The organism is Pseudomonas sp. HLMP, assembly GCF_046365545.1.
Lineage (GTDB): Bacteria > Pseudomonadota > Gammaproteobacteria > Pseudomonadales > Pseudomonadaceae > Aquipseudomonas > Aquipseudomonas guariconensis_B.
On sequence record NZ_JBDLLR010000001.1, the window covers coordinates 1,581,309 to 1,693,278 of the forward strand.

Annotated in this window: 105 protein-coding genes, 1 other RNA gene and 1 pseudogene (2 of these 107 only partly in view); 66 read left to right on the forward strand and 41 right to left on the reverse strand. The window is 65.0% G+C overall.

Annotation, left to right across the window (positions count from 1 at the left end; translation table 11 throughout):
* Positions 1-275 carry the 3' portion of a flavodoxin gene (locus ABFA30_RS07490; protein ID WP_253079970.1) on the forward strand. It extends 181 nt beyond the left edge of the window, so the window shows 275 of its 456 coding nt (coding positions 182-456); its start codon lies off the left edge, out of view; the stop codon is at positions 273-275.
* A gap of 31 nt (positions 276-306) precedes the next feature.
* Here ABFA30_RS07490 and ABFA30_RS07495 read toward each other — a convergent pair whose 3' ends face one another.
* Positions 307-1,197 carry a LysR family transcriptional regulator gene (locus ABFA30_RS07495; protein ID WP_225789485.1) on the reverse strand — a complete coding sequence of 297 codons (891 nt, stop codon included), beginning with the start codon at positions 1,195-1,197 and terminating at the stop codon, positions 307-309.
* A gap of 99 nt (positions 1,198-1,296) precedes the next feature.
* Here ABFA30_RS07495 and ABFA30_RS07500 point away from each other — a divergent pair, with 99 nt between their 5' ends.
* The 4 genes from ABFA30_RS07500 (at position 1,297) to ABFA30_RS07515 (ending at position 4,496) form a co-directional block, all read left to right on the forward strand.
* Complete coding sequence (locus ABFA30_RS07500) at positions 1,297-1,683, forward strand: CidA/LrgA family protein (protein WP_225789484.1); 387 nt, start codon at positions 1,297-1,299, stop codon at positions 1,681-1,683.
* Complete coding sequence (locus ABFA30_RS07505; protein WP_225789483.1) at positions 1,673-2,359, forward strand: LrgB family protein; 687 nt, start codon at positions 1,673-1,675, stop codon at positions 2,357-2,359. Before ABFA30_RS07500 ends, ABFA30_RS07505 begins: the two co-directional genes overlap by 11 nt.
* Positions 2,360-2,535: 176 nt before the next feature.
* Positions 2,536-3,441 carry an alpha/beta fold hydrolase gene (locus ABFA30_RS07510; protein ID WP_410045296.1) on the forward strand — a complete coding sequence of 302 codons (906 nt, stop codon included), beginning with the start codon at positions 2,536-2,538 and terminating at the stop codon, positions 3,439-3,441.
* A gap of 140 nt (positions 3,442-3,581) precedes the next feature.
* On the forward strand, positions 3,582-4,496 hold the full coding sequence (locus tag ABFA30_RS07515; RefSeq protein ID WP_410045297.1) for an SDR family oxidoreductase: 915 nt from the start codon (positions 3,582-3,584) through the stop codon (positions 4,494-4,496).
* A 436-nt stretch (positions 4,497-4,932) separates the two neighbouring features.
* Here ABFA30_RS07515 and ABFA30_RS07520 read toward each other — a convergent pair whose 3' ends face one another.
* A complete protein-coding gene (locus ABFA30_RS07520; protein ID WP_410045298.1) occupies positions 4,933-5,715 on the reverse strand; it encodes an IclR family transcriptional regulator in 783 nt (260 codons plus the stop codon).
* Positions 5,716-5,912: 197 nt separating this feature from the next.
* On the opposite strand from ABFA30_RS07520, the gene hmgA reads away from it, so the two are divergent.
* From hmgA to maiA, 3 genes are read left to right on the forward strand one after another with little or no spacing between them, the layout of a single operon-like run.
* Entirely contained in the window at positions 5,913-7,214 is a 1,302-nt protein-coding gene (gene hmgA / locus ABFA30_RS07525; RefSeq protein ID WP_225789479.1) for a homogentisate 1,2-dioxygenase, read from the forward strand.
* 3 nt (positions 7,215-7,217) lie between these two features.
* Entirely contained in the window at positions 7,218-8,510 is a 1,293-nt protein-coding gene (gene fahA, locus ABFA30_RS07530; protein ID WP_225789478.1) for a fumarylacetoacetase, read from the forward strand.
* Between the two features lie 11 nt (positions 8,511-8,521).
* Complete coding sequence (maiA, locus tag ABFA30_RS07535) at positions 8,522-9,154, forward strand: maleylacetoacetate isomerase (RefSeq protein ID WP_410045299.1); 633 nt, start codon at positions 8,522-8,524, stop codon at positions 9,152-9,154.
* Here maiA and ABFA30_RS07540 read toward each other — a convergent pair.
* Positions 9,148-9,954 (reverse strand): SirB1 family protein, encoded by an 807-nt coding sequence (locus ABFA30_RS07540; protein WP_225789476.1) that lies wholly within the window; start codon positions 9,952-9,954, stop codon positions 9,148-9,150. The two genes, maiA and ABFA30_RS07540, sit on opposite strands and share 7 nt — an antisense overlap.
* A gap of 123 nt (positions 9,955-10,077) precedes the next feature.
* Between ABFA30_RS07540 and ABFA30_RS07545 the strand changes: the two genes are divergently transcribed.
* Positions 10,078-11,097: a Leu/Phe/Val dehydrogenase gene (locus ABFA30_RS07545; RefSeq protein ID WP_225789475.1), complete on the forward strand. Its 1,020-nt coding sequence runs from the start codon at positions 10,078-10,080 to the stop codon at positions 11,095-11,097.
* A gap of 42 nt (positions 11,098-11,139) precedes the next feature.
* On the opposite strand, the gene ABFA30_RS07550 is transcribed toward ABFA30_RS07545, so the two are convergent.
* Positions 11,140-11,403 carry a YebG family protein gene (locus ABFA30_RS07550; protein WP_253079967.1) on the reverse strand — a complete coding sequence of 88 codons (264 nt, stop codon included), beginning with the start codon at positions 11,401-11,403 and terminating at the stop codon, positions 11,140-11,142.
* Positions 11,404-11,655: 252 nt separating this feature from the next.
* Between ABFA30_RS07550 and ABFA30_RS07555 the strand changes: the two genes are divergently transcribed.
* Complete coding sequence (locus ABFA30_RS07555; protein ID WP_225789473.1) at positions 11,656-12,129, forward strand: phosphate-starvation-inducible protein PsiE; 474 nt, start codon at positions 11,656-11,658, stop codon at positions 12,127-12,129.
* 75 nt (positions 12,130-12,204) lie between these two features.
* Here ABFA30_RS07555 and ABFA30_RS07560 read toward each other — a convergent pair whose 3' ends face one another.
* From ABFA30_RS07560 to ABFA30_RS07580, 5 genes are all read right to left on the reverse strand, one after another.
* Positions 12,205-12,507, reverse strand: a complete 303-nt coding sequence (locus ABFA30_RS07560) for a DUF3509 domain-containing protein (RefSeq protein ID WP_225789472.1) — start codon at positions 12,505-12,507, stop codon at positions 12,205-12,207.
* 123 nt (positions 12,508-12,630) lie between these two features.
* Positions 12,631-12,966, reverse strand: a complete 336-nt coding sequence (locus ABFA30_RS07565) for an HPF/RaiA family ribosome-associated protein (RefSeq protein ID WP_225789471.1) — start codon at positions 12,964-12,966, stop codon at positions 12,631-12,633.
* Positions 12,967-13,223: 257 nt separating this feature from the next.
* Positions 13,224-15,542, reverse strand: coding sequence for a TonB-dependent Fe(3+) dicitrate receptor FecA (fecA, locus tag ABFA30_RS07570; protein ID WP_410045300.1), 2,319 nt, complete (start codon positions 15,540-15,542; stop codon positions 13,224-13,226).
* A 104-nt stretch (positions 15,543-15,646) separates the two neighbouring features.
* A complete protein-coding gene (locus ABFA30_RS07575) occupies positions 15,647-16,576 on the reverse strand; it encodes a FecR domain-containing protein (RefSeq protein WP_410045301.1) in 930 nt (309 codons plus the stop codon).
* Positions 16,573-17,067 (reverse strand): sigma-70 family RNA polymerase sigma factor, encoded by a 495-nt coding sequence (locus ABFA30_RS07580; protein WP_225789468.1) that lies wholly within the window; start codon positions 17,065-17,067, stop codon positions 16,573-16,575. Before ABFA30_RS07580 ends, ABFA30_RS07575 begins: the two co-directional genes overlap by 4 nt.
* 196 nt (positions 17,068-17,263) lie before the next feature.
* On the opposite strand from ABFA30_RS07580, the gene ABFA30_RS07585 reads away from it, so the two are divergent.
* The 3 genes from ABFA30_RS07585 to ABFA30_RS07595 are packed head-to-tail and all read left to right on the forward strand — an operon-like array spanning position 17,264 to position 19,463.
* On the forward strand, positions 17,264-17,566 hold the full coding sequence (locus ABFA30_RS07585; protein WP_225789467.1) for a DUF3649 domain-containing protein: 303 nt from the start codon (positions 17,264-17,266) through the stop codon (positions 17,564-17,566).
* Positions 17,563-19,137 carry a PepSY-associated TM helix domain-containing protein gene (locus tag ABFA30_RS07590; RefSeq protein ID WP_410045302.1) on the forward strand — a complete coding sequence of 525 codons (1,575 nt, stop codon included), beginning with the start codon at positions 17,563-17,565 and terminating at the stop codon, positions 19,135-19,137. The genes ABFA30_RS07585 and ABFA30_RS07590 overlap by 4 nt, the downstream gene beginning before the upstream one ends.
* A complete protein-coding gene (locus ABFA30_RS07595; protein WP_253091188.1) occupies positions 19,137-19,463 on the forward strand; it encodes a DUF3325 domain-containing protein in 327 nt (108 codons plus the stop codon). Before ABFA30_RS07590 ends, ABFA30_RS07595 begins: the two co-directional genes overlap by 1 nt.
* Positions 19,464-19,502: 39 nt before the next feature.
* Here ABFA30_RS07595 and ABFA30_RS07600 read toward each other — a convergent pair whose 3' ends face one another.
* Positions 19,503-20,378, reverse strand: a complete 876-nt coding sequence (locus ABFA30_RS07600) for a helix-turn-helix domain-containing protein (RefSeq protein WP_253091189.1) — start codon at positions 20,376-20,378, stop codon at positions 19,503-19,505.
* Positions 20,379-20,627: 249 nt separating this feature from the next.
* Here ABFA30_RS07600 and ABFA30_RS07605 point away from each other — a divergent pair, with 249 nt between their 5' ends.
* The gene (locus ABFA30_RS07605) at positions 20,628-21,530 is read left to right on the forward strand and encodes a DMT family transporter (protein WP_253091190.1); all 903 of its coding nucleotides are present in this window, start codon (positions 20,628-20,630) and stop codon (positions 21,528-21,530) included.
* A gap of 68 nt (positions 21,531-21,598) precedes the next feature.
* Here the strand turns inward: ABFA30_RS07605 and ABFA30_RS07610 are convergent, their stop codons facing one another.
* Both ABFA30_RS07610 and ABFA30_RS07615 read right to left on the reverse strand, forming a co-directional pair.
* Positions 21,599-22,573 (reverse strand): 2-hydroxyacid dehydrogenase, encoded by a 975-nt coding sequence (locus tag ABFA30_RS07610; protein ID WP_225789462.1) that lies wholly within the window; start codon positions 22,571-22,573, stop codon positions 21,599-21,601.
* 80 nt (positions 22,574-22,653) lie between these two features.
* Positions 22,654-23,601 (reverse strand): LysR family transcriptional regulator, encoded by a 948-nt coding sequence (locus ABFA30_RS07615; RefSeq protein ID WP_225789461.1) that lies wholly within the window; start codon positions 23,599-23,601, stop codon positions 22,654-22,656.
* Positions 23,602-23,780: 179 nt separating this feature from the next.
* Here ABFA30_RS07615 and ABFA30_RS07620 point away from each other — a divergent pair, with 179 nt between their 5' ends.
* The 5 genes from ABFA30_RS07620 (at position 23,781) to ABFA30_RS07640 (ending at position 29,589) form a co-directional block, all read left to right on the forward strand.
* Positions 23,781-25,307 (forward strand): efflux transporter outer membrane subunit, encoded by a 1,527-nt coding sequence (locus ABFA30_RS07620; RefSeq protein ID WP_253079963.1) that lies wholly within the window; start codon positions 23,781-23,783, stop codon positions 25,305-25,307.
* On the forward strand, positions 25,304-27,481 hold the full coding sequence (locus ABFA30_RS07625; RefSeq protein ID WP_225789459.1) for an FUSC family protein: 2,178 nt from the start codon (positions 25,304-25,306) through the stop codon (positions 27,479-27,481). The genes ABFA30_RS07620 and ABFA30_RS07625 overlap by 4 nt, the downstream gene beginning before the upstream one ends.
* Positions 27,471-27,671: a DUF1656 domain-containing protein gene (locus tag ABFA30_RS07630; protein ID WP_225789458.1), complete on the forward strand. Its 201-nt coding sequence runs from the start codon at positions 27,471-27,473 to the stop codon at positions 27,669-27,671. Before ABFA30_RS07625 ends, ABFA30_RS07630 begins: the two co-directional genes overlap by 11 nt.
* Positions 27,672-27,681: 10 nt before the next feature.
* Positions 27,682-28,542: an efflux RND transporter periplasmic adaptor subunit gene (locus tag ABFA30_RS07635; protein ID WP_368816713.1), complete on the forward strand. Its 861-nt coding sequence runs from the start codon at positions 27,682-27,684 to the stop codon at positions 28,540-28,542.
* Positions 28,543-28,881: 339 nt separating this feature from the next.
* Positions 28,882-29,589, forward strand: coding sequence for a hypothetical protein (locus tag ABFA30_RS07640; protein WP_410045303.1), 708 nt, complete (start codon positions 28,882-28,884; stop codon positions 29,587-29,589).
* On the opposite strand, the gene ABFA30_RS07645 is transcribed toward ABFA30_RS07640, so the two are convergent.
* Complete coding sequence (locus ABFA30_RS07645; RefSeq protein WP_410045304.1) at positions 29,534-29,980, reverse strand: universal stress protein; 447 nt, start codon at positions 29,978-29,980, stop codon at positions 29,534-29,536. The two genes, ABFA30_RS07640 and ABFA30_RS07645, sit on opposite strands and share 56 nt — an antisense overlap.
* 163 nt (positions 29,981-30,143) lie before the next feature.
* Between ABFA30_RS07645 and ABFA30_RS07650 the strand changes: the two genes are divergently transcribed.
* From ABFA30_RS07650 to ABFA30_RS07665, 4 genes are all read left to right on the forward strand, one after another.
* Complete coding sequence (locus ABFA30_RS07650) at positions 30,144-31,049, forward strand: LysR family transcriptional regulator (protein ID WP_368816288.1); 906 nt, start codon at positions 30,144-30,146, stop codon at positions 31,047-31,049.
* 155 nt (positions 31,050-31,204) lie between these two features.
* Positions 31,205-32,743, forward strand: coding sequence for an MFS transporter (locus ABFA30_RS07655; protein WP_410045305.1), 1,539 nt, complete (start codon positions 31,205-31,207; stop codon positions 32,741-32,743).
* 27 nt (positions 32,744-32,770) lie between these two features.
* Entirely contained in the window at positions 32,771-33,832 is a 1,062-nt protein-coding gene (locus ABFA30_RS07660) for an HlyD family secretion protein (RefSeq protein ID WP_225789452.1), read from the forward strand.
* Positions 33,829-35,277, forward strand: coding sequence for an efflux transporter outer membrane subunit (locus tag ABFA30_RS07665; protein WP_410045306.1), 1,449 nt, complete (start codon positions 33,829-33,831; stop codon positions 35,275-35,277). Before ABFA30_RS07660 ends, ABFA30_RS07665 begins: the two co-directional genes overlap by 4 nt.
* Before the next feature lie 73 nt (positions 35,278-35,350).
* On the opposite strand, the gene ABFA30_RS07670 is transcribed toward ABFA30_RS07665, so the two are convergent.
* The 15 genes from ABFA30_RS07670 to yaaA all read right to left on the reverse strand — a co-directional run bounded on the left by ABFA30_RS07670 (position 35,351) and on the right by yaaA (position 54,588).
* Positions 35,351-36,175, reverse strand: coding sequence for an SDR family oxidoreductase (locus ABFA30_RS07670; RefSeq protein ID WP_225789450.1), 825 nt, complete (start codon positions 36,173-36,175; stop codon positions 35,351-35,353).
* A gap of 77 nt (positions 36,176-36,252) precedes the next feature.
* Complete coding sequence (locus ABFA30_RS07675; protein ID WP_410045307.1) at positions 36,253-36,717, reverse strand: multidrug transporter; 465 nt, start codon at positions 36,715-36,717, stop codon at positions 36,253-36,255.
* A 142-nt stretch (positions 36,718-36,859) separates the two neighbouring features.
* Entirely contained in the window at positions 36,860-38,314 is a 1,455-nt protein-coding gene (locus ABFA30_RS07680; protein WP_225789448.1) for a mannose-1-phosphate guanylyltransferase/mannose-6-phosphate isomerase, read from the reverse strand.
* Positions 38,315-38,347: 33 nt separating this feature from the next.
* On the reverse strand, positions 38,348-38,995 hold the full coding sequence (locus tag ABFA30_RS07685) for an alginate O-acetyltransferase AlgF (protein ID WP_225789447.1): 648 nt from the start codon (positions 38,993-38,995) through the stop codon (positions 38,348-38,350).
* A 13-nt stretch (positions 38,996-39,008) separates the two neighbouring features.
* Positions 39,009-40,166, reverse strand: coding sequence for an alginate O-acetyltransferase (locus ABFA30_RS07690; RefSeq protein WP_225789446.1), 1,158 nt, complete (start codon positions 40,164-40,166; stop codon positions 39,009-39,011).
* Positions 40,167-40,176: 10 nt separating this feature from the next.
* Positions 40,177-41,634 (reverse strand): MBOAT family O-acyltransferase, encoded by a 1,458-nt coding sequence (locus ABFA30_RS07695; RefSeq protein ID WP_410045308.1) that lies wholly within the window; start codon positions 41,632-41,634, stop codon positions 40,177-40,179.
* A 178-nt stretch (positions 41,635-41,812) separates the two neighbouring features.
* Positions 41,813-42,916, reverse strand: a complete 1,104-nt coding sequence (locus ABFA30_RS07700; protein ID WP_225789444.1) for a mannuronate-specific alginate lyase — start codon at positions 42,914-42,916, stop codon at positions 41,813-41,815.
* A 7-nt stretch (positions 42,917-42,923) separates the two neighbouring features.
* On the reverse strand, positions 42,924-44,366 hold the full coding sequence (locus ABFA30_RS07705) for an alginate O-acetyltransferase (protein ID WP_225789443.1): 1,443 nt from the start codon (positions 44,364-44,366) through the stop codon (positions 42,924-42,926).
* Positions 44,367-44,379: 13 nt separating this feature from the next.
* On the reverse strand, positions 44,380-45,942 hold the full coding sequence (gene algG / locus ABFA30_RS07710) for a mannuronan 5-epimerase AlgG (RefSeq protein WP_253167772.1): 1,563 nt from the start codon (positions 45,940-45,942) through the stop codon (positions 44,380-44,382).
* Between the two features lie 31 nt (positions 45,943-45,973).
* On the reverse strand, positions 45,974-47,452 hold the full coding sequence (locus tag ABFA30_RS07715; protein WP_225789441.1) for an alginate export family protein: 1,479 nt from the start codon (positions 47,450-47,452) through the stop codon (positions 45,974-45,976).
* On the reverse strand, positions 47,449-48,879 hold the full coding sequence (gene algK / locus ABFA30_RS07720) for an alginate biosynthesis TPR repeat lipoprotein AlgK (RefSeq protein ID WP_253079958.1): 1,431 nt from the start codon (positions 48,877-48,879) through the stop codon (positions 47,449-47,451). The genes ABFA30_RS07715 and algK overlap by 4 nt, the downstream gene beginning before the upstream one ends.
* Before the next feature lie 12 nt (positions 48,880-48,891).
* Positions 48,892-50,058, reverse strand: a complete 1,167-nt coding sequence (locus ABFA30_RS07725) for a PilZ domain-containing protein (RefSeq protein ID WP_410045309.1) — start codon at positions 50,056-50,058, stop codon at positions 48,892-48,894.
* Between the two features lie 36 nt (positions 50,059-50,094).
* Positions 50,095-51,576, reverse strand: a complete 1,482-nt coding sequence (locus tag ABFA30_RS07730; protein WP_225789438.1) for a glycosyltransferase family 2 protein — start codon at positions 51,574-51,576, stop codon at positions 50,095-50,097.
* Positions 51,577-51,637: 61 nt separating this feature from the next.
* Positions 51,638-52,954, reverse strand: coding sequence for a nucleotide sugar dehydrogenase (locus ABFA30_RS07735; RefSeq protein ID WP_225789437.1), 1,317 nt, complete (start codon positions 52,952-52,954; stop codon positions 51,638-51,640).
* 854 nt (positions 52,955-53,808) lie between these two features.
* Positions 53,809-54,588: a peroxide stress protein YaaA gene (yaaA, locus tag ABFA30_RS07740; protein ID WP_368816278.1), complete on the reverse strand. Its 780-nt coding sequence runs from the start codon at positions 54,586-54,588 to the stop codon at positions 53,809-53,811.
* A 136-nt stretch (positions 54,589-54,724) separates the two neighbouring features.
* Between yaaA and ABFA30_RS07745 the strand changes: the two genes are divergently transcribed.
* The 5 genes from ABFA30_RS07745 (at position 54,725) to moaE (ending at position 58,810) form a co-directional block, all read left to right on the forward strand.
* Positions 54,725-55,858 carry a polysaccharide deacetylase family protein gene (locus ABFA30_RS07745; RefSeq protein WP_410046034.1) on the forward strand — a complete coding sequence of 378 codons (1,134 nt, stop codon included), beginning with the start codon at positions 54,725-54,727 and terminating at the stop codon, positions 55,856-55,858.
* 296 nt (positions 55,859-56,154) lie between these two features.
* Positions 56,155-57,549 carry a PhoH family protein gene (locus tag ABFA30_RS07750; protein WP_225789434.1) on the forward strand — a complete coding sequence of 465 codons (1,395 nt, stop codon included), beginning with the start codon at positions 56,155-56,157 and terminating at the stop codon, positions 57,547-57,549.
* Between the two features lie 96 nt (positions 57,550-57,645).
* Positions 57,646-58,116 (forward strand): cyclic pyranopterin monophosphate synthase MoaC, encoded by a 471-nt coding sequence (gene moaC, locus ABFA30_RS07755; RefSeq protein ID WP_225789433.1) that lies wholly within the window; start codon positions 57,646-57,648, stop codon positions 58,114-58,116.
* Positions 58,116-58,361 carry a MoaD/ThiS family protein gene (locus ABFA30_RS07760; RefSeq protein WP_225789432.1) on the forward strand — a complete coding sequence of 82 codons (246 nt, stop codon included), beginning with the start codon at positions 58,116-58,118 and terminating at the stop codon, positions 58,359-58,361. Before moaC ends, ABFA30_RS07760 begins: the two co-directional genes overlap by 1 nt.
* 2 nt (positions 58,362-58,363) lie before the next feature.
* Complete coding sequence (moaE, locus tag ABFA30_RS07765) at positions 58,364-58,810, forward strand: molybdopterin synthase catalytic subunit MoaE (protein WP_225789431.1); 447 nt, start codon at positions 58,364-58,366, stop codon at positions 58,808-58,810.
* Between the two features lie 79 nt (positions 58,811-58,889).
* Here moaE and rhlB read toward each other — a convergent pair whose 3' ends face one another.
* Both rhlB and ABFA30_RS07775 read right to left on the reverse strand, forming a co-directional pair.
* Positions 58,890-60,329, reverse strand: a complete 1,440-nt coding sequence (rhlB, locus tag ABFA30_RS07770) for an ATP-dependent RNA helicase RhlB (protein ID WP_410045310.1) — start codon at positions 60,327-60,329, stop codon at positions 58,890-58,892.
* A gap of 102 nt (positions 60,330-60,431) precedes the next feature.
* Positions 60,432-61,088, reverse strand: coding sequence for an alpha/beta hydrolase (locus ABFA30_RS07775; RefSeq protein WP_225789429.1), 657 nt, complete (start codon positions 61,086-61,088; stop codon positions 60,432-60,434).
* Positions 61,089-61,424: 336 nt separating this feature from the next.
* On the opposite strand from ABFA30_RS07775, the gene ABFA30_RS07780 reads away from it, so the two are divergent.
* The 4 genes from ABFA30_RS07780 to ABFA30_RS07795 all read left to right on the forward strand — a co-directional run bounded on the left by ABFA30_RS07780 (position 61,425) and on the right by ABFA30_RS07795 (position 65,581).
* The gene (locus ABFA30_RS07780; protein ID WP_225789428.1) at positions 61,425-62,453 is read left to right on the forward strand and encodes an amino acid ABC transporter substrate-binding protein; all 1,029 of its coding nucleotides are present in this window, start codon (positions 61,425-61,427) and stop codon (positions 62,451-62,453) included.
* Between the two features lie 66 nt (positions 62,454-62,519).
* Positions 62,520-63,698: an amino acid ABC transporter permease gene (locus ABFA30_RS07785; RefSeq protein ID WP_410045311.1), complete on the forward strand. Its 1,179-nt coding sequence runs from the start codon at positions 62,520-62,522 to the stop codon at positions 63,696-63,698.
* A gap of 10 nt (positions 63,699-63,708) precedes the next feature.
* Positions 63,709-64,806, forward strand: a complete 1,098-nt coding sequence (locus tag ABFA30_RS07790) for an amino acid ABC transporter permease (protein WP_225789426.1) — start codon at positions 63,709-63,711, stop codon at positions 64,804-64,806.
* A 10-nt stretch (positions 64,807-64,816) separates the two neighbouring features.
* Positions 64,817-65,581 carry an amino acid ABC transporter ATP-binding protein gene (locus tag ABFA30_RS07795; protein WP_225789425.1) on the forward strand — a complete coding sequence of 255 codons (765 nt, stop codon included), beginning with the start codon at positions 64,817-64,819 and terminating at the stop codon, positions 65,579-65,581.
* 104 nt (positions 65,582-65,685) lie between these two features.
* On the opposite strand, the gene algW is transcribed toward ABFA30_RS07795, so the two are convergent.
* The gene (gene algW / locus ABFA30_RS07800) at positions 65,686-66,846 is read right to left on the reverse strand and encodes a Do family serine endopeptidase AlgW (RefSeq protein ID WP_410045312.1); all 1,161 of its coding nucleotides are present in this window, start codon (positions 66,844-66,846) and stop codon (positions 65,686-65,688) included.
* Positions 66,847-67,099: 253 nt separating this feature from the next.
* On the opposite strand from algW, the gene ABFA30_RS07805 reads away from it, so the two are divergent.
* The 3 genes from ABFA30_RS07805 to cysN all read left to right on the forward strand — a co-directional run bounded on the left by ABFA30_RS07805 (position 67,100) and on the right by cysN (position 70,872).
* Positions 67,100-67,858 (forward strand): Nif3-like dinuclear metal center hexameric protein, encoded by a 759-nt coding sequence (locus ABFA30_RS07805; protein ID WP_225789423.1) that lies wholly within the window; start codon positions 67,100-67,102, stop codon positions 67,856-67,858.
* A gap of 178 nt (positions 67,859-68,036) precedes the next feature.
* Entirely contained in the window at positions 68,037-68,954 is a 918-nt protein-coding gene (gene cysD / locus ABFA30_RS07810) for a sulfate adenylyltransferase subunit CysD (RefSeq protein WP_225789422.1), read from the forward strand.
* A gap of 16 nt (positions 68,955-68,970) precedes the next feature.
* Positions 68,971-70,872, forward strand: coding sequence for a sulfate adenylyltransferase subunit CysN (gene cysN / locus ABFA30_RS07815; protein ID WP_225789421.1), 1,902 nt, complete (start codon positions 68,971-68,973; stop codon positions 70,870-70,872).
* 251 nt (positions 70,873-71,123) lie between these two features.
* Here cysN and ABFA30_RS07820 read toward each other — a convergent pair.
* Positions 71,124-71,536, reverse strand: a pseudogene (locus ABFA30_RS07820) (hypothetical protein).
* Between the two features lie 100 nt (positions 71,537-71,636).
* Positions 71,637-72,116, reverse strand: coding sequence for an Lrp/AsnC family transcriptional regulator (locus tag ABFA30_RS07825; protein WP_225789418.1), 480 nt, complete (start codon positions 72,114-72,116; stop codon positions 71,637-71,639).
* A 127-nt stretch (positions 72,117-72,243) separates the two neighbouring features.
* Here ABFA30_RS07825 and ABFA30_RS07830 point away from each other — a divergent pair, with 127 nt between their 5' ends.
* Together ABFA30_RS07830 and mdeB are read left to right on the forward strand one after the other, a co-directional pair.
* The gene (locus ABFA30_RS07830; protein ID WP_225789417.1) at positions 72,244-73,440 is read left to right on the forward strand and encodes a methionine gamma-lyase; all 1,197 of its coding nucleotides are present in this window, start codon (positions 72,244-72,246) and stop codon (positions 73,438-73,440) included.
* A 25-nt stretch (positions 73,441-73,465) separates the two neighbouring features.
* The gene (gene mdeB, locus ABFA30_RS07835) at positions 73,466-76,153 is read left to right on the forward strand and encodes an alpha-ketoglutarate dehydrogenase (RefSeq protein ID WP_410045313.1); all 2,688 of its coding nucleotides are present in this window, start codon (positions 73,466-73,468) and stop codon (positions 76,151-76,153) included.
* Between the two features lie 189 nt (positions 76,154-76,342).
* Here the strand turns inward: mdeB and ABFA30_RS07840 are convergent, their stop codons facing one another.
* Entirely contained in the window at positions 76,343-76,780 is a 438-nt protein-coding gene (locus ABFA30_RS07840; protein WP_225789416.1) for a YhcB family protein, read from the reverse strand.
* A gap of 139 nt (positions 76,781-76,919) precedes the next feature.
* On the opposite strand from ABFA30_RS07840, the gene ABFA30_RS07845 reads away from it, so the two are divergent.
* The 3 genes from ABFA30_RS07845 (at position 76,920) to zapE (ending at position 80,109) form a co-directional block, all read left to right on the forward strand.
* Positions 76,920-77,555, forward strand: coding sequence for an alpha/beta hydrolase (locus ABFA30_RS07845; RefSeq protein ID WP_225789415.1), 636 nt, complete (start codon positions 76,920-76,922; stop codon positions 77,553-77,555).
* 25 nt (positions 77,556-77,580) lie between these two features.
* The gene (locus tag ABFA30_RS07850; RefSeq protein ID WP_253091115.1) at positions 77,581-78,930 is read left to right on the forward strand and encodes a tryptophan--tRNA ligase; all 1,350 of its coding nucleotides are present in this window, start codon (positions 77,581-77,583) and stop codon (positions 78,928-78,930) included.
* 84 nt (positions 78,931-79,014) lie between these two features.
* Positions 79,015-80,109, forward strand: coding sequence for a cell division protein ZapE (gene zapE, locus ABFA30_RS07855; RefSeq protein ID WP_225789413.1), 1,095 nt, complete (start codon positions 79,015-79,017; stop codon positions 80,107-80,109).
* Between the two features lie 99 nt (positions 80,110-80,208).
* Here the strand turns inward: zapE and ABFA30_RS07860 are convergent, their stop codons facing one another.
* Entirely contained in the window at positions 80,209-81,105 is an 897-nt protein-coding gene (locus ABFA30_RS07860) for a GlxA family transcriptional regulator (RefSeq protein ID WP_225789505.1), read from the reverse strand.
* A 335-nt stretch (positions 81,106-81,440) separates the two neighbouring features.
* On the reverse strand, positions 81,441-82,481 hold the full coding sequence (locus ABFA30_RS07865; protein WP_410045314.1) for an NADP(H)-dependent aldo-keto reductase: 1,041 nt from the start codon (positions 82,479-82,481) through the stop codon (positions 81,441-81,443).
* A 259-nt stretch (positions 82,482-82,740) separates the two neighbouring features.
* On the opposite strand from ABFA30_RS07865, the gene rplM reads away from it, so the two are divergent.
* From rplM to ABFA30_RS07900, 7 genes are all read left to right on the forward strand, one after another.
* Positions 82,741-83,169: a 50S ribosomal protein L13 gene (gene rplM, locus ABFA30_RS07870; RefSeq protein WP_225789411.1), complete on the forward strand. Its 429-nt coding sequence runs from the start codon at positions 82,741-82,743 to the stop codon at positions 83,167-83,169.
* A 14-nt stretch (positions 83,170-83,183) separates the two neighbouring features.
* Positions 83,184-83,576: a 30S ribosomal protein S9 gene (rpsI, locus tag ABFA30_RS07875; protein WP_225789410.1), complete on the forward strand. Its 393-nt coding sequence runs from the start codon at positions 83,184-83,186 to the stop codon at positions 83,574-83,576.
* A 264-nt stretch (positions 83,577-83,840) separates the two neighbouring features.
* Positions 83,841-84,434 (forward strand): ubiquinol-cytochrome c reductase iron-sulfur subunit, encoded by a 594-nt coding sequence (gene petA, locus ABFA30_RS07880; RefSeq protein WP_225789409.1) that lies wholly within the window; start codon positions 83,841-83,843, stop codon positions 84,432-84,434.
* Complete coding sequence (locus ABFA30_RS07885; RefSeq protein ID WP_225789504.1) at positions 84,434-85,645, forward strand: cytochrome b; 1,212 nt, start codon at positions 84,434-84,436, stop codon at positions 85,643-85,645. Before petA ends, ABFA30_RS07885 begins: the two co-directional genes overlap by 1 nt.
* On the forward strand, positions 85,645-86,424 hold the full coding sequence (locus tag ABFA30_RS07890) for a cytochrome c1 (protein ID WP_225789408.1): 780 nt from the start codon (positions 85,645-85,647) through the stop codon (positions 86,422-86,424). Before ABFA30_RS07885 ends, ABFA30_RS07890 begins: the two co-directional genes overlap by 1 nt.
* Before the next feature lie 123 nt (positions 86,425-86,547).
* Entirely contained in the window at positions 86,548-87,171 is a 624-nt protein-coding gene (locus tag ABFA30_RS07895) for a glutathione S-transferase N-terminal domain-containing protein (RefSeq protein ID WP_225789407.1), read from the forward strand.
* A gap of 10 nt (positions 87,172-87,181) precedes the next feature.
* On the forward strand, positions 87,182-87,610 hold the full coding sequence (locus ABFA30_RS07900) for a ClpXP protease specificity-enhancing factor (protein WP_225789406.1): 429 nt from the start codon (positions 87,182-87,184) through the stop codon (positions 87,608-87,610).
* 96 nt (positions 87,611-87,706) lie between these two features.
* On the opposite strand, the gene ABFA30_RS07905 is transcribed toward ABFA30_RS07900, so the two are convergent.
* The 4 genes from ABFA30_RS07905 to ABFA30_RS07920 all read right to left on the reverse strand — a co-directional run bounded on the left by ABFA30_RS07905 (position 87,707) and on the right by ABFA30_RS07920 (position 91,152).
* A complete protein-coding gene (locus ABFA30_RS07905; protein ID WP_225789405.1) occupies positions 87,707-88,285 on the reverse strand; it encodes a BON domain-containing protein in 579 nt (192 codons plus the stop codon).
* Positions 88,282-88,875 (reverse strand): phosphoheptose isomerase, encoded by a 594-nt coding sequence (locus ABFA30_RS07910; RefSeq protein WP_225789404.1) that lies wholly within the window; start codon positions 88,873-88,875, stop codon positions 88,282-88,284. The genes ABFA30_RS07905 and ABFA30_RS07910 overlap by 4 nt, the downstream gene beginning before the upstream one ends.
* A gap of 88 nt (positions 88,876-88,963) precedes the next feature.
* Positions 88,964-89,335, reverse strand: a complete 372-nt coding sequence (locus ABFA30_RS07915) for a YraN family protein (RefSeq protein WP_225789403.1) — start codon at positions 89,333-89,335, stop codon at positions 88,964-88,966.
* On the reverse strand, positions 89,335-91,152 hold the full coding sequence (locus ABFA30_RS07920; RefSeq protein WP_225789402.1) for a penicillin-binding protein activator: 1,818 nt from the start codon (positions 91,150-91,152) through the stop codon (positions 89,335-89,337). Before ABFA30_RS07920 ends, ABFA30_RS07915 begins: the two co-directional genes overlap by 1 nt.
* Before the next feature lie 244 nt (positions 91,153-91,396).
* On the opposite strand from ABFA30_RS07920, the gene rsmI reads away from it, so the two are divergent.
* The 18 genes from rsmI (at position 91,397) to lpxC (ending at position 110,782) form a co-directional block, all read left to right on the forward strand.
* Entirely contained in the window at positions 91,397-92,272 is an 876-nt protein-coding gene (rsmI, locus tag ABFA30_RS07925) for a 16S rRNA (cytidine(1402)-2'-O)-methyltransferase (protein ID WP_262967468.1), read from the forward strand.
* Positions 92,273-92,339: 67 nt separating this feature from the next.
* Positions 92,340-92,699: RNase P RNA component class A (gene rnpB, locus ABFA30_RS07930), an RNA gene on the forward strand.
* Positions 92,700-93,006: 307 nt separating this feature from the next.
* A complete protein-coding gene (gene mraZ / locus ABFA30_RS07935) occupies positions 93,007-93,462 on the forward strand; it encodes a division/cell wall cluster transcriptional repressor MraZ (protein ID WP_225789400.1) in 456 nt (151 codons plus the stop codon).
* Complete coding sequence (gene rsmH, locus ABFA30_RS07940) at positions 93,459-94,406, forward strand: 16S rRNA (cytosine(1402)-N(4))-methyltransferase RsmH (RefSeq protein WP_410045315.1); 948 nt, start codon at positions 93,459-93,461, stop codon at positions 94,404-94,406. The genes mraZ and rsmH overlap by 4 nt, the downstream gene beginning before the upstream one ends.
* Positions 94,403-94,696 carry a cell division protein FtsL gene (gene ftsL, locus ABFA30_RS07945; RefSeq protein ID WP_225789399.1) on the forward strand — a complete coding sequence of 98 codons (294 nt, stop codon included), beginning with the start codon at positions 94,403-94,405 and terminating at the stop codon, positions 94,694-94,696. Before rsmH ends, ftsL begins: the two co-directional genes overlap by 4 nt.
* The gene (locus tag ABFA30_RS07950) at positions 94,696-96,426 is read left to right on the forward strand and encodes a peptidoglycan D,D-transpeptidase FtsI family protein (protein ID WP_225789502.1); all 1,731 of its coding nucleotides are present in this window, start codon (positions 94,696-94,698) and stop codon (positions 96,424-96,426) included. The genes ftsL and ABFA30_RS07950 overlap by 1 nt, the downstream gene beginning before the upstream one ends.
* Entirely contained in the window at positions 96,426-97,889 is a 1,464-nt protein-coding gene (locus tag ABFA30_RS07955) for a UDP-N-acetylmuramoyl-L-alanyl-D-glutamate--2,6-diaminopimelate ligase (RefSeq protein WP_410045316.1), read from the forward strand. The genes ABFA30_RS07950 and ABFA30_RS07955 overlap by 1 nt, the downstream gene beginning before the upstream one ends.
* Positions 97,882-99,249: a UDP-N-acetylmuramoyl-tripeptide--D-alanyl-D-alanine ligase gene (gene murF / locus ABFA30_RS07960; protein WP_253081265.1), complete on the forward strand. Its 1,368-nt coding sequence runs from the start codon at positions 97,882-97,884 to the stop codon at positions 99,247-99,249. Before ABFA30_RS07955 ends, murF begins: the two co-directional genes overlap by 8 nt.
* Positions 99,249-100,331, forward strand: coding sequence for a phospho-N-acetylmuramoyl-pentapeptide-transferase (mraY, locus tag ABFA30_RS07965; RefSeq protein ID WP_225789396.1), 1,083 nt, complete (start codon positions 99,249-99,251; stop codon positions 100,329-100,331). Before murF ends, mraY begins: the two co-directional genes overlap by 1 nt.
* Positions 100,332-100,337: 6 nt before the next feature.
* A complete protein-coding gene (gene murD, locus ABFA30_RS07970) occupies positions 100,338-101,684 on the forward strand; it encodes a UDP-N-acetylmuramoyl-L-alanine--D-glutamate ligase (RefSeq protein WP_253081270.1) in 1,347 nt (448 codons plus the stop codon).
* A complete protein-coding gene (gene ftsW, locus ABFA30_RS07975) occupies positions 101,681-102,895 on the forward strand; it encodes a putative lipid II flippase FtsW (protein ID WP_262923514.1) in 1,215 nt (404 codons plus the stop codon). The genes murD and ftsW overlap by 4 nt, the downstream gene beginning before the upstream one ends.
* Positions 102,885-103,964 carry an undecaprenyldiphospho-muramoylpentapeptide beta-N-acetylglucosaminyltransferase gene (murG, locus tag ABFA30_RS07980; RefSeq protein ID WP_253099579.1) on the forward strand — a complete coding sequence of 360 codons (1,080 nt, stop codon included), beginning with the start codon at positions 102,885-102,887 and terminating at the stop codon, positions 103,962-103,964. Before ftsW ends, murG begins: the two co-directional genes overlap by 11 nt.
* The gene (gene murC, locus ABFA30_RS07985) at positions 103,957-105,411 is read left to right on the forward strand and encodes a UDP-N-acetylmuramate--L-alanine ligase (protein WP_225789393.1); all 1,455 of its coding nucleotides are present in this window, start codon (positions 103,957-103,959) and stop codon (positions 105,409-105,411) included. The genes murG and murC overlap by 8 nt, the downstream gene beginning before the upstream one ends.
* A complete protein-coding gene (locus ABFA30_RS07990; RefSeq protein WP_225789392.1) occupies positions 105,408-106,364 on the forward strand; it encodes a D-alanine--D-alanine ligase in 957 nt (318 codons plus the stop codon). The genes murC and ABFA30_RS07990 overlap by 4 nt, the downstream gene beginning before the upstream one ends.
* A 5-nt stretch (positions 106,365-106,369) precedes the next feature.
* A complete protein-coding gene (locus ABFA30_RS07995) occupies positions 106,370-107,239 on the forward strand; it encodes a cell division protein FtsQ/DivIB (protein ID WP_253081264.1) in 870 nt (289 codons plus the stop codon).
* 14 nt (positions 107,240-107,253) lie between these two features.
* Positions 107,254-108,507 carry a cell division protein FtsA gene (gene ftsA / locus ABFA30_RS08000; protein ID WP_225789390.1) on the forward strand — a complete coding sequence of 418 codons (1,254 nt, stop codon included), beginning with the start codon at positions 107,254-107,256 and terminating at the stop codon, positions 108,505-108,507.
* A 54-nt stretch (positions 108,508-108,561) separates the two neighbouring features.
* A complete protein-coding gene (ftsZ, locus tag ABFA30_RS08005; protein WP_225789389.1) occupies positions 108,562-109,758 on the forward strand; it encodes a cell division protein FtsZ in 1,197 nt (398 codons plus the stop codon).
* 112 nt (positions 109,759-109,870) lie between these two features.
* On the forward strand, positions 109,871-110,782 hold the full coding sequence (lpxC, locus tag ABFA30_RS08010) for a UDP-3-O-acyl-N-acetylglucosamine deacetylase (RefSeq protein ID WP_070092350.1): 912 nt from the start codon (positions 109,871-109,873) through the stop codon (positions 110,780-110,782).
* Positions 110,783-110,870: 88 nt separating this feature from the next.
* On the opposite strand, the gene ABFA30_RS08015 is transcribed toward lpxC, so the two are convergent.
* Entirely contained in the window at positions 110,871-111,326 is a 456-nt protein-coding gene (locus ABFA30_RS08015) for a DUF721 domain-containing protein (protein ID WP_225789388.1), read from the reverse strand.
* A gap of 398 nt (positions 111,327-111,724) precedes the next feature.
* On the opposite strand from ABFA30_RS08015, the gene secA reads away from it, so the two are divergent.
* On the forward strand, positions 111,725-111,970 hold the start of the coding sequence (gene secA / locus ABFA30_RS08020; protein WP_253081263.1) for a preprotein translocase subunit SecA. 2,493 nt of this gene lie beyond the right edge of the window; 246 of the gene's 2,739 nt are visible here — the first part of the coding sequence; it begins with the start codon at positions 111,725-111,727; its stop codon lies off the right edge, out of view.

Sequence of the window (111,970 nt, forward strand, 5' to 3'; positions counted from 1 at the left end):
GTGAGCTGCCCGACAGCATCATCCCGTTGTTCAGCAGCATTCGCGACACCCTGCCTGCCGAGTGGCGTGGGCTGCCGGGCGCGGTGATCGGGTTGGGCGATTCGAGCTATGGCGATACCTACTGTGGCGGTGGCGAGCAGATGCGCGAGCTGTTCGCCGAGCTGGGGCTGCGTGAAGTACTGCCGATGCTGCGCCTGGATGCCAGCGAGACCGTGACCCCGGAGACCGATGCCGAGCCGTGGATCGCCGAGTTCGTGGCGGCGCTGCAAGGCTGAGCCTTCTTGGGGGCTGGTACTGGCCCCCGTATCATCCACCTGGCGCCGGCCGCTCGCGCAGCAGTTGCAACCAGGCCTGCGCTGCCCGTGACAGGTAGGCCCCGCGCCGCCAGATGAAGGCAATGTCCCAACGCAGGGCTGCCGGCGCCAGCAGCGGCAAGCGCACCACGCCGGGCCGCTCCAGCGCCCGCGCCACCACCCTGGGCAACAACACCACGCCCTGGCCCGCCGCGACCAGCGCGGCGAGGAAGTCCGCCTGGCCGCTGCGTCCACCTTCCTTCGGGGTGAATCCCATCTGCTGGCAGGCGCCCAGCAGGCGGTCATTGAGCACGAAGCTGCGCTGGTACAAGAGAAACGGCGTGTCCGCCAACTGGCGCAGTTCGACCTGTGGCAAACCCGCCAGGGCATGCCCGGCCGGCAACAGGGCATCCAGCGGTTCGTTGCAAAAGGGCTGGTACTCGAAGGCCGGATCGCTCGGCGTCAGGCTGCCGCCCAGCTCCAGCTCGCCGCTGGCGACCGCCTGCTCCACGGTGCGGCTACCCCCTTCGAGCAACTGGATGTCGATGTTCGGATGACGCCGCCGGTACTCGGCGAACAACCCCGCGAACAGCGCGTCGCTGCCCAGCAGCGGCAGCCCCAGGCGCAGCTCGCCCCGGGCCATCTGGTCGAGGTCGTCGAGCTCGCCCAGCAACGCCTGGCGCTGGCGCAGCAGGGCTTCGCCACGTTCGAGGACGATGCGCCCGGCAGCCGTCAGGTGCAGCTGCGAGCCCTGGCGCTCCAAGAGCGGCTGGCCGAGGTCCTGCTCGAGCTGGGCAACCTGCTTGCTCACCGCAGATTGGCTGATGTGCAGGGTCTGGGCGGCCTGGGTGAAGCCCCCTCGATGCACCACTTCGATGAAACTGCGCAGCTGTTTGAATTCCATGTGTAGAATTCCATTATGGAATGGCGATCAGTCTAACAATTCGCTTCTGGCCTAGGCAGGTGAAAACTTAAAATGAGCGCCTGTCGAGGACTCCGTACCATGAAACCCCTGTCGTTGAAAAAATGCCTGCGCCTGCTCGCCGAGCTGGCGATCCTGCTTGCCCTGTTCCTGCTTGGCGGCCAGCTCGCCGTCTGGCTGGGGTGGCCGATTCCCGGGGGGGTGATGGGGCTGGCGCTGCTGTTGCTGCTGTTCGCCTGCGGTGTGGTGAAGCCGGCCATGCTGCAGCTGGGGGCCGGCTGGCTGATGGCAGAGATGCTGCTGTTCTTCATCCCGGCGCTGATGAGCCTGCTCGACTACGGCAACCTGCTGCGCAACGAGGGCTGGCGCATCCTGCTGGTGATCGCCGTGAGTACCTTGCTGGTGATGGTGGTCACGGCCGTGACCGTCGAGCTGGTGTGCCGCTGGAGGCTGCGCCATGAGCCTTGAACCCATGCCGTTGTTCTGGTTGGCGCTGACCCTGCTGGCCTACCTGGGCAGCCGTTGGCTGTACCGGCGCAGCGGGCGCTACCTGCTGTCGCCGCTGATCCTGGTGCCGGCCCTGTTGCTGGCGGTGGCTGTGCCGCTGCACACCGCCTATGCCGAATACGCGCGCAACACCCACTGGCTGATGAGCGTGCTGGGCCCGGTGACGGTGGCCTTCGCCGTGCCGATCTGGCAACAGCGGGCTTTGCTGGCACGGCATTGGCCGGCGCTGCTGGTGGGCATGCTGGCCGGTAGCGGCGCTTCGATCGCCAGTTCCTGGGGCTTGGCGCACCTGCTGGCGCTGGACGAGTCGGTCAGCCTGTCGCTGCTGCCGCGTTCGATCACCACGCCGTTCGCCATGCCGCTGGCCCGTGACCTCGGTGGCGTGCCGGAGCTGACCGCCGTGTTCGTCATGTTCACCGGCGTGCTCGGTGCAGTGTTCGGCGGCATCCTGCTGCGCTGGCTGCCCCTGCGCACGCCCTTGGCCCGTGGCGCGCTGTTCGGTGTCGGCGCCCATGGCGCGGGTGTCAGCCGGGCCCAGGAGGTAGGGGGCGAGGAAGGCTCCGTGGCCGGCCTGGTCATGGTCCTGACCGGCCTGCTCAACCTGTTCGCCGCACCCCTGCTGACGTGGCTGCTCTGACCGTTCATACCGCTGACCCGCAAAGCCAGCAAGCTGGCTGCCAATGCAAGTTTCGCCGCCCCATGCGCTGACTAGACTGAGCCTCGACATAGAGAGCACATGTAAGTGCCGAGGTGACACGCAATGAGCGCAACCCTGCCCTATATCGCCAACACTTATCCACCGGGACAACTCTGATGCCACTGGCTGAAATACCTTTGTGCGTCTGGCGTACCCGAGGCCAAAGTTTTTCCTTCCGGGGCCAGAGCATCCGTTACTGGACAGCAGGGCAAGGAGAGCCACTGCTACTGCTTCACGGTTTCCCCACCGCCAGCTGGGATTGGCACTACCTGTGGGCACCCCTGACCCAGCGCTTCCGTGTGCTGGCCTGCGACATGCTCGGCTTTGGCGATTCGGCCAAGCCGCTTGACCACGACTACAGCCTGATGGAGCAGGCCGACCTGCAACAGGCCCTGCTCGCGCACCTGCGCATCGATCAGCCAGTCCACCTGCTGGCCCACGACTACGGTGGCAGCGTGGCCCAGGAGCTGCTGGCCCGGCACCACGAGCGACGCCTGGAAGTCGCCAGCTGCGCGTTCCTCAACAGCGGCCTGTTCCCCGAGTGCTACCAGGTGCTGCTGCTCCAGAAGCTCTTGCTCAGCCCCTTGGGCTGGTTGGTGGGCCGCAGTTTCGGGCGGGACGACCTGGTGCGCAACGTCAGCCATATCTACGGCCCCTGCACCCATCCCAGCGAAAGTGCCCTGGATGACTACTGGAGCCTGATCGTCTCCAACCGTGGCACGCGCATCCTGCACAAGCTGATCAGCTACCTGCCCGAACGCCGGGTGCATCGCGAGCGCTGGGTCGGTGCGCTGCAGCGCCGGGGCGTGCCGCTGCGCTTCATCAATGGCGTGGTCGACCCGGTCTCCGGCGCGCGGATGGTCGAGCGCTACCGACAACTGGTGCCGGAGCCGGACACCGTGTCGCTGCAGGGTATCGGCCACTACCCGCACACCGAGGCGCCGCTGCAGGTGCTGCGGCATTACCTGGCCTTTCGCGAGCAGCCCCCGACGTGCTTCACGCAGAAAGTCGCCTGGTCCTGAAGGCGGGTCGCACAGATTAGGCGGTGGGCGATCATCGGCCTGTCTTATCGCCCGCCATTCAGCCCCCGTGCGCTTGATTGTCCGCCGTCCGCGGCTGGCGGACACTGCCCGGACCCCAATCCCTGCCTGGAGCCTTGGACATGAGCGAAGCGGTACGACTGCAAGATCGTGTGGTGATCGTCACGGGGGCCGGTGGCGGCCTGGGCAGGGCCCATGCGTTGCTGTTCGCCGCGCGTGGGGCCAAGGTGGTGGTCAACGACCTGGGGGGCTCGACCCACGGCGAAGGCGCCAGCGCCTCGGCGGCCGACCGAGTGGTGGAGGAGATCCGCGCAGCGGGTGGCATGGCGGTGGCCAACCATGACTCGGTCACCGACGGCGCACGCATCGTCGAGCAGGCCCTGGATTGCTTCGGCCGGGTCGATGTGCTGGTGAACAATGCCGGCATCCTGCGCGACAAGACCTTCCACAAGATGGAGGACGGCGATTGGGACCTGGTCTACCGGGTCCATGTGGAGGGGGCCTACAAGGTCACCCACGCCGCCTGGCCACACTTGCGCGAGCAGAACTGGGGGCGGGTGATCTTCACCGCGTCGACCTCCGGCATCTACGGCAACTTCGGCCAGGCCAACTACGGCATGGCCAAGCTGGGCCTGTATGGCCTGACCCGTACCCTGGCCATCGAAGGACGCAGGCACGGCATCCTGGTCAACGCCATCGCCCCCACCGGCGGGACGCGCATGACCGAAGGGTTGATTCCGCCCCAGGTGTTCGAGCGGCTCAAGCCCGAGCTGGTCAGCCCGCTGGTGGTGTACCTGGGCAGCGAGCGCTGCGAGGACAGCGGGCAACTGTTCGAAGTGGGCGGCGGTTGGGTCGGCAAGGTGCGCTGGGAGCGTAGCCTGGGTGTCGGCTTCGATCCTCGGGAAGGCTTTACCCCGGAGCAGGTGGCGGACAACTGGGGACGGATCTGCGATTTCGACGGCTCGGTGCATCCCGAGGACAGCCTGCAAGCGTTGCAGCAAATGATGGCGAACCTGCAGAAGTATCCGCTGGGTTGAGGCCATTGGGGCTGCGCAGCCCATCGCCGGCAAGCCGGCTCCCACAGGGGCCCCGTTGCCCTTTCGGCCTCTGTTCTCCGCGTGCAGGGTAATCCTCCACAGATGTTCCCGGCAGGGCACATGATTTGTGAACGCCGCTGGACCTGTGGGAGCTGGCTTGCCGGCGATGGGCCGCGCAGCGGCCCCGATATTCCTGCAGACATAAAAAAGGCCGCTGCAAACGCAGCGGCCAATCGAGACGTTAGATCAAGGAGCTTCAAAATCAACGTCGGTGAACCTTGCAGGCCCGAAGAACAGGGGGAGAGCCCTTCGTGCCAGCCAGTGAGGTCAGAATAAGCGCTTGATCCCGTAGGAAAAATAGCGACTTCCGACATTCACCTTTACGTTTAGGGTAAAAGTCCTGGCACGAACCGTGCCCCTCACGCGATACGCCGTGTCAGTGCGCTGGCGCGTAGCCCATCCGCCAACTGGCAGCCTGCGTCGCCGCCAGCAAGCGCTGGGCCGCCGGGCCATGTTCGTCGGCATGGAAGATCGACGTCGGGCCGACCACGGTCATCACCGCAGCGATCTGGCCCATGGCATTGAACACCGGTGCCGACAGGGCATCCACGCCCGGCATCAGCAGACCATGCACATGGTGCAGGCCGCGCTCGCGGATCTGCATCAGCAACGGCGCATAGTCGCTGAACGGCTGGTTCAGCGTGGCCAGCTCCCGCTCGCGCAACTCGACAGTTTCGCGCTCCGGCAGGTAGGCGGCGAACACCAGTCCCGTGGAGGAGCTGAGCAGCGGCAGGACCGAGCCGATCTGCGTCACCACCGTCACCGCGCGTACCGCCGGTTCGATGCTCACCACCGTGGCGCCCTGGTTGCCCCACACGGCCACGAAACAGCTCTCGTTGAGCGCGTCGCGCAGTTGCGACAGCGGCAGGGCCGACACCTTCAGCACATCGATGCTCCCCAGCGCAGCCATCCCCACCCGCAGGGCCTCGCGCCCCAGCCCGTAGTGGTTGGTGGCCGGGTCCTGCTCGGCGAAGCCGCTGGCGATCAGCGCCTGCAGGTAGCGGTGCACCTTGCTGGCGGGCATGTCCACATGCTCAGCCAGGCGCGACAGGGAGGTGGACGGCGAGAGTTCGGCAAGGGCCTTGAGAATATCGGTGCCGACTTCCGCCGAGCGAACCTTCTGCTTGCCGTTGTCGGCGGGGGAGCTGGCTTTGGCCATGGGCTTGGGCATCCAGGGAGACAGATGGGCGTCTTTATAGCTTGACGCCATGTGGCAATCAAATTACGTTATTCGTAATCTGATTACGATAAAAACAATGCAGACGCGCTGCCACGCCTGGGTCGATCGCCGGAAAGAGCCGGAACGGGCCAGCAGCCAGCTGCCAGCAACGGCTCCCTGGGAGCCCGGAGGCACCGATGAATCGCGACCATTCCCCTGTTCTTGAATACCTGAGCGGGTTCGGCAACGAATTCGCCAGCGAGGCGTTGCCCGGCGCCCTGCCTGTGGGGCAGAACTCGCCGCAGAAAGCCCCTTATGGCCTGTACGCCGAGCTGCTCTCGGGCACCGCGTTCACCATGCCGCGCAGCGAACTGCGCCGCACCTGGCTGTACCGCATCCGCCCCTCGGCCCTGCACCCGCGCTTCGAGCGCCTGGAGCGCCAGCCACTGGGCAGCCCGCTGGGCGACGTCACCCCCAACCGCCTGCGCTGGAGCCCACAGCCGATCCCGTCCGAGTCCACCGACTTCATCGAGGGCTGGGTGCCCATGGTGGCCAACTCGGCGGCGCAGAAGCCGGCTGGCGTGAGCATCTACATCTACCGCGCCAACCGCTCCATGGAGCGGGTGTTCTTCAACGCCGACGGTGAGCTGCTGCTGGTGCCGGAGCAGGGCCGCCTGCGCATCGCCACCGAGCTGGGCGTGATGGAGGTCGAGCCGCTGGAGATCGCCGTGATCCCGCGCGGCATGAAGTTCCGCGTCGAACTGCTCGACGGCCAGGCCCGTGGCTACATCGCCGAGAACCATGGCGCGCCGCTGCGCATCCCGGATCTGGGGCCGATCGGCAGCAATGGCCTGGCCAACCCGCGTGACTTCCTCACCCCGGTCGCCCACTACGAGGAGGCCGAGGGGCCTGTGCAACTGGTGCAGAAGTTCCTCGGCGAACACTGGGCCTGCGAGCTCCAGCACTCGCCGCTGGACGTGGTGGCATGGCATGGTAGCAACGTGCCCTACAAGTACGACCTGCGCCGTTTCAACACCATCGGCACGGTCAGCTTCGACCACCCGGACCCGTCGATCTTCACTGTGCTGACCTCGCCGACCAGCGTCCACGGCCTGGCCAACATGGATTTCGTGATCTTCCCGCCGCGCTGGATGGTGGCCGAGAACACCTTCCGTCCGCCATGGTTCCACCGCAACCTGATGAACGAGTTCATGGGCCTGATCCACGGCGCCTACGATGCCAAGGCCGAAGGCTTCCTGCCCGGCGGCGCTTCGCTGCATGGCGTGATGAGCGCCCACGGCCCGGATGCCGAGACCTGCGCCAAGGCCATCGCCGCCGACCTGGCGCCGCACAAGATCGACGACACCATGGCGTTCATGTTCGAGACCAGCCAGGTGCTGCGTCCGAGCCGCCATGCCCTGGAGTGCCCGCAACTGCAGGCCGACTACGATAGTTGCTGGGCCACCTTGCCGAGCACCTTCAACCCGAACCGGAGATAACCCATGAACCAGACCGCCATCGCCCGCAGCTGGGTCGAGCACGCCAACGGCCACCGCGACTTCCCGTTGCAGAACCTGCCCCTGGGCATCTTCAGCCGCCCGGGCGAAGCGCTGCGTTGCGGCGTGGCCATCGGCGACGCCATCCTCGACCTGGAGGCGGTACTGGCCGCCGGGCTGTTCGACGGCGAGGCCAAGGCCGCGGTGCAAGCCACCCGTGGCGGCGCGCTGAACGCCTTCTTCGCCCTCGGCCGCCCGGCCCGTGTCGCCCTGCGCGAGCGCCTGCTGGCGCTGCTCGGCGAGCACAGCGAGCACCAGGCGGCGCTGAAAGCGGCGCTGTACCCGGCCAGCGAGTGCCAGATGCACCTGCCGGCCAAGGTCGGCGACTACACCGACTTCTACGTGGGCATCGAGCACGCCAAGAACGTCGGCAAGCTGTTCCGCCCAGACAACCCGCTGCTGCCCAACTACAAGTACGTGCCCATCGGCTACCATGGCCGCGCTTCGACCATCCGCCCCTCCGGCACCGACGTGCGCCGGCCCAAGGGCCAGACGCTGCCGGCCGGGCAGGCCGAGCCGAGCTTCGGCCCTTGCGCGCGCCTGGACTACGAGCTGGAGCTGGGTATCTGGATCGGCCAGGGCAACGCCATGGGCCAGCCCATCCCGGTAGGCGACGCCGCCGAGCACGTGGCCGGCTTCTGCCTGCTCAACGACTGGTCGGCGCGTGACATCCAGGCCTGGGAATACCAGCCGCTGGGCCCATTCCTGTCCAAGAGCTTCATCACCACCGTCTCGCCCTGGGTGGTCACCGCCGAGGCCTTGGAGCCGTTCCGCTGCGCCCAGCCGGCCCGCCCGCAAGGCGACCCGCAGCCACTGTCGTACCTGCTGGACACCCGTGACCAGGCCAACGGCGCCTTCGACATCGAACTGGAAGTGCTGCTGCTCACCGAGCGCATGCGCGAGGAGGGCTTGCCGGCCCATCGCCTGACCCTGAGCAATACCCGCAGCATGTACTGGACCGTGGCGCAGATGGTCGCCCACCACAGCGTCAACGGCTGCCAGTTGCAGCCGGGCGACCTGTTCGGTTCGGGTACCCTGTCTGGCGCGGTGCCTGGCTCCTTCGGCAGCCTGCTGGAGATCACCGAGGGCGGCAAGCACCCGGTGGAGCTGGCCAGCGGCGAGGTGCGCAAGTTCCTCGAGGACGGCGACGAGATCATCCTGCGCGCCCGCTGCACCCGCGACGGCGTGGCCAGCATCGGCTTCGGCGAATGCCGCGGCAAGATCCTGGCGGCCAACTGAGGGGCAGGGCGATGGAGCTGTTTACCTACTACCGTTCCACCTCCTCGTATCGGGTGCGCATCGCCCTGGCGCTCAAGGGCCTGGATTACCAGGCCCTGCCGGTGAACCTGCTGCAGGGCGAGCAGCACACGGCGGGCTACCTGGCGCTCAATCCCCAGGGCCGCGTGCCGGCCCTGCGTACCGACGGCGGCGCACTGCTGGTGCAGTCGCCGGCGATCATCGAGTACCTGGAAGAGGTTCATCCACAGCCGGCGCTGTTGCCAGCCGATGCCGAGGCGCGCGCCAAGGTACGTGGCGTGGCGGCGATCATTGGCTGCGACATCCACCCGCTGCACAACGTCAGCGTGCTCAAGCAATTGCGCCAGTTGGGCCATGACGAGGCCCAGGTCAACCAGTGGATCGCCCATTGGATTGGCCAGGGTCTGGCAGCTGTCGAGCAGTTGATCGGCGACGAGGGCTTCTGCTTCGGCGACGAGCCTGGGCTGGCGGATGTCTACCTGATCCCGCAGCTGTATGCGGCCGAGCGCTTCAACGTCGACCTCGGCAGCTTCCCGAGGATCCGCCGCGTCGCCGCCCTGGCCGAGGCGCATCCCGCCTTTCTCAAGGCCCACCCTTCCTGCCAGGTGGACACACCGGCTCAGTGAATCGAGCGCTTCGCCGAGGGTAGCTGGGCGAGGCGTTCGCTCAGCTTGAGGCGCTGCACCGGGTCGTCAGTCAGCAGCAGGGCATGCTCCAGGTCGAAGCGTTCGGCCTGGGGGCAGTCCAGATGCTGGTAGAGGGTGGCGCGGGCCAGGTAGTCGTTGACCGTCACCGGCCCCAGTTGCATGACCCGCTCGGCGTCGATCAGCGCGGCCAGGTCGTTGTCGTTGCTGGTGTGCAACTGGCGCAGGTTGCGTGACAGGCGCTGGAGCATCTGCAGGGGGCTGGCCGTGCGCAGGTGCTCGGCGCTCAGCGGCAGGTGCGGGCCGAACTGGCGGGCGAGCAGTTCGCGGCAGTCGGTCGGATACAGGCGCCGTCCGCCGCACGGGTCGAGCAGGTGATCGGCGCCCGGCACGCGCAGCAGGAAGTGGCCGGGAAAGTTCACGCCTTCCAGGGGAATCGACAGGCGCCGGGCCAGCTCCAGGGCGAGGATGGCCAACGGCAGCGGTTGCCCGCGTCGACGCTGCAAGACCTTGTCCATCAAGGCGGCCTGGGGGCGCAGGGGATGGTACTCGTCCTGCTGGAAACCCAGGGCGTTGAGTTGGCGCAGCAGTGGCTGGGCCAGTTCGCCGAGCGGCAGCATCGGCAGGTTGGCGCTGACCTGGCGTTGCAGCTCGTGCAACTGGGCAAGGCCTGCCGCCGGCTCTACCGTCCGGTCATGTTCGGCGGCGATCCACAGGGTCGCCTCCAACAGGGCGACAGGTTCGCGTTCCAGGCAGGCCAGGCAGGCTTGACGTGGGTTCATGGGCATCTCCACACACGCTTATCTTTTAGCCCTGGCGCCGTGATTCGTCCAGTGGTCCGTCAGGGGATCGAGCGTCAAAGAGCTGCCTATACTGGAAAGAGCACCTCTTCGGGGAGCCCGTTGATGTTCGCGCTCATGCAAAGCACCCGCACCCAGTCGCTGCACCTGTGCATCGACCCGCCCACAGGCCTCAAGGCCGTGGTGGCGATCCACAGCGAGCAATTGGGGCCGGCCATGGGCGGTTGCCGCTACCTGCCCTATGCCGATGACGAAAGCGCCATGACCGATGCCATCCGCCTGGCCCAGGGCATGAGCTACAAGGCGGCCCTCGCTGGCTTGCCGCTGGGCGGCGGCAAGGCGGTGATCATGCGCAATCCGCATGTGGAAAACCGCGCGGCATTGTTCGAGGCCTTCGGCCGTTTCGTCGATACCCTGCAAGGGCGGTTCATCACTGCGGTGGACAGCGGCACCTCGACCCTGGACATGGACTGCATCGCCCAGGTCACCCCCCATGTCACCAGCACCACCGCCTCGGGCGATCCTTCGCCCCACGCGGCCATGGGGGTGTTCGCCGGTATCCGCGCCACGTCCGTGGCCCGGCTGGGCAGCGACAACCTCGAAGGCTTGCGGGTGGCGGTGCAAGGGCTGGGTAACGTCGGCTACGCCCTGGCCGAGCAACTGCATGCGGCGGGAGCGGAGCTGCTGGTCAGCGATCTCGACCCGGGGCGGGTGCGTTTGGCCGTGGAGCAGCTGGATGCGCATCCGGTGACCAACGATGCGCTGATCAGCACGCCTTGCGACATCTTCGCGCCTTGTGGCGTAGGGCCGGTGCTCAATGGCCAGAGCGTGATGCAGCTGCGTTGCGCGGCGGTGGCGGGTGCGGCGAACAATCAGTTGACCACGTTGCAGGTGGCTGACCAGTTGGAGAAGCGCGGCATCCTCTATGCGCCTGACTATGTGATCAATGCCGGTGGCCTGATCTACGTAGCGCTGACCCACTGTGGCGAAGACCTGGGCACCATCACCGCGCACCTGGCGCGCATCCCCACCCGGCTGACCGAAGTGTTCGCCCATGCCCAGGCGGAAAAGCGCTCGCCGGCGCGGGTGGCGCAGATGCTGGCGGAGCGGTTGCTTTACGGGTGAGTTCCGGGGCTGCCGTGGGGCAGCCCCAAGCGACGGTGAGGCTTACTCGCCCCCACTACTTTCGAGCAACTCCCCCAGCGCATCCGGCTGGTTCTTGAACGCCCGGGCGAACACATCACGATGCCTGGCCATGTAGATACCGGCTTCCTCGACCTGCTGCTCGCTCAGCGAAGGCACCGCCTTGTGCAACACCTCGGCCAGGCGTTCGGCCAGCTCGAGCATCTTGTCGTGACGATCTGCTTCAGCCTTATCCATGAACAAGCGCTCCGGGTCTCGGCTGCTGCGGTACACCACTTCGACGGCCATTCATCACCTCTGTGCCTTTTGCTGTTGGGGTTACTGGTTAACTGTATTTATATACAGTATCCGTTTCAGCCGCCTCGTTGCAACCACGATGATGGCTTTTCATCTCCAAGGCATTCGGCAAAAGCGTAGCCCACAGGTGCCTTGCGGCAATCGGTCGCCTTCCAAGACCAGGGCCTGGCCCTTTAACTGCATGGCACAAGCGTCACAGGCGTGGCGCATCATCCTTCAGGTCGTATCGGGGAATCGAACATCGTGAACATCAAATGGGCTGAAAAGCTGCGCAAGGGCCTGCATGGCTCCGCCGACTCGCTGGGCAACCTGTGCGTCGAGTCGTTCCACTACCTGGCGTTGTTCGGTATCGGTGGCATCACCGCCTACGCGGCGCTGATGACCTTCCTGGACATGCTGGGCAAGGGCGGGGTGAGCGTGGACGACATCCTGCTGCTGTTCATCTACCTGGAGCTCGGCGCCATGGTGGGGATCTACTTCAAGACCAACCACATGCCGATCCGCTTCCTGCTCTACGTGGCGATCACCGCGCTGACCCGCCTGCTGATCGGCGATGTCTCGCACCACAAGGCGCCGGATGCGGGCCTGTTGTACCTGTGCGGGGGCATCCTGCTGCTGGCGTTTTCCATCCTGGTGGTGCGCTATGCCTCGTACCGCTACCCCTCCACCCGGGTGATCGATGCCAGTGGCAAGGACCTGGACGACGGCAAGGTCTGAGTTTCTGCCCAGGAGCGGTGGATGTACCGGCGGGGGTTCGAAGCACAATGTGCGCAGGCGCTTCGGCTGGCAGCGCTAGCGGGCGATATTGCTGGGCTGCCAGGCGATACCACGGCGGGTGCCGCCTTCGGTCAGCGCGGCGAGGACTTCCATGACGCTATGGCCCTGCTCGATGGCCAGGCCCAGGCGGATGCTGTCGATGAGCCGCTGCAGGCGTACCGGGTCGTTGCGCTGGGCCTCGGTGATCAGCCGCTTGGCGACCACGCCGCTGTCGTCGGAGAGGGTCAGCATGATGCTGCCGTCCAGGCGTTCGATGCTCAGGTTGACCCGGTATCGGGGGGCGAAGGCGTCGCTGATCTGGTCGAAGGGGTTGTTCATGGTCGGTGTCTGCGAATGAATGTCTGCAGGAATTGACCGGGTGAGCGGGAGGTTGGTTCAGGGCCTTCGATCGGCGGGAACGAAAACGCCCGGTGCGGGCACCGGGCGTCGAGGGCTACAGGGTTACTCGGGCTGGATCACCGAGCGGCGGCTGCGCAGCTTGCCGTAGAAGTGCTCCAGCGCATTGTTCAGCTTGCTGGCGGCACCATCGACCGCCTGGTCCAGCGAGGCGGCGGTGTGGGTCACGGAAATCGGTTGATGGCCTTTCGGGCGAGCCTCCATCTGGCAGCGTTTGTCCTGGGGGCCGGGCTTGGCGCCGTTCTCGTCGCGCAGGTGGACCTCGATGCGGGTGAGGTCGTCCTCGTAGCGTTCGAGCGTGCTTTCCAGCGTGCTGCGGACCCACTCGTTGAGCCGGATGTTGCCTTGGAGGTGATTGCTGCTGTTGACCTGGATTTGCATGATTCAATCCTTATTCAGCTTGCTCGCGTGGAGGCGTGCCTAGGCCACTGAGGCCCTTGGAATTTCTTCGCCTCTTGACTGTAAAGTCAGGCAATGGCGAAACGAATTCAAGCCCTTCTGCAAAATAAATTTCCTGTTGCAAATTCGGGTGGAGGGGGTGGGTTCGCTCTGGGCTGGTCGGTCGGGACTTTCCATTGCCACTTGGGGCTGCAAAGCAGCCCCAAGACTCGAAGCACTATTCAACTGACCCGTCGTCTTCAGAACGCCACGGACGTTTGCACATACACCGTCCGCGGTTCCCCCACGTACTTGCCCTTGTTGTTGTCATCGAACGAGCGGGTGTAGTACTCGCGGTTGAACAGGTTCTTCACCCCCACCGCCACCTTCAGGTTCGACAACTGCGGCCCGAAGTCATACCCGGCGCGGGTGCTGACCAGCATGTAGCCGGGGATGCGCCCGGTGCTGCCGTCGGCGCTTTCGCTGCCGGTGTTGGCGTTGTCGGCGTACTGGCTGCTCTGGAAGCTGCTGTCCAGGTTCAACTGCCATGGGCCCTCGGTGTAGCCGATACCCAGGGTGCCCTTGTGCCGCGAGGAGAACGGCACCTGGTTGCCCTTGTTCGGCCCGTCCTCGCGGATCGTGGCGTCGACGAAGGCGTAGCTGGCGTGCACATCGAAGCCGGCCAGTGCCGGGTTCAGGCCGTCGAGGGCATAGCGCACGCTGGTCTCGATGCCCTGGTGGCGGGTTTCGCCGCGGGCGATCACCGAGTCGTTGGTCTGGTTGCTTTCGTACTGGTTGTCGAAGTTGATCAGGAAGGCGCCGATCTCTGCCTGCAGGTCACCGTTGTCGTAGCGGGTGCCGACTTCCCAGGTGCGCGCTTTTTCCGGCTTGACCTCGCCGCTGCTGACCCGGTTGGGCATCTGGCTGTACTGCACGCTGCCGAAGGAGCCTTCGGTGTTGGCGTAGAGGTTCCAGATGTCGGTCAGGTGGTACATCACGTTCAGCGCTGGCAGGGCGGTGTTGTAGCTGCCTTGGTAACGCTCGCCGGTAAGCTTGTTGCTCTGCTCGGAGTCGATCATCTCGTAGCGGATGCCTGGGGTGATGGTCCAGCGGCCGATGTCGATGCGATCGTCCAGGTAGATCGCGTGGGCCTCGGTGCTGCCACGGGTATCGCGGTCGTTGCGGCTGGCGGTGGTCGGCAGATCACCGTTGATCGGCTCGCGGAAGCGCAGCTCGTGGCCGGCTTCGTTGACGTAGCGGTAGCCGATGCCCAGCTCGTGCCAGCTGTCGCCCAGGGCCAGGCCTTGCGAGAAGCGGGTCTCGATGCCGCGCACCCAGTATTCGCGTGGCGACAGCGAAACGAAGCTGCCCTGGTCGAGGTAGCCGCTGCGCAGGGTCTTGGTGAAGAAGCTGTTGACGCTGAACTGGCGGTCGTCCTGCTTGTAGTCGTAGCCGACATTGACCAGCGTACGGCGGCCCCAGAACTTGTCCTGCAGGCGTGTCGACTGGTACGGGTCGGCGTCGAAGTCGGCTGTGCTCAGGCCGCCGGGCATGTCGGCCTCGCCCTCGTAGTACTGGGCCATGGCGTGCAGGCTGTTGGCCTCGTCGAGCTGCAGCTTGCCCTTGAGGATCAGGTCGTCGATCTGCGTGTCGCTGTGCTCGCGCCAGTCGCCGCCGCGGGTGCCGGAGTACAGCAGGGCGCCGCCCAGGCCGTTGTCGTGGGTGCCGCCGACCAGCAGGTTGGCGCTGTTCTTGAAGCCGTCGTGGCTCGACGAGGGGCTGATCTGGTTCTGCATGGCGGCCTTGAAGGTCGCTTGCTCCGGGATCGCCCGGGTCACGAAGTTGACGATGCCACCGACGTTCTGCGGCCCGTAGCGCACCGCGCCGCCGCCGCGTACCACATCCACCGCGTCCATGTTGCCCAGGCTGATCGGTGCCAGCGACAGCTGTGGCTGGCCGTAGGGGGCGAAGGGGACCGGGATGCCATCCATCAGCACGGTCGAGCGCGAGGCCAGGCGTGGGTTGAGGCCGCGGATGCCGAAGTTCAGCGCCAGGTCGTGGCTGCCCGTGCCGTTGTTTTCCGGTGCGTTCACCCCCGGGATGCGGTTGAGCACTTCACGGGCGGTGCTGGCGCCGTTGCGCTCGAAGTCTTCGCGGCGCACCACGTCGCGGGCGCCGGGGTGTTCGAAGACGTTGTCCTGGCGCGCTTCGGCCAGCCAGTCACCGACCACGGTCGAGGCGCTCAACTCCACGGGCGCACCGGCGGCGGCCGGTTGCAGGCTGTAGGCGTTGTCGGCTTCCTGGCGTGCCTGCAGGCCACTGCCGCGCAGCAACGTATCGAGGCCCTGGCGTACATCGTATTCGCCCTCCAGGCCTGGGCTCTGCAGGCCTTGGGTCAGGTGCGAACCGAAGCTGATCAGCGCGCCGCTCTCGCGGCCGAACTGGTTGAGGGCATCTTCCAGGGCGCCGGCGGCGATGTGGTAGGCGCGGGCATCGGCGGCCTGGATGGTAGGTACGGTGAGGCCCAGGGCGGTGGCGAGCAACAAGGCCTGGACGAGGGGGCTGGGACGAAACAGCATGCGAGTGGTCCTTGAGAAGGGGGGGCTGCCTTCTCTGTCACGCGAGCCTTTGAAAATGGCTCAGGGGAATTGCAATTTTTTTCCGGGTTTCGCTTGGCGGCGGGTCAACCGATTCGCGGCTCCACCTTCACCCAGTAGCGGGTAAACCGCTTGACCCGTACCGGCAACGCCACTTCCAGCATCTCCAGGATCCGTTCACTGTCGTCCAACGGATACGACCCGGAGATCCGCAGCTCAGCCACCTGGTCGCTGCACCCCAGTTGCCCGTGCCGATAGCGCCCGAGCTCGGCGAGAAAGTCCGCCAGACGCATGTGCGAGGCCACCAGCATGCCGTCGACCCAGGCTCCGATATTGCGGTTCAGCGGTGCAATGTCATGCCAACCACCGTTGGCGAACCTGGCCTGTTGACCGGCCAGCAACGCTTGCCCGGCCAGGCTCGCCGAGCCACTGAACACCGAGACCAGGCTGAAGTCGGCGAACTGCCGTACGTTGAAACGCCCCTGCGTCAGTTGCAGCGCACCCTCGCCAGTGCGTAGCAGCAAGGGGCGCGGGTCCTTGGCCACCTGCAATTGCACTTCACCTTCGAGCAGGCGCACCTGCCGTTGCTGGCCATCGAAACGTACGTCGGCGGCGCTGCGAGTGTTGAGCTGCAACAGGCTGCCGTCGTCCAGGTGCATCCGCCGGCGCTGGCCGACCGGGCTACGGTAGTCGGCCATCAGCCCTGGCAGGGGATTGTGCTGTCGCAAGCCCAGCCCCGTGGCACTGGCCACGCCGACCAGCAACAGCGCCTTGAGCGCTCGCCGCCGCGCCGGAGAGGGTGGCGCCTGCAGCGTGGCGTGCACCACCGGCGAGGCCACCCCGCGCAAGCGTTGGTTGACCTGCTGGATATGCGCCCAGGCGCGCTGGTGCTCGTGGTCGGCCTGCAGCCAGCGTTCCAGGGTCTGCTGCTGGGCCAGGTCGAAGTCCTCGCCCTGGGACTCGATCAGCCAGTGCACGGCCTGCTCGGCCACCTGTGGGGAGAAGCTGGTGTTCATAGCGCGAAGTAGCAGCGCAGGGCTGCCTTGTTCAGGTAGCGCTTGACCGTGGCCAGCGAGATGCCCAGCTCACGGGCGATGTCGGCCTGGCCCAGGCCATCGACCTGGGCCAGCAGGAAGGCCCGTTTGACCAGCGGAGGCAGGCCGTCGAGCAGGCGATCGAGTTCCAGCAGGGTCTCGAAGATGAGTGCCTTCTGCTCCTCGCTCGGCGCCACCTCTTCGGGAACCTCGGCCAAGGCCTGGAGATAGGCACGCTCCAGCTCCTGGCGGCGAAAGTGGTTGCACAGCACGCGCTTGGCCACGGTGACGAGGAAGGCGCGCGGCTCGACCAACTGGGGCGCTTCGCGGGCCTGTAGCAGGCGCACGTAGGTGTCCTGGGCGAGGTCCGCGGCGCTCTGCGGGCAGCCCAGGCGGCGGCGCAGCCAACCGGTCAGCCAGTTGTGATGGGCGTGGTAGAGGCCTTCGACCGTGGAAGAGAGGGCGCTGGGCACCGATGCGACTCCGGCGCCTTTCGACGCATCTGCAAGTAAGAATTGTTCGCATTGTATTCGGGCAGGGCGGTGCAGGGCAATCGCTGCCGATGCCATGCGGGGCAAAGCCCCCGCAAACCCAAGGCATCGCCCAGGCTTTGCCTATGAGAATTGAAATCATTACTATTGAGCCCCCGATGCTTCCCGGACCGCCGCCATGAAAAGCAAAGCCGGCCTGCCCCTGGCCTATCGACTGGCCGTGACCTCGCGCAGCCTGGCCGCCTTGCTGGGCGGCTACCTGCTGGCCTCCATGGCGAGCGTGTGCATCTCGCTGCTGGCGCCGATGCGCCAGGTCGATGCGGCCTTGACCGGCATGATGCTGTCGTTCCTGTTCTACCTGCTGGCCTTCATCTGGTGCTTCGCCTGCCGTAGCGCCGCACGTGCCTGGCTGGGCGTACTGCTGCCGAGCCTGGTGCTGGGGGCGATCAACGGGCTGGCCTACTGGATGAAAAACCCATGAAAGAGGGCTTCCGCCAGGCCATGGCCTGGCTGCACACCTGGACCGGCCTGATCTTCGGCTGGCTGTTGTTCGCCATCTTCCTCACCGGGACGCTGTCGTACTTCAAGGAGGAGATCAATCACTGGAGCCAGCCGGAAATCCACAGCCATCCGCTCGATTCGATGGCGAGCCTGGGCCTGGCCCAGCGCTACCTGGAAACCAACGCTGGCAATGCCGGCAGCTGGTTCATCCGCCTGCCCAACGCGCGCGAGGCGGCGCTGAGCGTCAATTGGCGCGACAGGGACGCCGGCGGGCGCCGTGGCTTCACCGGCAAGTCGCTGGACGCCCAAAGCGGCCAGGAGGTCGAGGCCCGCGACAGCCGCGGCGGCGAATTCTTCTACCGCTTTCACTTCCAACTGGAGATGCCCTATCCCTGGGGCCGCTGGTTGTCGACCTTCTGCGCCTTCATCATGCTGCTGGGCCTGGTCACCGGCATCATCACCCACAAGAAGATCTTCAAGGAGTTCTTCACCTTCCGCCCGGGCAAGGGGCAGCGCTCATGGCTCGATGGCCACAACGCCATCGGCGTGCTGGTGCTGCCGTTCCACCTGATGATCAGCTACAGCAGCCTGGTGCTTTTCATGTACCTGGTGATGCCGGCCGGCATCCTGGCCAGCTATGGCAGCCCCAACGGCTATTTCAACGACCTCTTCGGGCGCGACGAGCCGCCGAAGCTGGCCGGTGTCGCGGCGCCGCTGGTGCCGCTGCCGAGTCTGTATGCCAAGGTCCAGGAGCGGGTACCGGGCGCGCGCATCGGTTACATCCAAGTGCAGAACCCCGGCGACGCCAATGCCCGCGTGACCTTCACCCAGGCCTCGGCAGATAACGTGGCCTACAAGCGCAGCGCCAACTGGACCTTCGACGGCGCCAGCGGCGAGCTGCTGAGCCAGGGTGCGCCGGAAAGCGCGGCGATGATGACCTCCTTCACCCTGGTCGGGCTGCACATGGGCAACTTCGCCGGGCCCTGGTTGCGCTGGTTGTACTTCGTCTTCGGCGTGGCTGGTACGGCGGTGATCGGTACCGGGCTGGTGATGTGGCTGGGCAAACGCCAGCTCAAGCATGCCAAGAGCGCGCACATGCCGGCTGAGCTGCGCCTGGTCGAAGTGCTCAACATCGCCAGCATGAGTGGCCTGATGCTTGGCGTGGCAGCGTTCTTCTGGGCCAACCGCCTGCTGCCGGTGGCCCTGCAGGGGCGTGCCGACTGGGAGGTCAATGCCTTCTTCCTGGCCTGGGCGCTGTCGCTGGTCCACGCGCTGCTGCGCCCGGGGCGCCGGGCCTGGGGCGAGCAGTTGGGGCTGGGGGCGTTGGCGTTTGCTTTGTTGCCGCTGCTCAATGGCCTGAGCACTGGCCAGGGCCTGGATCATTCGATCGCCGTGGGCGACTGGGCCATGGCCGGCTTCGACCTCACCGCGCTGGCCACCGGCCTGTTCCTCGCCTGGGCTGCCAGCAAGATGCTGCGCACGCCCAAACCCACTGCCAAGCGTGCGCCGCGCGCGGCCAAGTCCGCCGGCGATACGGCGCAGGTGAATTGATGTTGAGTATTGCCTTGATCGGTTTCGCCGGTTTTGCCGCCCTTTGCCTGGCCATGGAAAAGCACTTCAACGACCTGCTGGGGCGCAAGCCCGGTGCCCAGCTGGTGCGTGCTCTACGCATCGGCGGTTGGGTGCTGCTGGCGCTGTCGCTGGTGCTCGCGGTGCACCTGCGCGGCTGGGCGCTGGGCCTGGTGGAATGGATCGCGGTGCTGATGGCCGGGGTGACCCTGTGGGTCTTCGGCCTGCCGTACCAGCCGCGCCTGCTGCTGGGGCTGGCTGCGGCGAGCCTGGTGCTGGGGCCGCTGCTGGCTGTCCTGGCTGTCTAAGCTGTTCAACTGCCATTTGGGTAGCGGCCCCAATGCTGACTAATTCGAGAAAGCGGCCCGGTATTCGCCGGGCGTCGCCCCCAGCACCTGGCGGAAGCGGTTGCTGAAGTGGCTGGCGCTGGCGAAGCCGCAGAGCAGGGCGACCTGGCCCAGCGGCAACTGGCCCAGGCGCAGCAACTGGCAGGCGTGGTGCAGGCGGCGGGCCAGCAGGTACTGGTGTGGCGGCAGGCCGAAGCTGCTGCGGAACATGCGGGCGAAGTGGTACTCGGAGAGATTGCAGCGCAGGGCCAGCTCGCCGAGGGTGATGGGCTGGTCCAGGTGCGCCTCGATGTAATCGACCAGTTGCCGGCGCTGGTGTGGCGCCAGCCCGCCTTTCAGGCGCACGCCCTGGCGCAGGCCGGCCTGGCAGAGCACCGCGTGGTCGATGACCTCGTGGGCCAGGCTGCTGGCCAGCAGGCGCTCGCCGGGTTCGCTCCAGTCCAGGGCGATCAGTTGGCGGAAGCGCCGGGCTTGCTGCGGATCGTCGAGGAAGGTCGCCTCTTGCAACTGCATCTCGCGTGGTTCGCGATCGAGCAGGCGGATGCAGCCGAGGGCGAACTGTTCTTCGCTGATGTACAGGTGCGCCAGGCGGATCGGGCCATTGACCACCCAGTTCGACTCGTGGCCGGCAGGCATGATGCACAGTTTGTCCGGCGCGCCCTTGTCGGCCGGGCGCTGGCGGCGAAAGGTGCCGGTGCCGTCGGCGATGTAGCACGACAGGGTATGGTGGCTGGGGGCCAGGTAGTCGCGGGCGTCGTCGCGGTTGCGCCACAGGGCTGCAGCCAGCCCGTCGCCCAGTTGCGCGCTCAGTTCCAGGCGGGCATGGGGCGAGGCGTGCATGGCATTGAAGACGTGCAGCTGGGTCAGTGGGGTCATCGGCGCTTCCTCTCGATGCCATCCTACTGCGACGACCTCGGGCTGGCAGCCCCTGACGCTGCAAAAGCGCAAGTTTGTGCAAGCGTGGCGACGGAGGGGGAGGGGAGACTGTAAGTCCTGGCGAGGGCTGTGCCCTCGATCGCGGGCAAGCCCGCTCCCACAGGGAACGCGTCGCTCTCGACGGCGTGGGGGCGGCGTGTCTTGCGGTGTGCCGGGCACCGACTTCGCTATGCCCGAGGAATTGCTGCCATGAACCTATCGCTGTACCTGCTCACCGTCTTGATCTGGGGCACCACCTGGATCGCCTTGAAGCTGCAACTGGGCGTGGTCGCCATCCCGGTGTCGATCGTCTACCGCTTCGCCCTGGCCGGGTTGATCCTATTCGCCATCCTCCTGCTGACCCGCCGCCTGCAACCGATGGATCGACGTGGCCACCTGGTCTGCCTGGCCCAGGGCCTGTGCCTGTTCTGCGTCAATTTCATGTGCTTTCTCACCGCCAGCCAGTGGATCGCCAGCGGCCTGATCGCCGTGGTGTTCTCCACCGCGACCTTGTGGAACGCATTGAATGCGCGGGTTTTCTTCGGCCAGCGCATCGCGACCAATGTGCTCGGCGGCGGCGCCCTGGGGCTGCTCGGCCTGGGGCTGCTGTTCTGGCCGGAGCTGTCCGGCCATGCGGCCAGCCGCCAGACCCTGTACGGCCTGGGCCTGGCGTTGTTCGGCACCTTGTGCTTCTCGGCGGGCAACCTGCTTTCCAGCCTGCAGCAGAAGGCCGGCCTCAAGCCCATGACCACCAATGCCTGGGGCATGGTCTATGGGGCGGCGATGCTGTCGGTGTATTGCCTGTTCAGTGGCATTCCGTTCGCCATGGAGTGGAATGCACGCTACATCGGTTCGTTGCTGTACCTGGTGATCCCGGGTTCGGTGATCGGCTTCACCGCCTACCTGACCCTGGTGGGCCGCATGGGGCCGGAGCGGGCGGCCTATTGCACGGTGCTGTTCCCGCTGGTGGCGCTGAACGTGTCGGCCTTTGCCGAGGGCTATCAGTGGACGCCGCCGGCACTGCTGGGGTTGGTGGCGGTGATGGCGGGCAACGTGCTGGTGTTTCGCAAGCCAAGGGCCAAGGCGCCTGCAGCGGTGGTTACGGTCAAGTAGTGCTGCGTTGCCTGTGCGGCCCTATCGCCGGCTTGCCAGCGATAGGGCCTGAGTGGTCAACCCATCGATCAGTGTTTCCACACCTGCGGGTTCACCAGGTCCTGTGGCCGCTTGCCCAGCAGCGCCGCACGCAGGTTGTCCATCGCCCGGTTGGCCATGGCGTCGCGGGTCTCGGCGGTGGCCGAGCCGACGTGCGGCAGGGTCAGGGCGTTGGGCAGGCTGAACAGCGGCGACTCGGCCAGCGGTTCGCGCTCGTACACATCCAGCCCGGCGCCACGGAGGGTGCCGTCTTGCAGGGCCTCGACCAGCGCTGCTTCGTCCACCACCGGCCCGCGGGAGATGTTGACCAGGAAGGCGCTGGGCTTCATCAGCTTCAGCTCGCGCGCGCCGATCAGCTTGCGCGTGGCATCGGACAGCGGCACTACCAGGCAGACGAAATCGGCTTCGCCGAGCAGTTGCTCCAGGCTGCGGTACTGGGCACCGAGCTCCTGTTCCAGGGCCGGCTTGCGGCTGTTGCCGCTGTACAGCACTTGCATGCCGAAGCCGAAGCGGCCACGGCGGGCGATGGCCGCGCCGATGTTGCCCAGGCCAACGATGCCCAAGGTCTTGCCGTACACGTCGCTGCCGAACTGGGCTGGGCCCACGGTGGCTCGCCACTGGCCGGCCTTGGTCCAGGCGTCCAGCTCGGCGACCCGGCGGGCGCACCCCATGATCAGGGCGAAGCCCAGGTCGGCGGTGCTTTCGGTGAGCACGTCGGGGGTGTTGGTCAGGGCGATGCCGCGTTCGTTGAAATAGGCCAGGTCGTAGTTGTCGTAGCCCACCGAGATGCTGGAGACCACCTCGAGCTTCGCCGCCCCTTCGAGCTGCGCACGGCCCAGCTTGCGGCCGACGCCGATCAGGCCGTGGGCCTCGGGCAGGGCTTCGTTGAACTGGGCGGCGATGTCGCCGAGCTTGGGGTTGGGCACGATCACGTTGAAGTCTTGCTGCAGGCGCTCGGCCATGGCCGGGGTGATGCGGCTGAAGGCCAGGACGGTCTTTTTCATCGGGCTACTTCTCTGCAAGGCGGGGAGGGCAGTTTCGGACTTCGGACTTCGGGCTGCAAGCTTGCAGCTTGCGGCCCCCGTCAGTTGGCGATCAAAAGCTCGTGGGTCTTCAGGTCGGCCTCGTGCGCCGCGAGGATCTCGGGCAGGGAATTGCGCAGGTACTCGACCCAGGTCTTGATCTTGGCATCCAGGTACTGGCGCGAAGGGTAGATCGCGTACAGGTTCAGCTCCTGCAGCCGGTAGTCGGGCATGATCCGCACCAGGCTGCCGTCGCGCAGGCCGTCTATGGCCGAGTAGATCGGCAGCACGCCCACGCCCATGCCGCTGCGGATCGCGGTCTTCATGGCGTCGGCGGAGTTCACCTGGAACGGCGAGGTGGTGATGTTGACCATCTCCTGGCCTTCCGGGCCGTTGAACAGCCACTTCTCCAGGGGGATCACGGGGCTGACCATGCGCAGGCAGGCATGCTGGAGCAGGTCGGCCGGCTTGTGGGCGATGCCGTGCCTGGCCACGTATTCCGGGGAGGCGCAGACGATGCTGTAGGTGATCCCCAGGCGCTGCGAAACGAAACCGGAGTCCGGCAGCTCGCTGGCCAGCACGATGGACACGTCGTAGCCCTCGTCGAGCAGGTCCGGTACGCGGTTGGCCATGGTCAGGTCGAAGGTCACGTCCGGGTGCGACTCGCGGTAGCGGGCGATGGCATCGACCACGAAATGCTGGCCGACCCCGGTCATCGAGTGCACCTTCAACTGCCCGGCCGGGCGGGCGTGGGCGTCGCTGGCCTCGGCTTCGGCCTCCTCGACGAAGGTCAGGATCTGCTCGCAGCGCATCAGGTAACGCTTGCCGGCCTCGGTGAGGGCGATGCGCCGGGTGGTGCGGTTGAGCAGCCGGGTTTGCAGATGGGCTTCCAGGTTGGAGACCGCCCGCGAGACGTTCGCGGTGGTCGTATCCAGTTGCGCGGCGGCAGCGGTGAAGCTGCCGAGCTGGGCCACGCAACTGAAAGCACGCATGTTTTGCAGGGTGTCCATGGGTCACTCTCAAGGTAGAGGACAAAATTGTGACATGAAGTAACCTAAACGGTCTTCCGACTAAAGCCGGATTATCGCTGTTTTGGTAACAAAGATTCGCAGGAATATGCGCTTATCGCCAGTGCGAGCGCCCCCTAGAATTGCCCGGCCTCATCCACCTCATCCGGGAAATCGCAGCTGTGCCGCGTCGCATCATCAGAGCGCTGAATGCGCTCAGTGCCTGTGCCCTCAGCCTCACCTTGAGCGGCTGTATCGGAACCTGGGGCATCGCCCCGCAAAGCAAGACGCTGCAAGCCAACACCCTGACCACCGACGACGCGATCCGCGAAGCCGCTCACGACGCCCACTGGCCCGAGCAGCAGTGGTGGCGTGCCTATGGCGATGCGCAACTGGACCACTGGGTGGCGCTGGCCCTGGCTGGCAGCCCGACCCTGGCCATGGCCGCGGCGCGGGTGCGCGAGGCCAAGGCCATGGCCGGCGTGGTCGAGTCGGCCGAGAAGCTGCAGGCCAACGGCGAGGCGACCCTCAAGCGTCACAATTGGCCAGAGGATCAGTTCTACGGCCCCGGCGCGCTGTCCGGCGCCAACACCTGGGACAACAATGCCGCCATCGGCCTGAGCTACGCCCTCGACCTCTGGGGCCGCGAGCGCAATGCCAGCGAGCAGGCGGTGGACCTGGCTCACATGAGCGTCGCCGAGGCGCGTCAGGCCCAGCTGGAGCTGGTGAACAACCTGGTCAAGGTGTATATCCAACTGGCCTTGCACTTCGCCCAGCGCGACATCGTCAAGGCCGAACTGGAGCAACAGGAACAGATCCTCGCCCTGGCCAAGCGTCGTCTTGCCGGCGGCATCGGCACCCACTTCGAGGTCAGCCAGGCCGAGGCGCCGTTGCCGGAGACCCATCGCCAGCTCGATGCGCTCGGTGAAGAGATCGCCCTGGCGCGCAACCAGTTGGCGGCACTGGCCGGGCAGGGGCCGGGGGAGGGTGCGCAGATCCAGCGCCCGAGCCTGACCCTCGGCGCGCCGCTGAAGCTGCCGTCGAACCTGCCTGCCGAACTGGTCGGCCAGCGCCCCGACGTGGTCGCCAGCCGCTGGCAGGTGGCGGCCCAGGCCCGTGGCATCGACGTTGCCCATGCTGGTTTCTTCCCCAACGTCGATCTGGTCGGCGGCCTCGGCTTCATGGCCACCGGTGGTGGCCCGCTGGAATTCATCACCGGGCGCAAGTTCAACTACAACGTGGGGCCGGCCATCAGCCTGCCGATCTTCGACGGTGGTCGCCTGCGCTCACAACTGGGCGTGGCGTCCGCTGGCTACGACGTGGCCGTGGCGCGTTACAACCAGACGGTGGTGGGGGCGCTGAAGAACATCTCCGACCAGCTGATCCGGCGCGAGTCGATGAAGGAGCAGGCGCACTTTGCCGCCGAGTCCGTGGCGGCCGCGCAGAAGACCTATGACATCGCCATGGTCGCCTTCCAGCGCGGCCTGACCGGCTACCTCGAGGTGCTCAACGCCCAGACGCTGCTGTTTCGCCAGCAGCAGGTGCAGCAGCAGGTCCAGGCCGCGCGCCTGACCGCCCATGCCGAACTGGTCACCGCCCTCGGTGGTGGTTTGCAGGCGGGCCAGGATGTGCCGGAGCAGGAGCGCCAGGCGGCGCCCAGGACACCGGCGACCCTGGCCATCTTCGACCGACCGGGCCACGCCGAATGAGCGTACCGAGCCTGGCCCTGCGCTGGCTGCACAGCCTGGAATGGCGCCGGGGCTTCTTTGCCTGGGCGCGTACCGACGGGGTGACCTGGGTCTACATCTTCAAGATCCTCGCGGCGGCCTTCATCACCTTGTGGCTGGCCATGCGCCTGGAGCTGCCGCAGCCGCGCACGGCGATGATCACCGTGTTCATCGTCATGCAGCCGCAGAGTGGCCATGTGTTCGCCAAGAGCTTCTACCGGGTGCTTGGCACCCTGGCCGGCTCGGCGATGATGGTCGCGCTGATCGCCCTCTTTCCGCAGAACACCGAGCTGTTCCTGCCCAGCCTGGCGCTGTGGGTCGGCTTGTGCTCGGCTGGTGCCATGCGCTACCGCACCTTCCGCGCCTATGGCTTCGTCCTGGCCGGCTACACCGCGGCGATGATCGGCCTGCCGGTGCTGGAGCACCCCGACCGGGCGTTCATGGCGGCGGTCTGGCGGGTGCTGGAGATCTCCCTGGGCATTCTCGTGTCCACCCTGGTCAGTGCGGCGATCCTGCCCCAGTCGGCCAGCGCTGCCATGCGCAACGCCCTGTACCAGCGTTTTGGCGTGTTTGCCAGGGTGGTGGTCGAGGCCTTGCACGGCGATAGCCAGCGCGACCGCTACGAGAGCAGCAACGTGCGCTTCATCGCCGAGGCGGTGGGCCTTGAGAGCCTGCGCAACGTCACCGCCTTCGAAGACCCGCACATGCGTCGGCGCAGCGGCCGGCTGGTGCGCATGAACAGCGAGTTCATGGCCATCACCACGCGCTTCAACGCCCTGCACCGGCTGCTCGAACGCCTGCGCGCCCGTGGCCCGCTGCAGATCGTCGGCGCCATCGAACCGGGCCTTGCGACCCTCGCCGAGTTGCTCGAACCCTACGTCGACCGGGCCCTGACCGACGCCGACGCGCTGCGCCTGACGCTCGAGCTGGCCGCCTACAAGGACGGCCTGCAGGCCCAGGTACGCGGCCTGCGGGCGGCCTACCTGCAGACCCAGCCCAGCGAGGCCGACCTGCTGGATTTCCACACTGCCTACGAGCTGCTGTACCGCTTCGTCGACGACCTGTACAGCTACGCCCAGACCCACGCCTCGCTGGCCGTGCACAAGCATGAGCGCGAGCAGTGGGACGAGCCCTACGTGTCGCGGACCAACTGGCTGGTGTCGTTGGCGGCGGGCATGCGCGCCTCGGCGGTGCTGTTGCTGCTGGGCAGCTACTGGCTGCTCAGCGACTGGCCGAGCGGCGGCATGATGACCCTGATCGCCTGCGTCACCGTGGGCTTGTCGGCCGCCTCGCCGAACCCTCGGCGCATGTCGTTCCAGATGGCCTGCGGGACCTTGCTCGGCGCCTTCGTCGGCTTCTTCGAGACCTTCTTCGTCTTCCCCTGGATCGATGGCTTTGCGCTGTTGTGCATGGTGCTGGCGCCGGTGTTCGTGCTCGGCGCCTTCCTTTCCTCGCGTCCGGCCTATGCCGGCTATGGGATCGGCCTGCTGGTGTTCTTCGCCATCGGCTCGGTGCCCAACAACCTGACGGTCTACGACCCCTACACCTTCATCAACGATTACCTCGGCATGGTCATCGGCATGCTGGTCTGCGCGGCTGCCGGGGCGATCATCCTGCCGCCCAATAGCCGCTGGCTGTGGAGCCGCCTGGAGCAGGACCTGCGCGAACAGGTGCTGTTCGCCATCAGCGGGCGCCTGCGCGGGCTGGGCTCGGCCTTCGAAAGCCGTACCCGCGACCTGCTGCACCAGGCCTATGGCCTGGCCGCCGGCAAGCCGCAGGTGCAGAGCGAGCTGATGCGCTGGATGTTCGTGGTGTCGGAGATCGGCCACGCCATCATCGAGCTGCGCAAGGAGCAGGCCGGTGCCCCGGTGCACCCGGCCTACGCCGAATCGCAGCCCTGGCGCCAGGCCATCCGTGTCATGGGCCGGGCCCTGGCGCGGCTGTTCCTGCTGCCCAACGCCAGCAACCACGAACGCGCCCTGGTGGCGGTGGACCATGCCATCAGTCGCGTGCGGGCCACCGACGAACCCTTCGCCCGGCACTTCGACACCTCGGTGCTGCGCCGGGTGCAGAGCTACCTGCATTTCATCCGTACTTCCCTGCTCGACCCACGATCGCCGCTGGCGCCGGCGAAAGGATTGCACCATGCCCCGTGAGATCGCCTTCCATGGCGTGTACATGCCCACCATGACCTTGATGTTCCTGTTCGCCGCGGGCCTGGCCTGGGGCCTGGACCGCTTCATCGCGAGCGTGGATGGCTACCGTTTTTTCTGGCATCCGGCGCTGCTGCGCCTGAGCCTGTTCGTCTGCCTGTTCGGCGCCCTGGCGCTGTCGCTCTACTGGTGAGAATCCTTCGATGAAAAAGTTCTTCAGCCTGGTCGCCACCCTGCTGGTGCTGGCCGCCGCCGTGGTGATCGGCCGCCAGTTGTGGCTGCACTACATGACCACGCCCTGGACCCGCGACGGCCGGGTGCGCGCCGACATCGTCAATGTCGCCGCCGACGTGCCCGGCTACGTGGTGGACGTGCCGGTGCGCGACAACCAGCGGGTGAAGAAGGGCGATGTGCTGATCCAGATCGACCCCGAGCATTACCAGCTGGCGGTCGAGCAGGCCCGGGCACAGGTCGCCTCGCGCAAGGCCACCTGGGAGATGCGCAAGGTCAATGCCAGGCGCCGTGCCGACCTGGACAACCTGGTGATCTCCAGGGAGAACCGCGACGACGCCAGCAACATCGCCACTGCTGCCCTGGCCGACTACCAGCAGGCCCAGGCCCAGCTCGCCGCCGCCGAGCTGAACCTCAAGCGCACGCGGATCGTCGCCACGGTCGATGGCTACGTGACCAACCTGAATATCCACAGGGGGGATTACGCCCGCACCGGGGAGCCGGTGATGGCGGTGGTCGACGAGCACTCGTTCTGGGTGTACGGCTTCTTCGAGGAGACCAAGTTGCCCCATGTGAAGGTGGGCGATGAGGCCGAGTTGCAGATGATGAGCGGCGAGCGCATCAAAGGGCATGTGGAGAGCATCGCACGCGGCATCTACGACCGTGACAATCCGCAGAGCCGGGAGCTGATCGCCGATGTGAACCCGACCTTCAACTGGGTGAGGCTGGCCCAGCGGGTACCGGTGCGGATCCATATCGATGAAGTGCCGGAAGGGTTTCTGCTGGCGGCGGGGACGACCTGTACGGTGGTGGTCAAGCCGGGGGAGGGGTGATCCTGACGCATTCGCGGGGCGAGCCAGCCACAGGTTACGGCGCCGAGTTCATAACGGGCCTGGGTATGTCTTTGGGAAATGGCCTGCAAGCATCTAGGACGAGGATGCCATGAGCCTTTGGTCGTTTGGGCTGCACAATGGCCGAACCGGATCGACTGTGCAGACACCTTTGCCAAGAAAAAGGGGCAGTGCTCCCAGAGCCAGCGATCCAGAAAAAGAATGGCCCCGCAATGCGGGGCCATGGATACGTACCTAGCGTCATCACCAGCATGACCATCGGACTTCTGGGAGAGGGCGACATAGGGCTGCACGGCGAATGCTAATACAGGATGGCCGAGTTTGACAAACCAGGACTGGAACCCATCGCTCGAACAGGCGTTTTCCAAACCCCGTCTGGCTCGATACGCGCTCAACCCCCGGAAGGTCGAAGCCACGATAGCCTACGCCCATAACATGTTGCTAGGGCAAGCGATCCTGCCATGCTTGCATGTACTCGAGATCAGTCTGCGCAATGCTATGCATCAAGCACTGAAATCAAAATACGGAAGGTCCGACTGGTGGGAGATGGTCGGCTCCTTCACCGAGGCGGATCGGTTGGAGATTGAAAAAACCAGGACGTCCATCAAGGCAAAGCGTCATTCGGTTACCCCCGACAAGATCGTTTCGGACTTGAGCTTCGGTTTCTGGGTGTCGTTGCTCAACACTCGACATGAGCAGGAGTTCTGGAAGGAGTTACGTTTGGCCTTTCCTCGTTGCCCAAAGAAAAAGCGGCAGAGAAACGAGTTGTCGAAAGTGTTGAACCAGATTCGAGATCTTCGTAATCGCACCGCCCACCATGATGCCTTGCTTTGGCTGGAGCCTGACGTACGTCAGCGGTACCTGCTCTGTCTTGAAGTAATCGGCTGGATAAGCCCGGAGTTGAAGCCCTGGCTTAGCCAGTACGATGGGTTTCCTCAGGCCTGGTCCGACTGGTTGGGGTGTTCTGCTGGAGTCAAGCCGCCCCCACCAACACCGGAATCTCTACCCTGTCGATCACCTTCGTGCTGATCGAAGGGTCCAGCAAGCGTCCCAGTCGCGACAGGTGGCGGTGGCCCATGATGATCAGTTCGCAGTCCAGTTCGCGGGCTTTGTCGACGATGGCCTCGACGGGCTCGTCGGCGACCACGTAGCCGTGGCTGTCGAACCCTGCATCGCGCAGGGCACGCACCGCCGTGGCCACGGCATGGTCGGCCAGGCGCTGTTCCTCGCAGGCGGCGGGGTATTCTTCCTGTTCTTCCTCGGTGTAGGCCGTCGGGCGCTCGTGCACGGCGAAGGTCGAGTCGATGGCCAGCAGTATGTGCAGTTCATGCTCGCCAGGACGGCAGTAGCGGTGAGCGAGGGCGAGCAGGGCACTGGCGGCAGGAGAGGCGTCGATGGCGATCAGGACCGGGTGGGGCATGGAGGTTCCTTGGAGAGGCTGGGGGCGACGGCGGCTGTACCGGCCCCATTCTTGACCCTTTCACCTGTCTGATAAATAGCCCACCGTGCACGGGGACATTGCACCAGACGCAATCATCCGACCTGATAAGATCACTTTCCCACAGCTGTCACGGATAACGGCCATGCAACTGCCAGACATGAACCTGCTCGTCGCCCTCGATGCCCTGCTCGACGAGGGCAGCGTGGTTGGCGCGGCCCAGCGCATGAACCTGAGCCCGGCGGCCATGAGCCGGACCCTGGGGCGGATCCGCGATGCCCTCGGTGACCCGATCCTGGTGCGCGCCGGCCGTGGCCTGGTACCGACGCCACGGGCGCTGGCGCTGCGCGAGCAGGTGGCGACGCTGGTGGAGCAGGCCGGGCAGGTGTTTCGCAGCGGCGACGACGTGGACCTGCCCAACCTCGAACGGGCCTTCAACATCCGCACCAACGACCTGTTCATCGCGCTCTATGGCGCCCAGTTGCTGCGCATGATGCACGAGCAGGCACCACGCACGGTGCTGCGCTTCGTGCCGGAAAGCGGGGGCGACGACGATGCGGTGCTGCGCGACGGGCGCACCGACCTGATCATCAGCTCGACCATCGACCTGGGGCCAGAGATCAAGGTGCAAAGCCTGTTCCATACTGTCTACGTGGGCCTGGCCCGTCGCGATCACCCGATCTTCGACGACGAGATCACCCCCGAGCGCTTCGCCGCCTACCCGCAGATCAGCGTGTCGCGACGCGGCCGGGCCAATGGCCCGATCGATGTGGAGCTGGCCAATTTCAAGGTGCAACGGCGGGTCGCGCTGATCACGCCGAGCTTTCATTCGGCGATGTTCTCCCTGCCGGAGTCGAACCTGATCCTGCCGATGCCGGCCAACATCCTGAGCAGTGTGAACAAGCTTGGGTTGCCCTTGCGTTCGTTCGAGATTCCGTTGCCGCTGGAGCGGGTGACGGTGGTGCAGGCGTGGCACCCGCGGTTTCACAACGATCCGGCGCATCGCTGGTTGCGGCAGATGCTGAAGGCCTGCTGCAGCGTCGATCCCTGACGGCTTGCGATGGATGTACCGGCGCATTCGCAGGCACACACGATCCATGGATTGCGTCTGACGCAACTTAAAACTGCCAATAAGTCAGTTTTCGTCAGCATTCGACCTTCTTAGACTTTCCCAGCCCCTGAAATTGTTGCTGGAGATGTCTGCCCATGAGTTCCCTGTCCGCGCCTTCCGCCGCGCTCGCCGCCCCCGCGCCGGCTGCGCCGGTGCAAGCCGCGTTCGGTCTGCGGGTGGTGGCCGGGCTGTTCGGTGTGCTGCTGGCGGTGCTCTGCGCCGGCCTCAACGAGTCGGTGACGAAGATTTCCCTGGCCGATATCCGTGGCGCCATGGGCATCGGCGCCGACGAGGGCGCCTGGCTGCTGGCGGCCTACAGCGCCGCCTCGGTATCGGCCATGGCCTTTGCGCCGTGGCTGGCCACCACCTTCTCCCTGCGCCGCTTCACCCTGGCTGCCATCGGCCTGTTCGCCGTGCTCGGCCTGCTCCAACCCTTCGCCCCGAACCTGCATAGCCTGATGCTGCTGCGTATCGTCCAGGGCCTGGCGTCGGGAGCATTGCCGCCGATGCTGATGAGCGTGGCGCTGCGTTTCCTGCCGCCGGGTATCAAGGTCTATGGCCTGGCCTGCTACGCCCTGACCGCCACCTTCGGCCCCAACCTGGGCACGCCGCTGGCAGGCTTGTGGACCGAATATGTCGGCTGGCAGTGGGCGTTCTGGCAGATCATCCTGCCCTCGGCCCTGGCCATGTTCTGCGTCGGCTGGGGCCTGCCCCAGGACCCGCTGCGTCTGGAGCGCTTCAAGCAGTTCGACTGGCGCGGCGTGGTGCTCGGCTTGCCAGCGATCAGCAGCATCGTCCTTGGCCTGTCGCTGGGGGATCGCTGGGGCTGGTTCGACTCGCCGCTGATCTGCTGGCTGCTCGGCGGTGGCGTGCTGCTGTTGGTGCTGTTCCTGTTCAACGAATGGTCCGAGCCGCTGCCGTTCTTCCAGTTGCGCATGCTGTCGCGACGCAACCTGAGCTTCGCCCTGCTGACCCTGGCCGGGGTGCTGGTCGTGCTGTCGGGCGTGGGGAGCATCCCGTCGGCGTACCTGGCGCAGATCCAGGGCTATCGTCCGGCGCAGACCAGCCCGCTGATGATGCTGGTGGCCATGCCGCAGTTGCTCGCCCTGCCGCTCACGGCGGCGCTGTGCAACATCCGCGCGGTGGATTGCCGCTGGGTACTGGCGGCCGGCCTGGGCATGCTGGCGCTGTCGTGCCTGGGCAGCAGCCTGCTGACCAGCGAGTGGATCCGCGACGACTTCTACGTGTTCTACCTGCTGCAGGTATTCGGCCAGCCGATGGCGGTACTGCCGTTGCTGATGCTCTCCACCAATGGCATGACCCCGCAGGAAGGCCCGTTCGCCTCGGCCTGGTTCAACACCGTCAAGGGCCTGGCCGCGGTGATCGCCACCGGCCTGCTGGACGCCCTCGGCACCCTGCGCCGGCATTTCCATTCCAACCACCTGGTCGACAGCCTGGGCAATGCACCGCTGCTCGACGACCGTGCTCCGGGCTTGGCCCAGCGCATCCACGAACAGGCCCTGGTACTGACCTCGGCCGACCTGTACCTGGTGATGGCCGGCGTCGCCGTGGCCTTGATTTGCCTGATTCCTTTCGTGCCTACCCGGGTCTATCCACCGCGCGCGGTGGCTTGATCCCGGGATGAATCCGAGACTGCTGAAATGACCAACAACCGCAAGACTATCGTGATCGGCTCGGTGCTCGCCGTGGCCGTGCTGGCCGCCCTGGTCGGGCCCTGGCTGCTGGGTAGCGACCACCGGCAGACCACCAACGATGCCTACGTGACCGCCGACTACACCGTGGTCGCACCCAAGGTCGCAGGCTTCATCAAGGACGTGCTGGTGGAAGACAACCAGCAGGTCAAGGCCGGCCAGTTGCTGGCGACCATCGATGCCCGTGACTACCAGGCCGCCCTCGACGCCGCCCAGGCCCAGTTGCTGGTGGCCAGGGCGCAGAGCGCCGATGCCCGCGCCACCCTGGAGCGCCAGGCCGCGCTGATCGCCCAGGCCGAGGCGGCGGTCAAGGCGGCCCAGGCCGAGATGGCCTTCGCCGAGCATGAGGTCAAGCGTTACAGCCGCCTGGCCGAGCAGGGCGCCGGCACCGTGCAGAACGCCCAGCAGGCGCGCAGCCGGGTCGACCAGGCCCGTGCCCGCCTGGCCAACGCCCAGGCGGCGCGGGTAGCGGCGCGCAAGCAGGTGGATATCCTCAGCGCCCAGGTGGCCAGCGCCGACGGCCAGCTCAAGCGCGCCGAGGCAGGCCTGGAGAAGGCCCAACTGGACCTGTCCTACACCCGCATCACCGCGCCGGTGGACGGTATGGTCGGCGAGCGCGCCCTGCGGGTCGGTGCCTATGTCAACCCGGGGGCGCGCCTGTTGTCGGTGGTGCCGCTGCAGCGGGCCTACGTGGTCGGCAACTTCCAGGAGACCCAGCTGACCCACGTGCAACCCGGCCAGCCGGTCAGCATCAGCGTCGATACCTTCTCCGGCGAGCAACTGCACGGCCATGTCGAGAGCATCGCCCCGGCCACTGGTGTGACCTTCGCCGCCGTCAAGCCAGACAACGCCACTGGCAACTTCACCAAGGTGGTCCAGCGCATCCCGGTGAAGATCGTCTTCGATGACGGCCAGCCTCTGCTGGAGCGCCTGCGCGTGGGCATGTCGGTGGAGGCGACCATCGACACCCACGGCGACAGGCTCGCTGGCAAGGAGGTCACCGCTCGATGAAACCGGCATCACGCTTGAGCCCGCTGCTGCTGACCCTGCTGCTGGCCGGTTGCACCCTCGGGCCGGACTTCCAGCGCCCCGACAGCCAGGCGCCGCAAGCCTGGGCGCCCTTGCAAGGCGAGGCGGCGGCCAGCCAGCCGACGGCAGAACCTGTGGAGTTGCGCTGGTGGGACAACTTTCACGATGCGCGCCTGAGCGCGCTGATCCAGCGCGTCGCCGAGCGCAACCTGGACCTGCAGATGGCCAGTGCGCGCCTGCTGCAGAGCCGCGCCCTGCGCAGTGCCGTGGCCGCCGACGAGGCGCCGTCGGTGGACCTCGACGGCAACTACAGCCGCGCCCGCAATAGCGCCGAAGGCCTGAACGACCCGTCCGGCAAGGCCGGCAAGTCGGCCTTCAACCTCTGGCAGGGCGACCTGATCGCCGGTTGGGAACTGGACCTGTGGGGCCGTGTACGGCGCCAGGTCGAGGCCGCCGACGCCACGGTGGAAGTGGCCGAGAACGACCGTCGGGGTGTGCTTCTGGCGCTGTTGGCTGAAACCGCCGGTGACTACATCCAGTTGCGCGCGGTGCAGCACACCCTGGAGGTCACCCGCGACAACCTCGAGGTCGCCCAGCACAGCCTGAAGCTGTCCCAGGACCGCCAGACCGAGGGTGTCGCCACGCGCCTGGACGTGGCCCAGGCCAGTGCCCAGGTGGCCTCGATCGAGGCGCGCCTGCCGACCCTGGAGGCGCGGCGCGATGATCTGATCAACGCCCTCAGCCTGCTCGCCGCTGAGCCGCCACGCAGCCTGCAGGATGAATTGCTGGCCGTGGGCGAGTTGCCGGCGCCGCAGCAGGCCTTCGCCATCGGCTTGCCGTCCGAGCTGGCCGAACGGCGCCCGGACATCCGCCAGGCCGAGGCGCGGCTACATGCCGCCACCGCGAGCATCGGTGTGGCCAAGGCCGACTTCTACCCGAGCATTCGCCTGTCTGGCAGCGTGGGCTTGCAGGCCATGCAGCTGTCTGATTTCGGCGCCTGGGACTCGCGGCGCTTCGCCTTCGGCCCGCAGCTGTCGTTGCCGATCTTCGAGGGCGGACGGTTGAAGGGCACCCTCGAGTTGCGCGAGGCCCAGCAGCAGGAGGCGGCGCTGAACTACCGCAAGGTGGTGCTGGGCGCCTGGCATGAGATCGACGATGTGCTGCGCCTGTACAACGCCAGCCAGTTGCGCCGCGACCACCTGGCCGAGGCGGTGCGGCAGAACCGCGTCGCCCTGGAGACGGCCCAGCGGCAGTATGTGGAAGGGGCTGTGGATTTTCTCAATGTGCTGAGCGTGCAGGGGGCGTTGCTGGCCAGCGAGGAGCAGTGGATCGACAGCTCGGCGGCAGTGTCCCAGGCCTTGGTGGGGTTGTACAAGGCCCTGGGTGGTGGCTGGCAGGCGTTCGACGAGCAACCTCCGAAGGTGTAGGGCTGCGAAGCAGCCCCAGAGCTGAACGTCTTGACGGGTTCTTCCACAGGTTCGCCAATGGGGCGACGCGGTCTCAAAGCGGTCGCAGCAATCCGAACCGCTTGCGCAGCACCTTGTCCAGTAGCCGCTGCGGCAGCCACCGGGCCATCAGTGGCAACGCCGTACTGCCGTTGCCCAGCCGCACCAGGGCCGGTGTCGGCACCTTGCGGGTCGCATCCAGCAACCCCTTGGCGAACGCTGCCGCCGAGGTCGGCTTGTCCTGGGATGCCCGGGCCCGCGCCTGGACATGCTCGCGCAGCGGCCACCAGGGCGAATCGGCGGCGAGCACCTGCTCGGCCTGGCGCTGGGCATTGCTGGCGAACTGCGAGGCGATCGCCCCCGGCTGCACCTCCATCACACGGATGCCGAACGGTGCCAGTTCCAGGCGCAGGGTGTCGCTCAAGGCATGCACGGCAGCCTTGGACGCACAGTAGGCACCAGCGAACGGGGTGACCAGCACGCCGGAGACGCTGCCGATGTTCACCACCAGGCCACGGGCGCGGCGCAACAGCGGGAACAGGGCACGGGTCACGCCGACCAGGGCGAAGACGTTGGTCTCGAACTGCTGGCGAATGGCATCGACGCCGCCGTCGAGCAGCGGCCCCATGGCGCCGTAGCCGGCATTGTTGATCAGGATGTCCAGGCCGCCGTAGCGGTCTTCCAGCTCCTCGGCCAGGCGAGCCAGGTCGTCGCTGTCGTTGACATCCAGTTGCCGCGCGGCGAAGCCGGCGGCGGCCAGTTGTTCGACGTCTTCGGGCTTGCGGGCGGTGGCCCAGACTTCGTGGCCGGCATCGCGAAAGGTGTCGGCCAGGGCGCGGCCGATGCCGCTGGAACAACCGGTGATCAGGACGGTGGGCATGGGGAGGCCTTTGTGGTGGGCGTGTGGATCCGTGGTGTGTCAGTGCCGGCCCATTCGCGGCGGTACCGACAACCTGTTCAGTTGGCGAATGTACCTTGCAGGTGCTCGGCACGGAACTCCAGCGTCTGTGGCCGGTAACCGGAGCGTAGCGGTGGCAGGGGCAGGCAGTCGCTCCATTCGGCACTGGGCTGCAGCTCACCGGGGCCGCGGTAGCGGGGCGCGTTGTAGGTGTTTTCGGCGAGGTTGACGGTATCGCCCGGGGCATAGGCGGCCACACGCCAGCGCAGTTCGGTCAGGGGGACGTCGTTGCCGTTCGTCATGCGTACCTGCAAGGCACGGTCGGCGGGGCATTTGTCCGGTGCGTAGGTCAGTCGCAGGTCCAGTCGGGCCAGTCGCGAGGCTTCACGGTTGTCTTCCCACACCACCCACAACGCCACCAATCCCAGGCCGAACACGGCGGCCAGCGAAATCGGCAGGGCCTTGGCCGGGTAGCGCAGCAGCAAGACCAGCCAGGTGAGAATGAGCAGGGCGCCGATGATCATTGGGATAGGGGCCTTGAGTGCTTGGGTTCGGACATCTTGGAACGGCAAGCTTCAAGCTTCAAGCAAAAGCAAAAGCAGGACAGCGGTAGGGCCAGTATCGTCGGCACACCGCTGCCCTGCTTTTTCTTGTAGCTTGCAGCTGCTATTGGGCGATGGTCTTCACGGAAACGCCCCGCTCGGCAGGCGTCGAAGTCCGCCCATACACATCCTCGAAGCGCTCGATGTCATCCTCGCCCAGGTAGCTGCCGGACTGCACCTCGATGATCTCCAGCGGGATCTTGCCCGGGTTGCGCAGGCGGTGGATCGAGGCGATGGGGATGTAGGTCGACTGGTTCTCGGTGAGCAGGAACACGTTCTCGTCGCAGGTCACCTCGGCGGTGCCGGACACCACGATCCAGTGCTCGGCGCGGTGATGGTGCATCTGCAGCGACAGGCTGGCGCCTGGCTTGACGGTGATGTGCTTGACCTGGAAGCGCCCGCCCATGTCCACCGAATCGTACGAGCCCCACGGGCGGTACACCTCCAGGTGGTTCTGGGTTTCGCTGCGGCCCTGCTGGTCGAGGGTGTTGACCAGTTGCTTGACGCCTTGGACCTTGTCCTTGTGGGCGATCATCATGGCGTCCTTGGTCTCGACCACCACGATGTTCTCGAGGCCGATCACCGACACCAGCTTGCCGTTGCCGTGGATCATGCAGTTGCGGCTGTCCTGCACCACCACGTCGCCCTTGGTGACGTTGCCGTTGGCGTCCTTCTCGTGCACGTCCCACAGCGACGACCAGCAGCCCACGTCGCTCCAGCCGGCGGTCAGCGGCACCACACAGGCACGCTGGGTCTTCTCCATCACGGCGTAGTCGATGGAGTTGTCCGGGCAGCAGGCGAAGGTGGCCTCGTCGATGGCCAGCACGTCGCCGTCATCGACGCTGCGCTCCAGGGCCAGCAGGCAGGTGTCGTAGATGTCTGGGTCGTGCTTCTTCAGCTCCTCGAGGAAGCGGCTGGCGCGGAACAGGAACATGCCGCTGTTCCAGAAGTAGCCACCGGCGCGGACGAATTCGTTGGCGCGCTTCTCATCGGGCTTCTCGACGAACTGCGCGACCCGCGCCACGCCTTCGGGCAGCAGGGCGTCCTGGCTGGAGCGGATGTAGCCGTAGCCGGTCTCGGGCTTGGTCGCCGGCACGCCGAACAGCACCATCTCGCCGCGCTCGGCGGCCACGGTGGCCAGGGCCAGGGCGCGTTGCAGGGCCTTCTGGTCTTCGATCACGTGGTCGGCTGGCAGCACCAGCATGAGCTCGTCGCGGCCTTCGTTGACCAGCTTCATCGCGGTCATCGCCACCGCCGGCGCGGTGTTGCGGCCGAAGGGCTCCATCAGGATGGCCTGGGTCTGCAGGTTCAGCCCGGACAGTTGCTCCTGGACGATGAACTTGTGGTCCTTGTTGCACACCACGATGGGGGCGTCCATGCCTTCGAACACCAGGCGCTGGAGGGTTTGCTGGAACAGGGTGTGCTCACCGGTCAGCGCCAGGAACTGCTTGGGGAACTGCTTGCGCGACAGGGGCCACAGACGGGAACCGCTACCACCAGAAAGAATTACCGGGATCATGATGTTTCTCCAAAGGTCGATAGAGGCAGGGGATCAGTTGCTGGCCACGGGACGGGTGACCCACACCGGCGACAGGCTGCTGCCGGAGCCGGTGACGTAGAGCACGGCCGCTTCGCCGCGTTCGAGGGCGACGGGCTTGACGTCGCTGACTTTCTTGTCACCTTCGTAGAGGGCGAGGTTGACTTTGACCGGGTTGATCTCGCGCTCGCCACGGCCCTTGGCCGCCACCGGCTTGACCACTTCGGTCTTGCCGTCGGCGGTCTTGAGGGTCAGCGACTGGTCGCTGAGGTTCTGTACCCGTACCAGGGCCTTCTGCTTGTTCTTGAACGGCGGCTCCTCGATCAACTGCGGGCTGCCGCTGGCGCTGTTGACCAGGGTGTAGTACTTGTCCGAGGCCAGCTTGACCGGGACGCTCTTGCCGCCGACCTGGGCGGTGTAGTCACCACCAGGCAGGAAGCTGAAGTCGCTGCTGGCCTGGGCGCCGACCTGCTTGATCTGGGTGTTGCCCACGCTGGCGGCGACCGGTGCGCTGCTGGCGTTGTACAGGCGCACGAAGGTCGAGCCTTTCGGTGCGCTCGGGCCGTAGAGCGCGGCGTCGGCGCCGGCGAAGGCCTGCAGGGAGGCCAGGGACAGGCCGGCCGCGAGGGTGAGTGCTTTGGCGATGGAAGGCTTGTTGGTCATGTGCGTTTCCTCTTCAGTGGTCCGTCCGATTGGACGACAGGGCCAGGTTTGCGTCGGTATTGCGGGTGTTCTTCAACTGCGCGATCCACTGCGGATCGAAGGCGCTGAGGTCGTTCTTCATTGGCAGATAGCGTTCCGGGAACTCCCACACCACCACTTGCGGGGCAGCGTCCTTGAAGGCGTCGCTCTGCAGGTACTTGAGCATCGGCAGCAGCGGGCCATGGCCGTCTTCGGCGTAGTTGGCCACGTCGCTGCGCAAGGCTTGCTGCAGGGCGCCGAGGAAGTTCCAGTGCGGGTTGGCGCTGTAGCTGGTACCGACCAGCGCCACCGGGATCTGGGTGTCGGCGAACAAGGCGTCGCCGCTTTCGCCTTCGGCCTGGACAGGCTGGGTGCTGCGTTGCTGCAGGTTGTCCGGGGCTGGCAGCAGCTCGCTGAACAGCGGGTCCAGGGGTAGGAAGTTGGTCAGGTCGCCCTTGTACGGGCCGCTGTCGCCGGCCTGGGTGACGAACGCCTGGGGCTCGCCATCGAGCAGGTGTTGGCGCGCCACCGCCTCGGCCAGGGTTTGCGCGGCGACCTCGGCGCCCATGGGCGTCCAGTGGGTGTCGGTGCGCAGGAACACCTGGCCGCGGGCCTTGGCCTGTTCCATCGGGGTCAGCAGGTCGGGGGCGAACACGCCGGCCTGGCGGGCCTGGGCATGGAAGCGGTTGTACAGGTCATCGTGCAGGCTGGTCGGCAATTCCTTGCCCAGGTACTCGGCATAGATCCGCGCCTTGGCCGGCACGATCGCCAGCACCAGTTGGCTGCCGTGGCGTTGCAGGGTGTCGCGTACGCCGCGGATCAGCGCCAGGTTGTCCTGCATCAGTTGCTCGGCGTCGGCGCTGGGCTTGAATTCCTCGTCGGTGAACAGCCACTGCTCACGGCCCAGCACCACGCCCGGGCGGCCTTCGTTGAACAGCTTGAAGTCCAGGGCCGCCCACAGGTTGGTGCCGATGCGCTTGATCGGGAACTGTTCGTCGTAGTGGGTCTCGGCGGCCTTGGCCAGCTTGCCGTCGAGCAGGGTCATCTGCCCGGTGCGGTTGAAGCTCTCCAGGCCACCGACGGACCAGGCGCCGAGCCCGACCAGCAGGCCGAGGAACGACAGGGAATAGGTGATGCGCAGTGTCCGGTTCATGATCATGACCTCAGAACTGGAAGTAGAGGAACGGCGAGTAGCTCTGCGCCGAGAGCTTGAGCACCGAGGCGACGAACAGCAGCAGGACCAGGGCGCGGGTCATGACCCGGGTCCAGTCCAGGCCCAGCGAGCCGTCGGCATTGACCTGCACCGGGGTGGCCTTGGGCGTCGGTGCGGCATTGCGGTAGAAGTCGCGCAGGCCGAAGAAGGCCAGGGTGGCGTAAGCCAGCACCAGGGTCGCCACTTGCAGCCCGGTGAGCTGGGCGCGGTTGAGCTCCGACAACTGCCAGTCGCCGAAGCTGAACATGGCGCCGTACATGCGCGCGGCCACGTCCAGGCTCTCGGCGCGGAAGATCACCCAGCCGGTCACCACCAGCAGGAAGGTGAAGGCCCACTTGACCGGGTTGAAGCGCTGCGGGTTGGTGTCCAGGCCCAGCGCCCGTTCGATGGCCAGCCACATGCCATGCCAGGCGCCCCAGATGATGTAGGTGAAGTTGGCGCCATGCCACAAACCGCCCAACAGCATGGTCAAGAACAGGTTGCGGTAGGTGTTGAAGGTGCCTTTGCGGTTGCCGCCCAGGGTGATGTACAGGTAGTCGCGCAGCCAGGTCGACAGGCTGATGTGCCAGCGCCGCCAGAACTCGGTGATCGACTGGCTGATGTAGGGCTGCTTGAAGTTCTCCATGAAGCGAAAGCCCATCATCAGACCCAGGCCGATGGCCATGTCGCTGTAGCCGGAGAAGTCGAAGTACAGCTGCGCGGTGTAGGCCAGGGCGCCGAGCCAGGCATCGCCGGTGGTGGGGTTCTGCAGGGCGAAGCAGTGGTCGGCGACCACCGCCAGGGTGTCGGCGATGAACACCTTCTTGATGAAGCCCTGCATGAAGCGGGTGCAGCCTTCGGAGAACTTGTCGAGGGTGTGGGTGCGATTGTTGAACTGATCGACCAGGTCCTTGAAGCGCAGCACGGGGCCGGCGATCAGGTGCGGGAAGATCGCCACGAACGCTGCGAAGTCGATCAGGTTGCGCGTGGCCGGGGTGTCGCCGCGGTACACGTCGATGATGTAGCTGATCGACTCGAAGATGTAGAACGAGATACCGATCGGCAGCAGCACGTGGGTGAGGATGAACGGCTCCAGGCCAAACGAGGTGATGATGGCGTTGAGGCTGTCGACGCCGAAATTGGCGTACTTGAAGTAGCCGAGGATCGCCAGGTCCACGCCCACGCCCAGCAGCAGCCAGCGCTGTGCCGGCTTGGTGCGCACGCCGGCGGCGCCGACCTTCAGGCCGATCCAGTAGTTCCACAGGGTGACCCCGGCGAACAGGGCGAGGAAGTCCACCCGCCACCAGGCGTAGAAGATATAGCTGGCGACCAGCAGCAGCAGGTTGCGATAGCGTTGCCCGCTCAGGTAGTACAGGCCGAGGAAGATCGGCAAGAACAGGAACAGGAACACGTTTGACGAGAAGACCATCCCGGTTCTCCTAATTTGTTCACAGCATCCAGGGCAAAGCGCCCCCCAAACCCCCCGGTGCAAGACCGGAAGGCAACCTGGTACCTCTGTGGGAGCCGGCTTGCCGGCGACGCAACTAGCGTTGGTCGGGACCGCTTTGCGGCCCATCGCCGGCAAGCCGGCTCCCACAGGGGTCGTGTTACTTTTTCAACTGCGCACCCGGGTCGTAGACCCGTGTCACATCGCCCCCCAGCCGGAAGCTGTTGAACGGCTGCATTCCGCGCTTGCGCTGCAAGGTGTCGCCACTGCATGGGTAAAGGCTGCAGTACGGCTCGAGCCAGGCGTACTTGCTGTCGACCTTGAGGTCCTTCATGTCCTGCTTCTGGCCATTGCGCGAGGCGAAGGCGCTCGGGTCCTTCGCACCGGCCAGGACTTTCTGCGCCAGGCGCTGCAGGGCGTTGTCGTTCTCGCCACGCAGGTCGACGCCGTTGGCCTGGGCGAAGCTGGCGATCATCGCCAGCGGCGGCAGGGCATAGTTGTGGTAGGCCAGGGCGCGCTGGCGGCGCTTGAGCTCGTTGGGCAGGAAGCCCTGGGCATCGACCTGGTTGGCGCCGACCTTGTATTCCTGCACCGCCCAGTCGAACAGGTCGCGGCGGTCGGTGGCCACGGCGGTGGCCATCACCGACCAGGCGGCCCAGTAGCTGTGGTTGTTGATCTTCTCCAGCGGCAGGTCGCTCCAGTCGCGCACGGTCTGTTCGGCCAGGCGGCCCAGCCACTTGTCGATCAGCTCGGCTTCGGCTTGGTGCGCGGCCAGTGGCTGGGAGTTGGAGAACTTCAGGCGCAGCCAGGCGCCGCTGATGCTGCCCAGGGCCCATTTGCGCATGGACTTGCCGGTGTGGTTGTAGTCGGTCGACATCAGCGCATTGGCGCGCGCCCAGGTGCCGAGCCAGGTCAGGGTGCAGTCGAGCTGGGCCGGGCGGCCGTCGCGCATGTACTGGCCGACCATCTTGCTGATGCCGCGCTCGAGGGTGGTGATGTCCTCGGTGGATTTGCGGAAGGCTTTCTCCGAGGCGACGTTGAGGGTCGCCCGGGCGCTGTCGGAGCCTTCGTATTTGCTGCGAAATTGCAGGGCGCCGGTATACGGCTTGGGGGCCGCCTGGCAGCGGAAGTTGCCGTCGCCGGTCTTGAGCTTCTCGATCCCGGCGTAGTAGCCCTGCGGTGGCACCAGCGCGGCCTGCGCGGCGCCGCCGAACAGGGCCAGGGCGAGCAGGGCGGGGGCGGTCTTTCTGGGGATAAGGGTCATGGTCGCCTCACTGGCCGGTCTGCGCAGTGTGTTGCGCGGCGCCGGCGAAGTCGTTGCGTTTGCACAGCTTGGCCTCGACCTTCTGCGTGCCGCTTTCCGGGCCCTGGATTTCTACGGCCAGCAGGTTCTGGCTGGCCCAGTCCTCGTCCTCACGCATCTGGAAGACGAAGCGCCCGTCGGTCTCGGAGGTCTCGGGTTTTTCGATCTTGATGTCCTCGTGGCGGCCGTTGAGGTACCAGAGGGTGGCTTGCAGGGTCTTGACCGAGGTGTCCTCGAAGCGGATGTCCATCTGCAGGTTGCGGTTGACCAGGTCCTTGATCACGCCGCCCTTGCCATTGACCATCAGCTCGTTCTTGCCCGGCTTGAGCGAGGTGCTGGCGCTCATCTGCGCCGGGCGTCCTTCGCAGCCGTCGTCGAGCAGGGCGAGGATCTGCCGCCAGATGGTTTCCTGGTCCAGGCGGTAGAGCGGGGAGAATTCCCAGATCAGGATCTTCGGCGGGTTGCTCTTGAATTCCTCGCTGCCCAGGTACTGGATCATCGAGCCTTCCAGGCCGCCACCGGGGAAGGCGACGTTGAGCACGTCGGCGCCGATGTACTGCTGCAGGAAGCCCGAGAAGTTGTAGTTCTTGCCACTGTGGCTGGTGCCGACCAGGGTGATCCGGGCATTGCCGCCATCGCCGAACAGGTCGTCGCCGCCGGCCTCGCCCTTGGGCTCGGTGGCGAACTGGTCCATGTACTGCACCGCATAGCTGGTGCCGCACAGTTGGCCGGCGACATTGTGCAGGGTGCCGGTCTTGCCCATGCGCCCGGACTTGTGGGTCTCGAATTCCTTGCGCGGGATGCCTTCGAAGGCCGGCATCTTGTGCACGGTCTCGGCCACGATCTTCGCCGCGCGCTCGGCGCCGTAGGGCGTCCAGTGCTGGTCGCCACGGAAGTAGAAGTCCTTGCCCTGGTCGGCGGCGGCCAGTTGCTCGTTGGTCAGCGGCGACAGGTCGGGGACGTTGTAGCCCATCTTGCTGAAGCGCTGGAGCATGGCCTGGTAGTTGCGCAGGGCCTTCTGGTAGTCGAAGGCGGCCTTTTCCTGGGGGTTGAGCATGTTGCGGTTCACCAGGCCGCGGGTCGGCTGGTACACCAGCACCAGCTCGATGCCGCGCTTGGCGAAGGCGTCGTGTACCTGCTGCAGGCGCTTGTAGCCGGCCGGGGTGGTGTCGAACTCGGTACGCAGGTCCTCGCGGGTACGGAACAGCCAGTCGCCCTGGGCCTGCACCAGGGTGGTGAAGTTCTGCTGGTAACGGGTCACGTAGCGGCTGGCGTCATGGGCCTCGGGGCACAGCTGGCAGCAGGGTTCGGCGGTGAAGGCAGGGGCCTGTACCTCATCGGCGCGCACGCCCTGGCTGATGGCCAGGAGGGCGGCGGACAGGCCGAGTAGTTTCATCAGGTGTGGGGTCATGGTCGGGGCTTCCTTAATCGATCATTTCGGTCTGGCGTTCGACCGGGTCGATCAGCACGGCCTTCTGCTGGCGTACCAGCAGGTCGAGGATTTCGTCCTGGCGCTCGCCCAGCACGCCATTGAGGCTGATGCCGCTGGCCTTGCGCGGGGCGAGCATGGAGACCTTGTACAGCTCCACCGACAGGGGCGAGTCGATCGACAGGGGGCCGGAGCCGTTGGCTGCCAGCTCGCCACCGACGATGATCAGCGAGACTTTGGTGTCGAACGGGTCGAGGGCGATGTCGCGGTCGGTGTCGGAGAGGTCCTTGATGTGCCCGTACACACCCACCAGGCCGTTGGCCATGGCGATGTTCTCGTACAGGCGGATGTTCACGCTGTTGCGCACGCGGATACCGTGGCGGCGGTTGTTGATCAGCTTGTTGCCCCAGATCAGGTTGTCGCCGCTCTCGTACAGGGTGATGCCGTCGGTGTGGTTGCGGTAGACCTCGTTGTAGGCGATCAGGTTGTTGACGCTGTTACGGTCGATCACCACGCCCGAGAGCTTGTTGTCGTAGCTCTTGTTGTTGATGATCCAGCTGTCGTTGACCTCGCGCGAGACGATGATCCCGTGCTTCTTCTTGGTCCCGTACACGGTGTTGCCGGCGATGATCAGGCGGTGCGAGCGGTCGTGCGGGTCGATGCCGTAGACGATGTTGTCGCGGTAGGTGCTGTCCTTGATCACGAAGTCCTGGGTTTCGTAGCAGTAGAAGCCGTACCACATGTCGCTGAACTGCGAGCCGATGATCCAGCCGGTGGGTTCCGCGCGGCCCATGCGCTTGGCCATGTTCGGCGTGTACTGGGAGATGCTCACGCCGTACGACTTGCTCTTGGCGTAGCCGAAGCTGGCCATTTTGCTGTTGACGATGTAGGTCTCGGTGCCGCCCCACGACAGTAGGAAGGGGCGGAACTCGTCGGGCTTGCGGAAGGTGGCCGGGCCGTTGTCCTGCTCGCGCCAGGCGGTGACCTGGGTGTCGGTGACGAACAGCTTGCCGTCGTTGACCAGGAACGAACCGGCCTCCTGGGACAGGCGCAACTCCTTGACCTTGCCGTCGATCTCGAGGATGCCCTTGCGCCCGACCACGATTGGCAGGCGCGCCAGGTACACGCCCGGGGCGGTCTCGCGCAGGTACTGCCTGGGCACCTGACGGCTCAGTTGCTGCAGGTCGACATGGCCGTCGTCGATGAAGATCGCCTGGGGAATGCCATGCTGGCGCCTGACCCATTCGGCGCCCTTGTTGTCGCCGCCGATGAACTCCTTGAGGGTGTCCTCCTGGAGCATACGGCGCACGCTGACCTTGCCCTTGCGGCTGCGGTCGAGCTTCTTCTGCACCGCCTCGGCGGTATAGCCAGAGAGGTCGGGCAGCTTCGGCGGCGCCATGTGCAGCGGTTCGACCGGCGCGCTGGAGACCGTGTAGGTCTTGGCCTGCTGCAGCTCCTTGGCCACCGGCTTGACCGGCTCGGCCAGGGCCATGCCGCTGCCCGCCAGGAGCAGGGCGCTGGCCAGCAGGCCGTGGCGCAATTGCGGGTTCAGGTTCATGTCGGTTCTCTCTGTCCTCTGGGGCCCGGGCTCAGAAGCGCCAGATCACGTCGACGAAGGCGCGGTGCATGTACGAGTCGGCCTCGCTGCCGTAGGCATCGCCCGGCTTGAACACGCCGGCGCGCAGGCGCACCAGGGCCGAGGGTTCGTCGATCGACTGGCTCAGCGCGGCGGGCAGCAAGCCTTGCTTGAAGTACTTGGTGACGACCACGTCCATCTCCTGGCCCAGGTCCTTCTCGCCGTTGACCAGCGGGCGGCTGACGCCGTTGTCCTCGACCACCGCGTTGATGCCGCTGGAGCCGATGTTCTGTTCGCCATCGACACGCCAGAACTTGTGGTAGATGAAGCTGGCGTCGTAGTCCTCGCGCAGCTGCCAGGAGGCGAACAACGTGGCCGCCTGCAGGTTGCCCAGCTCGCCGCGGAAGGCTTCGCCGAAGCGGTGCACGCGCGAGCGGGTGCCGGTGAAGTTGGAGCGGTTGCTCTCCAGGCCGGTCTGTTCGTAGTTGCTCGAACCATCGCGGCCGCCGCCGCCACTGCCACGGGCATAGGCGGCGCCGACCTGCCAGTTGGGGTTCAGGCGCAGGCGTACGCCGAGGTCGGTGGCCCAGGCGTTGACGTCGCCGCTCTGCTTGCCAGTGGCGACTTGCTCGCCCCCTACCGGCTCGCTGCTCAAGGTGTCGCGATCGCCAGTCAGCCAGGTGACGCTGCCCCAGTAGTTGAGGGTATGGTCGTTGCGCCAGTTGTAGGCGTCGCTGTTGGCCTCAAGGCCCAACCAGGTGAGGTCGCCGGTGCGGGTCTTGTCCAGGGCATCGACGGTTTCGCCCGGGTCCTTCAGGCTGCCGCCGTCATGGGTGTGGTGGGCACGCAGGCCGACCCAGTGCCCAGGCGTCCACTGGGTGGCGATGTTGCCGTAGACGTGGGTGCGGTCCTTGTCCTGCGGCGCCAGCTCGGTGAGGTCGGTGCGGTATTCGCTGAAGCGTTGGGCGATGCCCAGGTCGGCCTTGAGCAGGGTGGTGTCGAAGGTCCAGTTCAGCGCTTCGATGTTGGTGTCGCGCCACATGCCGTCGTCGCTGCGCAGGCGCTGGCGACCGAGGCGCAGTTGCTCGCCCGGGTAGGGCGTGAAGCCGCTGTAGCCGATCCAGAACTCACGCAGGGCCAGGTAGCTCTTGTCCGGTTCGCGGCTGTCGTCGTCGGCCTGGATGGCGCTGCCGTCGTCGGACTGGCGCAGGGTATCGGTCTCGATGATGTCGGTGGCGGCCACGGCCTGGCCCATGGCGAAGGCACTCCAGTTGCCGCGCTCGCCGTAGACCCATGGGCGCAGGTCAAGGCCCAGGCCGTTGACGTCGCCGCCGGAGCGGGTGCCCAGGTCGCGGTCGTCCTCGGACTGGCCGGTGATCTTCACGTCCATGCCGAAGTTCTTCTCGGCGGTCATGTCGGCCAGGGTCGGGCAGGACCACAGCAGTGCGAAGCTCAGGCCAATGCCGGCTTTCACGAATGGGTTGAGCGTCATAGGGAGGAATCCTCGGCGTCGTCGTCTTCTTCTTGCAGGGCGTCGAGGGCCAGGGCGCTGGGGGCGCCCTGGACCATGCTGCCGCGCGCCTGCTTCTCTTGCGCGAGCAGGCGCTGGGCCTGGCTGCGCTGGTCAGGCGTCAATTGCTGGTCGAGTTGCTGCAGCAGTTCGGCCGACTGCTGCGTCGGGTTGGCCTGGGCCAGTTGCGCGAATACCCAGGCGTTGGCCGGCACCGGGCGAATGCCATGGCCTTCGCTGTAGAGCTGGGCCAGGGCGTAGTCGGCGCTGAGCTGGCCACCACGGGCGGCGCTGAGCAGGTGGTCGACGGCCTTCTGCGGCTCGACCTGGCCCAGGTAGCCACGGCGGTACAGCTGGCCGAGGTAGTAGTGGGCGCTGATCTCGCCGGCATCGGCGGCGGCCTGCAGGTGCTGCTCGGCCTTCTCGGCATCGGCTGGCAGCGTCTTGCCCTCGTAGTACAGGCGGCCGAGCAGCAGCTCGGCGCGCGGTTGTTCGGCGGCACGGCCCTTGTCGATGTAGCCGAGCAACTGCTCGGTGTCGCCGAGCTCGGGGAAGTCGTAGAGCAGTTGCGCCAGGCTGACCCAGGATGCCGGGTTGGCCGGGGCGATGTGTTCGAGCAGATCCTTGGCGGTGTTCTCGTCGGTCTGGCCGAGGCTGCGGTCGGCCAGCACCCGGGCCACACCGTCGACTCGGCTGGCCGGCACCTGACCACGGGCATGGGCGGCCTTGAGCTGCTGGACGAGTGCGGCCTGCTGTTCGGCCTGGCCGCGCTTCTGGTAGACGGTGGCCAGTTCCACGTAGCAGATGTCGGTGGTAGTGAGCGCGGCCTTGCAGATCCGTTCCACCTCGGCCAGGTTCTGGTCGTAGGTGCCCTGGGTGCGGTACAGCAGCACCTGGGCCAGGCCCGCTTCCGGGTTGCCGGCGGCGCGCCACTGGTCGATCTGCTGCTGGGCGTTCACGTTCGGGAAGCTCTGCGGGTGCTGCAGGTAGAGCATCGCCAACGGGATCAGGGTGTTGCCTTCGCCTTGCTGCGCGGCCAGCTTGAGCAGGGCCTCGGCCTCCTCGCGCTCGGCCTGGGTGCTGTCGGGCTTGGCCACCAGCAGGCGACCGAGGCGTGCCTGGGCGCGGGGCGAGGTGGCGGCAGCGGCGCGGTAGGTGGCCTCGGCCTGCTCGAGCTGGGCGGGGTCGCGCGAGGCGACCTTGATGTCGGCCAGGCCCACCTGGGCGTCGCTGTAGCCGAGGTCGGCCAGGGCCTTGTAGTTGCGTTCGGCCAGGGCGGTGTCGCCGCGTTTCATGGCCTCGTTGGCCAGGCGCTGGTCGGGCAGGCCGGCGCAGCCGGCCAACGCAATGGCTGCAGCCAAGGCACAGAACCCAAGGGGCGCACAGGAAAAGTGGTGTCTGCGGGTCATCGCTCGGTCCTCTTACAGCCCACGGGCCACGGCCTTGTCGATCAGCCAGTTGAGCGACGGGCCACGGTCGCTGCTGACCGCGGCGGGGCGGCCGGCCAGCTCGGCGGGCAGGGCGCCATCGGGCTTGATCTGCACGCGGATGTCGGCGGCCAGGTCTTCGCTGTTGAGGCTGCTGCTGCCGACGATCTGGCCGGTGCGCACCTCGTCCTCGCCGGCGATCTGGAAGTTGACCCGGGTACCCGGCTTGACCTCGTCGAACTGGCGGTAGCTGAAGCGTGCCTCGATCATCGGGTTGCTGGTGCGCGGGACCAGCTGGAAGATTGGCTGGCCCTTGCTGGCGTACTGACCGTCATCCACCAGCTGGCGGGCGACCACGCAATCGCAGGGGCTGGTGAGGGTGCCGGCGAGCTGCTTGCCGAACAGCTCCTCGACCTTGGCCGGTTCGAGCTGCGAGTCGTCCAGGTGGCCCTTGAGCAGGTCGAGCATGCTGGTGCTGAAGCTGGCCAGCGGCGCGCCCTTGATCACCTGGCCACCGCTTTCGACCAGGCTCTGCACGGTGCCGTCGCGGGGCATGGTGACGTTGGTGGTGGGCACCGCGACCACACCGGCCTCGGCATGGCTGACGAAGTACAGGCCGTACAGCGACTTGGCGATGAAGCCGAAGGCGGCCACGCCGACCACGAACACGCCGAGGCTCACGGTCACCGCGCGCAGGCGGCCGAAGGCCGAGAGGCCGGAGCCGCTGTCCTTCTGCTTGCGCGCCTTGGTGAAGTTGTCGCGCTGCAGGGTGCTGAGCACGTCGCCGACGTTGATCAGCTCGCCCGACAGGAAGGTGGTGATGATATGGCGCAGGGTCGCCACGTCACGCTGCTCCAGGTTCTGGAACTGCACGCCGACCCGGCCGCTGTCGCTCAGGTAGGAGCGCACCTGGAACTCGATGTCCATGGACAGGCCGAGGTTGTCGACCACGAACTGCAGGCGGCCACGCAGCACGTCGCCGACGTTCAGCGGCTGCTTGGCATGGAAGGACAGGCCCCCGGCGGAAAGATCGTCCACCTTCACATCGCGTGGCTCGCGGTTGCGGTCCAGGTAGCGCAGCTTGGCGGGGATGCGTACCCGGACGTGCTGGCGCTGGGCTTCGGACTCATGCACGACATTGGCGTTCACGGCGGTATTCATGGCGATTTCGTTCCTGTTAGATCCGATCCGAGGGGCTCACACGACCATGAACAGCACGGCGACGAAGATGCTGGCTGCCGAGAAGGTCATGGTTCGCGAGGACCAGGTGTTGAACCATTGTTGAAAGCTTGCGAGGTCACGCTTGAGGGCAGTGGGCTGGCGGGTCCAGGACTGCTTGTCGAGCCGGAAGAACACGTAGATCTTCATCAGCGCGCCGACGATCTGGTTGTAATAGAGGATCAGCGGGTAGGCCGGCCCCACGCTGTGGCCCGAGCACAGCAGCATGATGGTGAGGATCAGGCGGGTGATGCCGATCCACAGCAGGTACACCAGCAAAAAGCCCAGGCCGAACTTGAGGCTGGCGATCACCGCCACGGTCAGGCCCAGCAGGCTGGTCCACATGGACACGCGCTGGTCGAGCAGGACGATGCTGGTGAACAGCCCCAGGCGCTGCAGGCCAAGGCCCAGGGCGCGGGAGTTCTGCCGCAGGTTGTTGCCGTACCAGCGGTACATCAGCTTGCGGCTGGCCTTGACGAAGCTCTTCTCCGGCGGATGCTCGACGGTGTTGATCGCCGCGTCCGGCACGTAGAAGGTGTCGTAGCCCAGGCGCATCAGGCTGAACCAGCTGGACTTGTCGTCGCCGGTGAGGAACTTGAAACGGCCCAGGCGCCAGTGCTGCAGCGAGTCGCTCTCGACGTCGGCGATGAACTCGGGGTTGGTCACGACGCTGGCGCGGAACATCGACATGCGCCCGGTCATGGTCAGCACGCGCTTGGACAGGGCCATCGAGCACATGTTGATGTGGCGCTGGGCGAAGCGCAGCTTGTGCCACTCGCTCATGATGTAGCCGCCACGCACTTCGCAGAATTCGTTGGTGGTCAGGCCACCGACGCTGGGAAAGAGCTTGAACCAGGGCACGGTCTTGCGTACCACGCCTTCGCCGAGCACGGTGTCGCCGTCGATCACCGCCACCACCGCATGCTCGTCCGGCATCATCCGCGAGATGGCGCGAAAGCCGTAGGCCAGGCCGTCGCGCTTGCCGGTGCCGGCGATGCGCACGAAGTCCAGAGTGACGTGCTCGGGTGGGTTGTACTTGGCCCACAGGCTCTTCACCAGCAGCTCGTCGGACATCTCCACCAGCGAGCAGACCACGGTGGTCGGGTAGCCGCAGGCGATCGCCTCGCGGATCACCGAGCTGTACACCTGGGCGGTGGTGTGGGCGTCGATGCGAAAGCTGGTGACCATCAGGTAGACGTGCGACGGGTCGGCCGCTTTGCCCAGCTTGCGCACCTTGTGGCGCAGGTAGGGGTAGACGCCGTAGAGGAAGATCATGCCGCGGATGAAATGGGTGGCGCCCATGGAGTAGCGCCAGATGCCGACAGCGCCGACCAGGAAGATGAAGTGCTTCGACTGCGAGTCGAAGATATCGCTGGGCAGGGCCAGGGCGATCAGCATGAGCAGGCTCATGTAGAGCAGCCACCCGGCGCACTGCAACAGCACTGTCTGGAGCCTTTGCATGTTCAGCATCCGTCGCGAAATCAGGGGGAAGGGCAGCGACGCAGCGCTGCCCGGCCGAGGGTTACCAGCAGATGCCTTCGGTGCGGCTGCCCGGACAGGTGGGCTTGCTCATGAAGCCGACCAGGTCGATGACCTGCTTGCCTGCCGGGGCCTGCTGGGCGAGGGCGCGGAACTTCTCGTCGCGGTTGCCCAGGACGATGATCTCGGCGTTGTCGATCACCTGCTCGAGGTCGGCGTTGAGCAGCGACGAGACATGGGGGATCTTCGACTCGATGTAGTCCTTGTTGGCGCCGTGGACACGGGCGTACTGCACGTTCTGGTCGTAGATGTTCAGCTCGTAGCCTTTGCCGATCAGGCGCTCGGCCAGTTCCACCAGCGGGCTTTCGCGCAGGTCGTCGGTGCCGGCCTTGAAGGACAGGCCAAGCAGGGCGACCTTGCGCTTGTCGTGGCTTTCGATGATGTCGAAGGCGTTCTGCACCTGGGACTCGTTGCTGCGCATCAGCGAGTCGAGCAGCGGGGCCTTCACGTCGAGGCTGGCGGCGCGGTAGGTGAGGGCGCGCACGTCCTTGGGCAGGCACGAGCCGCCGAAGGCGAAGCCTGGGCGCATGTAGTACTGGGACAGGTTCAGCGCCTTGTCCTGGCAGACCACGTCCATCACCTCGCGGCCATCGACGCCCACCGCCTTGGCGATGTTGCCGATCTCGTTGGCGAAGGTGACCTTGGTGGCGTGCCAGACGTTGCAGGTGTACTTGATCATCTCGGCCACCTCGACCGGCTTGCGGATGATCGGCGCGTCCAGTTCCTCGTACAGGGCCTGGAGTACGTCGCCGCTGGCGCTGTCCAGCTCGCCGATGACGGTCATCGGTGGGTGGTCGTAGTCCTTGATCGCGGTGCTCTCGCGCAGGAACTCGGGGTTGACCGCGACGCCGAAGTCGACACCGGCTCGCTTGCCGGAGCAGTCTTCGAGGATCGGGATCACCACGTTCTTGACGGTGCCTGGCAGTACGGTGCTACGCACCACGATGGTGTGGCGGCTGGTTTTGTCGCGCAGCACATGGCCGATTTCGCGGCACACCGATTCGATGTACTCCAGGCCCAGGTCGCCGTTCTTCTTGCTCGGGGTACCGACGCAGATCATCGACACGTCGCTGGCGCGGATGGCCTCGGCGAAGTCGGTGGTGCCGCGCAGGCGGCCCGTGGCGATGCCCTGTTGCAGCAGCTGTTCCAGGCCTGGCTCGACGATGGGCGACTTGCCCTGGTTGATCAGGTCGATCTTGGTGCTGGACACGTCCACACCAATCACTTCATGGCCCCGTGCCGACAGGCAACCTGCACAGACCGCACCCACATAACCCAAACCAAAGATGCTGATACGCATCGCATTCACCTCGTGTGTTTATCACGCCGGTTCCTTGCAAAAGAACCGGACCGGGTTGATTAACCAGCAGTTTTCGGGCGCACGGTTTCATGGCGAATGCACACTTCGCCGAGCGCAGGCATGAATAAATCTGGAGCGCACAAAGTTATGCACTCAAAGTTGGCAGTCAAAGGCCAGTAATTAAAAGGCGTGCCCTGAAATGCAGCCGTCTTTATTGCAGTGCGCTACCTGGCGCGCTGCTGTGCTTGTTTTTTCAAGTGGATAAATCCTTTGAAATCAACCACTAGGACGATTAGTAGGGGCGCGTCTCTCCTGCATGGACAGGGCGTTCGGTGTGTTATCCGTTGCGCCTGTCGAGTTGTTGGAGCCGGTAGTGGATACCTGCCGCTTGTCATCTGTAAGTCATCTCTCACGCCACGCGTTGAAGAATCGTTACGGGTCCTATGAGCGATTGCTGGTAGCAGAAGTTCCGAGGTGGGTTGCGCGCCGGTGAAAGATTTCTAAATATTTTTTCAGGGCTAAATACTTTCAATCTGATGGCACGGCGCAGTTCAACCCTTGTATATAAAGGGCGAGATAGGGGTGGGATAGTTTTATGCCAGCACGCGAAAAATTTTTTCAAGAATCGTCAAAAAACTACGAACGGTCTTATGGCGTTTTGCGATAACGATAGGGGCGTTGTTTTTTTGACGTCGAGATTGTGGCGAGGTGGCAATTTGAAGCCTGCCCTATTGCAGGGCGGATGATAGGGAGTGGCCATTAATACACCGTCGGTAATCCGATGACCGGTCGGCCATTTGGGGGCTGCGAAGCAGCCCCATAGCTAATCGATGGGCATTGCTGGGTAGCCCTGCTTATTCGGCAGGGTGGTCGCGCAGGAACACCAGGTGATCCGGCTTGGACTGTTCGGCACTGTAGTAGTACCCCTGCGCATCGAACTGCTTGAGCCGCTCGGGATCGTCGATGCGTTCCTGGATCACGAACCGGCTCATCATCCCGCGCGCTTTCTTGGCATAGAAGCTGATGATCTTGTACTGCCCGTTCTTGAAGTCCTTGAAATCGACGTTGATGACGCGTGCATTCAAGGCGCTGCGCTTGACCGCGCTGAAGTATTCATTGCTGGCCAGGTTGAGCAGCACATCGTCGCCCTGGTCGGCCAGGGCCTGGTTCAGCCACTCGCTGATGCGCGTGCCCCAGAAGGCATAGAGGTCCTTGCCGCGGGCGTTGGCCAGCTTGGTGCCCATCTCCAGGCGATAGGGCTGCATCAGGTCCAGCGGACGCAGCAGGCCGTACAGGCCCGAGAGCATGCGCAGGTGGTCCTGGGCGTAGCTGAAGTCGTCCTCGTCGAGGCTTTCGGCGTCCAGGCCGGTATAGACGTCGCCCTTGAAGGCCAGCAGCGCCTGCTTGGCGTTGGCCGGGGTGAAGTCTGGGGTCCAACTGCCGAAGCGGGCGGCGTTGAGGCCGGCGAGCTTGTCGGACAGGTGCATCAGCTCGCTGATCTGCGCTGGCGACAGCTCGCGCAACTGGGTGATCAGTGCCTGGGAGTCGTCCAGGTACTGAGGCAGGGTGAAGCGCTGGGTCACCGGCGGGGTGTCGTAGTCGAGGGTCTTGGCGGGGGAAATCACCGTCAGCATCGGGTCGGCTCCTGGAATCGTCGCTGCGGATTCTACGGGCTGGGGCGGGCAAGGCCAAACTATGGTGACGATAGTCGCAGACCATCACCGGGGCGCGAGCTATAGTGCGCCCGGTGTTCTCGTGGAGAGTTCGATCGTGCGCATTGCCTTCGTCCTGCTGGCCGGCCTGTTGAGCCTGGCCGCCCAGGCGGCACCACCAGCTCCGGCCAGCCTGGATCGCAGCCTGTGGCCCGAGCGACTGGACAGCCCGGCGCTGTTCGATGTCGCATCGCGGGCCGAAATCCTGTCGTTCGCCCAGGCCCTTCAGGAGAGCGAGATGCTCGATGAAAAGGCCTTGGCGGCGCGCCTGCGGCTCAGGCAGATCAACCTGCCGGTGATTCGTGCGGTGCGGGCGCGGATGTGGCAACGGCTGTGGCAGAACTACCAGCAGGCGCAACGCAGTTGCGGGCTGGACGCCTCGTTCTGTTACCCGGTCGAGTCCATGGCCGAGCTGCGTACCCGGGCCGCCAGCTTCGCCGACGGGGTAGGCAGCTTCTATAGCGGCTGGATCGAGCCGAGCCGGCAGTTCCACACCCGCTACCTGGACGAGCAGTTGCGCAAGGCCGCGCTGTTCCCACAGACCAGCAGCGAGGTGGAGCGCTTGTCCAGCCGCGAGCGCAATGGCGACGAACTCAATGACCGGATGTTCCTGCTGACCTTCGTCGGTGGACCTGGCCTGCAGGGCGGTCACACCGACGCGCTGGCCGATTACCTGCGCCGTCAGAAACTGGGCGCTACGTTCTTCGTCCTCGGCAACCGCCTGCAGCAGCGCCGCGACGCAGGGCCGGCCAATGCCCTGGCGGCGCTGTATGCCGGCCAATGCGTGGGGATCCAGGGCTGGGAGTACCGGTCCCACGCCCAGTGGCAGGACTGGCAGGATTCGTTACGACGCAGCCAGGCGCGGGTCCAGTCCGACCTGCCGGAGCAGTACGTGCCGCTGTTCCGACCGCCCTACGGGCAGCGCCGGGCCGATGGCGAGGCCTTCATGACTGCCCAGCAGCTGCAGGTCTCGCTGTGGGACATCGACGCCCACGACGACAGCGCGTTGAGCGCCGAGGCGTCGGCCCAGCGTGTGCTGGCCCTGATGCTGCTGTGGCGCAAGGGCGTGATCCAGTTCCACGACGACCTGCCCAAGGCACGGCCGGCGGTGGAATGGCTGCTGCGCAATACGGCGCAGGGCGGGATCGGTTGGGAGGATTGCCTGGCGTACGGGAGGCGGGGGGAGCTTTAGAGCTTGCAGCTTGCATAGGCCTGATCTTTGACTTTAGTACCGCACCAGCCCCAAGCCAAGCCCTGTTCGTCAATCGGAAAAATAAACTTCAACGGAACGTAAAAAGACTTTTTTTGGTCATGGATTATGCGGTATGTAGGAATCAGACAGCCGAAACCTGCAGCACAGGTGGCGTCATCCAGGCCCTCCTTGCCAGGTGCGCTCCCCGCCCGTAACGACGCGGATACGGGGAGAACGGCGGTCACTCTGCGGCGCAGCGGTACGCGTCGCGTGGCTTTCACACAAGGTGACCGAGTATGGATGACCAAGGACGCAACCCTTCCTCCAACAAGCCAATCCTGTATGTGCTCGATACCAATGTCCTGATTCACGACCCCAATGCCTTGCTCAACTTCGAGGAGCACCACGTCGCTATCCCGATGACGGTGCTGGAGGAACTCGACAAGCTCAAGACCGGCAAGCACACCATCGCCGCCGAATGCCGCCAGGCCATCCGCCTGATCGACCAGACCCTGGGCGATGCCTCGCCCAGCGACGTCGAGCAGGGCGTGCCGATCCAGCGTGGCAAGAGCGGCCCCAAGGGCTTCCTGTCGATCCTGATGAGCCCGCGCAACGAACCCAACCGGCTACTGCCGGACACCCTCAACGACAACATCATCATCAACCAGCTCCTCGAGCTGCGCACCAGACGCCCCGACCTGGACGTGGTACTGGTGACCAAGGACATCAACATGCGCCTGAAGGCGCGTGCCTGCGGCATCGCCGCCGAGGACTACAGCACCGACCAGTTGGTCGACGACGTTTCGCTGCTGTCCAAGGGCTATCACTCGGTGACCGGCTCGTTCTGGGACCGCGTCAGCAAGGTCGAGACCCGCCAGGAGCGTGGCCGCACCTGGCACCGGGTGCAACTGACCGACAACCTGCCGGCGGTGCACGTCAACGAGTTCATCATCGACGAACAAGGCTTCGTCGGCTGGATCAAGGGCATCCGTGAGGACGAGCTGCTGCTGCTCGACCTGCACCAGGAGCCCTTGCTGCACCAGGAAGCCTGGGGCCTGAAACCGCGTGACATCCACCAGAGCCTGGCGCTGTTCGCCCTGCTGGACCCAGACATCCACCTGGTCAACCTGACCGGCGCCGCTGGCTCCGGCAAGACCATCCTCGCGCTCGCCGCGGCCATCGAGCAGACCATGGTCAGCAAGCGCTACCGGCGCATCATCGCCACCCGCAGCGTGCAGGGGCTGGACCAGGAGATCGGCTTCCTGCCAGGCACCGAGGCGGAGAAGATGGAGCCGTGGCTGGGGGCGATCACCGACAACCTCGAAGCCTTGCACATGGACGACGAGAGCACCCATGGCAGCGTCGAGTACATCCTCGAAAGGGTGCCGCTGCAGTTCAAGTCGCTGAACTACATTCGCGGTCGCAGCTTCCAGCAGAGTCTGATCCTCATCGACGAATGCCAGAACCTCACCCCGCACCAGATGAAGACCATCATCACCCGTGCCGGAGCCGGGTCCAAGGTGGTCTGCCTGGGCAACCTGGCGCAGATCGATACGCCGTACCTGTCGGCCACCAGTTCTGGCCTGACCTACCTCACCGAACGCTTCAAGGACTTCCCCCACGGCGTTCACATCACCCTGCAGGGCGTGCCGCGCTCGGTGCTGGCCGAGTACGCCGAGTCCCACCTGTAGTCTTTTTCGAGCCGGGCGGCTTTGCGCCCGGCTTTTTTTTCTGCGTGATTCTGACCTGCGGGTTTACACTCTTTGCTCCCTAACAGGAGGAAAGCTGTGCTGACTCATCTCGATTCTCAGGGGCGCGCCAATATGGTCGACGTCACCGAAAAAGCCGTGACCGCACGCGAGGCGGTGGCCGAGGCGCGGGTGCGCATGTTGCCGCAGACCTTGCAGATGATCGTCGATGGCGAGCACCCCAAGGGCGACGTGTTCGCCGTGGCGCGGATCGCCGGGATCCAGGCGGCGAAGAAGACCAGTGACCTGATCCCGCTGTGCCATCCCTTGATGCTCACCAGCGTCAAGGTCGAACTGGCCGCCGAGGGGCAGGATGTCGTGCACATCGTCGCCCGCTGCAAGCTGGCCGGGCAGACCGGCGTGGAAATGGAGGCGCTGACTGCCGCCAGCGTCGCCGCGCTGACGATCTACGACATGTGCAAGGCCGTGGACAAGGGCATGGTCATCGAGCAGGTGCGCCTGCTGGAGAAGATCGGCGGCAAGAGCGGCCATTACCAGGTGGAGGCGTGATGAAAGTCCAGGTGGTGTATTTCGCCCGTTACCGTGAACTGCTGGGCCGCGATGGCGAGCCGCTCGAAGGCGCCTTCGTGACCCTCGACGATGTGCGCCAGGCGCTGGTAGCCAAGGGCGGGCAGCATGAGGTGCTGGCCGAGCAGAACCTGATGTGCGCGCGCAACCAGGACCTGTGCAAGCTCGACGAGCCTGTGGAGGAGGGCGACGAAGTGGCGTTCTTCCCACCGGTGACGGGAGGTTGAGCATGGGCGTGCGGGTACAGGCGCAGGCGTTCGATCCGGGCCACGAGCTCAATGCCATGCATGCGGCCAATGTCGGCGTGGGGGCGGTGGTCGGTTTCGTCGGCTATGTGCGGGATTTCAACGATGGCCGTGACGTGGCCGGGATGTTTCTCGAGCATTACCCGGGGATGACCGAGAAGGCCCTGGCCAAGATCGTCGTCGAAGCCGAGCAGCGTTGGCCGTTGCTCAAGGTCGAGGTGCTGCACCGCATCGGTGCGCTGGAGCCGGGCGAGCCGATCGTCTTCGTCGGTGTGGCCAGCGCACACCGGCAGGCGGCCTTCGATGCCTGCAACTTCATCATGGATTACCTGAAGACCCGGGCACCGTTCTGGAAGAAGGAGAACACCCAAGAGGGGCCGCGCTGGGTGGAAGGCAAGCAGAGCGACCAGGACGCGGCCGGGCGTTGGTAGCCGGCTGGGATTTGCCCCTGCCGGCCAACTGAGCGACACCTTGTAATCCTGGGGCCGCGAAGCGGCCCCTGCGCACGGCTCAGTGGTGCTTGCGCGGCACCGGCTTGAGCAACTCATCCGGCGGCATCTCGCACTTGATCTTGCGCCCCAGCAGCTCTTCGATGGCCGGCAACTGGTAGGCATCGTCCTCGCCGGCGAAGCTGATCGACACGCCGCTGGTCCCCGCCCGGCCAGTCCGGCCGATGCGGTGCACGTAGTCGTCCGGATCCTCCGGCAGGGTGAAGTTGATCACGTGGCTGATGCCATCGATATGGATGCCACGGCCAGCCACGTCGGTGGCCACCAGCACCGCGATACGCCCCTCGCGGAAGCTCTCCAGGGTGCGAATGCGCTTGTGCTGCGGCACATCGCCAGACAACTGTGCGGCGTTGATGCCGTCGCGCACCAGGCGCTCCTCGATGCGCCGCACCTCGTCCTTGCGGTTGGCGAAGACCATCACCCGCTCCCACTTGTTCTGGGTCACCAGGTTGTACAACAGCTTGTACTTGTCGCTGCTGGCCACCGCATAGACGTGCTGCTCGACGGTTTCGCTGGCCACGTTCTCCGGCTCGATCTCGACGATGGCCGGGTTGGTGGTCCACTGCTTGGCCAGGTTCATCACGTCGTCGGTGAAGGTGGCGGAGAACAGCAGGGTCTGGCGTTCGCTCTTGGGCGGGGTCTGGCGGATGATCTGCCGCACCTGGGGGATGAAGCCCATGTCGAGCATGCGGTCGGCTTCGTCCAGCACCAGCACCTCGACCATGTCCAGGTGCACCTCGCCGCGCTGGTGGAAGTCCAGCAAGCGCCCCGGGGTGGCCACCAGGATGTCGCAGTGACGCGATTCCAGGGCCTTGAGCTGCTTGTCGAAGTCCATGCCGCCAACGAAGGTCATGACGTTCAGGCTGCTGTACTTGGTCAGGGCCATGGCGTCCTTGGCGATCTGCACCACCAGTTCGCGGGTGGGCGCGATCACCAGGGCCCGTGGCTCGCCCATGTAGCGCTCCTTGGGCGGCGGCACCTGCTGCAACTGGGAAATGATCGAGATCAGGAACGCCGCGGTCTTGCCGGTGCCGGTCTGGGCCCGGCCGATGGCGTCCTGGCCACGCAGGGTGTGGCCCAGTACCTGGGCCTGGATCGGCGTGCAGTAGGGGAAGCCCAGGTCATGGATGGCGTGCATCAACTCGTTGGAGAGCTTGAAGTCGTGGAAGCGGGTCTTGCCCTCCTGGGGCTCGACCACGAAATCCTCTGGCTTCCACAGGCTGGCCTGGGGCTTGGGCTTGCGTTCGCGACGCGGTTTGTCCTTGCCAGGCTTGTCGCCACGGGGCGCGACTGGCGCCTCGGCCTGGGGAGGGGAAGTGGGCTTGGCCTTGGCGGCCGGCGGCTCGGCCGCCGTCGGGGGCGTGATCACGTGGGCTGCGGGTTCGACGGCCTGAGGTGTGGCGTCTCCCTTGCCGAATATTTTTTTGAGTGCCTTGAGCACGATCGTCTCATCAACTGGTTAAGGAATGTACGCCGGGCAGTGTAATGCAAGATTCAGGCGCGGCGTAGTGGAGCGGTCCGACAACTACAGCGAAATACACCGCTAGCGCAAACGGCGGACCAGCCAGTTGTAGATGTCGTTGATCTCCTGGGGCACCACTTCGTGCTCCATCGGATATTCCTCCCAGGTCGCTTCGACACCCCAGTGCTTGAGGTACTCGAAGGCGGTGCGGCCCATGGACGGGATCACCACCGGATCGTGCACGCCATGCAGGCACAGGGCCGGGGTACGTTGCTGGCAAGCGCTGAGCTGGTGGCCCTCGGTGAAGGTCGGGGCGTAGGTGGACAACGCCAGCACGCCGCCCAGGGCTTCCTGCCACTTTATATAGGCTGTGTGCAGGACCACCGCGCCACCCTGGGAAAAGCCCGCCAGGAAGATCCGCGCCAGGTCGATGCCCTTGGCCCGCTCGGCCTCGATCAGGCCCACCACCTGCTCGGCGGACTCCTCGAGCTGGGCTTCGTCGATGGCCCGGGCCGGGGTCATGGCCTTGATGTCGTACCAACTGGGCATGGCGTAGCCGCCATTGATCGTTACCGGACGAGTGGGCGCCTGGGGCATGACGAAACGGGTGCTGAGCAGGTGCTCCTGCAGGGCTTCGGCCACTGGTAGGAAGTCGTAACGGTCTGCACCAAGACCGTGCAACCAGATCACACAGGCATCGGTGGTGTTCTGCGGTTCGAGAATCAGGGGGTTACTCATGACGGCTCCAAAAACGTGCGTGCGTACTTATTGAGTGCGTTAAAAAAAGGCAAGGGTGGGTAATGCCACAAGAAGATGTCGCAACTCTACAACTTTTCCTACTTGACGACCGCTTAAACGCTCCAGCCTTCAGCTCTGGTACGCACTTTGCTATGTCCCAAGCGATGCGAGGGGATGGGCCGGCGACGGTAACACCCCCGTGTGGATAGAAAGGCTGTCATAGAACAGCTCATTGCGCCAATTGACCCAATAACAAGCCAACAAGGGTCGGATGCACCTCACAAGGGTGCGGTGCAATTCCGGCTCGGTACAACAAGAGCGATTTGGAGGTTGTTGATGAAGAGGTTGAAATCCACCCTGGCAGTCCTGACCGCTGCCACCGCACTGGGCAGCGTCGGTGTCGCCCAGGCCGGCGCTACTCTCGATGCGGTGACCAAGAAGGGCTTCGTCCAGTGTGGCGTGAGCGATGGCTTGCCAGGTTTCTCGGTGCCGGACAACACCGGCAAGATCGTCGGCATCGATGCCGATGTCTGCCGCGCCGTGGCCGCCGCTGTGTTCGGTGACGCCACCAAGGTCAAGTTCAGCCAGCTCAATGCCAAGGAGCGCTTCACTGCGCTGCAGTCCGGCGAGGTCGACGTGCTGTCGCGCAACACCACCTGGACCAGCTCGCGCGATGCCGGCATGGGCCTGCTGTTCACCGGCGTCACCTACTACGATGGCGTGGGCTTTCTGGTCAACAAGAAGCTCGGCGTCTCCAGCGCCAAGGAGCTCGATGGTGCGACCATCTGCATCCAGGCCGGTACCACCACCGAGCTGAACGTCTCCGACTACTTCCGCGCCAATGGCCTGAAGTACACCCCCATCACCTTCGACACCTCCGACGAGAGCGCCAAGTCGCTGGAGTCCGGGCGTTGCGACGTGCTGACCTCGGACAAGTCGCAGCTCTACGCGCAGCGTTCCAAGCTGGCCGCCCCGGCCGACTACGTGGTGCTGCCGGAAACCATCTCCAAGGAGCCCCTGGGCCCGGTGGTGCGCAAGGGTGACGAGGAGTGGTTCAACATCGTCAAGTGGACCCTGTTCGCCATGCTCAACGCCGAGGAAGCCGGCGTGACCTCGAAGAACGTCGAGGCCGAGGCCAAGTCCACCAAGAACCCCGACGTCGCCCGCCTGCTCGGCACCGACGGCGAGTACGGCAAGGACCTCAAGCTGCCCAAGGACTGGGTGGTACAGATCGTCAAGCAGGTCGGCAACTATGGCGAAGTGTTCGAGAAGAACCTGGGCCAGAGCACTGACCTGAAGATCGACCGCGGCATGAACGCCCTGTGGAACAACGGCGGCATCCAGTACGCGCCACCTGTGCGCTGATGGTTGCCTCCTGCGGCGGCATCCTGCCGCCGCAGGCTGTTCGATCCCTTCTTTGCGGGGCATTTCATGCACAATCAAATCGGCGCACCCAAGGGGTTTTCCCTGAGCGATCCACGTGTGCGCGCGTGGCTGTTCCAGGTCATCACGGTGGTTATCGTGGTCGGCCTGGGCTGGTACCTGTTCCATAACACCCAGACCAACCTGCAGCACCGGGGCATCACCTCGGGCTTCGACTTCCTCGAACGCAGCGCCGGCTTCGGCATCGCCCAGCACCTGATTCCCTACGTGGAGTCGGACAGCTATGCGCGCGTGTTCGTCATCGGCCTGCTCAACACCTTGCTGGTGACCTTCATCGGCATCGTCCTGGCCACCTTTCTGGGCTTCGTCATCGGCGTGGCGCGGCTGTCGCCGAACTGGATGATCAACAAGCTGGCGACCGTGTACGTGGAGACCTTCCGCAACATCCCGCCCTTGCTGCAGATCCTGTTCTGGTACTTCGCCGTGTTCCTCACCCTGCCGGGGCCTCGGGGCAGCATCAACATCGACGACATGTTCTTCATCAGCAACCGTGGCCTGAACATGCCGGGCGCGTCCATGGCCGAGGGCTTCTGGCCGTTCGTCATCGCCCTGGTGGCGGCGATCGTCGCCATCGTGCTGATGGTGCGGCATGCCAACAAGCGTTTCGACGAAACCGGCGAGCCGTTCCACAAGTTCTGGGTCGGCCTGTTGCTGTTCTTCGGCATCCCCGGCGTGTGCGTGCTGCTGTTCGGCAGCCCGGTGCACTGGGAAGTGCCGCAGCTCAAGGGCTTCAACTTCGTCGGTGGCTGGGTGCTGATCCCGGAACTGCTGGCCCTGACCCTGGCGCTGACCATCTACACCGCGGCGTTCATCGCCGAGATCGTGCGCTCGGGTATCCGTTCGGTCAGCCATGGCCAGACCGAGGCTGCGCGTTCCCTCGGCCTACGCGAGGGGCCGACCCTGCGCAAGGTGATCATCCCCCAGGCCCTGCGGGTGATCGTGCCGCCGCTGACCAGCCAGTACCTGAACCTGGCGAAGAACTCGTCCCTGGCCGCCGGTATCGGCTACCCGGAGATGGTCTCGCTGTTCGCCGGTACCGTGCTCAACCAGACCGGCCAGGCCATCGAGGTGATCGCCATCACCATGAGTGTCTATCTCGCCATCAGCATCAGCATTTCCCTGCTGATGAACTGGTACAACAAGCGCATCGCGCTGATCGAGCGGTGAGGATACGCCCGTGACTGCCCATGTTTTCAAACCTGACATGCCGCCACCGGTCAAGACCGTCGGCGTGCTCGCCTGGATGCGGAGCAACCTGTTTTCCAACTGGCTCAACACCCTCCTGACCCTATTCGCCCTGTACCTGGTATGGCTGATCGTACCGCCGCTGGTGCAGTGGGCGTTCATCGATGCCAACTGGATCGGTACCACCCGCGCCGACTGCACCAAGGAGGGCGCCTGCTGGGTGTTCATCCAGCAGCGCTTCGGCCAGTTCATGTACGGCTACTACCCGGTGGAGTTGCGCTGGCGCGTCGACCTGACCGTGTGGCTCGCCGTGCTCGGCGCCGCGCCGCTGTTCATCCGGCGCTTCCCGCGCAAGGTGGCCTACGGCCTGGGCTTTCTGGTGCTGTACCCGATCCTTGCCTACACCCTGTTGCATGGCGGCCACCTGGGCCTGGAGACGGTGCCCACCAGCCAGTGGGGCGGCCTGATGCTGACCCTGGTGATCGCCACCGTCGGCATCGTCGGCGCCTTGCCCCTGGGCATCCTGCTGGCGCTGGGACGGCGCTCGAACCTGCCGGCGGTGAAGGTGGTCTGCGTCACCTTCATCGAGTTCTGGCGTGGCGTGCCGCTGATCACCGTGCTGTTCATGTCTTCGGTGATGCTGCCGCTGTTCCTGCCCGAAGGCATGAGCTTCGACAAGCTGTTGCGGGCGATGATCGGGGTGATCCTGTTCCAGTCGGCCTATATCGCCGAGGTGGTGCGCGGTGGCCTGCAGGCCATCCCCAAGGGCCAGTACGAAGCGGCCGCGGCCATGGGCCTGGGCTACTGGCGCGCCATGGGCCTGGTGATCCTGCCCCAGGCGCTGAAGCTGGTGATCCCTGGCATCGTCAACACCTTCATCGCACTGTTCAAGGACACCAGCCTGGTGATCATCATCGGCCTGTTCGACCTGCTCAACAGCGTCAAGCAGGCGGCTGCGGACCCGGCCTGGCTGGGCATGGCCACCGAGGGCTATGTGTTCGCCGCCCTGGTGTTCTGGATTTTCTGTTTCGGTATGTCCCGCTACTCCATGCACTTGGAGCGCAGGCTGGACACGGGCCACAAGCGTTAGGAGTTTCGAAATGAGTGAAGCGATCAAGCAGCCTGCAGGCCCGGAAGGCATCATCCAGATGCAGGGCGTGAACAAGTGGTACGGCCAGTTCCACGTGCTCAAGGACATCAACCTCAATGTGCGACAGGGCGAGCGCATCGTGCTGTGCGGGCCGTCCGGCTCGGGCAAGTCCACCACCATCCGCTGCCTCAACCGCCTGGAGGAACACCAGCAAGGGCGCATCGTGGTCGATGGCGTGGAGCTGACCAACGACCTCAAGCAGATCGAGGCGATCCGCCGCGAGGTGGGCATGGTGTTCCAGCACTTCAACCTGTTCCCGCACCTGAGCATCCTGGAGAACTGCACCCTGGCGCCGATGTGGGTGCGCAAGATGCCCCGGCGCAAGGCCGAGGAAATTGCCATGCACTACCTGGAGCGGGTGCGCATTCCCGAGCAGGCGCACAAGTACCCGGGGCAGTTGTCCGGTGGCCAGCAGCAGCGGGTGGCGATCGCTCGGGCGCTATGCATGAAGCCGAAGATCATGCTGTTCGACGAGCCGACCTCGGCGCTCGATCCGGAGATGGTCAAGGAAGTGCTCGATACCATGGTGGGGCTGGCCGAGGATGGCATGACCATGCTCTGCGTGACCCACGAGATGGGGTTTGCCCGCACCGTGGCGAACCGGGTGATCTTCATGGACAAGGGCGAGATCGTCGAGCAGGCCACGCCGGATGACTTCTTCGATCGGCCGCGCAGCGATCGGACCAAGTTGTTCCTCAGCCAGATCCTGCATTGAGGCAGTTTGGGGTCGCTCTGCGGCCCCAGATGTCAGTTGAAGGTCCTGACTGGAGAGCAGGGCTTGCCCTGCGAATGGGCTGCAAGACAGCCCCCGGAATCGGTTTACTTCTCTTCCTTGGTCGTGATCGGTGCGGGCGGTGGTCGCAGCCCCACCTCGGCGATCAGCTTGAGCTGCTGACCATTGCGGATGACCTCGATCGCGACTTTCTCGTTGGGTTTGATCCGCGCCACCTGGTTCATCGACTTGCGCCCGTCGCCGGCCGGCTCGCCGTTGATGCTGAGGATCACGTCGCCCAGCTGCAGCCCTGCCCGTTGCGCCGGGCCATCGCGGAAAATCCCCGCCACGACGATGCCTGGGCGGCCCTCCATGCCGAACGACTCGGCCAGTTCCTGGCTCAGGGGTTGTACCTCGATGCCCAGCCAGCCACGGATCACCTGGCCATGCTCGATGATCGACTTCATCACCTCCAGGGCCAGCTTGACCGGGATGGCGAAGCCGATGCCCTGGGAGCCGCCGGACTTGGAGAAGATCGCCGTGTTGATGCCGATCAGGTTGCCGTTGGCATCGACCAGCGCGCCGCCGGAGTTGCCCGGGTTGATCGCAGCGTCGGTCTGGATGAAGTCCTCGTAGTTGTTCAGCCCCAGCTGGTTGCGGCCGGTGGCGCTTATGATGCCCATGGTCACGGTCTGGCCGACGCCGAAAGGGTTGCCGATGGCCAGGGACACGTCGCCGATGTGGATGTTGTCCGAGCGGCCGATGGTGATGGCCGGCAATTTCTTCAGGTCGATCTTGAGCACCGCCAGGTCCGTCTCCGGATCGCTGCCGATCACCCGCGCCAGGGTCTCGCGGCCGTCCTTGAGCGCCACCACGATCTGGTCGGCACCGCTGGTCACGTGGTTGTTGGTCAGCAGGTAGCCCTCGGGGCTCATGATCACCGCCGAACCCAGGCTCGACTCCCAGCGCCGCTGCTTGGGCAGGTTGTCGCCGAAGAAGCGGCGGAACTGCGGATCCTCGAACAGCGGATGGGCGCCCTTGTTCACCACCTTGGTGGTGTACAGGTTGGCGACCGCGGGGGCGGCCAGGGTCACGGCGTCGGCATAGGACACCGGGCCTTGCATGATCCGGGTGGTCTGCGGCGCCTGTTGCAGGTTGACGTCCTGGCTGGGCAGGCCGACCCACTGGGGAAAGCGCTGGATGATCAGCAGGGCGATCAGCACACCGGTAAGCAGGGGCCAGCCAAAGTAACGCAGAGCCTTGAGCATCGAATGAATCCTGGGAGTAGGGCGGGAGCGGCGTCAGCGCGGCCCGAGGGCGCGAGCGCGCGCGATCATACACCTGAACGGGTCGATCTGCGACGCTGCGGCAGCGGCCTTCGCGGGCCTGTGCGCAAAACGGCCTCGCTACCTTGCCCCCAGGCGTCTGCCACCGGTTTCCCCGAGGCCTGCGACGGCCCATAATGGCGGCCATTATACGGGCGTTGTTCCCGATGAATGTGCAGATTTCGAGGAGATTTTCATGGCCGTCGCCCTGAGCACCTTGGTCGAGGAAGCCGAGCGCTACCTGGCCAGCGCCAAGATCCAGGATTACTGCCCCAACGGCCTGCAGGTCGAGGGGCGCCCGCAGGTCAGCCGTATCGTCAGCGGGGTCACCGCCAGCCAGGCGCTGCTGGATGCGGCGGTAGAGGCCGAGGCCGACCTGGTGCTGGTGCACCATGGTTATTTCTGGAAGGGCGAGAGCCCGTGCATCACCGGCATGAAGCAGCGCCGGATCAAGACCCTGCTCAAGCACGACATCAGCCTGTTGGCCTTCCACCTGCCGCTGGACGTGCACCCCGAGGTGGGCAACAACGTGCAGCTGGCGCGCCAGCTGGACATCACCGTCGAAGGCCCGCTGGACCCGGAGAACCCCCGGGTGGTCGGGTTGGTGGGCTCGCTGGCCGAGCCGATGTCGGCGCGGGATTTCGCTCGCCGCGTGCAGGAGGCCATGGGCCGCGAGCCGCTGTTGGTGGAAGGCGACGGGGTGATCCGTCGGGTCGGCTGGTGCACCGGCGGTGGCCAGGGCTACATCGACGATGCCATCGCCGCCGGGGTCGACCTGTTCCTCAGCGGCGAGGCCTCCGAGCAGACCTTCCACAGCGCCCGTGAGAACGGCGTCAGCTTCATCGCCGCCGGGCACCATGCCACCGAGCGCTATGGGGTGCAGGCGCTGGGCGACTACCTGGCCCGGCGGTTCGCCGTGGAGCATCTGTTCATCGATTGCCCGAATCCGATCTGATGGCCTGAGCGGGGCTGTTGCGGCGTGCCACAGCCCCGATTTCATCCCAAACCCCCAGTCATATGGTTAGATTGTTTCGATCTAGCAGCCCTCCTAAATAGAATCAGGCGCTGTGATAAAGTGGCTCGCTCGAACACGGCCCGCTGGCCGTCCATAAGATCGTTTTTCGTGAGTAGCCATGGTCGACAAACTGACGCACTTGAAACAGCTGGAGGCGGAAAGCATCCACATCATCCGCGAGGTGGCCGCCGAGTTCGACAACCCGGTGATGCTGTACTCGATCGGCAAGGATTCCGCCGTGATGCTGCACCTGGCGCGCAAGGCCTTCTTCCCGGGCAAGCTGCCGTTTCCGGTGATGCATGTCGACACCCAGTGGAAGTTCCAGGAGATGTATCGCTTCCGCGACAAGATGGTCGAGGAAATGGGACTGGAGTTGATCACCCACGTCAACCCCGAGGGCGTGGCGCAGGGTATCAACCCGTTCACCCATGGCAGCTCCAAGCACACCGACATCATGAAGACCCAGGGCCTGAAGCAGGCGCTGGACAAGTACGGCTTCGACGCCGCATTCGGTGGCGCGCGCCGCGACGAGGAGAAGTCGCGGGCCAAGGAGCGCGTCTACTCGTTCCGCGACAGCAAGCATCGCTGGGACCCGAAGAACCAGCGTCCGGAGCTGTGGAACATCTACAACGGCAAGGTCAACAAGGGCGAGTCGATCCGCGTCTTCCCGCTGTCGAACTGGACCGAGCTGGACATCTGGCAGTACATCTACCTCGAAGGCATCCCGATCGTGCCGCTGTACTTCGCCGCCGAGCGTGACGTCATCGAGAAGAACGGCACCCTGATCATGATCGATGACGAGCGCATCCTCGAACACCTCAGCGACGAGGAGAAGGCGCGCATCGTCAAGAAGAAGGTGCGTTTCCGTACCCTCGGCTGCTACCCGTTGACGGGCGCTGTCGAGTCGGAGGCCGAAACGCTCACCGACATCATTCAGGAAATGCTCCTGACGCGCACTTCCGAGCGCCAGGGCCGAGTCATCGACCACGATGGCGCCGGTTCCATGGAAGACAAGAAACGTCAGGGCTACTTCTAATTTTCAGGGTTACTCCATGTCGCACCAATCCGATTTGATCAGCGAAGATATCCTCGCTTATCTCGCTCAACACGAGCGCAAAGAACTGCTGCGTTTCCTCACCTGCGGTAACGTGGATGACGGCAAGAGCACCCTGATCGGGCGCCTGCTGCACGACTCGAAGATGATCTACGAGGACCACCTCGAGGCCATCACCCGCGACTCGAAGAAAGTCGGCACCACCGGCGAAGACGTGGACCTGGCGCTGCTGGTCGACGGCCTGCAGGCCGAGCGCGAGCAGGGCATCACCATCGATGTCGCCTACCGCTACTTCTCCACCGCCAAGCGCAAGTTCATCATCGCCGACACCCCGGGCCACGAGCAGTACACCCGCAACATGGCCACCGGTGCCTCGACGTGCGACCTGGCGATCATCCTGGTCGATGCCCGCTACGGCGTGCAGACCCAGACTCGCCGGCACAGCTTCATCGCCTCCCTGCTGGGCATCAAGCATATCGTCGTCGCGGTCAACAAGATGGACCTCAAGGACTTCGACCAGCAAGTGTTCGAGTCGATCAAGGCCGACTACCTGACGTTCGCCGAAGGCATCAACCTCAAGCCATCGAGCCTGCACTTCGTGCCGATGTCGGCGCTCAAGGGCGACAACGTGGTCAATCGCAGCGAGCGTTCGCCGTGGTACACCGGCCCTGCGCTGATGGAGATCCTCGAGACCGTGGAAGTGGCGGCCGACCGTAACTTCACCGACCTGCGCTTCCCGGTGCAGTACGTCAACCGCCCGAACCTGAACTTCCGTGGCTTCGCCGGCACCATCGCCAGTGGCGTCGTGCACAAAGGCGACGACATCGTCGTGCTGCCGTCGGGCAAGAGCAGCCGGGTCAAGTCCATCGTCACCTTCGAGGGCGAGCTGGAGCACGCCGGCCCCGGCCAGGCCGTGACCCTGACCATGGAAGACGAGATCGACATCTCCCGTGGCGACCTGCTGGTGCATGCCGACAACGTGCCGCCGGTGACCGACCAGTTCGACGCCATGCTGGTGTGGATGGCCGAGGAGCCGATGCTCCCGGGCAAGAAGTACGACATCAAGCGTGCCACCAGCTACGTGCCGGGTTCTATCGCCAGCATCACCCACAAGGTCGATGTGAACACCCTGGAGCAGGGCGCGGCCAGTGCCCTGCAACTGAACGAGATCGGCCGGGTCAAGGTCAGCCTGGACGCCGCCATCGCCCTGGACGGCTATGACAGCAACCGCACCACCGGTGCGTTCATCGTCATCGACCGCCTGACCAACGGCACCGTCGGCGCCGGCATGATCATCGCCCCGCCGGTACTGCCGCACGGCAGCACCGGCCACCATGGCAAGCTGGCCCACGTTTCCACCGAGGAACGTGCCCTGCGCTTTGGCCAGCAGCCGGCGACCGTGCTGTTCAGCGGCCTGTCCGGCGCCGGCAAGAGCACCCTGGCCTATGCCGTGGAGCGCAAGCTGTTCGACATGGGTCGTGCGGTCTACGTGCTCGACGGCCAGAACCTGCGCCATGACCTGAACAAGGGCCTGCCACAGGACCGTGCCGGTCGCACCGAGAACTGGCGCCGCGCCGCCCATGTGGCGCGCCAGTTCAACGAAGCTGGCCTGCTGACCCTGGCCGCGTTCGTCGCTCCGGATGCCGAAGGCCGCGAACAGGCCAAGGCACTGATCGGCAAGGAGCGCCTGGTGACCGTCTACGTCCAGGCCTCGCCACAGGCTTGCCGCGAACGCGACCCGCAGGGCCTGTACGCCGCCGCTGGCGATAACATCCCGGGCGAGAGCTTCCCGTACGATGTACCGCTGGATGCGGACCTAGTGATCGACACCCAGACCACCAGCGTGGAGGAAGGCGTGAAGCAGGTGTTGGAGGTACTGCGTCAGCGTGGCGCGCTCTGAGGCTGCATGAGGAACGCTTGCGGAAGTTTTGTGCCTTTCGTTCAGGCAGCCAGGCACCCTGAGCGAGCTGGTCATCCGGCCAGCGAATCGTTAAGGAGTCTTACTATGCAAGCGCAAGCAGCTCTGAAGTACACCGCCCTGGACATCCGCCATAACGGCGGTGACGAACGAGGAAAACGGTCACTCGTGGCGTAAGCCTTGACCTGAAAGAAGAAAGCCCTGCTTCGGCAGGGCTTTCTATTTCTGCATCCTCATCGTCCATTGGCTGACGGAAGTCTGCACCAATCTCGATGCTCAACTGTCGTTCGGGGCGCGAAGCAGTCCTGGGATCCGAAGTGAGCCGCGTCATGGTGAAGCACGAAGCTTGCAGAGCCCAGATGAATATCTCCATCATGTACTATTGGCGCGAGGCCATTCTTTTTCATCCGGCGTAAGCTCCTCTCAGGGAATTGCTTAGAAAGCTCAGGATCATTTGCAACGGCTTTCCAGAACCTCCTTCGGAAAGCGTCGAAACTCCGGAATTTTGCACCTTTGAGAAGCTCGCAATATGCGATGGTATTGGCGCGCCCTCTCCGCGAGTGGTTTCTCCAAGCCAAATCCCTGTTACCTTCTCGCCGACTCCTACAGCGCTCCCAGGCTCGAACCGTGGGCTTCTGAATACCACCAGAATCGGCGGTAACCCTCTGAGAGGCGAGAGTGGGCAGACTATTGGTAATGATTGAGTCGCGCTTGCTTCCCCGGCTTGACGCTCTCGTCAGGCACTCTCAAATATGCTTCTCCGACACTGGAATCACCCGCCGTTCCTTCACCGCCTTGTACGAAAAGCTCGAATAGATCTCCTTCACCCCCGGCAATGACTGCAGCACTTCCCGCGCGAACGCCCCGAACGACTCCAGGTCCCGCGCCAGGATCTCCAGCAGAAAGTCATACCGCCCGGAGATGTTGTGGCAGGCGACGATCTCGGGAATCTCCATCAGCCGCTGTTCGAAGGCGCGGGCCACGTCCTTGGTGTGGGTTTCCATCATGATGCTGACGAAGGCGGTGACGCCGAAGCCCAGGGACTTGGGCGAGAGAATGGCCTGGTAGCCGGTGATGTAGCCGTTGTCTTCCAGCAGCTTGACTCGCCGCCAGCAGGGCGAGGTGGTCAGGGCGACCTGGTCGGCCAGTTCGGAAACGGTGAGGCGGGCGTTGTCCTGCAGGGCGGCGAGCAGGGCGCGATCGGTGCGGTCGAGGCTCGAAGGCATGGTTTGCCCTCCTGGTTCTGTATTTGTTGTTTTCATTCCAAAAGATGCGCCATCGCGTGGGCAACTTTGGAAAAAACCGGGTAGGTCGGTGGCATAAGCTTATAACAAACCACCAGAGACTGTTGCCATGCGCGACTCCAACAACAACAGCGGTTTTTCCACACGGGCCATCCACCACGGCTATGACCCGCTCTCCCATGGTGGTGCGCTGGTACCGCCGGTGTACCAGACCGCTACCTATGCCTTCCCCACCGTCGAGTACGGTGCCGCCTGTTTCGCCGGCGAAGAGGGCGGGCACTTCTACAGCCGCATCTCCAACCCGACCCTGGCCCTGCTGGAACAACGCATGGCCTCGCTGGAAGGAGGGGAAGCCGGGTTGGCCCTGGCGTCGGGAATGGGTGCCATCACCTCGACACTGTGGACCCTACTGCGCCCAGGTGATGAGTTGATCGTCGGGCGTACCTTGTACGGCTGCACCTTCGCCTACCTGCACCACGGCATCGGCGAGTTCGGTGTCAAGATCAAGCACGTCGACCTCAACGACCTGAAGGCACTGAAGGCGGCCATCACGCCAAGGACGCGGATGATCTACTTCGAAACCCCAGCCAACCCCAACATGCAACTGGTGGATATCGCCGCCGTGGCCGACGCCGTCCGTGGCCAGGATATCCAGGTGGTGGTCGACAACACCTACTGCACCCCGTACCTGCAGCGCCCACTGGAACTGGGGGCCGACCTGGTGGTGCATTCGGCGACCAAGTACCTGGGCGGCCACGGGGACATCACTGCCGGCCTGGTGGTGGGGCGCAAGGCGCTACTGGATCGCATCCGCCTGGAAGGGCTCAAGGACATGACCGGTGCGGTTCTTTCGCCCCACGATGCCGCGTTGCTGATGCGTGGCATCAAGACCCTGGCCCTGCGCATGGACCGCCACTGCGGCAATGCCCAGCAGGCGGCCGAGTTCCTGGCGCGCCAACCCCAGGTGGAACTGATCCATTACCCGGGCCTGCCGGCCTTCGCCCAGTACGCACTGGCCCGGCGGCAGATGCGCCTACCGGGCGGGATGATCGCCTTCGAGCTCAAGGGCGGGATCGAGGCCGGGCGGCGCTTCATGAACGCCCTGCAACTGTTCAGCCGGGCGGTGAGCCTGGGCGATGCCGAGTCGTTGGCGCAGCACCCGGCGAGCATGACCCATTCCAGCTATACCCCTGAGGAGCGGGCTCATCACGGGATTTCCGAAGGTTTGGTGCGCTTGTCGGTGGGTCTGGAAGACATCGAGGACCTGCTTGCCGATATTGCCCAGGCACTGAAGGCCTGTGCCTGATGAACCTGCAGCGGAATTGGACGCGATGATGAACGCCAACGAGCCGTTGACGCCTCAGGGCGAAGACCTGGACAGTGACCCGGCGGAAACCGCCGAGTGGTGCGAGGCGCTCGAATCGACCCTGGCCCACTGTGGCCCGGCGCGGGCGCGCTATTTGCTGCAGCGGCTGCAGGCCCATGCCTTGGAACTGGGCCTGGCGCGCGAAGCCCAGCCGTTTTCCGCCTACCGCAACACCTTGCCGGTGGAGCAGCAGGGCACCTATCCCGGCGATCTGGAGCTCGATGAGCACATCACCAGCATCCTGCGCTGGAATGCGTTGGCCATGGTGGTCCGGGCCAATCACGCCTATGGCGAGCTGGGTGGGCATATCGCCAGTTATGCTTCGGCGGCGGAGATCTTCGAGGTGGGCTTCCAGCACTTCTTCCGTGGCGAAGGTGACGGCGCACGACGCACCGGTGACCTGGTGTTCTTCCAGCCCCATTCGGCACCGGGCATTTATGCCCGGGCGTTTCTCGAAGGGCGTTTGAGCGAAGAGCAACTGGGTAATTATCGCCAGGAGGTCGCAGGCGACGGCCTGTGCTCCTATCCACACCCCTGGCTGATGCCCGGGTTCTGGCAGTTCCCCACCGGCTCCATGGGCATCGGGCCGCTCAATGCCATCTACCAGGCGCGCTTCATGCGTTACCTGCAGCATCGTGGCCTGCTCGACACATCCGCACGGCATGTCTGGGGCGTGTTCGGCGACGGTGAGATGGACGAGCCGGAGTCGATCGCCGGTCTGACCCTGGCCGTGCGGGAAGGCCTGGACAACCTGACGTTCATCGTCAACTGCAACCTGCAGCGCCTGGACGGCCCGGTGCGCGGCAATGGCCAGATCATCCAGGAGCTGGAAGCCTTGTTCAGCGGGGCCGGCTGGAACGTGATCAAGGTGCTCTGGGGCTCGGAATGGGATGCGCTGTTCGCTCGCGACCACGAACACGCGCTGCTGCGCCAGTTGGCCGCGACCCCGGATGGGCAGTTCCAGACCCTCGGCGCCAAGGATGGCACCTACAACCTGGAGCACTTCTTCAACCAGCATCCGGCCTTGCAGCGCCTGGTGGCGCACATGAACTGCGACGAGATCAATGCCCTCAAGCGCGGCGGTCACGATTTTCGCAAGCTGCATGCGGCCTATGCAGCAGCCAAGGCTTGCAAGGGACGGCCGACGGTGATCCTGGCCAAGACCAAGAAGGGCTATGGCATGAGCAGTGCCGGCGAGTCGCGAATGACCGCGCACCAGGCCAAGAAGCTCGACGTCCAGGCGTTGTTGGCGTTTCGCGACCGCTTCCACTTGCCTCTCTCCGACGAGGCGGTGGAGCAGTTGCGCTTCTACCGCCCGGCCGAGGACAGCCCAGAGATGGTCTACCTGCGCCAGCGTCGCGCGGCGCTCGGCGGGCCGTTGCCGGTGCGGCGCACGGACTGCCGGCCGCTGGCGCTGCCAAGCCTGGAGGATTGCGCAGGCTTCGCCCTGCAGGCCGACAACAAGGAGATGTCCACCACCATGGCGGCCGTGCGCCTGCTCGGCCATTGGCTCAAGGCACCGCAACTGGGGCCTCGGGTGGTGCCGATCGTCGCCGACGAGGCGCGCACCTTCGGCATGGCCAGCCTGTTTCGCCAGATCGGCATCTACTCGGCCTGCGGCCAGCGCTACGAGCCCGAGGACGCCGGTTCGCTGCTGACCTACAAGGAGGCCCGCGACGGCCAGTTGCTGGAGGAGGGTATCACCGAGGCCGGGGCGATCTCGTCATGGATCGCGGCGGCGACGGCCTATGCGGTGCACGGCGAGCCGATGCTGCCGGTGTACATCTACTACTCGATGTTCGGCTTCCAGCGGGTCGGCGACCTGATCTGGGCCGCCGCCGACCAGCGTGCCCGTGGCCTGTTGCTGGGGGCGACCGCCGGGCGCACCACCCTGGGAGGCGAAGGCCTGCAGCACCAGGATGGCTCCAGCCTGGTGATGGCGGCCCTGGTGCCCAACTGCCGGGCCTGGGACCCGTGTTTCGCCGGCGAGTTGGCGGTGATCCTCGACCATGCGGCACGGCGCATGCTGGTGGAGCAGCGCGACGAGTTCCACTATGTGGCGGTGATGAACGAAAACTATCCACAACCGTCGTTGCCGGAGACGGTACGGGACGATGTGCTGCGCGGCATGTACCGCGTCGCCCGGCAGCAGGCCTTGCAACCACGGGGCCGGGTGCGTTTGCTGGGGTCGGGAGCGATCCTGCGCGAGGTGATCGCTGCCAGCGAGTTGCTGGCCCTCGAATGGCAGGTCGACAGCGAGGTGTTCAGCGTCACCAGTTTCAGCGAGTTGGCGCGCCAGGCGCGAGATGTGCAGCGGGCGGCGATGCAAGGCAAGGGGGATGAAGAAGACTGCCATGTGCGCCGCTGCCTGCAGGGGGATGCGCCAGTGATTGCCGCCAGCGACTATGCGCGGGCCTGGCCGCAGTTGATCGCCGAGTATGTGCAGGCGCCCTACATGACGCTGGGGACCGATGGCTTCGGGCGTAGCGATACGCGTCAGCAGTTGCGGCGGTTCTTCGAGGTGGATCGCTACAGCGTGGTGTTGGCGGCGCTCTACAGCCTGGTGCGGCAGGGGCGGTTGGGCGAGGAGGTGCTGGAGCAGGCGCGGGGGCGGTATCAGGTGGAGCAGGTCGATGCACCTTGGTATCGGTGATCGAGCCCTGATTCGTGCGCACCACAAGCTCCTGTGGCAGCCGGCTTGCCGGCGATGGGGCGCGAAGCGGCGCAAATGGCGGCTGTAAAACCTTGGTCGACTGACATGAGGGCTTGCCCGCGAGTGGGCCAGGGCAGGCGAGCAGCCCTAAAAAAGGCCTCTTACGAGGCCTTCTGCATTCCAGTCATTTCAACGCTTGAGCCCGTAGCTCTCATCGAGCATGCCCGGTGAGTTCGGCGACTTGGGCGCATAGTCGCGCGGCACTTCGGCGGTGTCCTTCGGTGGCGTCAGGCGATCGCGAGGCCCCTGGGCCGCTTCGGAGTGCAGGGCCGCCAGCAGGCGCTGGCGGGTCAGCTCGTCGAGGGCCAGGCGGTTGGCGCCGTCGGCCAGGTGGTCCTGGACGTCCTGGTAGCTCTGGGTCAGTTTCTTGACCAGCGCGGCAGTGCTGTTGAAGTGGGTCACCACTTCGTTCTGGTAGTTGTCGAAACGCTGCTGGATGTCGTCCAGCTGGCGTTGGGTGCTGCTCGGCGCGGCGTTGGGCAACAGGCGGGCCACCACGAAGCCGACCACCACGCCGACGACCAGGGCCAGGGTCGGCAACAACCAAACAAGGAGCGAGAGTTCCACGAGTCCTTCCTCTATAAACGGCTTTGCTTTACGTTAACGGCTCAGACCTGCGCTGTATACCGCGAGCGATCGCAAATATTTCAGAACAGAATTCCTCAGCTAGACGAGTCGACCCACCCCCGGGTCACGGAGTAGTGCCTTGCTTATCCGCGAAACCCCCTTGTTCATCGATGGCCCCAGCGGCCAGCTGGAAGCCTTGTACCTGGACGTGGCCGATGCCCGTGGTGCCGTGCTGATCTGCCACCCCAACCCGGTCCAGGGCGGCACCATGCTCAACAAGGTGGTCTCGACCCTGCAGCGCACCGCCCGCGATGCCGGCTACGTCACCCTGCGCTTCAACTACCGCGGCGTCGGCCAGAGCGCCGGCAGCCACGACATGGGCGCCGGCGAGGTGGCCGATGCCCAGGCTGCCGCGGCCTGGCTGCGGGCCAAGCACCCCGAACTGCCCCTGGTGCTGATGGGCTTCTCCTTCGGTGGTTTCGTCGCGGCCAGCCTGGCCGGGCGCCTGGAGGCCGACGCGGTGCAACTGCAGCACCTGTTCATGATCGCCCCGGCGGTGATGCGCCTGAACGAGCAGTTCCCGCTGCCGCAGCGTTGCCCGCTGACGGTGGTGCAGCCGGACGCCGACGAAGTCGTCGATCCGCCGTTGGTCTACGAATGGTCCGACACCCTGTCGCGCCCCCATGAGCTGCTGAAAGTGGCAGAATGCGGACACTTCTTCCATGGCAAGCTGACCGATCTGAAGGATCTGGTGCTGCCGCGTCTTTCGAACTGAGCCTAGCCTGATCAAGCGATAACCCATGACTACGCGTATCCTCACCGGTATCACCACCACCGGCACCCCGCACCTGGGCAACTACGCCGGCGCCATCCGCCCGGCGATCCTCGCCAGCCAGCAGCCCGGCGCCGACTCGTTCTACTTCCTGGCCGACTACCATGCCCTGATCAAGTGCGACGACCCGCTGCGCATCCAGCGCTCGCGCCTGGAAATCGCCGCCACCTGGTTGGCCGGCGGCCTGGACCCGGACAAGGTGACCTTCTACCGCCAGTCCGACATCCCCGAGATCCCCGAGCTGACCTGGCTGCTGACCTGCGTCAGCGCCAAGGGCCTGCTCAACCGCGCCCATGCCTACAAGGCCTCGGTGGACAAGAACCTGGAAAACGGCGAAGACCCGGACGCCGGCGTGACCATGGGACTGTACAGCTACCCGGTGCTGATGGCCGCCGACATCCTGATGTTCAACGCCCACAAGGTGCCGGTCGGCCGCGACCAGATCCAGCACGTGGAGATGGCCCGCGATATCGGCCAGCGTTTCAATCACCTGTTCGGCCAGGGCAAGGACTTCTTCGTCCTGCCCGAGGCGGTGATCGAGGAAAGCGTGGCGACCCTGCCGGGCCTGGACGGTCGCAAGATGTCCAAGAGCTACGACAACACCATCCCGTTGTTCACCAGCGCCAAGGACATGAAGGATGCCATCTCGCGCATCGTCACCGACTCGCGCGCACCCGGCGAGCCGAAAGACCCGGACAATTCGCACCTGTTCACCCTGTTCCAGGCCTTCTCCACGCCGGCGCAGGCCGCCGGGTTCCGTGAAGAGCTGCTCCAGGGCCTGGGCTGGGGCGAGGCCAAGCAGCGCCTGTTCCAACTGCTCGACGACCAACTGGGCGAGGCCCGCGAGCGCTATCACCAGTTGATCGCCCGGCCCTCCGACCTGGAAGACATCCTCCTGGCCGGCGCCGCCAAGGCGCGCAAGACCGCCACGCCGTTCCTCGAGCAACTGCGCGAGGCCGTGGGCCTGCGTTCGTTCCGCGCCATCGTGCAGGCCGGCAGCGAAGTGAAGAAGAAGGCTGCCAAGAGCGCCCGCTTCGTCAGCTTCCGCGACGACGACGGCAGCTTCCGTTTCCGCCTGCTGGCCGCCGATGGCGAGCAGTTGCTGCTGTCGCGCCGCTTCGCCGACGGCAAGAGCGCAGGCGTGGTGAGCAAGCAATTGCAACAGGGGGTCGAGGCCGACGTGCGTGTCGAAGGCCTGGGCTTCTCCCTGTGGCTCGATGGCGAACAGGTTGCCGACGGGCCGCAGTTCGCCGACGCCGAGGCGCGCGATGCGGCCATCCAGAGCCTGCGCGCCGCGCTGCAACCCCAGCAGGACTGAGGCATTTCGCCGCAAGTCTGATTGCCATTATGCGGGCCGGTCGCTACAGTGACGGCCCGCTTTTTGTTACCTCGCTAACGAATTATGACGCCCCTAGAACGATATCAAGCAGATCTCAAACGTCCCGACTTCTTCCATGACGCGGCACAGGAAACGGCGGTGCGTCACCTGCAGCGCCTGTACGACGATCTGCTGGCGGCGCAGAACAACAGGCCGGGCGTGTTCGGCAAGCTGTTCGGCAAGAAGGAACAGGCGCCGGTCAAGGGCCTGTATTTCTGGGGCGGGGTCGGCCGGGGCAAGACCTACCTGGTGGACACCTTCTTCGAGGCGCTGCCGTTCAAGCAGAAGATGCGCACGCACTTCCACCGCTTCATGAAGCGTGTGCACGAGGAAATGAAATCGCTCAAGGGCGAGAAGAACCCGCTGACCATCATCGCCAAGCGTTTCTCCGAGGAAGCCAAGGTGATCTGCTTCGATGAGTTCTTCGTCTCCGACATCACCGACGCGATGATCCTCGGCACCCTGATGGAAGAGCTGTTCAAGAACGGCGTGACCCTGGTGGCCACTTCCAACATCGTCCCCGACGGCCTGTACAAGGATGGCCTGCAGCGTGCGCGCTTCCTGCCGGCCATCGCCCTGATCAAGCAGAACACCGAAGTGGTCAACGTCGACAGCGGGGTCGACTACCGCCTGCGTCACCTGGAGCAGGCCGAGCTGTACCACTATCCGCTCGACGACGCGGCGCACGAAAGCCTGCGCCAGAGTTTCAAGGCATTGACGCCGGAGTGCACCCAGGCCGTCGAGAATGACGTGCTGGTGATCGAGAACCGCGAGATCCAGGCCGTGCGCACCTGCGACGACGTCGCCTGGTTCGACTTCCGTGCCCTGTGCGACGGCCCGCGCAGCCAGAACGACTACATCGAGCTGGGCAAGATCTTCCACGCCGTGCTGCTGAGCAATGTCGAGCAGATGGGTGTGACCACCGACGACATCGCCCGCCGTTTCATCAACATGGTGGATGAGTTCTACGACCGCAACGTCAAGCTGATCATCTCGGCCGAAGTGGAGCTCAAGGACCTGTACACCGGCGGGCGCCTGAGCTTCGAGTTCCAGCGCACCCTGAGCCGCCTGCTGGAGATGCAGTCCCACGAGTTCCTGTCACGGGCGCACAAGCCCTGACGGGCAACTTCGAGCTTCAAGCTTCAAGAAAAAGCCAGAGCAGCCGTGCGCTGTTCTGGCTTTTGCTTTTTCTTGCAGCTTGTAGCTTGCAGTTGTGTATCAGGCCTCCTGCATGAACTGCTGCCGATACTGGTTCGGCGACAGCTCGGTGTGCTGGCGGAACAGGCGGGCAAAGAAGCTGGCGTCGTCGTAGCCCACTTCGTAGCTGATGGTCTTGATGCTCTTGCGCGTGCTCGAGAGCAGGCCCTTGGCCGTCTCGATGCGCAGGCGCTGCAAGTAGTGCAAGGGCTTGTCGCCGGTGGCGCTCTGGAAGCGACGCATGAAGTTGCGGATGCTCATGCCGTGGTTGCGGGCCACGTCCTCGAAGCGGAACTTGTCGGCGAAGTGCTCCTCCAGCCAGTGCTGGATCTGCAGGATGATCAGGTCCTGGTGCAGCTTCTGCCCGCCGAAGCCCATGCGCCCTGGGGTGTAGCTGCGCTGCACTTCGTAGAGGATGTCGCGGGCCACGGCGCGGGCGACGTTGGCCCCGCAGAAACGCTCGATCAGGTAGATGTACAGGTCGCAGGCCGAGGTGGTGCCGCCGGCGCAATAGAGGTTGTCGGCGTCGGTCAGGTGCTTGTCCTGGTTCAGGCGTACCTTGGGGAAGCGCTCGGCGAAACTGTCGAAGAAGCGCCAGTAGGTGGTCGCTTCCTTGCCGTCGAGCAGGCCGGCCTCGGCCAGCCAGAACACCCCACTGGCCTCGCCGCAGAGCACGGCGCCACGGGCATGCTGTTCGCGCAGCCAGGGCAGGACCTGGGGGTAGCGTTGCTGGAGGTTGTCGAAGTCGTCCCAGAAGGCCGGGAGGATGATCACGTCGGCATCGTCCAGGCCGCCGTCGACCGGCACCTGCACATTGCTGAAGCTGTCCACTGGCTGGCCGTCGGGGCTGACCAGGTGGATATCGAACATCGGTTGCAGGCCCAGCCCCAGTTGCTTGCTGTAGCGCAGGCTGGCCAGGTGGAAGAAGTCCTTGGCCTGCATGAGGGTCGAGGCGAACACCTTGTCGATGGCCAGGATGCTGACGCGACGCAGGGACGCGGAGGGTTGGGTAAACATCATTGTCATTGTTCTTATAGGGTAGAGTGGTCAATCACCGGCTGGATCGTCTTATGTTTTTCGGCTAGCTGCAAGCTGTCAGCGGCAAGCGGCAGGAAAAAAGCAGGCCGGCGTAGCCCGTCAGTTAAGCGACATGGGGCGCGAAGCGGCCCCAAATGGCGGTGGGAAGTCTTCACTGACTGGCATTGGGGCGGCACGGTCTGCTTTTTCTTGCCGCTGATAACTTGTCGCTGGGCTCAGGGCGCAGGGTTGGGCTGCTCCTGGTGGATCGCCTCGATCGCCGCCAGCAACTCGTCACTGAGGTTCAAGGCCAGGCTGTCCAGGTTGCTTTGCAGTTGCTCCACGCAGGTCGCGCCAATGATGTTGCTGGTCACGAACGGCTGGCGGGTGACGAAGGCCAGGGCCATCTGCGCCGGGGCCAGGCCATGCTCGCGAGCCAGCTGGACATAACGGCTGCAGGCCGCCACGGTCTGCGGGTTGGAATAGCGGGCGAAGCGGCTGAACAGGGTCAGGCGTGCTTTCTCCGGTCGGGCGCCATTCTCGTACTTGCCCGACAGCATGCCGAAGGCCAGCGGCGAGTAAGCCAGCAGGCCGCACTGCTCGCGGATCGCCACCTCCGCCAGGCCCACCTCGAAGCTGCGGTTGAGCAGGTTGTAGGGGTTCTGGATCGACACCGCGCGCGGCCAGCCCCGGTTTTCTGCTAGGTGCAGGAACTTCATGGTGCCCCACGGGGTTTCGTTGGACAGGCCGATGTGCCGGATCTTGCCCGCACGCACCTGTTCGTCGAGCACCTCGAGGGTCTCTTCCAGTGGGGTGAAATGGTCCTGGGGCAGGTGCTGGTAGCCCAGCTTGCCGAAGAAGTTGGTGCTGCGCTCGGGCCAGTGCAACTGGTACAGGTCGATGCGGTCGGTCTGCAGGCGCTTGAGACTTTCGTCCAGCGCGGCGACGATGTGCTGGCGGTTGTGCTTGAGCTGGCCGTCGCGGATGTGGCTGATGCCGTTGCCCGGGCCGGCGACCTTGCTGGCCAGGATCCAGTCGTCGCGGTCGCCGTGGCGGGCGAACCAGTTGCCGATGATGCGCTCGGTGGCGGCGTAGGTCTCGGGGCGTGGCGGTACCGGGTACATCTCGGCGGTGTCGATGAAGTTGACCCCGTTGGCCTTGGCCAGGGCGATCTGGGCGAAGGCCTCGTCCTGGTCGTTCTGCTCGCCCCAGGTCATGGTGCCCAGGCACAGGGCGCTGACGTTCAGGTCGGTTCGGCCGAGCTGGCGGTATTCCATGGGTGACGGTCTCCCTGGTCAAATAAGGCCATCAAAGCAGGTTGAAATTTTTTCCGCAATCTGGATAATCCTGCCCCTCTGCGCACGGTGGAAGTGATGCACCGCCGGGCAGCGAGGAACCCTAGCCGGATATTGGATGCGCCGACCCGAGCCCCCAATAGCGTCCGTATGCGGCTGCGCGCTTGACTTGTCAAGTGGTGCACTATCCAGTAAGATTCGCCGTCTTATTTTCGCTGGGCGGCCTCTGAGGCTTTAAAGAATGAAAACTTTTACTGCTAAACCGGAAACAGTAAAGCGCGACTGGTACGTAGTTGACGCCGCTGGTCAGACCCTGGGTCGTCTGGCTACCGAAATCGCTCGTCGCCTGCGTGGCAAGCACAAGCCAGAATACACCCCTCACGTTGACACCGGCGACTACATCGTCGTCATCAACGCCGAGCAGGTACGTGTCACTGGTGCCAAGACTTCGGACAAGATGTACTACTCCCACTCCGGTTTCCCGGGCGGTATCAAGGAAATCAACTTCGAGAAGTTGATCGCCAAGGCCCCTGAGCGTGTCATCGAGACCGCGGTCAAAGGCATGCTGCCTAAGAACCCGCTGGGTCGCGACATGTACCGTAAGCTGAAAGTCTATGCGGGTGCAGCTCACCCTCACACTGCTCAGCAGCCTCAAGAACTGAAGATTTAACGGAATAGTTCATTATGTCGGCGACTCAAAATTACGGCACTGGCCGTCGCAAGACCGCAACCGCTCGCGTTTTCCTGCGTCCGGGCACTGGCAACATCTCCATCAACAACCGTCCTCTGGACACCTTCTTCGGCCGCGAAACCGCTCGTATGGTTGTTCGCCAGCCGCTGGAGCTGACCGAGACCGTTGAAAAGTTCGACATCTACGTCACCGTCGTCGGTGGTGGTGTCAGCGGCCAGGCCGGTGCGATCCGTCACGGTATCACCCGCGCCCTGATGGACTACGACGAGTCCCTGCGTGGCGCCCTGCGCCGTGCTGGCTACGTCACCCGCGACGCTCGTGAAGTCGAGCGTAAGAAAGTGGGTCTGCGTAAAGCGCGTAAGCGTCCTCAGTACTCCAAGCGTTAATTTCGCTTCGGCAGTCGAAGAAGCCCGGTTCCTTTTGGAGCCGGGCTTTTTTTATGGCTTGGACTAACCTGTCAGCATGTCAGTGACAACTTGCCGCATAGACGCAGATCAAGCAAAGCGAGGGTTGCAGCCCGCCTGGGGGGTAATCACCTTGTCAGTGTGTGGATTTGTTCCTTACCATTGCGGCCAATTTTTAGTGCCACAGACATTACCTAAGTAGAGGCCTGATCCAACAGGCCAAGCAAGCTGATGGGAGAGGACTGAATGAGCAATGACGGCGTCAACGCAGGCCGGCGCCGCTTCCTCGTAGCCGCGACATCCGTGGTCGGGGCGGCGGGGGCAGTGGGGGCTGCGGTACCGTTCGTGGGGTCATGGTTTCCCAGTGCCAAGGCGAAAGCCGCAGGTGCACCGGTGAAGGTCAATATCGCCAAGGTCGAGCCGGGCCAGCAGATGGTCGCTGAGTGGCGTGGCCAGCCGGTGTTCATCGTGCGGCGAACGCAAGAGATCCTCGGGAACCTCAAGAAAATCGCCGGAGAGCTCTCCGATCCCGAGTCCAAGGCCTCGGATCAGCCGACCTATGTCGACCCGGAAAACCGCTCGATCAAGCCCGAGATCCTTGTCCTCGTCGGCCTGTGCACCCACCTGGGCTGCTCGCCGACCTTCCGCCCTGAAGTCGCGCCGGCCGACCTCGGGCCGAAATGGGTCGGCGGCTACTTCTGCCCTTGCCACGGTTCGCACTACGACCTGGCCGGCCGTGTCTACAAGGCCCAGCCGGCACCCCTCAACCTGCCAGTGCCTCCGCACTCTTACGAGTCGGACGACATCATCGTCATCGGCGTCGATCAGGAGAACGCATGATGAGCAAGTTCATGGACTGGATTGATGCTCGCTTCCCCGCCACCAAGATGTGGGAAGACCACCTGAGCAAGTATTACGCGCCCAAGAACTTCAACTTCCTGTACTTCTTCGGCTCCCTGGCCCTGCTGGTGCTGGTCAACCAGATCGTCACCGGCGTCTGGTTGACCATGAGCTTCACGCCCTCGGCGGAAGAGGCCTTCGCCTCGGTCGAGTACATCATGCGTGACGTGGAGTACGGCTGGATCCTGCGCTACCTGCACTCCACCGGCGCTTCGGCGTTCTTCATCGTGGTCTACCTGCACATGTTCCGCGGCCTGCTCTACGGCTCGTACCAGAAGCCGCGCGAGCTGGTCTGGCTGTTCGGCATGCTGATCTACCTGGCGTTGATGGCCGAGGCGTTCATGGGTTACCTGCTGCCCTGGGGCCAGATGTCCTACTGGGGCGCCCAGGTGATCATCTCGCTGTTCGGCGCCATCCCGCTGATCGGCGACGACCTGACCCAGTGGATCCGGGGTGACTACCTGATCTCCGGCATCACCCTGAACCGCTTCTTCGCCCTCCATGTGATCGCCTTGCCGATCGTCATCCTCGGGCTGGTGGTGCTGCACATCCTGGCGTTGCACGAAGTGGGTTCGAACAACCCCGACGGCATCGACATCAAGAAGAACAAGGACGAGAACGGCGTGCCCCTCGACGGCATTCCCTTCCATCCGTACTACACCGTCAAGGATATCGTCGGCGTCGTGGTGTTCCTCTTCGTCTTCTGTGCCGTGGTGTTCTTCTTCCCGGAGATGGGCGGCTACTTCCTGGAGAAACCGAACTTCGAACAGGCGAATGCGTTCAAGACCCCCGAGCACATCGCGCCGGTCTGGTACTTCACGCCGTTCTACGCGATCTTGCGAGCGGTCCCCGACAAGCTGTTCGGCGTCATCGCCATGGGCGCCGCGATCGCCGTGCTGTTCGTGCTGCCCTGGCTTGACCGCAGCCCGGTGCGCTCCATGCGCTACAAGGGCTGGCTGAGCAAGCTGTTCCTGCTGGTGTTCTGCGTGGCCTTCGTGATTCTGGGTGTGCTGGGTGTGCTGGCGCCTACGCCGGGCCGGACCTTGCTGTCGCAGGTCTGCACCGTGCTGTATTTCGCCTACTTCCTCCTGATGCCGTTCTACACCAGGCTCGAGAAGACCAAACCGGTTCCGGAAAGGGTGACTGGCTGATGAAAAAGCTTATTGCAGTATTGTTCCTGGCAGTGATGCCTGCCTTGTCCTTCGCCGCGGAGCAGAGCCTGGAGCTGGACAAGGTCGATATCGACCTGACCGACAAGGCCGCCATGCAAGACGGTGCGCGTACCTTCGCCAACTATTGCATGGGTTGCCACAGCGCCAAGTTCCAGCGTTACGAGCGGGTCGCCGATGACCTGGGCATTCCCCACGAGCTGATGCTCGAGAAGCTGGTGTTCACCGGCGCCAAGATCGGCGATCACATGCAGATCGGCATGCAGCCCGACGATGCCAAGGTCTGGTTCGGTGCGGCGCCGCCCGACCTGACCCTGGTCGCCCGGGTGCGCGGCAACGACTGGCTGTACACCTACCTGCGCAGCTTCTACGAGGACAAGTCGCGTCCTTATGGGGTGAACAACAAGGTGTTCCCGAACGTCGGCATGCCCAACGTGCTGGTTGGCCTGCAGGGTAACCAGGTGATCGGCTGCAAGCAGGTGCAGACCGTGGTCGATGGCAAGAAGCAGTTCGACCCGCTGACGGGCAGCCCGCTGACCCATGAAGCCTGCGACCAGCTGACCATCGAGCCGAATTCCGGTACCCTGACGCCTGAGCAGTTCGACGAGAAGGTCAAGAACCTGGTGACCTTCCTGGCCTATTCGGCCAACCCGGTCAAACTGGAGAGCCAGCGCATCGGTACCTATGTGTTGCTGTACCTGGCTTTCTTCTTCGTATTCGCCTATTTGCTCAAGCGCGAATACTGGAAGGACGTGCATTGATCACGCAGTAGTTTTTGCTGGTAGTTGAACGCGCCCTGGGGCGCTCCCCGCGACAGCGGAGGGCTCCTCAGGGCGCGTTTGCATTTGCAGTTTCACAAGCATTCCCATGCGAGGAGGAGCTACATGGGCGCGACCAACAGGTTAGCCTGCTATTCCGACCCCGCTGACCATTATTCTCATCGGGTACGCCTTGTTCTCGCGGAGAAAGGCGTCAGTGTGCAGATCATCGACGTCGATCCCGGCCGCCTGCCGCCCGGGCTGGTCGAGGTGAACCCCTATGGCAGCGTGCCGACCCTGGTCGATCGAGACCTGGCGCTGTACGAGTCGACCGTGGTGATGGAGTACCTCGAGGAACGTTATCCGCATCCGCCGTTGATGCCGGTCTACCCGGTGGCTCGGGGCAACAGCCGTTTGCTGATGCATCGCATCCAACGCGACTGGTGTTCGCTGGCGGATACCGTGCTGGATCCGCGCAGCAGCGAGGCTGCGCGCGCCGAGGCGCGCAAGGCGCTACGTGAAAGCCTGACAGGTGTCTCCCCGCTGTTCGGCGAGTTTTCTTGTTTCATGAGTGAGGAGCAAAGTCTGGTCGACTGTTGTCTACTGCCCATACTATGGCGGTTGCCGGTACTGGGTATCGACTTGCCGCGGCAGGCCAAGCCGCTGCTGGACTACATGGAGCGACAGTTCGCCCGCGAGCCTTTCCAGGCGAGCCTGTCCGCTGCTGAACGTGAAATGCGCAAGGTTTAAGGAGCCGTTGATGAACTCCAGTCGCCCCTATCTGGTTCGTGCGCTGTACGAGTGGATCGTCGACAACGATTGCACCCCCCACATGCTGGTCAATGCCGAGTACCCGGCAGTCCAGGTGCCTCAGGGATTCGCCAGCGACGGCCAGATCGTCCTGAACATTTCCCCCAACGCCGTGCGCAACCTGCACATGGACAATGACGCGGTGAGCTTCGAGGGCCGCTTCAGTGGCGTGGCCCATTCCTTGTTCGTGCCAGTGGGCGCGATCCTGGGTATCTATGCCCGGGAGAATGGCCAGGGCATGGTGTTCGAGCTCGAGCCGCCGCTGATGGACAGCGACGAGCTGGAAGACGATGTCGAACCGGATGACGACGGCCCGCCCGAGGGCGGTGGTCAGCCGCCACGCCCGAGTGGCAGGCCAAGCCTGAAGGTGGTCAAGTAACCTGGAAGGCGACCCTGGACCAAGGCCGGCCAGTCAAGCAGGTCTTGTAATCCAGGGAGGGGGCTGCGAAGCAGCCCCGATGTAGCTTCGCTGTCGTCAGTCGATGTACTCGAACAGCTTGACGATCTTCTGCACGCCAGACACGCCCTGTACCACGTTGGTGGCGGCGGTGGCCTCCTTCTGGGTCACCAGGCCCAGCATGTAGACGATGCCGTTCTCGGTGATCACCTTGATGCGCGAGCCTGGAACGTTGGCGTCAGCCAGCATCTGGGTCTTGATCTTGGTGGTCAGCCAGGCGTCGTTGTTGCGGGCCAGGATCGAGGAGGGCTGCATGACCTGCAGTTCGTTGTGCACTTTCTTGACCCGCTGCACCTGGCTGGCGGTTTGCTCGGCCAGGCTCTTGAGGTCGGCGCGAGGGGTCTGGCCGGCGAGCAGGACAACGCCGTTGTAGCTGCTGACGACGATGTGCGAACCCTTGTCCAGGTCGGGGTTGGCCTTGGCGACGTTGACCGAGACCTTGGTCTCGATCAGCGAGTCGTCGATCTTGCTGCCGATGGTGCGGGTGCCGCGATCATCTTCGATCGGCGAGTTACGTGCAGAGGTCAGTACCGAGCTGCAGCCGGAAACACTCAGGCACAGGGTCAGGGCCATCAGGCCGAGGCGCTTGGGGATCATTCTTCACTCCCGAACAGTTGGCTGTCGATCAGGTCGCACAGGCAATGGATCGCCAGCAGGTGGACTTCCTGGATTCGCGCGGTGACGTTCGCTGGCACGCGGATCTCCACGTCTTCGGGCAGCAGCAGCGAAGCCATCCCGCCGCCGTCTCGCCCGGTCAATGCCACGACGGTCATCTCGCGGTCGTGCGCGGCCTGGATCGCTTGTATCACGTTGGCCGAGTTGCCGCTGGTGGAGATCGCCAGCAGCACGTCGCCCGGTTGGCCCAGGGCGCGAATCTGCTTGGAGAAGACTTCGTTGTAGCTGTAGTCGTTGGCGATCGAGGTGAGGGTCGAGCTGTCGGTGGTCAGGGCAATGGCCGGTAGGCTCGGGCGTTCGCGCTCGAAACGGTTGAGCAGCTCCGAGGAAAAGTGCTGGGCATCGCCAGCCGATCCACCGTTGCCGCAGGCGAGCATCTTGCCCTCGTTGAGCAGGGCATTGACCATGACCAGGCTGGCCTGCTCGATGTGCGGTGCCAGGATGTCCATTGCCTGTTGCTTGGTGTCGATGCTGGCCTGGAACAGCCGGCGAATTCGGGATTGCATGTCCATCTGGTGTGACCTTAAGAGGGGCGGTGGCCGGCGCGACGCGCGACGGTGACCTGCCCGCGAAACATAGAGCAAAAAAATCGGAATGGGTTCAGCATTCGAAGGCGTTTTTCAGCCATTGCAGCGGTTGGCCTGCATGGTGCCTGCCCTGCAGGGCGATGACGTCGAAGCGGCAGGGATGCTTGGCCCAGCGGGACTCCTTCTGCAGGAACAGGTTGGCGGCAAGCGCCAGTCGTTTCTGCTTGCGCCCGTCGATGCTGCCCAGGGCGCCGCCGAAGGCCGCGTGCAACCGGTAGCGGACTTCGACGAATACTACTGTATCGGCGTCGAGCATGACCAGATCGAGCTCGCCTCCCTTGCATCGCCAGTTGCGTGCCAGCAGTTGCAGACCACGCCCCCGAAGGAAGTCGAGGGCGTGGTTTTCTGCGGCTGCGCCGGCGCTCGAAGGCGATGCGTCGGGCATCAGCGCGGCGTATCCGGGAGGCGCTTGACCTGGCCGCCAGCGAACTCCGCCCAGGGCAGCTGGCGTTCGATGCGCTGGCTGGCGTTCATGCTCAGGCTGCCGGAAAGGCCTTCGATGCGGTTGTCCGGTAGGGCCTTGAGCTGGCCCAGGCGCGGCGCCAGGCTGTAGGCATCGACGCCCATGGCATACAGGCGGCCGAGGCTACCGGCGGCCTGGGGCCATTGCTGGACCACCTGCTGGCGCAGGCTGTTGGTGTTGTCGAGCAGCCATGGCGTCTCGCAGAAGCGGATGCCGTTCATGTCGTTGTACTGGTTGACGTCGCCGCTGGCGCTGTACAGGTTCGAGGTGGCATAGACCGGCACGTCGCCGGCGTATTGGAAGTTCAGGGTCGGCTTGATCTGCTGTGCCTGCTGCGGCGTGGAGGCGAGGAAGATGAAGTCGATGTCCTGGCGGCGCGACGGTTGTGCGGCGATGGTGCCGCCCACGGTGCTCTGCAGGCTCTTGGCGCGGCCTTCGCTCTGGCGCAGTTGGAACAGGTCGGCGATCTGCTGGGCCAGGGCGACCGGCTGGGCAATGCGTTCGGCGGCCAGCAGGGTGCCGCCATGGCTTTCCCAGTCCTGGCGGAAGGCGGCGAGTACGCGCTCACCCCATTCGCCGCTGGGGACCAGGGCCACGGCTCGGACCATGCCGTCGGCGCGGGCGCGGCGCGAGACCTCGCGGGCCTCGTCCTCGGCGGCGAGGCCGAACTGGAACAGCTGTGCTGGCGCCTGCTGGCCTGCATCGGCGTAGTTCAGTGCCAGGGTGGTGATCGGCAACTGCGGGTAGGCGGCGAGTTTCTTCACCAGCGGTTTTTCCAGTGGCCCTACCACCAGTTGTACGCCGGCCGCCTGGGCCTGGTTGTAGAAATCATCGAGCGAGGTCATGCGCGAGCTATCGAAGACCTGCACGGCCGGGGCCGGTTGGCCGGACTGCTGGGCCTGGAAGTGGGCGGCCATGAAGCCGTCGCGCAGGGCACGGGCCACACCGGCCAGCGGGCCTTCCTGGGGCAGCAGCAGGGCGATCTTGGTCAGCGGCTGGCTGGCCAGCTCCTTGAGCTTGACCAGGGCCAGCGGCAGTTGCTGGGCGGCCGGATGGTTCGGGTGCTGCGCGCTCCAGGTGTCGATGGCAGCCTGCTGCTGCTCGAGGGTGCCGGCGCTTTTCACCGCCAGGGCCAGGCTGGTCCAGCCGGCCAGGGTCTCGTCGCTGGCCGGCTGCTGCAGTTGCTCGGCCGGCAGTGACGCGACCAGGGCCCAGATGGCGTCATGGTTGGCTTCGGCTGCCTGGCCTTCGAGCAGTGGGGCGAGCAGGACACGCTGCTGTGCGGCGGCCAGGGCCTGGCCGTCGGCTTCCAGGGCGGCGGCGTGGACGCTGTAGGTGCGTGCCTGTTGCGCTTGCGGCAGTTCGCCCAGGCGCTGCAGGCTCGGGTGGGAGAGGGCGTCCAGTGCTGCCTTGGGCTGGTTGCGGCTCATGGCCAGCTCGGCGGCCAGGGTGCTGGCGAACACCTGCTGGGCAGGCTTGAGCCCATCCAGGGGAACCTGTTCGAGGATGCGTGCGGCGCGCGGGTAGTCCTTCTGCCGGTAGGCCATGTCGGCGGCGCTCAGGCGCAGTAGGGCGGCATCTTCCGCGGACTTGCTGGTGGCGGCCTTGTCGAGCAACTGCTCGATGCTGGCATCCGGGGTGCGTGGCAGTTCGCCCAGGCTGGATGAGGGCGAGCTGGCGCAGGCTGCCAGCAGGGCAGCGAGGCAGAGGGCTGTGAGCAGCCGCAGGCAAGCGATCATGTAAAGGTCCTGTTACTCGATCAAGTTGGCCGGCAATTGTACCCAAGCGTCGGCCAGGGCGCGATCTTGCTGACGTCGATCCTTCACTATAGGTCGCCTGGCAGGGGATGGCCGCGAAGTTCCTTGCGCCATGTTGCGCAAGGTCCGCGTGGTCGGGGCATGGGGACGGGCGCTGAATTGGCCGTACAGCGCCCTGGCACTCGGGCTACAATGGCGCCTTTGATCCGAAAGGCAGGTGTGCGCAGTGAGTGATGGTGCAGGGACTTCGAAATCCACGGTGGGTACGCTCTATGTCGTCGCGACGCCGATCGGCAACCTCGACGACATGAGCGCCAGGGCGCTGAAGGTGCTGGCGGACGTGGCCCTGATCGCCGCCGAGGATACCCGTCACTCGGTACGCCTGCTGCAGCACTTCGGCATCGACACGCCGCTGGCGGCCTGTCATGAGCACAACGAGCGCGACGAAGGCGGGCGTTTCATCACCCGTCTTCTGGCCGGGGACGATGTGGCGCTGGTGTCCGACGCCGGCACGCCGTTGATCTCTGATCCGGGCTACCACCTGGTGCGCCAGGCGCGTGCGGCGGGGGTGAGGGTGGTCCCGGTGCCAGGCGCCTGCGCGCTGATCACAGCATTGTCGGCGGCGGGCCTGCCGTCGGACCGCTTCATCTTCGAAGGTTTTCTCCCGGCCAAGGCCGCCGGGCGTCGTGCGCGTCTGGAGCAGGTAAAGGAAGAACCGCGTACGCTGATCTTCTATGAGGCGCCGCATCGTATCCTCGAGTGCCTGGAGGACATGGAGGCGGTCTTCGGCGCGGAGCGTCCGGCGGTGCTGGGGCGTGAACTGACCAAGACCTTCGAGACCCTCAAGGGCCTGCCGTTGGGCGAACTGCGTGCCTTCGTCGCGGGCGACGGCAATCAGCAGCGGGGCGAGTGTGTGGTGCTGGTGGGGGGGTGGAGTGCGCCCGAGGACGACCAGGCGATCAGCGCCCAGGCACAGCGCGTGCTGGATCTGTTGCTGGCGGAATTGCCGCTGAAGCGGGCGGCTGCCCTGGCGGCGGAAATCACGGGTGTGCGCAAGAACCTGCTGTATCAAATGGCCCTGGATAAACAGAAAGCCAAATAGTGGCTTTTTGGTATTGTTTACCGTATCACTTGTTCTTGGGCACGCGTGCCGTTAACCTTGTCGGCGGAGAGTCGATTGGACAGTCGCTGCCTTCTTTTGTTCCGCAAAAGAAGGGGGAGGAAAGTCCGGGCTCCATAGGGCAGAGTGCCAGGTAATGCCTGGGAGGCGCGAGCCTACGGAAAGTGCCACAGAAAACAACCGCCTAAGCACTTCGGTGCCGGTAAGGGTGAAAAGGTGCGGTAAGAGCGCACCGCACGGCTGGCAACAGTTCGTGGCTAGGTAAACCCCACTCGGAGCAAGACCAAATAGGGTTCCATACGGCGTGGCCCGCGTCGGAACCGGGTAGGTTGCTAAAGGCGTCCAGTGATGGCCGTCGTAGAGGAATGACTGTCCTCGACAGAACCCGGCTTATAGATCGACTCTCCACCTCCTTCTCCTGCTTGAATCGATAGCAGATGTGTCCTGGTAATACCAAAAAAATCTTACTCTTAATAAATCACTTTAACTTGGTGGGCTATCCAACTGAGTGCGCTTGATTTTTCCCTCCAGAATTTTCTCCCTGTAGTCCTTCCTCCTTCCTATGTTGAGCTAAATCGCCGTCCTGTAAGGGATTTCCTTATGAACGTGCCTTGACGGTGCAGCGGACGGATTCCTATAGTGTGCGCAAGTGGCAGAAAGTGGGATGAAGTGGGTTTTCTGACACAAAAAAGCTAACATTGTGGGGAATCGCAGCCGTGTTCCGCGGAGCCAACGCCGTCAGCCTCGATGCAAAGGGCCGACTCGCCATGCCGAGTCGGTACCGTGACGAGCTCGATTCGCGTTGTGGTGGTCAGCTGATCGTGACCATCGACGCTGTCGATCCCTGCTTGTGTGTCTACCCCCTCGATGAGTGGGAACAGATAGAAGCCAAGTTGCGCGCCTTGCCGTCGTTGCGTGAGGAAAACCGCCGCCTCCAGCGTCTGCTGATCGGTAATGCGGTAGACCTGGAGCTCGATGGCAGTGGGCGTTTCCTGGTTCCGCCACGCCTGCGCGAATACGCCAAGCTCGACAAGAAGGCGATGCTGGTGGGGCAGCTGAACAAATTCCAGCTGTGGGATGAGGATGCCTGGAACGCGGTTTCGGCAGCTGATCTTGCAGCTATTCAACAACCGGGCGCCATGCCCGACGATTTGCGTGACCTGATCCTGTGACTATAGATAGCGGCTTCAACCACATCACCGTGCTGCTCGACGAGGCTGTCGAGGCACTGGCCCTGCGCGCCGATGGTTGCTATCTGGATGGCACCTTCGGGCGAGGTGGGCACAGCCGCCTGATTCTCAGCAAGCTCGGGCCGCAAGGGCGGTTGCTGGGCTTCGACAAGGACCCACAGGCGATTGCCACGGGGCAAGCGCTGGCGGCCGAAGACGGCCGCTTTGTCATTGTGCAGCGCAGCTTTGCCGAGATGGGCGACGAAGTGTCTGCGCGCGGCCTGCACGGCAAGGTCAGTGGCGTGCTGCTCGACCTGGGCGTGTCGTCGCCGCAACTGGACGATCCCGAGCGCGGCTTCAGCTTCCTCAATGATGGCCCGCTGGACATGCGCATGAACCCGGGCAAGGGTTTCAGTGCTGCCGAGTTTATCGCCAGCGCGCCCGAGGAGGAGATCGCCCGGGTCTTCAAGGAATATGGCGAAGAGCGCTTCGCCAAACGCATGGCCCGTGCCGTGGTACAGCGCCGGGAGCAACAGCCCTTTACCCGCACCGGCGACCTGGCCGAGGTGCTCAAGGCGGCCAACCCTGCCTGGGAAAAGGGCAAGAACCCGGCAACCCGTGCCTTCCAGGGCCTGCGCATTCACGTCAACAACGAGCTGGGCGACCTGGAGACCGGCCTTGAGGCGGCGCTCGATGCGCTGGAAGTCGGTGGCCGCCTGGTGGTGATCAGCTTCCACTCCCTGGAAGACCGCATCGTCAAGCTGTTCATGCGCAAGCTGGCCAAGGGCGAGGCAGACAACCTGCCGCGCAACCTGCCGGTGCAGCACAAGGCCTTCGAGCCGAAGATCCGTCTGGTCGGCAAGGCGCAGTTCGCCTCCGATGCCGAACTCAAGGCCAACCCGCGCGCGCGCAGTGCCGTGATGCGGGTGGCGGAGAAGTTACGGTGAGCCGGCTGTTCGCCAAACCTTTGCCAGGCGGAAGCTTCCTGATGCTTCTGCTGTTCGCCGGTGTCCTGGTTTCGGCCATCGCGGTGTCCTACAGCGCCCACTGGAACCGCCAACTGCTCAACACCCTCTACGGTGAGCTGAACGAGCGCGACAAGGTCCAGGCCGAATGGGGGCGGTTGATCCTCGAGCAGAGCACCTGGACCGCCCATAGCCGTATCGAGAACCTGGCTACCGAGCAACTGCGCATGCGTGTGCCGGCCGCTGACGAAGTGCGGATGGTGGCACCATGATGAAGCTCGAAGGCGCACTCTACCCCTGGCGCTTCCGGGTGGTGATCGCATTGCTGGCGCTGATGGTCGGCGCCATCTGCTGGCGCATCATCGACCTGCAGGTCATCGACCGTGACTTCCTCAAGGGGCAGGGCGACGCCCGCAGCCTGCGGCATATCCCGATCCCTGCGCACCGTGGCCTGATCACCGACCGCAATGGCGAGCCCCTGGCCGTCAGTACGCCGGTCACCACCCTGTGGGCCAACCCCAAGGAAATGCAGGCCTCCAAGGAGCGCTGGGGGCAACTGGCCGCCGCCTTGGGGCAGAACGCCCAGCAGTTGAGCGAGCGCCTGACCCAGCAGGCCAACAAGGAGTTCATCTACCTGGTCCGCGGCCTGACCCCGGAGCAGGGCCAGCAAGTGCTCGACCTGAAGATCCCCGGTGTCTACGGCATGGAGGAGTTCCGCCGCTTCTACCCGGCGGGGGACGTCACCGCGCACATGGTCGGCTTCACCGACCTGGACGATCACGGGCGCGAAGGCGTGGAGCTGGCCTACGACGAATGGCTCGCCGGCGTGCCCGGCAAGCGGCAGGTGATCAAGGACCGGCGTGGCCGGCTGATCAAGGACATCCAGGTGACCAAGAACGCCAAGGCCGGGAAGACCTTGGCGTTGTCGATAGACCTGCGCCTGCAGTACCTGGCCACCCGCGAGCTGCGCAACGCCATCGCCGAACAGGACGCCAAGGCCGGCAGCCTGGTGATCATGGACGTCAAGACCGGCGAGGTCCTGGCCATGGTCAACCAGCCGACCTACAACCCGAACAACCGCCGCAGCATGTTCCCCGCCGCGATGCGCAACCGGGCGATCATCGATGTGTTCGAGCCTGGCTCGACGGTCAAGCCGATCTCCATGAGCGCGGCGTTGCAGAGTGGCCGCTGGAAGCCGACCGACAAGGTCGAGGTCTACCCCGGCAGCCTGCAGATCGGCCGCTACACCATCAAGGACGTGTCCCGTAGCGAGGGCCCGATCCTCGACCTGACCGGCATCCTGATCAACTCCAGTAACGTGGGCATGAGCAAGATCGCCTTCGACATCGGTGGCGACGCCATCTACCGGGTCATGTCGCAACTGGGCCTGGGCCAGTACACCGGCCTGGGCTTCCCTGGCGAGCGAGTCGGCAACCTGCCCAACCATCGCGAATGGCGCAAGGCCGAGACTGCCACGCTGTCCTACGGCTATGGCGTCTCGGTGACTGCCTTGCAACTGGTGCATGCCTACGCCGCCCTGGCCAACGACGGCAAGATGGTGCCGCTGTCGATCCTCAAGGTCGACAAGGCCCCGGAAGCCGTCCAGGCGATCCCGAAAGAAACCGCCGAGACCATCCAGGGCATGCTGCAGCAGGTCATCGAGGCCCCGCGTGGGGTGTTCCGCGCCCAGGTGCCGTTCTATCACGTCGGTGGCAAGTCCGGTACGGCGCGCAAGGCCACCGTCGGTGCCAAGGGCTACACGGAAAACGCCTACCGTTCGCTGTTCGCCGGCTTCGGTCCGATGAGCGACCCGCGTTACGCCATCGTCGTGGTCATCGACGAGCCGAGCAAGGGTGGTTACTTCGGCGGCCTGGTCTCGGCGCCGGTGTTCAGCAAGGTGATGTCGGGCACCCTGCGCCTGATGAACGTGCCGCCGGACAACCTGCCGCCGCCAGATACGCAGCAGGCCAGTGCAGTACCCGCCAAGGGAGGGCGTGGTTGATGACGATGCCATTGAGCAAGCTTTTCGCCCATGCCAGCCGCGATCCGCTGATCCGCGAGCTGACCCTCGACAGCCGCCAGGTGCGACCGGGCGACCTGTTCCTGGCTGTCCCCGGCGCCAAGGTCGACGGCCGTGCGCACATCGCCGACGCGCTGGCCCGTGGCGCCGCCGCGGTGGCCTATGAAGAGCAGGGAGCAAGCGTCCTGCCGATCACCGACGTGCCGCTGATTCCGGTCAAGGGCCTGATCGGCCAGCTGTCGCAGATCGCCGGGCGCTTCTATGGCGAACCGAGCCGCCAGCTCGACCTGGTCGGCGTCACCGGCACCAACGGCAAGACCAGTGTCACCCAGCTGGTGGCCCAGGCGCTCGATGCGCTGGGCCGGCGCTGTGGGCTGATCGGTACGCTCGGCACCGGCTTTTATGGCGAGCTGCGCAGCGGCCGCCTGACCACGCCCGACCCGATTGCCGTGCAGGCGACCCTGAACGACCTGAAGAAGGGCGGCGCCAAGGCCGTGGCCATGGAGGTGTCGTCCCATGCCCTGGAGCAGGGCCGGGTGGCCGCCCTGGCCTTCGATATCGCCGTGATGACCAACCTGTCCCGCGACCACCTGGACTACCACGGCAGCATGGAGGCCTACGAGGCCGCCAAGGCCCGGCTGTTCGCCTGGCCGAACCTGCAGTGCCGGGTGGTCAACCTGGACGATGACTTCGGTCGTCGCCTGGCCATGGTCCACGCCGAGTCGCGGCTGATCAGCTACAGCTTGCAGGACCCGGCGGCGACGCTGTTCTGCAAACAGGCGAGTTTCGACGACGACGGCGTGCGTGCCATGATCGTCACCCCGCAAGGCGAGCATGCCCTGCGCAGCTGCCTGCTCGGGCGCTTCAACCTGAGCAATATGCTCGCCGCCGTGGCGACCCTGCTGGCCCTGGACTATCCGCTGGACGAGATTCTCAAGGTCACCCCGCGACTGCAGGGGCCGGTCGGTCGCATGCAGCGCCTGGGCGGCGGCGACAAGCCGCTGGTGGTGGTCGACTACGCACACACGCCCGATGCCCTGGAGAAGGTCCTCGAAGCCTTGCGCCCGCATGCCCATGGCCGCCTGCTGTGCCTGTTCGGTTGCGGCGGCGACCGTGACCGTGGCAAGCGCCCGCTGATGGCCCAGGTGGCCGAGCGCCTGGCCGACCGCGTGCTGGTCACCGACGACAATCCGCGTAGCGAAGATCCGCAGCGTATTTTCGACGATATTCGCCCCGGTTTCGCCAAGCCTGTCGATGTCGAGTTCGTCGCCGGCCGTGGCGAGGCCATCGCGCACCTGATCGCCACCGCTGCCGCCGACGACGTGATCGTCCTGGCCGGCAAGGGGCACGAGGATTACCAGGAGATCAACGGCCAGCGCCTTGACTTCTCCGACTTGGTCGAAGCCGAGAAGGCACTTGCAGCCTGGGAGGCTCCGCATGCTTAAGCCCATGACACTCAGCCAATTGAGCGCACCGCTCGCCGCACGGGTGGTTGGCGACGATGCCCGCTTCGACGGCGTCAGCATCGACAGCCGCACGGTGGCTGCCGGGCAGTTGTTCGTCGCCCTGGCCGGCCCGCGTTTCGACGGCCATGACTACCTGGCCGACGTCAAGGCCAAGGGCGCCGTGGCCGCCCTGGTGGAGCGTGAGATCGCCGATGTCGAGCTGCCGCAACTGCTGGTCGCCGATAGCCGCCTGGCCCTGGGCCAGCTCGGTGCCTTGAATCGCGCCGCGTTCGACAAGCCGGTCGTTGCCATCACCGGCTCCAGCGGCAAGACCACCGTCAAAGAGATGCTCGCCTGCATTTTGCGCACCCGAGGCCCGGTGCTGGCCACCCGTGGCAACCTCAACAACGACCTCGGCGCACCGCTGACCCTGCTGGAAATCGCCCCCGAGCACAGTGCCGCGGTGATCGAGCTGGGCGCCTCGCGCATCGGCGAGATCCGCTACACCGTCGGCTTGACCCGCCCTGAAGTGGTCATCATCAACAACGCCGGGACCGCCCACGTCGGCGAGTTCGGCGGCCCGGAAAAAATCGTCGAGGCCAAGGGCGAGATCCTCGAAGGCCTGGGCGAGGGCGGCACGGCCATCCTCAACCTGGACGACAAGGCCTTTGGCACTTGGCACGTGCGTGCGGGTGCCCATCGGGTCCTGAGTTTCGCCCTGGCCAATCCGCAGGCCGACTTCCACGCCAGCGACATCGGTCGCGATGCCCGTGGTTGCCCATCCTTCACCCTGCACGGGCCGCAAGGCTCGGTCGCGGTGCAACTGAACCTGCTGGGCACCCACAACGTCAGCAATGCCCTGGCTGGCGCCGCTGCCGCCCATGCCCTGGGTGTGAGCCTTGCCGGTATCGCGGCCGGGCTGGGCGCGGTCCAGCCGGTCAAGGGGCGTAGCGTGGCGCAAATCGCGCCCAACGGCGTCAGGGTGATCGACGACAGCTACAACGCAAATCCCACCTCGATGTGCGCCGCCATTGATATACTCGCCGGCTTTTCCGGGCGGACCGTCCTGGTGCTCGGGGATATCGGCGAACTGGGGCAATGGGCGCAGGAAGGCCACCGCCAGGTGGGCGACTACGCGCGCGGCAAGGTCGACGCCCTGTACGCGGTGGGTACCAACATGGCCCATGCGGTCAAGGCGTTCGGCGCCAATGGCCGTCATTTCGCTACTCAGGCTGAGCTGATCGACGCTGTTCGCGGCGAGCATGCCAGCAACACCACTATCTTGATCAAGGGCTCGCGCAGCGCTGCGATGGAAAACGTCGTGGCGGCCTTGTGCGGTGCCAGCGGGGAGAAACATTAATGCTGCTGCTGTTGGCCGAGTATCTGCAACAGTTCCACAAGGGCTTCGCGGTCTTCCAGTACCTGTCCCTGCGCGGGATCCTGGGCGTACTGACCGCGTTGTCCCTGGCGCTGTGGCTGGGGCCGTGGATGATCCGTACCCTGCAGATCCGCCAGATTGGCCAGGCCGTGCGTAACGACGGCCCGCAATCGCACCTGTCCAAGTCGGGCACCCCCACCATGGGCGGCGCCCTGATCCTGTCGGCCATCGGCATCAGCACCCTGCTGTGGGCCGACCTGTCCAACCGTTATGTCTGGGTCGTGCTGGTGGTGACCATGCTGTTCGGCGCCATCGGCTGGGTCGACGACTACCGCAAGGTGATCGAGAAGAACTCCCGTGGCCTGCCGAGCCGCTGGAAGTATTTCTGGCAGTCGGTGTTCGGCCTGGGCGCCGCGGTGTTCCTCTACATGACCGCCCCGACCAGCGTCGAGACCACCCTGATCGTGCCGTTCCTCAAGGATGTCACCATCCCCCTGGGCATCGGCTTCGTCGTGCTGACCTATTTCGTCATCGTAGGCTCGAGCAACGCGGTCAACCTCACCGATGGCCTCGATGGCCTGGCGATCATGCCGACGGTGATGGTCGGCGGCGCCCTGGGCATCTTCTGCTACCTGTCGGGCAACGTGAAATTCGCCGAATACCTGCTGATCCCGTACGTGCCGGGCTCGGGCGAGCTGATCGTGTTCTGCGGCGCGCTGATCGGCGCGGGCCTGGGCTTCTTGTGGTTCAACACCTACCCGGCCCAGGTGTTCATGGGCGACGTCGGCGCCCTGGCGCTGGGCGCTGCGCTGGGCACCATCGCGGTGATCGTCCGCCAGGAGATCGTCCTGTTCATCATGGGCGGGGTGTTCGTCATGGAAACCCTGTCGGTGGTGATCCAGGTCGCTTCGTTCAAGTTGACCGGCAAGCGCGTGTTCCGCATGGCACCGATCCACCACCACTTTGAACTCAAGGGTTGGCCCGAGCCACGGGTGATCGTCCGTTTCTGGATCATCACCGTGATTCTGGTGCTGATCGGCCTTGCCACCCTGAAACTGAGGTAGATGAGCGTGTCACTGATCGCTTCCGACCAATTCCGCATCGTTGTCGGCCTCGGCAAGAGCGGCATGTCCCTGGTTCGCTTTCTGGCGAACCGGGGCATCGCCTTTGCGGTCGCCGACACCCGCGAGCAGCCGCCGGAACTGGATACCCTGCGCCGCGAGTACCCGCAGGTGGAAGTGCGCTGTGGCGAACTGGACGTGGACTTCCTGTGCCGCGCCAACGAGTTGTACGTCAGCCCCGGCCTGGCCCTGGCCACACCGGCGCTGCAGCAGGCCGCGGCGCGTGGCGTGCGCCTGTCCGGCGACATCGAACTGTTCGCCCGGTATGCCAAGGCGCCGATCGTGGCCATCAGCGGCTCCAACGCCAAGAGCACCGTGACCACCCTGGTCGGCGAGATGGCCGCCAAGGCTGGCAAACGTGTGGCAGTGGGCGGCAACCTCGGCACGCCGGCGCTCGATCTGCTCGACGACGCCGTGGAGCTGTACGTCCTGGAGTTGTCCAGCTTCCAGCTGGAGACCACCGAGCAGCTCAATGCCGAAGTGGCCACCGTGCTCAACATCAGCGAAGACCACATGGACCGCTACAGCGGCCTGCCGGCCTACCACCTGGCCAAGCACCGGATCTTTCGCGGCGCCCGCCAGGTGGTGGTGAACCGCCAGGACGCCCTGAGCCGGCCGCTGCCGGTCGAAGGCCGGCCCTGCTGGACCTTCGGCCTCAACGTGCCGGACTTCAAGGCCTTCGGCCTGCGCGAAGTGGACGGTGAAAAACACCTGGCCTTCGAGTTCCAGGCCCTGATGCCGGTGCGCGAGCTGAAGATCCGGGGTGCCCACAACCAGAGCAATGCCCTGGCCGCGCTGGCCCTGGGCCATGCGGTGGGCCTGCCGTTCGCACCGATGCTCGAGGCCCTGCGCGAATTCGCCGGGCTCGCCCACCGTTGCCAATGGGTGCGCGAGCGCAACGGGGTGAACTGGTACGACGATTCCAAGGCCACCAACGTCGGTGCCGCCCTGGCCGCCATCGAGGGCCTGGGCGCGGATATCGACGGCAAGCTGGTGCTGATTGCCGGCGGTGACGGCAAGGGGGCCGATTTCTCCGCTTTGCGCGAGCCGGTGGCGCGCTACTGCCGCGCCGTGGTCCTGCTCGGCCGCGATGCCGAGCGCCTGGCCGAGTCGCTCGGCGAGGGTGTGCGGCAGGTCAGGGTCAAGACCCTGGACGAGGCCGTGCAGCGCTGCGCCGAACTGGCCCAGCCCGGCGATGCCGTGCTGTTGTCGCCGGCCTGCGCCAGCCTCGACATGTTCCGCAACTTCGAAGAACGCGGGCGTCTGTTCGCCCAGGCGGCAGGAGGGCTGGCATGATCTTCGGCATCATCAAGCCCTATCCGTCGCCGCTGATCAGCGGCCGAGGCATCGACCTGGACTTCCCGTTCCTCGCCGGCTGCCTGGCGCTGCTCGGCCTGGGCCTGGTGATGATCACCTCGGCCTCCTCGGAAGTCGCCGCGGTGCAGTCGGGCAACCCGCTGTACCACATGTTCCGCCACCTGGTGTACGTGGCCCTGGGCCTGATCGCCTGTGGGGCGACCATGATGGTGCCGATCGCCACTTGGCAGCGCATGGGCTTCATGATGCTGCTGGGCGCCTTCGGCTTGCTGGTGCTGGTGCTGGTGCCCGGCATCGGTCGCGAAGTGAACGGCTCCATGCGTTGGATCGGCTTCAGCTTCTTCAACGTCCAGCCCTCGGAGATCGCCAAGGTCTTCGTGGTCATCTACCTGGCCGGCTACCTGGTGCGCCGCCAGCAAGAGGTGCGCGAAAGCTGGATGGGCTTCTTCAAGCCGTTCATCGTGCTGCTGCCGATGGCCGGCCTGCTGCTGATGGAGCCGGACTTCGGCGCCACCGTGGTGATGATGGGCGCCGCGGCGGCCATGCTGTTCCTTGGTGGGGTGGGGTTGTTCCGCTTCAGCCTGATGGTGGCGCTGGCGGTGGTGGCGGTGTTCATCCTGGTGCAGGCGCAGCCCTACCGGATGGCGCGCCTGATCACCTTCACCGACCCCTGGGCCGACCAGTTCGGTTCCGGCTACCAGCTGACCCAGGCGCTGATCGCCTTCGGTCGTGGCGAGTGGCTGGGCGTGGGCCTGGGCAACAGCGTGCAGAAGCAGTTCTACCTGCCCGAGGCGCACACCGACTTCGTGTTCTCGGTCCTGGCCGAGGAGCTGGGTGTGCTCGGCTCGCTGTGCACCGTGGCGCTGTTCGTCTTCGTCACCGTGCGCGCCCTGTACATCGGTCTGTGGGCCGAGAAAGCCAAGCAATTCTTCGCCGCCTACATGGCCTTCGGCCTGGCCTTCCTGTGGATAGGCCAGTTCCTCATCAACATCGGGGTGAATGTCGGCCTGCTGCCGACCAAGGGCCTGACCCTGCCGTTCCTCAGCTATGGCGGCAGCTCGTTGGTCATCTGCTGTGCCTGCGTGGGGCTGTTGCTGCGTATCGAATGGGAGAGCCGCACGCACCTGGGCAGCGAGGAGCACGAATTCAAGGAAAGCGATTTTGCCGAGGAGACCTACCATGGCCGCTGACGGCAAGAACGTCCTGATCATGGCGGGCGGCACCGGGGGCCACGTGTTCCCGGCCCTGGCCTGCGCCCGCGAATTCCAGGCCCGTGGCTACAACGTGCACTGGTTGGGCACCCCGCGCGGCATCGAGAACGAACTGGTGCCCCAGGCCGGCCTGCCCTTGCACCTGATCCAGGTCAGCGGGCTGCGTGGCAAGAGCAAGCTGTCGCTGCTCAAGGCACCATTCACCCTGGTCAAGGCGGTGCTGCAGGCGCGGCGCATCATTGGCCAGCTGAAGCCGGCCTGCGTGCTGGGCTTCGGCGGCTATGTGACCGGCCCTGGTGGCGTGGCCGCGCGGCTGTGCGGCGTGCCGCTGGTGATCCACGAGCAGAATGCCCGTGCCGGTACCGCCAATCGGCTGCTGGTGCCCCTCTCGGCGCGCGTCTGCGAAGCTTTCCCTGACACCTTCGCGGCCAGCGCCAAGCGCCGTACCACCGGCAATCCGGTGCGCCCTGAGCTGTTCCTGGAGGCGTCGCGCGCGCCCCTGGCCGAGCGGCGTGCGCGGCTGTTGGTGCTCGGCGGCAGCCTGGGTGCGGAACCATTGAATAAATTGCTGCCTAAGGCCCTGTCGGAAGTGTCAGCGGACCTGCGCCCGGAGGTGTTCCACCAGGCCGGCAAGCAGCATGCGTCGATCACCGCCGAGCGTTATCGCGAAGCGGGCGTCGAGGCTCAGGTAGAGCCCTTCATCAAGGACATGGCCCAGGCCTATGGCTGGGCCGACATGGTGGTGTGCCGGGCCGGCGCCCTGACCGTCAGCGAACTCGCGGCGGCAGGCCTGCCCTCGATGCTGGTGCCCTTGCCCCACGCCATCGACGACCACCAGACCCACAACGCCCAATACCTGGCTCGCGAAGGTGCCGCCTTCCTGATGCCACAAGCGACAACTGGCGCAGCGCAGCTCGCTGAACGCCTGAACGAGGTGCTGATGCAACCCGAGAAACTCAACACCATGGCCAGCACCGCACGGCGACTGGCCAAACCTGCCGCAACCAGCACCGTGGTCGATATCTGCCTGGAGGTGGCCCATGGTTGAAAGCCAGAAAGCCATGCCTCAGCCGAAGATGGGCCGTATCCGCCGCATCCACTTCGTCGGTATCGGCGGCGTGGGCATGTGCGGCATCGCCGAGGTGCTGCTGAACCTGGGTTACCAGGTGTCCGGCTCTGACCTCAAGGCCTCGCCGGTCACCGAGCGGCTGGAGTCGTTCGGTGCCGAGATCTTCGTCGGCCATCGCGCCGAGAACGCCGCCAACGCCGATGTGCTGGTGGTCTCCAGTGCCATCAACCCGGCCAACCCGGAAGTCGCCACCGCCCTGGAGCGGCGCATCCCCGTGGTGCCGCGTGCCGAGATGCTCGCTGAGCTGATGCGCTACCGTCACGGTGTCGCCGTGGCCGGTACCCACGGCAAGACCACCACCACCAGCCTGCTGGCCTCGGTGTTCGCCGCCGGTGGCCTGGACCCGACCTTCGTCATCGGCGGACGCCTGACCGCGGCTGGCACCAACGCCCAGCTCGGCACCAGCCGCTACCTGATCGCCGAAGCCGACGAGAGCGATGCCAGCTTCCTGCACCTGCAGCCGATGGTCGCCGTGGTCACCAACATCGACGCCGACCACATGGCCACCTACGAAGGCGACTTCAACAAGCTGAAGAAGACCTTCGTCGAGTTCCTGCACAACCTGCCGTTCTACGGCCTGGCGGTGATGTGCCTGGACGACCCGGTGGTGCGCGAGATACTGCCGCAGGTCAAGCGCCCGACCGTCACCTACGGTTTCAGCGACGAGGCCGACGTACGCGCCATCAACGTGCGCCAGCAGGGCATGCAGACCCACTTCACCGTGCTGCGCCGTGATCGCGAGCCGCTGGATGTCTCGGTCAACATGCCGGGCAACCACAATGTGCTCAACGCCCTGGCCACCATCGCCATCGCCACCGACGAGGGCATCAGCGACGAGGCCATCGTCCAGGGCCTGTCGGGCTTCCAGGGCGTGGGTCGACGCTTCCAGGTATACGGCGAGCTGCCGGTCGAGGACGGCAGCGTGATGCTGGTGGACGACTACGGCCACCACCCGACCGAAGTGGCCGCGGTGATCAAGGCCGTGCGCGGCGGCTGGCCGAGCCGGCGCCTGGTGATGGTCTACCAGCCGCACCGCTACAGCCGTACCCGCGACCTGTACGACGATTTCGTGCAGGTGCTGGCCGACGCCAACGTGCTGCTGCTGATGGAGGTGTACCCGGCCGGCGAGGAGCCGATCCCCGGGGCCGACAGCCGCCAGCTGTGCCACAGCATCCGCCAGCGCGGCCAACTGGACCCGATCTACATCGAACGCGGCGTCGACCTGGCGCCGCTGGTCAAGCCATTGCTGCGCGCCGGCGACATCCTGCTCTGCCAGGGTGCCGGTGACATCGGTGGCCTGGCCCCGCAACTGATGAAAAGCCCGCTGTTCGCCGGCACCGTCACCCGCCAGGAGAAGTCGAAATGACCCGTGCCTACGACAAGCTGCATTCGACCATGGACGTGAAGGCCTTCGGTCGCGTCGCCGTGCTCTACGGCGGCAAGAGCGCCGAGCGTGAGGTTTCCCTCAAGTCCGGCACCGCGGTGCTGCAGGCGCTGACCAGTGCCGGTGTCGACGTGGTCGGCATCGATGTGGGCGACGACCTGCTCGCGCGCCTGCAGAGCGAGAAGATCGACCGCGCCTTCATCATCCTCCACGGCCGTGGTGGCGAAGACGGCAGCATGCAGGGCCTGCTTGAGTGCCTGGACATCCCCTACACCGGCAGCGGCATCCTGGCCTCGGCCCTGGCCATGGACAAGCTGCGCACCAAGCAGGTGTGGCAAAGCCTGGGCATCCCGACGCCACGCCACGCCGTGCTGGCCAATGAAAACGACTGTGTCGCCGCGGGCACGGAACTGGGCTTCCCGTTGATCGTCAAACCCGCCCATGAAGGTTCCAGTATCGGCATGGCCAAGGTGAACAGCGTGGAAGAGCTGGTCGCTGCCTGGAGGGATGCCGCCCAATACGATTCCCAGGTCCTGGTCGAGCAATGGATCCACGGCCCGGAATTCACCGTCGCCGTGCTGCGTGGCCAGGTATTGCCGCCGATCGCCCTGGGCACGCCGCACGTGTTCTACGACTACGACGCCAAGTACCTGGCCAACGATACCCAGTACCGCATCCCGTGCGGCCTGGACAGCGCCAAGGAACAGGAACTGATCGAACTGACCGCGCGCGCCTGCGATGCCATCGGCATCGAAGGCTGGGGCCGGCTGGACGTGATGCAGGACGAGCAGGGTCGCTTCTGGCTGCTCGAGGTCAACACCGCACCGGGCATGACCGACCATAGCCTGGTGCCGATGGCTGCCCGCGCGGCCGGCCTGGACTTCCAGCAACTGGTGCTGGCGATCCTGGCCGACAGCGTCGAGACGCGAGGTTAACCGCCATGCAAGGCGCGATGTTCCGTCATCAGCAACCCGCCACCGGCCGTAGCAAGCCGGTGCCGCGCGGTGCCAGCCGACTGGTGGCCAAGGAGCCAATGTCGGCGCGCCTGCCCAAGGCCAACTTCAGCGCGCTCAAGCGCCTGCTCTGGCCGGTACTGCTGGTGGCCGCCGGCTTCGGCGCCTACGAAGGCGCGTTGCGCCTGATGCCGTACGCCGACCGGCCGATCACCCGGATCGCCGTGCAGGGCGACCTGAGCTACATCAGCCAGCAGGCGGTGCAGCAACGGATCGCGCCCTATGTGGCGGCGAGCTTCTTCAGCGTGGATCTGACGGCCATGCGCCTGGAGCTCGAGCAGATGCCCTGGATCGCCCACGCCGAGGTTCGCCGGGTCTGGCCGGACGAGGTGGTGATCCGCCTGGAAGAACAGTTGCCGGTGGCGCGCTGGGGGGATGAAGCCCTGCTCAACAACCAGGGCCAGGCCTTCACCCCGCGCGAACTGGCCAACTATGAGCACCTGCCGCAGCTGTTCGGGCCGCAGCGTGCCCAGCAAAAAGTCATGCAGCAATATCAGGTATTGAGCCAGATGCTGCGCCCCCTGGGGTTTTCCATCGCTCGCCTGGAGCTGCGCGAGCGGGGCAGTTGGTTCCTCACCACCGGCGCAGGCAGCGCCGGCCCGGGGATCGAGCTGTTGTTGGGGCGTGATCACCTGGTGGAGAAGATGCGCCGTTTCATTGCCATTTACGACAAGACACTCAAAGAGCAGATCACCAACATCGCCCGCATCGATCTGCGGTACGCCAACGGGTTGGCCGTTGGCTGGCGGGAACCGATTGCACCGACGACGGCCCAACCCGCCGTTGCGAAGAATTAGAGAGAGGCAGGACCATGGCAAACGCGCATAGCGGCAAAATGATCGTCGGGCTGGACATCGGCACCTCCAAGGTGGTGGCGCTGGTGGGCGAAGTGGCCGATGACGGCACCCTGGAGATCGTGGGGATCGGCACCCATCCGTCCCGCGGCCTGAAGAAGGGCGTGGTGGTGAACATCGAGTCGACCGTGCAGTCGATCCAGCGCGCGGTGGAAGAGGCGCAGCTGATGGCTGGCTGCCGCATCCACTCGGCGTTCGTCGGCGTGGCCGGCAACCATATCCGCAGCCTGAACTCCCACGGCATCGTCGCCATCCGCGACCGCGAGGTCAGCACCGCCGACCTCGAGCGCGTGCTCGACGCCGCCCAGGCCGTGGCGATCCCGGCCGACCAGCGGGTCCTGCACACCCTGCCGCAGGACTACGTGATCGACAACCAGGAAGGCGTGCGCGAGCCGCTTGGCATGTCCGGCGTGCGCCTGGAGGCCAAGGTCCACGTGGTCACCTGCGCGGTCAACGCGGCGCAGAACATCGAGAAGTGCGTGCGCCGTTGCGGCCTGGAAATCGATGACATCATCCTCGAGCAACTGGCTTCGGCCTACTCGGTGCTGACCGACGACGAGAAGGAACTGGGCGTGTGCCTGGTGGACATCGGTGGCGGCACCACCGACATCGCCATCTTCACCGAAGGCGCGATCCGCCACACCGCGGTGATCCCGATCGCCGGCGACCAGGTGACCAACGACATCGCCATGGCCCTGCGCACGCCGACCCAGTACGCCGAGGAAATCAAGATCCGCTACGCCTGTGCCCTGGCCAAACTGGCTGGCGCAGGCGAGACCATCAAGGTGCCGAGCGTGGGCGATCGCCCGCCGCGCGAGCTGTCGCGCCAGGCCCTGGCCGAGGTGGTGGAGCCCCGTTACGACGAGCTCTTCACCCTGATCCAGGCCGAGCTGCGTCGCAGCGGCTACGAGGACCTGGTGCCCGCCGGCATCGTCCTCACCGGCGGCACCGCGAAGATGGAAGGCGCCGTGGAACTGGCCGAGGAAATCTTCCACATGCCGGTACGCCTGGGCGTACCGCACAGCGTTCGGGGGCTGAGCGACGTGGTGCGCAACCCGATCTATTCCACCGGCGTGGGCCTGCTTACCTATGGCCTGCAGAAGCAGACCGAGGACCTGCCCCTGACCGGCAACAGCAGCAACAGCTATGGCGAGGAACCGAAGGCTCCGGTGCTTGAGCGATTCAAGCGTTGGGTCCAGGGCAATTTCTAAGTTTCAGAGCAGTAGTGGTAGGCGCAAAACTAGAGAACTGTAAGGAGAGGGAAAATGTTCGAGCTCGTAGACAACGTCCCGCAAAGCCCGGTCATCAAAGTGATCGGTGTCGGCGGTGGCGGCGGCAACGCCGTCAACCATATGGTCAAGAGCAACATCGAGGGCGTGGAATTCATCTGCGCCAACACCGATGCCCAGGCGCTGAAGAACATTGGCGCACGCACCATCCTGCAACTGGGTACCGGCGTGACCAAGGGCCTGGGTGCAGGCGCCAATCCGGAAGTCGGTCGCCAGGCCGCGCTGGAAGACCGTGAGCGCATCGCCGAGGTGCTGCAGGGCACCAACATGGTGTTCATCACCACCGGCATGGGTGGCGGTACCGGTACCGGTGCTGCGCCGATCATCGCCGAAGTGGCCAAGGAGATGGGTATCCTCACCGTCGCGGTGGTGACCCGTCCGTTCCCGTTCGAGGGGCGCAAGCGCATGCAGATCGCCGATGAAGGCATCCGCATGCTGGCCGAGAGCGTCGACTCGCTCATCACCATCCCCAACGAGAAGCTGCTGACCATCCTGGGCAAGGATGCCAGCCTGCTGTCCGCCTTCGCCAAGGCCGACGACGTACTGGCCGGCGCCGTGCGTGGCATCTCCGACATCATCAAGCGTCCGGGCATGATCAACGTCGACTTCGCCGACGTGCGCACCGTGATGGGCGAGATGGGCATGGCGATGATGGGTACCGGCTGCGCCAGCGGCCCGAACCGTGCCCGCGAAGCCACCGAGGCGGCGATCCGCAACCCGCTGCTGGAAGACGTCAACCTGCAGGGCGCCCGTGGCATCCTGGTGAACATCACCGCAGGTCCCGACCTGTCCCTGGGCGAATACTCCGACGTGGGCAGCATCATCGAGGCCTTCGCTTCCGACCATGCCATGGTCAAGGTCGGCACCGTGATCGATCCGGACATGCGCGACGAACTGCACGTGACCGTGGTCGCCACTGGCCTGGGCGCGCGCATCGAAAAACCGGTCAAGGTGGTGGACAACACCCTGCAGACCGCAGCCGCTGCCTACGAGGCGTCCAACCCCGCGCCGGCCCGTCCGGAGCAACCAGCGGTGAACTACCGTGACCTGGAGCGTCCGACCGTGATGCGCAACCAGGCCCATGCAGGTGCCGCCGCGGCAGCTAAACTCAACCCACAGGACGATCTGGACTACCTGGATATCCCGGCCTTCCTGCGTCGTCAGGCTGATTGATGAAATTTATCAGGGGTATAAGGGTGATTGGTGTTCAGCAAAGGCCGGGTCTGTTATCATTCCCAGCCTTTGTTGATACCTGTTCGCAATTTGCGCTGAAGCGGCCAATGCCATGATTAGACAACGCACCCTGAAGAATACCATCCGTGCCACAGGTGTCGGCCTGCACTCCGGGGAGAAGGTCTACCTGACCCTCAAGCCAGCGCCTGTGGACACCGGCATCGTCTTCCGCCGTGCCGACCTCGACCCTGTCGTCGAGATCCCGGCTCGCGCGGCCAACGTCGGCGAGACAACCATGTCGACGACGCTGGTCAACGGTGACGTCAAGGTCGATACGGTCGAGCACCTGCTCTCCGCCATGGCGGGCCTGGGCATCGATAACGCCTACGTCGAGCTCTCCGCCTCGGAAGTGCCGATCATGGATGGCAGCGCAGGCCCCTTCGTATTCCTGATTCAATCCGCCGGCCTGGAAGAACAGGACGCCGCCAAGAAGTTCATCCGCATCCTGCGCGAAGTGACGGTGGAGGAGGGCGACAAGCGCGCCACCTTCCTGCCTTTCGACGGGTTCAAGGTGAGCTTCGAGATCGACTTCGATCACCCGGTCCTGCGCAACCGGACCCAGAGCGCCAGCGTCGACTTCTCCAGCACCTCGTTCGTGAAGGAAGTCAGCCGCGCCCGTACCTTCGGGTTCATGCGCGACATCGAGTACCTGCGCAAGCACAACCTTGCGCTGGGCGGCAGTGTGGAAAACGCCATCGTGGTCGATGAGGACGGCGTGCTCAACGAAGACGGCCTTCGTTACGAAGACGAATTCGTCAAGCACAAGATCCTCGACGCCATCGGCGACCTCTACCTGCTGGGCAACAGCCTGATCGGCGAGTTCAAGGGCTACAAGTCCGGGCACGCGCTGAACAACCAGCTGTTGCGCAAGCTCATCGCCGAGAAAGACGCCTGGGAAGTGGTCACCTTCGAAGATGCCAGCACGGCACCGATCTCCTACATGCGCCCTGTCGCGGCCGTGTAAGTTCGAACACTCTCTAGTTCTGAGGCCACCTTCGGGTGGCCTTTTTTACGCCTGATTCTTGGGGGCTGCTGTACGGCCCCAGGGGGCATCACCGCTTATCTCGAGCGTGACTGGCCAACCGCTCCAGGGCCGCGCGCAGTTTGGGGTCGGTAATCCCTTCGGCGGTCTCGCGCAGGCTTTCGGCAGCGTTTTCCGAAAGCTCCGCAGCCTGCCCCGAGTGCCGGGGGGCTCCGACAGGAGGTTGTACCTGGAACCTGATGCGCTGCAGGTTGGCGAACGCCTCGAGCGCCTGCAACTGTCGCTGCAGACGCTTCTGCTGGTAGCGCAGGCGGGTCGCCCAGTGACCGTCGGTGACCACCAGCAGCAAGGTGCCGTCGCGCCAGGACGCCACATGGCAGTGGGCGCGGGCGGCCGGTTGCAGCTGGCTTTCCAGCAGGCGCTGCAGGTGTGCCAGGCGTTCGGCCTGGTTGAGCAGCAGGCGCAAGGGCCTGGCCTGGCGCAGGAGCGCGGACGGTGGCTGGGCGGGTGAAGGTTTGTAGGCCATGGGGGTACGCAGGAGGTTACAAGATCGGCATCTTAACAGAAGCCGGATCTGGTATTGCCCGTGTCGGCCCATCGCGGGAGGGCGTCGATCGCAGATGAGGTGGTTTGCAGGTCCCTGTGGGAGCCGGCGTGCCGACGATGGGCTGGCACAGGCAGCGCAGCCCCGGATTCAGGATGCAAGTCATTCTCGATACGTTTCATCGGGCCGCGCCTTGAACTCGGCGAAAATGCCCTTATGTTAGAAAAGCCCCCGCCAAAGCGCTGTGCCAGCATCGTGGAAATCCACCACTTTCCTCACCATCGTTTCCGGGTAGAATGCTCGTTCGCATGCGGCCCAAGGGCTGCACGGGCGACTCACGGGGCCGCCCTCCATCCCTAAGTGTGGAAGATCCTGCCGATATGTTTGCGCCTTTGTTAAAGAAACTTTTTGGAAGCAAGAACGAGCGTGAAGTCAAACGCATGCTCAAGACGGTGAACATCGTCAATGCCTTCGAAGAGAAGATGGTGGCCCTCTCTGACGAACAGCTGCGGGGCAAGACCGCAGAGTTCAAAGAGCGCCTGGCCAAAGGCGAGACCCTCGACCAACTGCTGCCCGAAGCCTTCGCCGTGGCCCGCGAAGCCGGCAAGCGCGTCATGGGCATGCGT

Excerpts from the sequence above, each read along its gene's own strand:
- ABFA30_RS07785 (WP_410045311.1), top strand. The coding sequence starts at position 62,520 with ATGCACAATCAAATCGGCGCACCCAAGGGGTTTTCCCTGAGCGATCCA.
- ftsA (WP_225789390.1), top strand. The coding sequence starts at position 107,254 with ATGGCAAACGCGCATAGCGGCAAAATGATCGTCGGGCTGGACATCGGC.
- ABFA30_RS07590 (WP_410045302.1), top strand. The coding sequence starts at position 17,563 with ATGAAAGAGGGCTTCCGCCAGGCCATGGCCTGGCTGCACACCTGGACC.
- rpsI (WP_225789410.1), top strand. The coding sequence starts at position 83,184 with ATGTCGGCGACTCAAAATTACGGCACTGGCCGTCGCAAGACCGCAACC.
- ABFA30_RS07905 (WP_225789405.1), bottom strand. The coding sequence starts at position 88,285 with ATGATCCCCAAGCGCCTCGGCCTGATGGCCCTGACCCTGTGCCTGAGT.
- ABFA30_RS07725 (WP_410045309.1), bottom strand. The coding sequence starts at position 50,058 with ATGAATACCGCCGTGAACGCCAATGTCGTGCATGAGTCCGAAGCCCAG.
- ABFA30_RS07675 (WP_410045307.1), bottom strand. The coding sequence starts at position 36,717 with ATGATCATCGGCGCCCTGCTCATTCTCACCTGGCTGGTCTTGCTGCTG.
- murF (WP_253081265.1), top strand. The coding sequence starts at position 97,882 with ATGCTTAAGCCCATGACACTCAGCCAATTGAGCGCACCGCTCGCCGCA.
- ABFA30_RS07865 (WP_410045314.1), bottom strand. The coding sequence starts at position 82,481 with ATGGAATACCGCCAGCTCGGCCGAACCGACCTGAACGTCAGCGCCCTG.
- ABFA30_RS07665 (WP_410045306.1), top strand. The coding sequence starts at position 33,829 with ATGAAACCGGCATCACGCTTGAGCCCGCTGCTGCTGACCCTGCTGCTG.
- ABFA30_RS07775 (WP_225789429.1), bottom strand. The coding sequence starts at position 61,088 with ATGAGTAACCCCCTGATTCTCGAACCGCAGAACACCACCGATGCCTGT.
- ABFA30_RS07540 (WP_225789476.1), bottom strand. The coding sequence starts at position 9,954 with ATGAACCCACGTCAAGCCTGCCTGGCCTGCCTGGAACGCGAACCTGTC.
- ABFA30_RS07825 (WP_225789418.1), bottom strand. The coding sequence starts at position 72,116 with ATGCCTTCGAGCCTCGACCGCACCGATCGCGCCCTGCTCGCCGCCCTG.
- hmgA (WP_225789479.1), top strand. The coding sequence starts at position 5,913 with ATGAATCGCGACCATTCCCCTGTTCTTGAATACCTGAGCGGGTTCGGC.
- ABFA30_RS07585 (WP_225789467.1), top strand. The coding sequence starts at position 17,264 with ATGAAAAGCAAAGCCGGCCTGCCCCTGGCCTATCGACTGGCCGTGACC.
- ABFA30_RS07830 (WP_225789417.1), top strand. The coding sequence starts at position 72,244 with ATGCGCGACTCCAACAACAACAGCGGTTTTTCCACACGGGCCATCCAC.
- algW (WP_410045312.1), bottom strand. The coding sequence starts at position 66,846 with ATGCTCAAGGCTCTGCGTTACTTTGGCTGGCCCCTGCTTACCGGTGTG.
- ABFA30_RS07700 (WP_225789444.1), bottom strand. The coding sequence starts at position 42,916 with ATGACCCTTATCCCCAGAAAGACCGCCCCCGCCCTGCTCGCCCTGGCC.
- ABFA30_RS07915 (WP_225789403.1), bottom strand. The coding sequence starts at position 89,335 with ATGCCCGACGCATCGCCTTCGAGCGCCGGCGCAGCCGCAGAAAACCAC.
- fecA (WP_410045300.1), bottom strand. The coding sequence starts at position 15,542 with ATGCTGTTTCGTCCCAGCCCCCTCGTCCAGGCCTTGTTGCTCGCCACC.
- petA (WP_225789409.1), top strand. The coding sequence starts at position 83,841 with ATGAGCAATGACGGCGTCAACGCAGGCCGGCGCCGCTTCCTCGTAGCC.
- ABFA30_RS07495 (WP_225789485.1), bottom strand. The coding sequence starts at position 1,197 with ATGGAATTCAAACAGCTGCGCAGTTTCATCGAAGTGGTGCATCGAGGG.
- ABFA30_RS07520 (WP_410045298.1), bottom strand. The coding sequence starts at position 5,715 with ATGGCCAAAGCCAGCTCCCCCGCCGACAACGGCAAGCAGAAGGTTCGC.
- ABFA30_RS07625 (WP_225789459.1), top strand. The coding sequence starts at position 25,304 with ATGAGCGTACCGAGCCTGGCCCTGCGCTGGCTGCACAGCCTGGAATGG.
- moaE (WP_225789431.1), top strand. The coding sequence starts at position 58,364 with ATGGGCGTGCGGGTACAGGCGCAGGCGTTCGATCCGGGCCACGAGCTC.
- ABFA30_RS07635 (WP_368816713.1), top strand. The coding sequence starts at position 27,682 with ATGAAAAAGTTCTTCAGCCTGGTCGCCACCCTGCTGGTGCTGGCCGCC.
- lpxC (WP_070092350.1), top strand. The coding sequence starts at position 109,871 with ATGATTAGACAACGCACCCTGAAGAATACCATCCGTGCCACAGGTGTC.
- zapE (WP_225789413.1), top strand. The coding sequence starts at position 79,015 with ATGACGCCCCTAGAACGATATCAAGCAGATCTCAAACGTCCCGACTTC.
- ABFA30_RS08015 (WP_225789388.1), bottom strand. The coding sequence starts at position 111,326 with ATGGCCTACAAACCTTCACCCGCCCAGCCACCGTCCGCGCTCCTGCGC.
- ABFA30_RS07730 (WP_225789438.1), bottom strand. The coding sequence starts at position 51,576 with ATGCAAAGGCTCCAGACAGTGCTGTTGCAGTGCGCCGGGTGGCTGCTC.
- ABFA30_RS07920 (WP_225789402.1), bottom strand. The coding sequence starts at position 91,152 with ATGATCGCTTGCCTGCGGCTGCTCACAGCCCTCTGCCTCGCTGCCCTG.
- algG (WP_253167772.1), bottom strand. The coding sequence starts at position 45,942 with ATGAACCTGAACCCGCAATTGCGCCACGGCCTGCTGGCCAGCGCCCTG.
- ABFA30_RS07885 (WP_225789504.1), top strand. The coding sequence starts at position 84,434 with ATGAGCAAGTTCATGGACTGGATTGATGCTCGCTTCCCCGCCACCAAG.
- ABFA30_RS07735 (WP_225789437.1), bottom strand. The coding sequence starts at position 52,954 with ATGCGTATCAGCATCTTTGGTTTGGGTTATGTGGGTGCGGTCTGTGCA.
- ABFA30_RS07750 (WP_225789434.1), top strand. The coding sequence starts at position 56,155 with ATGGATGACCAAGGACGCAACCCTTCCTCCAACAAGCCAATCCTGTAT.
- ftsZ (WP_225789389.1), top strand. The coding sequence starts at position 108,562 with ATGTTCGAGCTCGTAGACAACGTCCCGCAAAGCCCGGTCATCAAAGTG.
- ABFA30_RS07565 (WP_225789471.1), bottom strand. The coding sequence starts at position 12,966 with ATGCAAATCCAGGTCAACAGCAGCAATCACCTCCAAGGCAACATCCGG.
- ABFA30_RS07950 (WP_225789502.1), top strand. The coding sequence starts at position 94,696 with ATGAAGCTCGAAGGCGCACTCTACCCCTGGCGCTTCCGGGTGGTGATC.
- mraY (WP_225789396.1), top strand. The coding sequence starts at position 99,249 with ATGCTGCTGCTGTTGGCCGAGTATCTGCAACAGTTCCACAAGGGCTTC.
- ABFA30_RS07515 (WP_410045297.1), top strand. The coding sequence starts at position 3,582 with ATGAGCGAAGCGGTACGACTGCAAGATCGTGTGGTGATCGTCACGGGG.
- ABFA30_RS07560 (WP_225789472.1), bottom strand. The coding sequence starts at position 12,507 with ATGAACAACCCCTTCGACCAGATCAGCGACGCCTTCGCCCCCCGATAC.
- ABFA30_RS07600 (WP_253091189.1), bottom strand. The coding sequence starts at position 20,378 with ATGACCCCACTGACCCAGCTGCACGTCTTCAATGCCATGCACGCCTCG.
- ABFA30_RS07955 (WP_410045316.1), top strand. The coding sequence starts at position 96,426 with ATGACGATGCCATTGAGCAAGCTTTTCGCCCATGCCAGCCGCGATCCG.
- ABFA30_RS07630 (WP_225789458.1), top strand. The coding sequence starts at position 27,471 with ATGCCCCGTGAGATCGCCTTCCATGGCGTGTACATGCCCACCATGACC.
- ABFA30_RS07690 (WP_225789446.1), bottom strand. The coding sequence starts at position 40,166 with ATGAACCGGACACTGCGCATCACCTATTCCCTGTCGTTCCTCGGCCTG.
- ABFA30_RS07705 (WP_225789443.1), bottom strand. The coding sequence starts at position 44,366 with ATGACCCCACACCTGATGAAACTACTCGGCCTGTCCGCCGCCCTCCTG.
- ABFA30_RS07805 (WP_225789423.1), top strand. The coding sequence starts at position 67,100 with ATGGCCGTCGCCCTGAGCACCTTGGTCGAGGAAGCCGAGCGCTACCTG.
- ABFA30_RS07670 (WP_225789450.1), bottom strand. The coding sequence starts at position 36,175 with ATGCCCACCGTCCTGATCACCGGTTGTTCCAGCGGCATCGGCCGCGCC.
- ABFA30_RS07595 (WP_253091188.1), top strand. The coding sequence starts at position 19,137 with ATGTTGAGTATTGCCTTGATCGGTTTCGCCGGTTTTGCCGCCCTTTGC.
- yaaA (WP_368816278.1), bottom strand. The coding sequence starts at position 54,588 with ATGCTGACGGTGATTTCCCCCGCCAAGACCCTCGACTACGACACCCCG.
- ABFA30_RS07545 (WP_225789475.1), top strand. The coding sequence starts at position 10,078 with ATGTTCGCGCTCATGCAAAGCACCCGCACCCAGTCGCTGCACCTGTGC.
- algK (WP_253079958.1), bottom strand. The coding sequence starts at position 48,879 with ATGACCCGCAGACACCACTTTTCCTGTGCGCCCCTTGGGTTCTGTGCC.
- ABFA30_RS07605 (WP_253091190.1), top strand. The coding sequence starts at position 20,628 with ATGAACCTATCGCTGTACCTGCTCACCGTCTTGATCTGGGGCACCACC.
- cysN (WP_225789421.1), top strand. The coding sequence starts at position 68,971 with ATGTCGCACCAATCCGATTTGATCAGCGAAGATATCCTCGCTTATCTC.
- ABFA30_RS07500 (WP_225789484.1), top strand. The coding sequence starts at position 1,297 with ATGAAACCCCTGTCGTTGAAAAAATGCCTGCGCCTGCTCGCCGAGCTG.
- ABFA30_RS07695 (WP_410045308.1), bottom strand. The coding sequence starts at position 41,634 with ATGGTCTTCTCGTCAAACGTGTTCCTGTTCCTGTTCTTGCCGATCTTC.
- ftsW (WP_262923514.1), top strand. The coding sequence starts at position 101,681 with ATGATCTTCGGCATCATCAAGCCCTATCCGTCGCCGCTGATCAGCGGC.
- ABFA30_RS07850 (WP_253091115.1), top strand. The coding sequence starts at position 77,581 with ATGACTACGCGTATCCTCACCGGTATCACCACCACCGGCACCCCGCAC.
- ABFA30_RS07650 (WP_368816288.1), top strand. The coding sequence starts at position 30,144 with ATGCAACTGCCAGACATGAACCTGCTCGTCGCCCTCGATGCCCTGCTC.
- rplM (WP_225789411.1), top strand. The coding sequence starts at position 82,741 with ATGAAAACTTTTACTGCTAAACCGGAAACAGTAAAGCGCGACTGGTAC.
- ABFA30_RS07895 (WP_225789407.1), top strand. The coding sequence starts at position 86,548 with ATGGGCGCGACCAACAGGTTAGCCTGCTATTCCGACCCCGCTGACCAT.
- ABFA30_RS07780 (WP_225789428.1), top strand. The coding sequence starts at position 61,425 with ATGAAGAGGTTGAAATCCACCCTGGCAGTCCTGACCGCTGCCACCGCA.
- murC (WP_225789393.1), top strand. The coding sequence starts at position 103,957 with ATGGTTGAAAGCCAGAAAGCCATGCCTCAGCCGAAGATGGGCCGTATC.
- ABFA30_RS07615 (WP_225789461.1), bottom strand. The coding sequence starts at position 23,601 with ATGGACACCCTGCAAAACATGCGTGCTTTCAGTTGCGTGGCCCAGCTC.
- ABFA30_RS07510 (WP_410045296.1), top strand. The coding sequence starts at position 2,536 with ATGCCACTGGCTGAAATACCTTTGTGCGTCTGGCGTACCCGAGGCCAA.
- cysD (WP_225789422.1), top strand. The coding sequence starts at position 68,037 with ATGGTCGACAAACTGACGCACTTGAAACAGCTGGAGGCGGAAAGCATC.
- ABFA30_RS07550 (WP_253079967.1), bottom strand. The coding sequence starts at position 11,403 with ATGGCCGTCGAAGTGGTGTACCGCAGCAGCCGAGACCCGGAGCGCTTG.
- maiA (WP_410045299.1), top strand. The coding sequence starts at position 8,522 with ATGGAGCTGTTTACCTACTACCGTTCCACCTCCTCGTATCGGGTGCGC.
- ABFA30_RS07900 (WP_225789406.1), top strand. The coding sequence starts at position 87,182 with ATGAACTCCAGTCGCCCCTATCTGGTTCGTGCGCTGTACGAGTGGATC.
- mdeB (WP_410045313.1), top strand. The coding sequence starts at position 73,466 with ATGATGAACGCCAACGAGCCGTTGACGCCTCAGGGCGAAGACCTGGAC.
- ABFA30_RS07645 (WP_410045304.1), bottom strand. The coding sequence starts at position 29,980 with ATGCCCCACCCGGTCCTGATCGCCATCGACGCCTCTCCTGCCGCCAGT.
- ABFA30_RS07610 (WP_225789462.1), bottom strand. The coding sequence starts at position 22,573 with ATGAAAAAGACCGTCCTGGCCTTCAGCCGCATCACCCCGGCCATGGCC.
- fahA (WP_225789478.1), top strand. The coding sequence starts at position 7,218 with ATGAACCAGACCGCCATCGCCCGCAGCTGGGTCGAGCACGCCAACGGC.
- ABFA30_RS07890 (WP_225789408.1), top strand. The coding sequence starts at position 85,645 with ATGAAAAAGCTTATTGCAGTATTGTTCCTGGCAGTGATGCCTGCCTTG.
- ABFA30_RS07680 (WP_225789448.1), bottom strand. The coding sequence starts at position 38,314 with ATGATCCCGGTAATTCTTTCTGGTGGTAGCGGTTCCCGTCTGTGGCCC.
- ABFA30_RS07990 (WP_225789392.1), top strand. The coding sequence starts at position 105,408 with ATGACCCGTGCCTACGACAAGCTGCATTCGACCATGGACGTGAAGGCC.
- ABFA30_RS07760 (WP_225789432.1), top strand. The coding sequence starts at position 58,116 with ATGAAAGTCCAGGTGGTGTATTTCGCCCGTTACCGTGAACTGCTGGGC.
- murG (WP_253099579.1), top strand. The coding sequence starts at position 102,885 with ATGGCCGCTGACGGCAAGAACGTCCTGATCATGGCGGGCGGCACCGGG.
- ABFA30_RS07685 (WP_225789447.1), bottom strand. The coding sequence starts at position 38,995 with ATGACCAACAAGCCTTCCATCGCCAAAGCACTCACCCTCGCGGCCGGC.
- ABFA30_RS07575 (WP_410045301.1), bottom strand. The coding sequence starts at position 16,576 with ATGAACACCAGCTTCTCCCCACAGGTGGCCGAGCAGGCCGTGCACTGG.
- ABFA30_RS07715 (WP_225789441.1), bottom strand. The coding sequence starts at position 47,452 with ATGACGCTCAACCCATTCGTGAAAGCCGGCATTGGCCTGAGCTTCGCA.
- ABFA30_RS07655 (WP_410045305.1), top strand. The coding sequence starts at position 31,205 with ATGAGTTCCCTGTCCGCGCCTTCCGCCGCGCTCGCCGCCCCCGCGCCG.
- ABFA30_RS07795 (WP_225789425.1), top strand. The coding sequence starts at position 64,817 with ATGAGTGAAGCGATCAAGCAGCCTGCAGGCCCGGAAGGCATCATCCAG.
- ABFA30_RS07660 (WP_225789452.1), top strand. The coding sequence starts at position 32,771 with ATGACCAACAACCGCAAGACTATCGTGATCGGCTCGGTGCTCGCCGTG.
- ABFA30_RS07505 (WP_225789483.1), top strand. The coding sequence starts at position 1,673 with ATGAGCCTTGAACCCATGCCGTTGTTCTGGTTGGCGCTGACCCTGCTG.
- ABFA30_RS07995 (WP_253081264.1), top strand. The coding sequence starts at position 106,370 with ATGCAAGGCGCGATGTTCCGTCATCAGCAACCCGCCACCGGCCGTAGC.
- ABFA30_RS07910 (WP_225789404.1), bottom strand. The coding sequence starts at position 88,875 with ATGGACATGCAATCCCGAATTCGCCGGCTGTTCCAGGCCAGCATCGAC.